Source organism: Pigmentiphaga sp. CHJ604 (assembly GCF_036972535.1).
Classification (GTDB): domain Bacteria; phylum Pseudomonadota; class Gammaproteobacteria; order Burkholderiales; family Burkholderiaceae_B; genus Pigmentiphaga; species Pigmentiphaga daeguensis.
Genome location: NZ_CP136998.1, coordinates 4,447,200 through 4,559,462 on the forward strand (window position 1 = coordinate 4,447,200; position 112,263 = coordinate 4,559,462).

Consider the following 112,263-nt stretch of genomic DNA (forward strand, 5'->3'; position numbering starts at 1 on the left):
TATGAACATCGGTGCCCTGCTTCAACGGTGCGCGCAGCACTGGCCCGGCCGGCCCGCGATCGTGGACGCGCGCGACGGCGGCGTCCTGGACTTCCGCGCATTCGCCGCGCGCGTGTTCGGACTGGGCCACGCGCTGCGCGCGGACGGGCTCGGCGACGGCGATCGCGTCGCCATCCTGGGGGACAACACGCCCGCCTACCTCTTGTGGGACTACGGCGCGATGTCGGCGGGACTGGTCCGCGTGCCGCTCGATCCGGCGCTCAGCGCCGATGAACAAGCCGCGCAACTGATCGACGCCCAGGCCCTCATGCTGGCCCACGGGGCCGAATATGCCGATCGCGCGCGCGAACTGGCCGCCCGCGTGCCGGGCCTGCGGCTGCGCCCGTTGGAGGCCGACGCCGGCAGCCGCGAGACCCCGGCGGCCACCCCCGCCGCCCAGGCCATGGCCTCGCTCAACTACACGGGCGGCAGTACCGGGACGCCGAAAGCGGTGGTCATCACCCATGGCAGCCTTACCTCCGCTTTGCAGAACATCGTCATGGCCCGAGGCCAGCACCCGGGCGACGTCATGCTCAACATGCGGCCACTGTGGCCGATCGCCGCCATCATCGTGCTGGCCCAGCTGGCCGCGGGGGGCACCGTCGTGCTGGCCGGCCGCTTCGAGCCGGCGCGCTTCCTGGAGCTGCTGGCGCACTACCGCGCCACGTCCACGTCCCTGGTCCCCACGCACCTGGTGCGGCTGCTGAAGGAAACCCGGCCCGCCGACCACGACCTGGGCGCGCTGCGCAGCATGGACGTAGGCGCCGCCGCCATTGCGCCCGATACCTTCCTGGCCGCCATCCAGGCGTTCGGACCTCGCTTCGGCATTCTGTACGGGCTGACCGAAGCCTCGTGGAGCTGCTACCAGCCGCCACAGGCGCTGGCCGATCCGGCCACCCGGGCCCAGGCCATACGCAGCGTGGGCCGTCCGCTGTTCGGCTGCGAAATCCGCATCGAAAGCGAGGGGGAAACCGCGCCGGCAGGCACCGAAGGCGAAGTGCTGATACGCGGCGCCCACGTCGCGGCGGGCTACTGGCGGCAACCGGAACTGACCGCCGGGGTCTTCCGCGACGGCTGGTTCCGCACCGGGGATCTCGGCATCCTGGATGCCTCGGGCGTGCTGCGCATCACCGGCCGCCTGAAGGAAGTGATACGCAGCGGCGGCAAGTCCATTCTGCCGGACGAGGTGGAGCGCGCGCTGTGCAGCCACCCGGCCGTGGCCGAAGCGGCCGCCGCCGGCCTGCCCGATCCCGAGTGGGGCGAGATCGTCGGCGCCGCCGTCGTGCTGCGCGCGGGCGCGGCGGCCACGGCCGAGGAACTGATGGAACACTGCCGCCGGTCGCTCTCGGGCTTCAAGAAGCCGCGCGTGATCCGCTTCGCTCCGGCCATCCCCAAGTCCCACTACGGCAAGGTGCAGCGGGCCAAGGTACGGGCCTTGCTCGCGGAGCCAGCCTGAGAGCCGGACTTCCCGTCACTGCTCGGCGATGTTGGCCAGCTTCACGACCTCGCGCGACTTGGCCGTTTCCTGGTCGATGAAGGCCCGGAAGCGGGCGCCCGACACGCCCGAAGGCTCGAGCCCCTGGCGCTCGAACCAGGCACGCGTGTCGGGCTCCGCCACGAAGCGCTTGACGGCGGCCTCCAGCTTGTCCACCACCGAGGCCGGCAATCCCGCCGGGCCCCACAAGCCATACCAGGTCGAGAAGTTGACCTCGGGATAGCCCGCTTCGGCGAACGTCGGCACGTCGGGAGCCAGCGCGCTGCGCTTGTTCCCCGTGATGGCCAGCGCCTTGAGCTTGCCGGCCTTGACCGGCGGCAGCGACGACAGCAGCGGATCGATCATGCCGCTGACCTGGCCGCCCATCAGGTCGACCAGCGCCGGCCCGGTGCCCTTGTAGAGCACGGTGGGCACGGCCAGGCCGGCCCGGTACTTGAAGGACTCCACCGCCAGGTGGCCCGCCGCGCCGAAACCGCCTACCGCGAAGCTGAACCGGTCGGGCGTTGCCTTGACCTTGGCCACGAAATCCTGGACCGATTCGGCCGGCGCGGACGCGGGCGTGACGAACAGCAGCGGTCCGGACGCGACCAGCGCCAGATGCGTCAGGTCCCTGGCCGGATCGAAAGGCGGCTTGTCCTTCATGATCAGCGGATTGACGACCAGGGTCGAAGCCGTGAACAGCAGCGTGTAGCCGTCGGCCGGTGCCCTGACCACCGCCTCGGCGCCGATGTTGCCCGAGGCGCCGGCGCGGTTCTCGACCACCACCTTCTGCGAGAACTGTTCGGACAGCCGGAGCGCCAGCGTACGCGCGACCGCGTCCACCGCGCCGCCGGCCGCGAAGGGCACGACCAGCCTGACCGGCCGGGAGGGATATCCATCCGCCGCGGCGGCGGAGGCCGTAGCCAGCAGGAGAAACGACGCAAACCAGGAAACACGCAGGGACGACATGGCGACAACCTCTCATGACCGTTGGTTATGTGCATATTACGCACATAAAGCTTGTAATACGCACTTGGAGATTAGCGATACCATGTCGCGACGTCAACGATTCCCGCGACCTTGTCCATGCCCCGCCCGTCCATCCCTTCCGCAGCTCCGCCCGGCAATCGGGTGCAGGTCATCGACCGGGCCATGCTCCTGCTCGACGTGCTGATGCGGATGCCGCGAGGCGCGACGGCGCTCGAACTGGCACAGGCGACGGAACTGGACCGCACCACGGTCCATCGCGTGCTCCGCACCCTGGCCTTCTGGGGCATGGTGCAGGCACGGGAAGGGGTCTATGCGCTGGGACCCAAGTGCCTGGTGCTGGGAACGGCCCAGCACGACCGGCTCGGCATACGGCGCGCCGCCCTGCCGCATGCGATCGAGCTCCAGGAAAAAGGCGTGGGCAAGCGCCGCGCGATCGTCTCCATCTCCGTGCCGGCGCTGGACGAGGTGGTCATCATCGAACGCATCTGGGCTCCGTCGGTGCCGCTGAACATCATCACCGACATCGGTACCCATTTCCCGCTGGACGCCAGCGTGAGCGGGCGCGCCATCCTGGCCGCATGGCCGCGCGAACAGGGCATCGCGCACGTGGGCGAGGAACGCTACGCGGCCGTCTCGGAACGGCTGGAAGCGATACGCGCGGCCCGGGGCCTGTCGTTCGGCCTGAGCGAGATGCGGCCGGGGGTGGGCACGCTCGCCTGCCCGGTGTTCGGCCGTGGCGGCGAAGCCGTGGCCGCGCTGATCGTGGCCGGGCTGGCGCTGGAAGAAGAACTGGATCCGGAAGCCCCGCTGGCCCAGCACGCGCTGCGCAGCGCGGCCAGCATCTCGGCCGTGCTGCGCGCGAGCTGACCGCGCACCGTCTTGCCGGGAAAGCCCCTCCTTTTCGGGTTAGTATTTCGGGCTCATGACCGTACTGACCTTTCTGCTATTCCTCGCCTGCGTGGGCCTGTCGGCCTACTGCCAGAACCTCACCGGCTTTGCCTTCGCCCTGCTGCTGCTCGGCATGGTCGGCGCCTTCGGCCTCATGCCCATTCCCGAGGCGGCCAACGTCGCCAGCGTCCTGAGCCTGGCCAACGCCTGGGCCTACTGGCGCTACAACCGGGTCACCTTCGACTGGACGCTGCTGCGGCCCATATTGACCAGCAGTCTCCTGGGCGTGCTGGGCGGCGTCGCGCTGCTGGCCTGGCTCAGCACGAATGCGGTGACGACGCTGCGGCTGCTGCTGGGGGTGGCCATCATCGGCTGTTCCGTCCTGCTGCTGGTGCAGAGCGCCCCCCGAGCCCAGCCGTCGGGCAAGCCGGCGCTGTGGTTCTTCGGCGTGCTGTCGGGCCTGCTCGGCGGGCTCTTCTCCACGTCGGGACCGCCCATGGTCTATCACCTGTACCGGCAGCCCCTGGATCGCAACCTGGTGCGCGAATGCCTGTTCATGATGTTCGCCGCCAGCGCCGCCCTGCGCCTGGTACTGGTGGCCGCCAGCGGCCATTTCGAATGGAGCTCGCTGCTGCTGGGCGTCTGCGCCGTTCCCGTCGTCGCGGGCGTGTCGTGGTGGCAGGCCCGCCATCCGCCTCCTATTTCCCGGCGCGCCATCGAATGGCTGGTCTGCGGGCTGCTCATGCTGGCGGGCGCCAGCCTGATATGGGCCAGCCTGGGCGGTTGAAACCGCCCATTGTGCAACGCACAACAAAAATCGGGCCTTAACCCCCTTTTTCCCCTCAGTTGTAAGCAACTTCCCGTCCAGACGTGCGAATCTGGTGTCACCGCTGCGATATCCGCAACGGCCATACCGTCCCACTCTTACAAGGAAGTCCAAATGTCTTACGACAACACTCTGTCCACCCGGTCCGGCCTGCTGCTGCCGCTTTCCGAGCAAACCCCGGAGAACCTGCCCTTCACCGTCCGCATCGCGCGGGACGGCGAGGCGATGGAAAAAGCCATCACCATGCGCCAGTCGGCCTATGGCCGCCACGTGCCGGAAATCGCCCGCAACCTGGGCGAGCCGGAACTGCACGACACCGATCCCGGCTCGGTCGTGCTGCTGGCCGAATCCAAGTTCGACGGCGCGCCGCTGGGCACCATGCGCGTCCAGACCAACATGTGCGGCCCGCTGTGGCTGGAACAGTCGGTCACGCTGCCCGATTGGCTCTCGGGCTATGCGCTGGCCGAGGCCACCCGGCTGGGCGTGGCCAGCGAACGCATGGGCCGCGTGGCGAAAACCGCCCTTTTCAAGGCCTATTTCCTCTTTTGCGTGCAGGCTGGCATAGACTGGATGGTCATTGCCGGACGGTCCCCGCTCGACCGCCAGTACGAGGCGCTGATGTTCCGCGAAGTGTTCCCCGGCCAAGGTTTCATGCCGATGCGGCACGCCGGCAACATTCCCCACCGCGTGCTGGCCTTCGAGATCGCGACGGCGGAAAAGCGGTGGCGCGAGGGCAGCCATCCTTTGTATCAGTTTGTGTTCAAGACCCATCATCCGGACATTCGCATCGATGGGAATTTGATTAACATTGACGCGCTGCGCAGCGCTTCGCGGGAACGGGAAGAACTCCTCCAACCGCAGGCCTGATACGGCACGATCAGCGGCCCATCCGGGGGGGCGGGCCGCCCGCGGACCGACAAGCCCCCCCTCCTTCACAAGGCGAACATGCAGCCCCCTTCGGCGGAACCCTCTACCCGCATAGCCTGGGTTACAGCCAAGATCGACTGGTTCTTAAGCAACTTCTCGTACTACCTCGTACCGGCCGCGATCTTCGTCTTCTCGCTGGTGGCGCTCACGCTGGAACACAGCATCTACGACACCAACGACAATCGCACCCTGCCCTTCGCGGTGGTCGCCGACAAGAACGGCCAGACCCCTTCCGAAGCGCTGGCCGCCCTTGCGTCCGCGCCCGCGGTCCGGTTCCACGACACCCGCCTGGCCGAGACGCCGTTCTGGTTCCGCTTCACCGTTCCCCCTTCGAACACGCCGCAAAGCGTCGAGCTCCCCTCTCGCCATGCGCAGGAAATCTCGTGCTGGAACGCCGCCGGGCTGGCCCCCGTGGGCGCGGCCACGCGCAGCGGCACGTCGGGCATCCTGCAATCGGTGAAGTCCGGTTTCGCGCTGGACCTGGGCGTGCACGCCCAACCCCGCGACCTGCTGTGCCGCGCCCACTTCTCGGGCCCCGCCCGCATCACCGTCGAGGCCTGGCCGGAATCCGAGCTGGCCCTGTCGCATCTCGCCTATCACCACGCCACCGGCGTGCTCGAGGGCGGGCTGCTGACCCTGGCCGTCCTGACGCTGATGACGGCGCTGATCAACCGCGACGCGCGCTACCTCTTGTTCGCGATCTGGCTGGTCGGCAACCTGCGCCTGGGCGGCATCACCATGGGGTTCGACACCCAATGGCTGGAGCGCGCCATCCCCAACGAATGGATGGCGATGACCCGCAAGCTGACCATTGCCGCCTACTACATCGTCACCTACACGCTGTTCGCCCAGTTCATGCGCACCGAGCTCAGCCGCGTGGGCTATGCCTGGCTGCTGCGCGCCGGCGCGCGCGCCGGCCTGGTGCTGCTGGTCCTGGCCCTCTTCCTGAGCTTCGCCGCCTTCCTCCCCGCCATGTGGGTGGTGGCCTCGTTCGGCATCTTCGTCGTCATCTTCTTCCTCGCCCGCATCGTCATCGTCACGCGTTCGCGCATCGCGCTCTGGTACGCCGCGGCGCTGGGCATCGTGCTGTTCTCCACCTTCTCCGAGGTCATCGCCGCGGCGTTCGACTTCAAGGCCCTGGTCGGCGCCCTCAACAGCGTCACCGCCGCCCTGGCGTCCAGCCTGGTGGCCGCGTTCGCGTTCGCCGAGCAGATACGCGTGGAACGGGTCGAGCGCGAACATGCCGAGGCCGAACTGCAACGCGCCTACGAAGTCACGCCCGTGGGGCTGTTCACGCTGGAACCCGACGGACGCTTCGTGCGCGCCAATACCGCCATGCAGGAGAAGCTCGGCCTGGAAGGCCGGCCGCTGCACGAATTGCGCTGGCAGAATTACTTCGAACCCGGCGCGCTGGCACGGCTCAAGGACATCGCCGACCGCGGCGGCGAAGCGGAAATCCAGGCCCAGCCCATAGGCGGCATGGAACCGCGCTGGTACCTGGCCAAGGCCACGCTGGCCCACACCCGCATCGAGGGCTCGCTGCAGGACATCACCGAACGGCGCAAGGCCACGGAACGGCTGCGCTTCCTGGCCAACAACGACACCCTGACCGGCGCGCTGAACCGCCGCGGCATCGAACACATCCTCGAAACCTCGCTGAAGCACTTCGATCCGGCCCATCCCATCGCCCTGGCCTACCTGGACCTGGACCGCTTCAAGCTGATCAACGACCTGTACGGCCACCAGACCGGCGACGAAGTCCTCAAGCAGGTCTGCCAGCGGGTCAAGTGGTCGCTGGGAGACCACCACCACATCGGGCGCATCGGCGGGGACGAGTTCATCCTCGTACTGCGCGACACCGCCATGCTGCCGGCCACGGACCTGTGCCGCCGCATCATCAGCGACATCTGCGACATGCCCTTCCAGCTGCGCCGGCGTTCGTTCCAGGTCAAGGTCTCCATCGGCCTGATCGAGATCACGCCCGAGATGCGCGTCCAGGATGCCGTCTCGGCGGCCGACCGCGCCTGTCGCGAGGCCAAGAAGGGCAAGCACGGCCACCTGGTCATCTACAAGGAAAACGCGCCGGCCTTCCAGGAGCGCGCCGAGGAACTGCGGCTGATCGAAGAACTGGGCAGCACCTTCACGCCCACCGGCCTGTCGCTGGTCATGCAGCCCATCATGTCGCTGCGCGCGCCCGAGGCCTCGCTGGACTTCGAAGTGCTGATCCGCATGCAGGACTCGTCCGGCGCGATGGTGCCCGCCGGCAAGATCATCGCGGCGGCCGAGGCCAATGGCACCATCGGCGAACTGGACAAATGGGTGCTGACCTCGACGCTGGTATGGCTGACCGAGAACCTGCCGCGCCTGCCCAACACCCGCTTCGTCTGCGTCAACCTGAGCGGCGCGTCGCTGAACGACGAGGCTTTCATCGAGGACACCTTCCGCATCCTCTCGCGCTTCGGACCGGTGGTGAAGTACCTGTGCATGGAGATCACCGAAAGCGTGGCCCTGCACGACATCGCCAACTCCCGCCGCTTCATCGACCGGCTCAAGTCCTGCGGCGCCAAGATCGCGCTCGACGACTTCGGCGCGGGCTACACCTCGTTCTCGTACCTGAAGGAGTTCGCCGCCGACGCGCTCAAGATCGATGGCGGTTTCATCAAGCGCATGCACGAGCATCCGGCCAACTATGCCATCGTCGAGGCCATCGTCGAGCTGGCGCGCAACCTCGGCATGCGCAGCATCGCCGAATGGGTGGAGGACTATGCCACGGTGGAAGCGCTGGCGGAGCTGGGGGTAGACTATGTACAGGGCTGGGCCATCGCCAAGCCCATGGCGCCCGAGGACATCCTGCGCGCCAGCTCTGCCGCGAGCTTCATCACCGACGAACAGGTCCGGGCCTTCATCGCCGGCGGTTCCCAGCCGGGGCTGCCGGACGGCATGTCCGCCTGGGGCCCGCATTGACGCGGACAGGAAACCGTATGTTCCGACTCTTGCTCAACTCGACCTGGCCGCTGCTGGCGGCCTTCTGCGTGGCCTGCACGCCCGCGCCGCGATCCCCGTCCGATTCCGCCCAAGGCGGCAGCGGCATCAGCGTCTATGGCACCATAGACGCGGGCGTGGTCGTCAACCGCTAGAACCGTTCCTAGGCCCGCCGGGCCGGCGCCAGCGCGGCATCGTCGCGCCCGATGTGGTGCGCGGCCCGGTGCAGGTGGGTGATCAGGTGCCGCATCAGCGGCGAGGGCAGCGAATCGCTGCGCAGCATGGCGCCCACCGTCAGGTCGTAGCCCTTCTCTTCCACGTCGATCACCGACATGAACTGGGACGCCAGCGGCTGCATGGCGATCTGGCGCGGCATCAGGCCCACATAGTCGCCCGCCGCCAGCAAGGACAGCAGCGCCAGGGTCGAATTGGCCACCGCGGCCACCGCCGGCGGTTCCAGCCCGTGCTGCTCGAACAAGGGCCGGGCATAGCCCGATTCCCCGTCGGCACCGGTGAACACCCAGCGGGCGCCCTGCAGATCGGCCAGCGTGCGCGCCTTCAGCCACGGGCTGCCCCGGCGCGCGGTGGGTACCATGGTCGTGCGGATCAGCGGCTCGATATGGAAACTCGCCCGCCGACAGGTCTTCCGGTATCCCCCCCAGGGTCACGTCCACCTCGTGGGCCCGCAGTTTCTGCAATTGCGCGACATAGAGCTCTTCGCTCACGCGCAGCCGGATGCCGGGGAATTCCTGGCCGAAGGTCCTCAGCGCCTCGGGCACCAGCAACATGACCGCCACCGGCACCGCGCCCAGGTGCAGCTCGCCCACCATGGAGCCGGACATCTGCCGGATCTCGTCCACCGCCAGGTTCAGTTCGCGGCGTGCCTTGACCGAGCGTTCGTACAGGACGCGGCCCTGGGCCGTGGGCACGACGCCGCGCGAGGTCCGCTGCAACAGCGTCACGCCCAGTTCGAGCTCCAGTTCCCTGACCATCTTGGTCAATGCCGGCTGCGACGTGCCCACCCGCCTCGCCGCTCCGCGCAGACTGCCTTCTTCCACCGCCGCGACCAGCGCGTTCAGGGTCGTGAGCTTCACCAAATCTCCCTATGGCGATCCGCCGTGCAGGCCACGGGACATGCAGGCGGCTTGCCGGTATTTTGCACCCGGAGGCCGCCGCCCTTCCAGTGCGCGAGCGGCCGGCTCGCCGCTACGGGGTCTGCCCGGGAAACAAGCTCTTCAGGAAGCGCAGTACCGGCGCGCTCAGCGACTCGTCGCCGGTGTTCACCGAATAGACCTGGCTCAGGTGGTTGTGCCCCCGCACGACATTGAGTTCCGGCGCGAAGCCGTGCCGGGTCACCAGCCGGGCGAACAGTTCGCCGGCCTGCACCTGCATCTGCATGGGGTCCATCTCGGCGTAGCTGATCAGCACCGGAAAGGGCGCCGCGTCGACCAGGTCCACGGTCGACATGGCACCCCATTGCGCGCGGTCCGGCCCGAAGTACGCCTCGTTGCGGGGATCCGGCGTCGGGATGCCGAACTGGCGCCGCGCCATTCCCTCCAGCCGTGCATCGTAGACGCCCGAGATGAACACCGCGCCGGCGATTCTGAGTCCTTCGGCGGGATGGAACCGCCGGACCAGCGTCGCAGCCGCGGCATGGGCCGCCCCCGCCGACTCCCCCATCAGCACGATGCGTTCGGGGTCGCCGCCGAGCCCGGCCGCGTGGGTCCTGGCCCAGGCCAGTACGGACGAGATGTCCTGGGCGCCGGCCGGCCACCGGTGGGCGGGCCCGAGCCGGTAGTTGGGCACCACGACCACGTAGCCCTGGCGCGCATAGAAATAGCCCTGGTTGGCGCTGTCCGACTTGTCGCCCCGGACGAAGCCGCCGCCGTGGACGAACACCAGGACGGGCCGGCGCGAGGCGGCCTCGGCCGGCGCGTAGACGTCCAGCCTGTGCCGCTCGTCCGGGCCGTAGGGAAGACCGGCCTCGACCTTGACCCCATCGCGCGGTTGCGCGGCCAGCAGCGGCTGGTACAGCCCCTTGGTCGCCGGCACGTCGATGACCGGCCCCATCTGCCGCAACCTGGCCTGCAATTCGGGCGGCACGCCCCCCTCCGCCGCCAGGACCGGTCCCGCGCCCAGCGGCAGCATGCCGCAAGCCACCGCGCACCACCAGCGTTGCCAGAAACGATTCATTGCCGTCCCTCCGGGGATTTGTGGAACCGGCCATCCTTCATGATCGCGGACAGCCGGGACTTGTCCTGCAGGATCGCCACATCCTGGCACGGATCGCCGTCGACCAGCAACAGGTCGGCCAGGAAGCCCTTGCGCACCATCCCCAGTTCGCCGTCCAGGCCCATGATCTGCCCGCCAAGCATGGTCGCCGCCGACAACGCTTCGGCGGGGGTATAGCCCAGGTGGCGCACGAACAGCTCCAGGTCGCGCGCGTTGCGTCCATTGGGATTGAAGGGGAAACCGTAGTCGCCTCCCGGCAGCACCCGCACGCCGCGCCGCCGCAACTCCGGCACCAGCCGTCGCTGGCGCTCCAGCACGATGGCGGCATCCTCCTTCATGTGGCGCATGTCGAAATGCGGCGGCGGCACGGCATCCAGTGTCGCCTGCACGATGCCCAGCGTGGGCGCGACGAATATCTCGTCCTTGCGCGCCTCCATCATGTCCAGCGCCTCCTCGTCCGCGTAGGTGCAGTGGTACAGCACGCGAAAGCCATGGCGCAGGCCCATCTTCACCGCCTCGGCGGCGTGCGCGTGGGCGGTCAGCCAGACGTCCGACTCGCGTGCCTGCTCGCCCGCCGCCCGCGCCTCGTCCTCGGTGTAGAGCAGCTCCATGGAGGCGCCGGGCTTGAGCGCGCTTTCCCCCGACAACAGGAACTTGAGCGATTTCGCGCCCAGCGCCGCGCAGCCCTTCACGAAGGCACGGACCGCCTCGGGCCCTCGCCCGTGTTCGTCCACCTTGCCCGGGTCCATCATCGCCGACTCGATGGGCGGCTCGCGCTCGACCGAGGAAGGAACCAGGCGCGGCCCCGGCATGCCCCCCGCGTCGATGGCCGCCTTGAGCGTGATTTCCACGGTCCTGTCCAACGCCCCCGCCGAATAGGCGCTGGTAAAGCCATGATCGAGCAGGATGCGGGCATTGCGCGCGGTATTGAGCACGAGGTCCTGTTCCGGCAGGGACATGCCGGGCACGAAGCGCTCCACCGACGTGGGCCAGGACAGATGGGCGTGGGCCTCGACCAGGCCCGGCATCAGCACGCCGCCGCGGCCGTCGACGATGCGGGCGCCTTCGCGCGGCACCGCCGCCTCGCGCGCCACCTGGACGATGCGCTCGCCCTCGACCCGGACCTCGGCCGGGAATGGCGGCGTACCCGAGCCATCGAAGACACGGACGCCGGTGAATACGGTTGCACTCATGGAGATCTCTCTTTTCTCAGAATCGTTGCAGGTCGCTGGCGATGCGCACCGGCCCCATGAAGGCCGGCTGAATGCCGCGGACATAGCCGGACAGGTCGCGCTCCCCATCCTCGCCCGGGGCCAGGTGCGTGAGCACGACTTCCTTGACCCCCGCCGCCGTGGCCAGCTTGCCGATCTCGACGGGCGTCAGGTGGTTCTGCTCCATGTGCCTGATCATGGAAGGCAGCATCGCCGGTTTCAGGTCCGGGGCGCGCTTGAGAATTCCGACCATGCTGTCCAGGTTGATCACTTCGCTCACCAGTACGTCTGCCCCCCGCGCCAGGCGCTCCACGTTCTTGGACGGGCCGGTATCGCCCGTGAAGACATAGACCCGTCCGGGCGTCTCGATGCGGAAGGCATACGACCGCGAGAACGCCGCCTGCGGACTGCCTGGCGGGAAGTGATAGTGCGTGTTCGTCACGGCCAGCACGCGGAGGTTGGCGTCGCGATAGATCTCGGCCGGCTCGTCCATCTCGGCGTCCAGGTCCGCCGCCTTGACCGTCGAAGCCAGCGGCGGCTTGCCGCCGGGGCCGCCGCCTATGGGCGCCAGTTCCACCGTACGGGCGGCGGCGACCAGGTCGGCCACCATGCGCGCGGTGCCCGGCGGCCCGATCACCGGCAACGGCTGGTAGCTGTTGAACATCCAGCGGCTGGCGAGGATCTGGCCCAGGTCGGCGTTGTGATCGATATGGTGGTGGGAAACGAAAACGGCCTTGACCTTGTGCATGGACAGCCCCGCCGCCACCATCTGGCGCTCGGTGCCCGCCCCCACGTCGAACAGATAGACGCTGTCGCCCACCACCACCGCATTCGCCGGTTCCGCGCGTTCACGCCGGATGACCGGACCTCCGCCCGTCCCCAGCGTCACGAATGCAGCCGCCGGCGCGACATCCGCGGCCAGGACGGCGGGAGGCACGGCCGCGGTCACCATCGCGGCGGCCATCATCCAGAGAATCTTCATCCCTTTCTCCATGTTCAGAAACGATCCAGATCGCGCGCCACGAAGACGTCGCCGCCGAAGGTCGTCCGGGCACCGGCCGCCAGCGCCGGCGCGGACTGCTGGAACGCCGCGGCGATGCCCAGGTGCGTGAAGACCAGGCGCCGCGCGCCCGCCTCGGCCGCGATGGCGCCGGCCTGCGCCGGTGTCAGGTGATGCTTCTTCAGGTGGTCGATCAAGGCGGGCCGCACCTGCGGCGGCATGGGCGAAGCCGGGCCGTTGAGGTTGGCGACGATGCCGTCCAGGTCGATGACCTCGCTCACCATCAGCTCTACCCCCTTGAACAGCCGAGCGACCGCGGCGCTCTCGCCGGTATCCCCCGTGTAGCCGATGCCCTGCCCATCCAGGTCGAAGCGCAGCGACAGCGACTCGGTGCCTATCCTGGCCACCGGGCCGTCGAAATGGGAATTGCGCGCCGCGCGCACGCCCTCCACGTCCACGTCACTGCCGTCCTTCAGAATCACCACCCTGACGGTATCGGCCGGCGTACGCGCGCCCCGGCCGCCGCCCACATCCTCGGCGCTGACGAGGTGGGACGGCTGCAAGGAGCGCAGGATGCCGTCGACCACTTCATCCGTGCCCGGCGGACCGTAGATGGTCAGCGTTCCCGGCGCCACCTGCATCCAGCGCAGGCCGATCACGCCTTGCAGGCCGCCGACGTGGTCCTGATGCAGATGGCTGATGAATACCGCCCCCACCCGGGAGGGCTGGTAGCCCGCGGCGGCCAGGCGCTCCAGCGCGCCATCTCCGCAATCGACCAGCCAGACCCGCTGGCCGGCGGTCAGCAGATTGGCGGGCTGCGAACGGTCGGCGTGGATGATGGGGCCGCCCGCCGTGCCCAGGGTCGTCCAGGCCATGGGCCGCTCCGCCCGCGCATCGGCGGCAGCCGCCCATTGCGGCGCGCCGCTGGCCAATGCGGCGGCCAGCAAGAACACAAAGGGAAATTTCATGGGTGTCTCCGTAGGAAATGTTCAGGTGCGCGCCAGCGTGCGCGCGGAAGGCAGGCGGCGGCAGGCCAGGTGGAAGGCGAGCACCGCCGCGCCGGCGATGCCCACCGCCGCCCAGCCCAGCGCGCCATAGCCGGCGGACTTGACCAGCGTGCCGCCCAGGAAAGGCCCGATGGCCGAACCGGTCATCAGCATGGCGGGGGTGGCGGCCACCAGCCGGCCGCTCGGTTCCAGCCGGGCCAGCACGCCGAAGGCAAAGGTATGGGTGAAGATCATCGCCGCCGAGAAGAACAGGGCTCCGGCCGCGTAGGGCGGGAACGCCGTGCCCTGCGCGATCAGCAACGCCAGCGACGCCTGGACCAGCGGCCCCCAGCACAGCACAGCCCGGGCCGGCCAACGCTGCTCCAGCACCGCGGCCAGCGGAGCGGGAAACAGGTTCACGATGCCCAGCGCGATCAACACGGCGGTCACCGCGCCGGCGCCGAATCCCCGGTCCATGCCCATGCGCTCCAGGAAGCTGAAGACCATGGCTTGCACCAGGGCCATGGCGGCCACGCCCGCCGACAGGCCGGCGCGGCGATAGGTCAGCAGGGCCGCCCGGGTATGCCTGGCGGTACCGGGACCGACGACTTGCGGCGCGCCGGGATTGGGGGCCACCGGGGCGTTCTCGCCCGATGCGAACGCCAGGGCCAGCGCGAAGCCGCCCACCGTCGGCGACCAGTAGCTGGCCACGTTGTCCAGCGATGTCTGGCTGAGATCCGATAGTTGCATCGCCAGCGCCGGCGAATACGGCGAGAAATGATCGGGGTCGTAGGGCGCCAGCGCCCCCTGCATCAGGGACAGCTGGCGCCCCAGCCGCACTTCCCCCCATTGCCGCGAGCCCAGGCCCACATAGGCGGAGCGTCCGAACATGCGGCCACCCTGCAGCAGGCTGCCGCTGTCCAGGCCCAGGCCGCTTTCCAGTTCGAAACGCGCCTGCATGCCGTTGCCGAGGTCTTCCCTGCCGCGCAACCCCACCCGCGACGGCACGTGGCCGGTCTGCTTCATCAGCGACGCGTGCTGTCCCGTGCTGGAACGCAGGTGCTCCACGGCGGTATCCAGCACGCCATAGATCTCCACCGCCGACCGTGCCGGCGCCGCTCCGACCGCGCCACCCAGCCCGATCATGGCGGCAGCCAATGTCGTCATCTTCATGTTCTTCGTTCGTCTCCTCGTATGGACGCCGGCTTCTCCCGCGCATCGCGTCGCCCCCATGCACGGTTGAACGCATCCCGCGCCGCGCCTGGCACAGGCACACGCATGAAACACATGGGGAAGGAATACCCGCCGCTCAGGCGGGAAGCGCGGGGCGGGCCCTCAGGGGCTCGCTGGGTGCGAAGGGCAGGCTGGCATCCGGGTCTCCTGCGAGCCGGCTTTCTTTTGCGAGACGCAGTTTATGATCGGGTTCTCCATTTCTCCAGATTATTCAGCCAATACACTGCATCCAAAAAATGGATTGGAAAGCCATAGACCTGAATCTGCTGGTCGTATTCCAGGCCATCCTGGACCAGCGCGGCGTGACGCGTGCCGGCGAGAAGCTGGGATTGAGCCAGCCCGCCATGAGCGCGGCGCTGGCGAGGCTGAGGGACCTGTTCGGCGACCCGCTGTTCGTGCGATCCGGCCTGGAGATGAGGCCGACGCCGCGCGCGCTGGAGCTGGCCGGGCCGGTCGGAAGCGTGCTGGCCTCGATCGCGACGGACGTCCTCCAGCGCGCCGGCTTCGATCCGGCCACGACCCGGAAGACGTTCACCATCGTCACGCCCGACGTGGGCGAAGTGCATTTTCTTCCGCCGCTCCTGGCCAGGATGTCGCGCGACGCTCCCCACGCCAGCCTGCGCACGATCGCCCGGCCCGCCGTAGAGACCGCGTCGGCGCTGATATCCGGCGAAGCCGACCTGGCGCTGGGCTATTTCCCCGACCTGCACAAGGCCGGTTTCTTCCAGCAGAAGCTGCTGGAGATCCCCGTCGTCTGCCTGGTCCGCAAGAACCATCCCACCATCGGCCAGCGCATGACGCTGAAGGAATACCTGTCCGCGCCGCATGCGCTGGTCCGGCCGGACGGACGCGGCGAGGAACTCGATCGCATGTTCGCGCCGCGGCATACGCCGCGCCGGGTGGTGGTGGAGGTCTACCACGTCATGAGCCTGCTGCCCATACTCGAGTCCTCGGACCTGATCGCGGTCGTGCCCCGCGATGTGGCGCACACCTGTGCGCGCTATGCGAACCTGCGCATCGTGGAGTTGCCTTTCGCCGGCCCTTCCATCACGGTGCACCAGTTCTGGCACGAGCGCTTCCACAAGGATCCCGCCAATTGCTGGCTGCGCAGCGCGATCCACGAGATGTGCGCGGCGCTACGCGACTGACCGGCCCTATTCCCGCGCGGCCTTGATCTTGCGCCACAGCGTGGTACGGCTGATGCCCAGCCGCCGCGCGGCTTCCTGGTGGTTGCCCTCGCACTCGGCCAGCACGGCGCGGGCATGGGCGGCCTCCTGGCTGGCGCGCACCGCCGACAGGCTGCGCGCCGCGGGCGCCTGGCGCCGGGCCGGCGCGTCGGCCAGCATGGCCCGCACCTCGCGGCGCGACAGCGGCCGGCCCTCGGTCAGGCAGGCCATGGTCAGGCGCTCCGAGACGTTTTCCAGTTCCCGGACGTTGCCACGCCATGCGCCTTCCTTGAGCACCGGCAACGCCGCCTCCAGCATGGGGGCCACGGCCTCCTGCAAGCCCGCGCGCCCCAGCGCCGCCGGCAGCAGCCGCCGCGCCAGCGCCTCGATGTCCTCGGGCCGGTCGCGCAGCGGCGGCACCACCACCTGCAGGATGTTCAGGCGGTAGTACAAGTCCTCGCGGAAGGCGCCCGCCCTGACCATCGCCAGCAGGTCGCGATGGGTGGCGGCCACGATGCGCACGTCCACCGGAATGGTATCGACGCTGCCCACGCGCGTGATTTCCTTCTCCTGCAAGGCGCGCAGCAGCCGGGTCTGCAGCGGCAGCGGCATCTCGCCGATCTCGTCCAGGAACAGCGTGCCTTCGTTCGCCGACTCGAACAGGCCCGGCTTGCCCTGCCTGCGCGCGCCGGTGAAGGCGCCCTCGTCATAGCCGAACAGCTCGCTCTCCAGCAGCGTCTCGGTAAAGGCGCCGCAGTTGATGGCGATGAAGGGATGCCGGCGCCGCCGGCTCGCGTTGTGCAGGCCCTGGGCCAGCAGTTCCTTGCCGGTGCCGCTTTCGCCGTGGATCAGCACGGCCGCGTCGCTGTGCTCGGCGAATACCCGGCACTGCGCGATCACCTGGCGCATGGCGGCGGACTCGGCCACCACGTCGTCCAGCCGGTACCGGGCCACGCGCGAGCGCCGGTGCGTATGCGCCCGCAGCTTGCTGACGGCGCGCTCCAGCTCGCTGGATGCATGCAGCGTGAAGATGGCGCCGGTCTGCATGCCTTCGTCCAGCAGCGGGACGCGATCGACCACGACCGACTTGCCGCCCATCTCCTGTACCGTCCCGATCTCGCCCGCTCCGCGCGTCATGACCTGCCCCGGCTCGAGGTCGGGCAGCACCTGGCGCAGCGGCTGGCCCAGGGCCTCGCGCACGCGGCGTCCGGTCAGCTTGTCCACCGACGGATTGGCGGCGACGATGCGGCCGGCCATGTCCACCGCGATGACGCCGTCGTTCAGGTGATACAGCACCGAATCGAGCTGGGTGCGGCGCGATTTCTCGGCCTTCTGCGCGGCTGCGATCTCGATCGCGTCGTCGAAGGCGGCGCGCACCGAATCCAGCGAATAGACCAGGATGCCCGTCAATCCGGCCTCGTCGGCCAGGTTGGCGATCAGGCCCGGACCGACCACCACCTCGATGCCGGCCGCGGCCAGTTCCTGGATGCAGTGCCGGGCGTCCTCGGCGGTCTGGTAGGCACGGATCTGCATGGGCAGCGAGAACAGCGTCGCGAAGCGGTTCAGCGCGGGCGGCACGCGCCGGTGCATGACCATGGCGATACGGTCCGAGAACTGCCGCGCCTTGCAGATCGCCGCCATCAGGTCGAAGCCCCCCACCTTGACGAAGGCCACGGGAATGCCGACGTTCTGGCGCAGATAGGCGCCATGGGCGCCCGCCGCGACGATGACGTCGCAGGCCCGCTTTTCGCTGCGCCGGGCGATCTCGGCGATGGCGTCGTCGAAGCCTTTGTCGATGATCTCGATGGCGGCGCGGTCGGCCAGCTCGGGGCTGACGGTGCGGAAGACCTCGGTCAGCCGGTGGGCGCTGATGGCCCAGATCAGGGGCCGGCGGTCATCGGATGCGGCGATGCTCATGTTCACTCCTTTTCAATATTGAAACATGAACACGCACCAGGTGAAACACACGCCTCCCATCGCCTTGCGGCGCCGCGGCCCCCATCGATCGCGCCCGCTGGCATGCGCCTTGCAAGAAGCGGCCATTCCACTCGGAGACTTCGATGCCTCAAGCAGCCTATCCTGCCGTCTACATGCGCGGCGGCACCAGCCGCGCCCTGGTCTTCCACGACCGCGACCTGCCCGCCGGCCGCGACGCCCGCGACCGCATCTTCCTCGCCACGCTGGGCAGCCCCGATCCCGGCAAGCGGCAACTGGACGGGCTGGGCGGCGGCATCTCGTCGCTGTCGAAGATCGCCGTGGTGGGCGCGCCTTCGCGCGCCGATGCCGACGTGGACTACACCTTCGGCCAGGTCGCGATCGACGCGCCGCTGGTCCAGTACCGGGGCAATTGCGGCAACATCTCGGCGGCCATCGGCCCCTACGCGGTGGACGAAGGGCTGGTGCGGGCATCGGGCGACCACGCATCGGTCCGCATCCACAACACCAATACCGGCAAGATCATCGTAGCCGACTTCGCCCTCAGCGACGGCCGCGCCGCGGTCGCCGGCGATTTCGCGCTGCCCGGCGTGGCCGGCACCGGCTCGCCCATCCGGCTGTCCTTCCTGGACCCGGGCGGCGCCACGACGGGCAAGCTGTTCCCCACCGGCGCCGCCCGCGACACCGTGACGATCCCGGACGTCGGCACGATCGAGATCTCGTGCGTCGACGTCTCCAACCCGACCGTCTTCGCGCGCGCCGCGGACTTCGGCCTGTCCGGCACGGAGTCGGCGGCGCAGATCGACGCCCGGCCGGACGTGGTCCGGCAATGCGAGGAGCTGCGCGTCGCGGCCGCCGTCCTGATGGGGCTCGCCACCGAGGACGAAGCGCGCACCCGCCTGCGCAACCTGCCGCTGGTCTGCTTGCTGTCGCCGCCCGCGGACGTGGCGTTTGCGTCGGGCGCCTCGTTGCGGGCCCAGGACGTGGACATCACCGCCCGCATGTTCTCGGCGGGCCAGCCGCACCGGGCAACGCCGCTGACGGGCGCGATGTGCCTGGCCGCCTGCGTGCGCCTGCCCGGCACCCTGGGCGCCGAACTGGGCCGCGTCCCCACGGACGGCCGCGACATCGTCATCGGCCATGCCTCGGGCTCGCTGCCCGTGGGCGCCGCCGTCGGCGGCGGGCAGCAGCCGCGCGTGGAAAGCGCCACCGTCACGCGCACCGCGCGCCGGCTGATGCGCGGCGAGGTCTATGCCCCCACCGGACGGTGACGCCGTTTCGTAGAAACGCGTTACATTATTGAAACACCACCAGTGTTCCGACGCGCGGCCGCCCGACGGTCGCGCCTGGAAATCCTCATACGAATCAATGGCTTGGATCGGGATCCGCGATAGCACCCGCCGCATGGCACGCACCTTGCTCGACAGTCCTCCATTCAGACACAAGAACCGTCCCCGGAGACCCCCATGACGTACCCCCTTACGCCTCGCGCCGGCTCGGCGTTCAAGGCCTTCCGCCGCACCCTCCTGTCCGCGATCGTGGGCACGCTGGCCGCCGCTTCCTGGCAGGCCGCGCAGGCGTCCGACTATCCGACCAAGCCCATCAAGCTGATCGTGCCCTTCGCCCCCGGCGGCGGCAACGACGCCATCGCCCGCACCCTGGGCCGGCGCCTGGGCGACGCGCTGGGCCAGCCGGTGGTGATCGAGAACCGCGCCGGAGCCGGCGGCAAGCTGGGCGTGGAAGCCGGCGTGAAGGCCGACCCCGACGGCTACACGCTCACCCTCATTTCCAACAGCTATTCGGTCAACCCCAGCCTCTATCCCATCAAGTTCGACCCGATCAAGGACATCACGCCCATCGGCATGATCGCGCGCGGCCCGCTCCTGATCTCCGTGCCGACCACGCTGCCGGTCAACAACCTGGCCGACCTGATCCAGCTCGCCAAGACCAGGAAAGGCGGGCTGACCTACGCGTCGTCCGGCCAGGGCGGCATCTCCCACCTGGCCACGGAACTGTTCCAGCGCACCGCCGGCATCGAGATGACCCACGTGCCCTATCGCGGCACGGCTCCAGCCCTGACCGACACCGTCGCGGGCCAGACCGACGTCTTCTTCAGCACGGCCGGCGCCGCCTTTCCCTACATGAAGAGCGGCCGGCTGAAGGTCGTGGCCGAGACGCTGCCCAAGCGCATCCAGGCCGAGCCGTCCATCCCCACCGTGGCCGAGGCCGGCGTGCCCGGCTATGAAGTGATCGTCTGGTACGGGCTGATTGCCCCCAAGGGCCTGCCCGCCGACATCCAGCAACGGCTGAACAAGGAAATGAACATCGCGCTGGCCCTGCCTGAAACCGTGGAGCAGTTGAAGGCCAACGGCGAGGAGCCCGCCGTCGGCAAGCCCGAACAGTTGATGGCGCAGATCCAGAAGGAGTTGACCCTCTGGAAACGCGTCGTGACCGATGCCAAGATCCAGGTGGAATGACCATGCAGACGAAAATACCGTGCGTCATGATGCGAGGCGGGACCTCGCGCGGACCGTTCTTTCTTGCCTCCGACCTTCCGGCCGATCCGGCGCGGCGCGACGAGGTGCTGCTGGCCGCCATGGGGTCGCCGCATTCCTACCAGGTGGACGGCATCGGCGGCGCCACGCCGTTCACCAGCAAGGTCGCCATCATCAGCCCCTCGCGGCGTCCGGGCATAGACGTCGACTATCTGTTCGCCCAGGTCCTGGTGAACGAACGCATGGTCGACACGCGCCCGAACTGCGGCAACATCCTGGGCGCGGTCGGCCCGTTCGCCATCGACGCCGGACTGGTGCCGGCGCAGGGCGACGAGACGACGGTGCGCATCTTCAACGTCAACACCCAGGCCGAAGTCCACGCCATCGTACAGACGCCGGGCGGCTCGGTGACCTACTCCGGCGACGCGGCGATCGACGGCGTGCCCGGCACCGCCGCCCCGGTCAAGCTGAATTTCCGCAGCGCCATCGGTTCCATCACGGGCAAGCTGCTGCCCACCGGCCGGCCGCTGGACGTGATCGACGGCATCGAGGTCAGCTGCGTGGACGTCGCCATGCCCATGGTGCTGTTCTCGGCGACGCAACTGGGCAAGACCGGCCATGAAAGCGCCGAGGAGCTCGATGCCGACACCGCCCTGATCGCCAGGATGGAAGCCATCCGGCGCAAGGCGGGCGAATTGATGGGCCTGGGCGACGTCAGCGGATCGGTCGTGCCCAAGATCGGGCTGCTGGCCGAACCGCAGCACGGCGGCACGATATCGTCGCGTTACTTCGTGCCCTATTCCTGCCACCGCGCGCACGCCGTCACCGGCGCCTTGTGCGTGGCCTCGGCCTGCGCCGTGCCGGGCACCATCGCGTCCCGGCTCTCGGGCCTGGACAGCGCACCGCCGCAAGGCGTGGTGCGCATCGAGCATCCGTCCGGCACGATCTCCATCGACCTCGACGTGGACCTGGTCAGCGCCACGCCGGTCATCCGCCGCGCCGCGGTGATACGCACCGCCCGCCGGCTGTTCGAGGGCAGCGTGCTGATTCCGTCCGAGGTCTGGCAGGACGGTTGACCGCGCGCGTCCGCGCGCACGGCCCCGCCTGAAGGTCCCCACGGGGCCCTGCCGGCGGGGCCGTTTTCATTTCGTGGTGGTACAGTCCACATATCTGCAACATCGTGTTACCGCCCGTGCCCCGGCGCGCAGTCCGGGGCACGCCGCGCCGCTTCACCATGACCGATCTTCCCCTTTCCGCACCGGTCCTCGTCGTCGAAGACGAGCCCTCGATGCGACAGCGGATCCTGCGTCTCCTGACCGGGCTCGGCTACCCCTCCGGCACGCTGGTCTCGTGCGCTTCGCTGGCAGAGACCCGCTTCCACCTCGACAGCGACGTCCGCTTCGCGCTCGCGCTGATCGACCTCGGCCTGCCCGACGGCAACGGCCTGGACCTGATCGAGGCGCTGCACGCGCGCGGCCATGGGACCGCGATCCTGGTGATCTCGGCCTGCTCCACCGAAGACATGATCCTGGCCGCACTGAAGCTGGGCGCCACCGGCTACGTCCTCAAGGAACGCGACGACCAGGAAATCGCGATGTCCCTGCGCAGCGCGCTGCGGGGCGGCGCGCCCATCGACCCGTTCATCGCCCGGCGCCTGCTGGCGCTGCTGCCTGCCCCCGCGTCGCCGCCCCGGGCCCAGGCCGAGGCGACGCTCAGCAAGCGCGAGCTGGAAATCCTCGAACTGGTCGCCCAGGGCCACACCAATCGAGAGATCGCCGAGCAGTTGTTCGTCTCCCCCCACACCGCCGCATGCCACATCAAGAACATCTACCGGAAACTGGCGGTCACGTCCCGCACGCGCGCGATCCACGAAGCACGTTCGCTTGGCTTGCTGTAGTCCTGGCGCTCTGGCTGTGGCTGCCGGAGACGGCCCGCGCGGACGCATGCCGCCCGGCGATTTCCTCCATCAGCGCCGCCCGCGCGAACGAGTCCCCGGACACGCCGCCCGCCACGGGCTGGGAGGCCGTCGCCCTGCCCGACATCTGGTCGACGCGCTGGCCCGGCCACGACGGCACGGTCTGGTACCGCGTCGAATGGACGCATTGCCCCGGCCAGCCCGTGGCGCTGTTCCTCGAATATCTTTCGATGGCGGGCGCGGGACGGCTCAACGACGACCCGCTCTGGGCAGACGCCAGCCTGGTCGAACCCCTGACGCGCAGCTGGAACCTGCCGCGCTATTCCCTGCTGCCGCCCTCGGCGCTGCGCGCCGGCATCAACACCTTGTGGATCAGGGTGGCGGGCTACGACCTCTACAGTTCCGGGCTGGGCGGGGTGCACATCGGCCCGCCCGACGAGGTCCGTCCGCGCTACGAACGAGAATGGCTGCTGCGGCGCGTCCTGCCGCAGGCCAACCTGATCATTTCGATCACGCTGGGCTGCTTCTTCCTGATGGTCTGGCTCCTGCGGCGCAACGAGCAGGCCTACGGATGGTATGCGCTGACGTCGCTGGCCTGGCTGCTGTTCGGCCTGAACTCGGCCGTCACCTCCCCCTGGCCGTTCGCCACCACGCACGGCTGGTCCACGTGGATCACCCTGGTCTTCACCATCTATTGCAGCGCCTTCTCGATGTTCGCCTGGCGGTTCGGCGGCCAGCGCTTCCCCCGCCTGGAAAAGGCGCTGTGGACCGTCACGGGAGCGGTGTGCGCGGCGCTGCTGGCACTGGGGCCGGCCCAGCCCAAGGCCGTGTTCTACCTGGTGGCGGTGGGCTATGCCGCCGTGTTCGTCGGAACCTGCGTGCAATTCCAGTTCCGCGCCGCGCGCACGCGCCAGCCCGAGCACCTGTTCCTGGCGGCCTGCATGCTGGGTTTCCTGGTGGCTGCCATCCACGACATCCTGGCCTTCCTGCGCATCATCGACGACGTGCACGGCTACACGGCCGCCACCGCGCCGCTGATCATGATAGGCATGGCCCTGGTCCTGGCCTGGAGCTTCACCTCCACCCTCGGGCGCGTGGAGCGGTTCAATCGTGAACTGGCCGACCATGTCGAGGAAGCCCGGCGGGAACTCGCCCATACGCTGGGCCGGCAACACGAGCTGGAAGTGGCCAACGCCCGGCTGAGCGAACGGCTGCGGATTTCCCACGACCTCCACGACGGCCTGGGCAGTTCGCTGGTACGGTCCATCGTCATGGCGGAAAAGGGCGACGCCACGCTGCCGCCGCAGCACTACGTGTCGGTCCTGAAAAGCCTGCGGGACGACCTGCGACAGGTCCTGGACCACAGCTTCGCGGCGGTCGCGGCGACGGCGGCCTCGCCCGCCGACTGGATCGCGCCGTTGCGCCGCCGCTTCGGCGACCTCTTCGACGATCAGGGCGTCCGGTGCGTCTGGCGAGTCGCCCCGGAATGGCCCGCGGAACCGGATACGGCCCGCCTGCTCGCGCTGGCCCGCTTCCTGGAGGAAGCCTTGACCAACGTGATCAAGCACAGCCGCGCGAATACGGTCGCCGTGACCCTGGCCGATGCCGGCAACGGAGCCCTGGAACTGAGCGTCGAAGACGACGGCGCGGGATTCGACGTCGAGCTGGCGGACCGGTCGATGGTCGGCATCGGGCTGCGCAGCATGCGGGCGCGCATCGCGCGCATCGGTGGGCGTCTGGCGGTCGAATCGGGCATGGGCGGCACCCGCCTGCGAGCCCACCTGCCTGCGGCGGCTCCATAGCTTTTTCCACTGCGCCCCATTCACATATACGATTTTCCAAACCGCGGCGGCGCTCTTAACATCACGTCTGCAACAGTCCAAGGAGACCCGCGCATGTTGTGGAAGCGCCTATCCATCCATCTCGGGGTCGCGGCGGCCCTGCTGGCCTGGCTCTCGTCGCCGGCGAACGGCGCCAGCCTGGATGCCCGGCTGCGCGCCGCCGCCGAACGCGGAACCGCCGCCGAGATCCGGGCCCTGATCAGCCAGGGAGCGGACATCGAAGCGCGCGATGCCGCGGGCGCCACACCCCTGCTCGCCGCCACCCACCGCAACAACGTGGACGCTGCCCGCGCTCTGATCGAAGCGGGCGCCGACGTCAACGCCAAGGACAAGATCAACGACAGCCCCTATCTGTATGCGGGCGCGCGGGGACACGACGAGATCCTGCGAATGACGCTGGCGCACGGTGCCGACCTGAAAAGCACCAACCGCTACGGCGGCACGGCGCTGATCCCCGCCGCCGAGCGCGGCCACGTCGAGACGGTCCGCACGCTGATCGAGGCGGGCGTGGACGTGAACCACGTCAACAACCTGCACTGGACCGCGCTGCTCGAAGCCATCATCCTGGGCACGGGCGGCGCCCGCCACACGGACATCGTGCGCCTGCTGGTGGATGCGCATGCCGACGTGAACCTGGCCGACGGCAACGGCGTCACCCCGCTGCAGCATGCCCGCCAGCGCGGGTTCACCGCCATCGAACGCATCCTGCTGCAGGCCGGCGCGCGCTAGCCGCGCCGGTCAGAACTCGGTCTGCCGGCCCGGATCCGGCACGTCCCGGCGCATGCCGGCGCTGGCCTGGCGCACCGCCGCCAGGAAGCGCCCATGCGTGTCGTTCTCGCCGCTGTCCTCGCGCACGATGGCCGCGATGGGCGGCAGGCTCCAGGCGATGGAATACGGAACGATGGCCACGCCCGCCACGTGCACCAGTTCCTCAGCGATGTCGGCGGGCAGCAGCGAGACCGCGCGCTCGGAAGCGGCGATGATCTCGCCGATGAGCTTGGCGGAATAGCCCTCGGTGACAGGCACGGGTGGCGTCACGCCCGCCTGGATGAACAGGCCGGCGACCTGCTCGCGCAGCGCGGTGCGGGGCTCTCCCAGGACCCAGTCGAGTTCGGCCAGCCGCGGCCATGATAGCGGCGCCCGGCCCAGTTGCGCCGCCAGGCGCCGGTTGCTGATCAGTCGGGCCTGCTGGCGGTACAACGGCTCGAACACCAGGCCTTGCAGGTCCAGCGTGGGGCTCGCCCGCGCGATGACCACGTCCAGCGCATGATCGCGCAGTTCCCGCAGCAGGCTTTCGCTCGTGCCGTCGTGGATACGCACGGCCAGCCGCCTCGGCCCCGCCTGGACGGCGGATACGGCTTCGGCCACCAGCCGCCCGGAGACGAAGGGCGTCACCCCCACGTGCAGGCGGGCGGCCAGGCCCGCGCCGGACGCTTCCATGTCGCGCACCAGATGCCCCAGGTCCTGCAAGATGGCCCGCGCCCGCCCCGCCACGACCCGCCCGATGTCGGTGGGCGCCATGCCCCGCGCCGTGCGGACGAACAGCGGCACGCCGAACATGGACTCCAGTTCCGACAAGGCGTTGGTCACCGCCGGCTGGCTGGTCGCCATCAGTTCGGCCACCCGCGTCAGGGAGCCGAGCCGGTGGACCTGCACGATCAGTTGCAGGTGGCGCATCTTCAGCCGCGAAACCAGCCGGCGGACGACGTCATCGGAGGGAAATGCGGAATCCGGCATATCTGCGGCAGCCAAGATATCAGCTAAACATTATGGATACATCGTCAATCAGAATATTTCAATGATAACCGCCGCCTAGAATGCCTGGATCTTGACGCAACCCTGTGCCCGCTGGCACGGAAGGACAGGAAGATGAGCACCACGATTCGCCAGGCCGCCCTCGACTATCACGAGTTCCCCGTTCCCGGAAAAGTGTCGGTCTACCCGACCAAGCCGCTGGTCACGCAGCGCGATCTCGCCCTGGCCTATACCCCGGGCGTCGCCGCCGCCTGCGAGGAAATCGTCGCCGACCCGGCCAACGCCTTCCGCTACACCGCGCGCGGCAACCTGGTGGGCGTGATCTCCAACGGCACCGCCGTGCTGGGCCTGGGCAACATCGGCCCGCTGGCCTCCAAGCCGGTCATGGAAGGCAAGGCCGTGCTGTTCAAGAAATTCGCCGGCATCGACGTGTTCGACATCGAGATCGACGAGACCGACCCGGACAAGCTCGTGGACATCATCGCCTCGCTGGGTCCGACCTTCGGCGGCATCAACCTCGAGGACATCAAGGCGCCCGAGTGCTTCGCCGTCGAGCGCAAGCTGCGCGAGCGCATGACGATCCCGGTCTTCCACGACGACCAGCACGGCACCGCCATCACGGTCAGCGCCGCGTTCATCAACGGCCTGAAGGTGGTCGGCAAGGACATCGCCCAGGTCAAGGTCGTGACCTCCGGAGCGGGCGCCGCGGCGCTGGCCTGCCTGGAACTGATGCTGGACCTGGGCCTGCCGCGCAAGAACATCTGGGTCACCGACATCGAAGGCGTGGTGTACGAAGGGCGCACGGTGCTGATGGACGAACAGAAGGCGGCCTTCGCGCAGCGGACGGACGCCCGCACGCTGGCCGAGGTCATCGCCGGCGCGGACGTGTTCCTCGGACTGTCGGCTGGCGGCGTGCTCAAGCCCGGCATGGTGGCGTCCATGGCCCCCCGGCCGTTGATCCTGGCGCTGGCCAACCCCACGCCCGAAATCCTGCCCGATGCGGCCCACGCCGTGCGCGACGACGTGGTCATGGCCACGGGACGCTCGGACTTCCCCAACCAGGTCAACAACGTCCTGTGCTTCCCCTACATCTTCCGGGGCGCGCTGGACGTGGGCGCGTCCACGATCACGCGCGAGATGGAGAAGGCCGCGGTCCACGCCATCGCCGCCCTGGCCGAGGAAGAACAGAACGAGGTGGTGGCTGCCGCGTACGGCACCTACGACCTGCGCTTCGGCCCCGACTACCTGATCCCCAAGCCCTTCGACCCGCGCCTGATCGTTCGCATCGCGCCCGCCGTGGCGCGCGCCGCCATGGACTCCGGCGTGGCCACGCGGCCGATCGCCGACATGGACGCGTACGCCGAGCAGCTGCAGCAGTTCGTCTACCGCTCCGGCGCCTTCATGAAGCCGCTGTTCGCCAACGCCAAGCGCTTCGTGCGCGACGGCGGCAAGGCACGCATCGTGTTCACCGAGGGCGAGGACGAACGCGTGCTGCGGGCCGTGCAAGTAATCGTGGACGAGGGCCTGGCCAGGCCCATCCTCGTCGGCCGGCCCGCGGTGCTGCTCGCGCGGATCGAGAAATTCGGGCTGCGCCTGCGGCTGGGGCAGGACGTCGAGGTGACCAACCCCGAGTTCGACGAACGCTTCCACCAGTACTGGACGACGTATTGGGAAAAGATGTGCCGCCGCGGCATCACCAAGGAAATGGCCCGCGTGGAGATGCGTCGCCGCATGACGCTCATAGGCGCCATGATGGTCCACCTGGGCGATGCCGACGGCATGATATGCGGTACCGTCGGCGCCTACCACGACCACCTGCGCTTCGTGGACGAGGTCATCGGCCGGCGGCCCGGACACGGTGTCTACGCCGCGATGAACATCCTGCTGCTGAACGAACGGACCATCGCGCTGGTGGACACGCACGTCAACGACGACCCCAGCGCCGAACAGATCGCCGAATACACGCAGGCGGCGGCCGAGGCGATGCGCCGGCTGGACCTGGTCCCCAAGACCGCGCTGCTGTCGCGCTCGAACTTCGGCTCGGGCAGCTCGGCCTCGGGCGGCAAGATGCGCCGCGCGCTGGAACTGCTGCGCGAACAGGCCCCCGACCTGGAGGTCGATGGCGAAATGCACGGCGACTGCGCGCTGGACGAGGCCCTGCGGCTACGCATCCTGCCGTCCTCCACGCTGAAAGGCGAGGCCAACCTGCTGGTCTGCCCCAACGTGGACGCGGGCAACATCGCCTACAACCTGCTCAAGACCGCGGCCGGCGGCAACGTGGCCGTGGGGCCCTTCCTGCTGGGCGTGAACGCGCCGGTGCACATCCTGACGTCCAGCGCGACGGTCCGCCGCATCATCAACATGACCGCCCTCGCGGTGCTGGGCGCCAACGCCGGCCTGGGCTAGCGTACCGGCCGCGGGCCTGGAGCCTTATCGGGCCAGGGGCGCGGCGGCCAGTACCGGCCGCCGCCAGAACCCCCTGAACACCACCAGCGCCGCCCCCAGCAGCAGCATCGCGCTGGCCGCAAAGACGCCGTGCGCGCCTCCCGCGTCGAACACCACGCCGCCTGCGGCCGCGCCTACGGTGATGGCCAGTTGCACGGCCGCCACGATCAGCCCGCCGCCGCTCTCGGCCTCGTCGGGCACGACCCGCGTCAACCAGGTGGACCAGGCCACCGGTACCGCGCCGAAGGCCATGCCCCACAGCGCGACCAGCACGGCCGCGATCCAGGGCAGCGTCCCCGTGGCGGCCAGAACCAGGCCGATGCCGCCCATCGCCAGCGGCATCAGCAGCAGCGTCATGCGCAGGCTGCGCTGCAGCAGCAGGCCCGACAGCGACGTGCCGACGAAATTGGCCACGCCGAATCCCAGCAGCATGGCCGACAGGCCGTTGGGCGGACAGGCCCGCGACACGCTGGCCAAGGCCTTGTCGGGTCCCGGGGAGGCGCCCGCCGCCAGCAGCGCGGCCGAAGGCATGGCCCGGGCCAACGCGCGCCGCATCACCCGCTACGAAAGCAACAACTGGACGATCTCGGGCGCGCGCACCGCGTCGGGCAAGCCCATCCTGTCCAACGATCCGCACCGGGCCCTGTCCATGCCCTCGCTGCGCTACATGGTGCACCTGAACTCGCCGGGCTGGAACGTCATCGGCGCGGGCGAGCCGGCGCTGCCCGGCGTGTCCATCGGCCATAACGAACGCATCGCCTTCGGCCTGACCATCTTTTCCTTCGGCGACGAGGAAGACCTGTACGTCTACGAGACCAACCCCGCCAACCGCGACGAATACCGCTATCAAGGCAAGTGGGAAAAAATGCGCCTGGTCGAGGAGACGATCAAGGTGCGGGGCCAGGCCGACGTGAAGGCGACGATCAAGTTCACTCGCCACGGCCCCGTGCTGCACGAGGACGCCGCCCGCGGCAAGGCCTACGCCATGCGCGCGGCCTACCTGGAGTTTCCCGGCACCGCCGCCTACCTGGCCAGCCTGCGCCTGAACCAGGCGCGCAACTGGGACGAGTTCACCGCCGGCATGGCCCGCCACTACACCCCCGGCGAGAACATGGTGTATGCCGACGTGGACGGCAACATCGGCTGGTTCGGCGGCGCGCTCGCCCCCATCCGGCCCAAGGCCGGATGGTCGGGACTCCTGCCCGTCCCGGGCGACGGCAGCTACGAATGGGACGGCATCCTGCCGGGCGCCTCGCTGCCGCGCGTGCTGAACCCGGCCAAGGGGTTCTACGCCACGGCCAACGAGTACAACGTGCCGGACGACTATGCGCGCAAGGACATGTCGGCACGCGAATGGTCCGATCCCAACCGGGTCCAGCGTATCGGCGAAGTCCTGGGCGGCGCGCGCGGCCTGACCGTGCAGGACACCGTCAAGCTGCAATACGACGACCTGTCCATCCCCGCGCGCGACCTGATGGGCCTGGCCGCATCGTTGTCCTCGCCCGAGGCCGAGGTGGCCGACGCGCTGCAGCGGCTCAAGGCCTGGAACCATCGCATGTCGGCCGATTCGGTGGCCGCCACCATCTATGAGTTCTGGCAGTACGTCATCGTCGCCAAGGTCTCGGACCTGTACGTGCCGGCCGCCAGCCGGGCCACGTTCGGCGACCTGGACAAGCGGCTGGTGATGAACAAGCTACGGGCACCGGACGCGGCCTTCGGCGCCGAACCGGTAAAGGGCCGCGACACGCTGCTGCTCGATGCGCTCAAGGAAGGACTGGCCAATCTGAAGGAGATCCTGGGCAACGATCCCGCCGGGTGGAAGTGGGGCGACCTGTTCCACATCAAGTTCGACCACCAGCTGGCGGCGCTGCTGCCGGCCGACCAGCGCGCCGCGCTGGCGACCGAGCGGTATCCGATGAGCGGCAACATCGAGACCGTCTACCTGGGCGCCTATGGCGCCGACTTCCGCAAGATCCACGGCGCGTCCTACCGGCAAGCCATAGACGTGGGCAACTGGGACAACTCGCTGGCCATGAACGTGCCGGGCCAGTCGTCGGATCCCTCCAGCCCCTACTACAAGAACCTGCTGCCGCTGTGGGTCAAGGGGGAGCTCTTCCCCATGGCATTCAGCCGGCAAAAGGTCGAGAGCCTGAAGGCGGAGAGCGTCACGCTGCAGCCGGCGCGTTGAGCGGCACGGGGCGCGGCCGCCACGGCCGCGCCCGCGGGGCTTTCCTCGTCGCCAGGAACCGGACTCCTCGGCACATCCCATCAGGAGGCCGTGCGGCTGTGAACCGCCAGCAGGTGGCGCACCGAGGGCCGCTCCGGTCCCCGGTGAAAGCGCAGGGCTTCCTCCTGGACATCGGCATCGGCCTTCGAAACCCGCTTGTGCTGGCGCAGATGCTCGGCCCATGACTCCACCTGGAACCATTCCAGCATGAGCCCCGGCCGGGCCGCATCCTCGGTCACGCCCCAGGCATAGGCGCCATCGCGCCGCCGTTCGGCCGACAGCCGCTCCAGCGCGCGCAGGAAAGCCGCCCGGTCCGCGGGATCGATCCGGTATTCGACCAGGATCAGCACCGGCCCCCTGTCGTTCTCCACCGGTGCGGCCGTCAAGGGCTCGGGCCAATGGTTCGAGGGCACGAGGTCGGCCTCGCCCTTGGGCAGCTTGAGCAGATGCGACACCACGCCCACGATCACCAGTCCCGCGGCGCCCGCCAGCAGGGCGGCGGGCACGCCCACCCATTCCGCCACGGCGCCCCAGGCCAGGCTGCCCGCGGTCATCGCGCCGTTGAACACGGTCAGGTAGACGGCCAGCGAACGGCCGCGCACCCAGTTCGGCAGGATGGCCTGCGCCGTGCCGTTCAACGTGGTCAGCGCGGTGATCCACGCCGCCCCCAGCACCAGCAGTCCGACCACCGCCAGCCACTGCGGCGGCGCGAAGGACAGGCCCGCCATGACGGCCGCCGTCACCAGCGCCGCGGCCAGCAGCAGGCCATCGGCGTCCAGCCTGTCGCGCAGCATGGGCATGACCACGGCGCCGCCTATCGCGCCCAGGCCCACGGCCCCCAGCAGGATGCCGTAGAACCCCGCCCCGCCGCCCAGCAGCCCGCGCGCCACCAGCGGCAGCAAGGCCCATACCGAACTGGCCAATGCGAAGAAGCAGAACGCGCGCACCAGCACGACGTGCAGTTCGCGGCTGGCCCGCGCATAGCGCAATCCCGCCCGGAACGCGCCCAGGAACTGCTCCGACAGTTCGTCGCGCGGCGTGGGTGGCCGGCGCCACCACAGCAGCGCGGCGATCACGAAGGCATAGCTGATGACGTCCACGCCATAGGTCACCGCGCCGCCCAGGCTCGCCAGGATCAGGCCGCCCAGCGCGGGACCGATGGCGCGCGCGATGTTGATGCCGAGCGAGTTCAGCGCCACGCCGTTCTTGATGTCCTTCTTGTCCACCAGCTCGGGCACGATGGCCTGCCACGTGGGCCCCATCAGCGCCGCGCCGATGCCGCCGAGGAAGGTCAGCGCGACCAGCGAGCCGATCGTCTGCATGCCCCAGGCCGTCAGCAGCATCAGGCCGACACTGACGCAGGCCAGCAGAACCTGGATCGCGATCAGGAATTTGCGCCGGTCCAGGATGTCGGACAGCACGCCGGCCGGGATCGCCAGAAGGAAGATGGGCAGCGTGGCGGCGGCCTGCACCATGGCGACCGCCGTGGGCGAGGTCGACAGGTCCGTCATCAGCCAGGCACTGGCCACGTCACGAATGAAGCTGCCGGTGTTGCCGATGATCGTCGCGCCCCACAACACGGCGAACAGCTTCTGCTTCAGGGGCCCGAAGCCGCCCCGGGAAGTGCTCTTGACCGCTTCGCTCACGTCGCGTCCTCCTCAGACCGCCCAGCAGGAACAGCCCAGCGCTCCGAAGAAGCCCCGGGCATCGGACACGGGCAGCTTCGATGCCCAGGCCCTGGCATGCTCGTGCCCATGCAGGCCGCAGGCTTGCGCGCAGCCGCACGCGGCCACCCGGCGGTAGCCCAGCGAATGGCGGCCGGCGCCCTCGGGCTCGGCCCAGGCGGCATAGCCGCCGAACAGGCGAGTGGGAGACCAGTCCGGCATCGGCGGCGGCAGGGGATTGTCGTCCAGGCCGGCGAATCCGCCCGCGCCGTACACGACACGGCCGCCCACCATGGTCAGCTCCGAGGTCAGGAAGGAAATCTCGTCCTCGGCGCAGGCGAAGAAATCCTTGTCGAGCACGATCAGGTCTGCCAACTGCCCTGGGGCGATGCGGCCCCGCCGCCCTTCCTCGTTCGAGAACCAGGCCACCTTCTCGGTCCACATGCGCAGCGCCGTCTCGCGATCCAGGCAATTGCGCCGGGGATACAGCGACAGCCCACCCACCGTCTTGCCGGTGATCATCCAGGCCAGCGACACCCAGGGGTTGTAGGACGCCACGCGCGTGGCGTCGGTGCCCGCCGACACCTTCACCCCCTTTTCCAGCATGCGGGCGATGGGCGGCGTGGCCTCGGCCGCCGCGGCGCCGTAGCGTTCGACGAAATACTCGCCCTGGTAGGCCATGCGATGCTGCACGGCGATCCCGCCGCCCAGCGCGGCGATGCGGTCGATGGACCGGTCCGAGATGGTCTCGGCGTGATCGAAGAACCAGTTCAATCCCTTCAGCGGGATCTCGCGGTCGACCTTCTCGAACACGTCCAGCGCGCGCGAGATGGTCTCGTCGTAGGTCGCATGCAGGCGCCAGGGCCAGCGATTCTGCGCCAGGATGCGCACCACCTCCTCCAGGTCGCCTTCCATCTGCGGCGGCATCTCGGGACGATGCTGGCGGAAATCCTCGAAGTCGGCGGCCGAGAACACCAGCATCTCGCCCGCGCCGTTGTGGCGGAAATAGTCGTCGCCCTGCTTGTACTGCACGCTGGAGGTCCAGTTCAGGAAATCCTCCTTTTCGTGCTTCGGCTTCTGCGTGAACAGGTTGTAGGCCAGGCGCACCGTCAACTCGCCGTCGTCGGCCAGCTTCCGGACCACCGCGTAGTCGTCGGGGTAGTTCTGGAAACCACCGCCGGCGTCGATCACGCCCGTCACCCCCAGGCGGTTCAGCTCGCGCATGAAATGCCGCGTGGAATTCACCTGGTAGTCGAACGGCAGCGTCGGGCCCTTGGCCAGCGTGGCATACAGGATCTGCGCGTTCGGCTTGGCCAGCAGCAGCCCCGTCGGATTGCCCTGGGCGTCGCGGGTGATTTCTCCCCCCGGGGGCTCGGGCGTATCCTTGGTATAGCCCACCGCGCGCAGCGCCGCGGCGTTCAGCAGCGCGCGGTCATACAGGTGCAGCAGGAACACCGGTGTGTCGGGCGCCGCCGCGTTGATCTCGGCGATGGTCGGCAGGCGCTTCTCGGCGAACTGGTGCTCGGTGAAGCCGCCCACCACGCGCACCCACTGCGGGGGCGGCGTGATCGCGACCTGCCGACGCAGCATGTCCATCGCGTCGGCCAGCGAACGCACGCCGTCCCAGCGCAGTTCCATGTTGAAGTTCAGTCCGCCGCGTATCACGTGGGTATGGTTGTCGATCAACCCGGGCAGCACGCTCCGGCCGCCCAGGTCGATGATGCGGGTCGCCGGCCCGGCCAGGGCCATGACTTCCCGATCGTCGCCCACGGCCAGGAAGCGCCCGTCCTTGACCGCGACGGCGGTAGCCGACGGATTGGCCCGGTCCAGCGTGGTGATGCGGCCATGCCGCAGGATGACATCGGCGGTGGTGGCGCTCATGATTGCTCCTCGGTGGTGGACCTGGGTGACCGCCGTGCGCGGCCGGGAGCCGGCACACGCGCGGAGGTTTACCTGGCCGGGTTGGGACCGATCCGCTCGCCGTGCTGGACGCGCTCCGCGCCATTGTGCACGTGGGTGATGGCATAGTCGATGCCCATGCCGTAGGCGCCCGAATGTTCCTTCACGATGCCGGTCACGGCGTCATAGGTCTCCTTGCGGGCCCAGTCGCGCTGCCATTCCAGCATGACCTGCTGCCAGGTCACCGGCACCGCACCCGCCTGCACCATGCGGTCCATCGCGTACTTGTGCGCATCCAGCGACGTACCGCCCGAGGCATCGGCCACCATGTAGATCTCATAGCCGCCCTCCTTCATCGCGCACAGCGCGAAGGTGGTGTTGCAGACCTCCGTCCAGAGCCCCGACACGACGATCTTCTTGCGCCCGCTGGCGGCCAGCGCGTCGCGCACGTTCTGATCGTCCCAGGAGTTCATCGAGGTGCGTTCGAGAATCTTGTTCTGCGGAAACACCGCCAGCAGCTCGGGATAGGTGTTGCCCGAGAAGCTGTCGGTTTCCACCGTGGTGATGGTGGTGGGGATATCGAAAACCCTGGCCGCCTTGGCCAGCGCCACGACGTTGTTCTTCAGGACCTGGCGGTCGATCGACTGCACGCCGAAGGCCATCTGCGGCTGCTGGTCGATGAAGATGATCTGGCTGTTCTGCGGGGTCAGGACGTCTAGATAATGAGACATGGCGGTTCTCCGTTGGGGAAACGATCAGGAAATGTGTCAGCCGGCCACGTCCACGAGGACGAGTTCGGTATCTTCGATGGCGGTCAGGCGTATCACGTCCTCGTCCCGGATCGCGGCGCCGTCCCGCGCCCGCAACTCCACGCCGTTGACGTCCACGCGGCCCGTGGCCGGCACCAGGTAGCCGTAGCGGCCGGCTCCCAAGCGGTACTCCGCGGTCTCGCCCGCCTTCAGCGTGGCGCCGGAAACCCGCGCATCGGCACGAATGGGCAGGGCATCCTCGTCCCCCTGCATACCGCTGGCCAGGGCGACGAACTGACCCGAACGGTCGCCCTTGGGAAACGGCTTGGCACCCCAAGACGGCTGGCCGCCACGGCTGTCCGGAAAGATCCAGATCTGGAAGATGCGGGTCACGCCGGGCTCCAGGTTGTATTCCGAGTGCCGGATGCCCGAGCCCGCGCTCATGACCTGGACGTCGCCCGCCTCGGTACGGCCGCGGCTGCCCAGGCTGTCCTGGTGGGTGATGGCGCCTTCCCGGACATAGGTGATGATTTCCATGTCGGCATGCGGATGCGGCGGGAAGCCGGTGCCCGGGGCGATGGTGTCATCGTTCCAGACGCGCAGCGCGCCCCAGTTCATGCGGGCCGGGTCGGCATAGCCGGCGAACGAGAAGTGGTGCTTGGCATCGAGCCATCCGTGGTTGGCACCACCCAGGCTCTCGTAGGGACGACGTTCGATCATGATGTTCTCCGCTTTCGTTGCTTCGATGAAGAGAACTATAGAAACTTGCCGACATGATTGAAATAGAATTAATTGAAAACCATACTTTCCATTTTTTAGGTCAACATATCCACACGCCGGAAACGCATCCATGAGCCGACTCCCCGACCTGGAAGCCTGGGCCATCTTCGCCAAGGTGGCCGAAACCGGTTCGTTCGCCCGGGCCGCGGCCGAACTGTCGCTGTCGCAGGCCACCGTCTCCAAGGCCGTCTCGCGCCTGGAAGGGCGGATGAAGACCGTGCTGTTCCATCGCACCTCGCGTCGCATCTCGCTGACGGAAAGCGGACTGGCCGCCCTGGAACGCGCCTCGCGCATTCTGGAAGAAGGCGAGGCCGTCGAATCCGAAGTGACCGAGCAGTCCAGCAGCCCGCGCGGACCGATACGGATGACGGCCCCCATGTCCTTCGGCATCTCGCACGTGGCGCCGGTGCTGCCGGCGTTCATGGCGCGCTATCCCGAGGTCACCCTGGACGTGCACTTCAGCGACGAACAGGTCGACCTGATCGAGAAGCGCTTCGACCTGGCGCTGCGCATCTCCACGCTGGCCGACTCCAGCCTGCTGGTGCGCCGGCTGTGCACCGTGCGCATCCTGCTGGTCGGCTCCCCCGCCTACTTCGAGCAGCACGGCCGGCCCCGGCACCCGCGCGAACTCGCCGGGCACCGCGCCCTGCAGTACGCCTACGCGCGCGGCGGATCGAGCTGGCGCTTCCGCCATGCCCGTCATGGCGAATTCACCCAGGCCATGCCCACGCCGCTGCGGGTGAACAATGCCGAGGCGCTGGCGCCCGCCTTGCGCGCGGGCGCCGGCCTGGCCCTGCAGCCGGAATTCCTGGCCTGGCAGGACCTGCAGTCGGGCGCGCTGGAAACGGCCATGGACGACTGGCAGGTGGACCCCATCGCGCTGCACCTGGTCACGCCGCCCGGACGCGGCAGGCCGGCACGCGTGCAGGCGCTGATGGAGTACCTGACGGCGCACTTCGTCGGCGAACCGTGGGCACGGGCCATCGACTGACCCGGCCCGCCGCGTCATCGGCCCAGGCGGCCGACACATGCCTGACACACGCGCCGACGATCATTCCCGCGGGCGCGAGGTCCATACAAAGGAGAAAACCATGGCATGGCTGAAGATCGCGGCGCTGGGCGCGGCGTGGGCGGTGGTCGGAGCGGCGCAGGCCGACGTCCCGACATCGCGGGAATACAAGGTGTTGCTCAAGCCCGCATTGTTCGCGGACCACCCCAAGAACGCATCCAACGCGTACCTGGCCGACCTGAAGGCCGCGCTGGCCTCCGCCGGCTTCGACCGCAGCATCGACGGCAGCTTCGCCAAGGACAAGGAGCGCACCGTGCGCTTCTACGACTCGCCGGGCAGCTGCCAGCTGCGTGCGCAGTCCTATTCCTTCCGCGAACGCGTCAGCGACAAGCGCGAATCCACGCTGAAGTTCCGCTCGACCTCCCAGTCCGCGGCCGCGGGCGTCACCATCACCGGCAGCGAATCCGGCGCCGACTCCAAGTTCGAGATGGACAAGACCGCCTCGGCCACGGCCTATTCCCGCTCGACCAAGCAGAACTTCTCGAGCGGCAAGAACCTGAACAAGATGAAGGACGTCACCGACCTCTACCCCGTCGCGACCGGCCTGGACATCGTGCGGGACGACCCGCTCGTCGTCGTGGGTGGCCTGTCGATCTGGGAAAAGACCTACGACGGCCCGGACAGCGACCTCGGCCAGCAAGGGGCCGATTTCACCGTCTCGCTCTGGTACCTCAACGAGAGCGACACCACGCCCGTCGTGGCCGAAGCCTCGTTCACGGTCGAGGCCAGCGGCGGCGACTTCACCAACAAGGTCACCCAGCGCTCCGAGCTCATCTTCAACACCATGACCCAGATGAGTTCCTGGACGGCGCCCACCGCCATTCCGAAGACGAACTGGGTCTATCAGTACAACCCGTCGTTCTGCTCGAGCGGCCAGGGCGCGGAAATCGAAGCGTCGGCCACGGCGCAGCCGTTCTGATTGCCGGCGCCCCGGCACGAACCGGGGCGTCCGAGCTCGCGCGCAACGATGTACCGGCCGCGGCGGCTCCGGCTGCGGCAAGCTCGGCCGGCCAGCCCGAGGGGAGACGCTGACCGGCCACGGATCGGCGCTCAGCGCCCGCGCGGACAGGTCATCGACGCCCGGTTGTCGCCGTTGAACACCAGGTCCAGTTGCGGCACGCCGGTCTGCTTCACCGCATAGCGTCCGCTCGCGTTGGACAGCGGCCCGGTGAAGCTGACGCGTCCGTCCTTCAACTGATAACTGCCGCCCTTGGCACCCACCGCGTACTGGCCGCTCTTCTGCACCACGACGTCGGTATACGCGTAGTTCAGCTGACCGGCATCGAAGGTGTAGCAGGTGTACTTGCCGGGGGCGATGTCGGCGGCCTGCGCGGGAGGAGGCGCGCTCTGCGCCGGGGCCTGGACCGGGGCGGGCCGCCAGCCACGGCGCATGTCGTCCAGCGACTTGACGATGACCGGCGCCTGCTTGTCCAGCGTATCGAGCGTCGCCGCCGGGCAGGCCCCCTGGGAAAAACCTTTCTGGTTCGCGATGCCGGCGATGCGGGCCGATTCGTCGCGCATCGCCTGTTCGTAAGCGCGCCGCAGTTTGTCACGCTGCGACGAGGACAGGCCGGCCGCCCCTATCAATCCGTCCAGTGCCCGGACGACCGGGCCCGCATCCCGCTTGCAGAAGTCCAACGCCGCCTGGACCTGCGCGGTCTGCGTATTGGCGCTTTCGAGCATGCCCAATGGGTCGGGATCCGCCGCCAGGCTGGCTCCGGCCATGGCCAGGCCACAGACTAGCGGGATGATGCGAGGAAAAACGTTCACGGGAAGTCTCCGCAGTTCTTGTTGGCATATGGCCGGCAAGTCCGTGCATCGATCTTCCATGCTCCCCCGCACGGTCGGACTCCGGCCGCGGGCAAGCGTACCATCACCGTGCCGGGAACCGAAGCGCGCAACCGCCAGGGACTGGTAGACTCCCTCATCCTCCGGTCTTCCCAGGAGCCGTTCCATGCGCCAGGCCATCTTCGGCGGGGTGCTCGTCCTCATCGTGCTTGCCGCCTGGGCCAGGCAGCAAGGCTGGATCGCGCTGCCCGACAGTCTCATGCAGGCCCTCCTGCTATGCCTGCCGCTGGCGTTTCTTCCTCTGTACCTGCAAGGGCTGCGCGAGGGGGAACTCGTCATTCCGCCGCGCACCATCCGGCGCCGGGAAACGCCCCTGCTGTTCTGGTTCGTGGCTGTGTTCCAGGCCGTCCTCGTGCTGACACTGCTGGCGTACCTGGCCGTCCAGTTGCTGGACAGCCTGGCGGCTGGATGAGCCGGCGGGATGCCGGCTCGGACCTTCCTTCTGTCCTACTCTCGCGGCACCGTGGCGGCCGGTATCCGGACCTCCACAGGCTGGGCCTGCCCCGACCCATTCGGGACCTGCAGCGTCACCGTACCGCCGGCCGGCCGCATCCGCCGCGCCCGCTCCACCAGATCGGGACTCGATGACTTCTGGGCCAGCCCAGCCAACCGGGGCATCGGCGAGGCCACCGCTTCGACGAAGGTCACTTCGCCGTCGTAGCTCTTGAGGCCCGGTGGAATGGCCGTCGCATCCGGCATCAGGATCTCGGTCGCCTTGGCCGTGAGCGTGGTCGTGGCCCGCGCCGGGCCCAGCACCTTGAAGCGGATGTTGCCCAGCGGCACGGTTCCGATGGGCTGCGTGAGCGACGTGCCGTTGACCATCACGATGTGCAGGACGTTGCCGTCCTTGCGCCATTGAACCGCCGGCGTGACGCGGCCGGCCGCGACGGGATCGATGGCCAGGATCTCCAGCGCCGCCGGATCGTAGGTAACCGTGGCATGGGCCGCCCCTACCGCGTGGGTGCCGGAGAACACGGCCACTTGTATGGCGCCTTCGGCGCCGGTCACGGCCGTCACCGAAGGATCGACGAAGAAGGCATCGCCGACGAACTGGGCATGCGCGGTGCCACTCATGGCTGCCGCCAGCGGCAGACCGGCCAACAGGGACCGGAGGATGAACGAACGAATACGCATGTCATTGCACCTCGATGATGAATCGCTTGGTCACGCCCGGGGTCAGGTCGCTGCCGGACAGGGAATCCCCGCCCACCACCCTCGCATTACTGCTGAAGGTGATGAAATAGGTGCCGACTCCGTCCGGCGCGGCCAGGCCGCGCATCAGCACTTCGGTCTGCCCCCCCGGGATCGGCACCGAAGCGGAAACGCTGCGCACCGGCGCACTGCTGGTCAGTACCGTCTGGCCGGCGACGATGACCTCGAAGATGTCGTCCAGCGCTGAACCGTTGTCTCCCATGGTGATCAGGACGTCCGACGTGCTGCACCCGACGATCTCGGTCGCCTTGCCCAATCCGTCGCACATCGGCCACGACGCCTCCAGCGTGGCCGTGCTGACCGAAGTGGGCGACGCGCTCGGGCAGTTGTAGTTCGCCGTCCCGTCCGAGTTGAAGCTGTAGCTGCCCTTGTCCGCGCTCAACGGCATCAGGACGCGATTCGCCGGCATCGTGGCCCGGCCCGCCGGCACCACCGCGCAGCGGTTGGTCACGAAACTCTCGATTGCGCCCATTACGCCGGCGGCGTCCAGCGCATTGCCGGCGGCATCGGCCAGGCCATCCAGCAGCTTCACGTAGAGATCCTCCGCATATTTCGCGAAGAAATCCGCCAGCGTGCGAGCCGCCGTATTGCTGCGCAGGATGCCCGCGACCACGCGCTTGCCGATGATCTGCTTGACCAGGTACCCCGCCCCCTGGCTGGCACCCATGCCGCACAGATGCTGCAGTCCGATGAAAGCCACTTCCGGCTTGACCAGCGCCGACTCGCCCGGCTTCAGGCTGAGCGGACTCACGGTCAGGTACAGCTTGGGATCGATGGGCTTGACGATCTCGCCCAAGGTGGACGCCACCGACAGCGTCGCGCTGATCGGCACGCAGAACTTCACGAACGCCGCCACGGCGCCGATCTCGATGGCGGGACCGTCGGCGGGGATCACCGCGCCCGCGATGAAGATGGTGGCGGTGACCGCGCTGCAAGCCGCGCTGGCGATCGACGAGGCCTCGCCCAGCATGTCGGCGGTCTTCTTCAGCCGGCAAAGCTCGGGCAGCACGAAGTCGCAGATCTGGTCCGGCGAGATGGCGGCCGCCATGGGGCCGGCCGCGGCGTTCGCGGACACCTTGCCCAGCACCTCCTGGCTCTGGGCCTGGAACTCGCGCATGCCGTTGGCCAGCAGCGCTTTCTGGAACACCTTGGCCAGCGTGTCGCCATTGGGCCCGGCCAGCACGCGCTCGAGCTCCAGCCTGGCGTTGCCGAAGGCGCTGCGGCCGGCGGCCGCGACCTTGCGCAGTTGCTCGGCGTCCTGCGCGCTCAGGCCGCTCGGCTCGGCCACGATGGCATCGTGCTGCGCCTGCATCAGGCGATCGATCCGATCGAAGAAAGCGCGAACGTCCTGGGCCGCAGGCACCGCCGGCTGGAGCGGCGCCAGCAAGTCCAGCGCCAGGGTCTCGCTGGCCGCGCCGTTGACCGACACGACGACCTGCGCCTGCGCGTTGCGTGCCAGGCCGGCCGGAACGAGGAACGACGCGTAGCCCGGCAGCATGCGGAATACCTGGGGCGAGGCGACGCCGTCCACCTTGATGGCCACCTGGGCTTCCGGATCCAACAGCGCCGGCGACACCATCGCCACCACGGCTCCCGGATAGGCCTGGGGATTCAGCAGGGCCGACGGCAGTTCCTGGCCGGCGGCGGCCGCCTGCATGGCCAGCGCGACATCGGCGTCGTCGACCTTGCCGTCCAGATTGATGTCGGCACGCGCGACCTGGATCTCGTCCAGCGTGTTCAGGCCCCCGACGTACTGGCCCAGGCGCATGGCGTCGACCAGGCCGGGCTTCGCATTGCCGGCGATGTTGCCGATCTTCGAGGGAATGCCGAATTCGGCATACGGCGAGTTACCGGCATCCATCACCACGACTGCGGCGCTGGCCTCGGCCACGGACTGACCGCCCGAGATGGCCTGCACGGTGGCCGTTACCGGGCCCGCCTTGCCGAAGGACGCCGAGACGCGCTGCCCCGTGGCTCGCTGTCCATCGCTGAACGTCCAGCGGTATTGGTCGATCTTCGTGCCGTCCGTCACGGCGGCGACACTGAAGCCTACCGGCTTGCCCACCGACACATTGCTGCGATCGGCTTGAACTTCGATCACGGCCTTGCTGCTTGATGCCGGAGGCGGCTCCTCGCCGCCCGGCTTGGCGCCGTCGCCGCCGCAGGCGGCCAGCGTCAGCACGATACTACCCGCCAGCGTCCACCATAGACGGCGAACGCCGGTGCTCATCGATCCCTTCATAGGATCCCCCCGGTATGTGTTGCGGTTTGTTTTCGGTGTTCTGGCAATACCCCTGCCATCGCACGTAAAAGTACCCGCTTTCTCGTAACTCTTTGAATTTAGATGCTACAAGAGGTAGCAAGCGCTAACACGCATGAATGAAGTAGGATCGAGGAGACTTTCTCTCACGCGCCCCCGGCCAGCCCTCGCTTGGCAGCCGCCTGCGCCGTGGGATTCGGCGTGGGCTCGCCGATCTTGCGCAGCGTGTTCCGGTCGGTATGGTGGAACGGCTCCGCCTGGCCGGGGATGACCAGTATCGTGTCCTGCTCGTAGGACCAGGTGCCGTCGTCGTTGATCGTGACCGTGATGGTGTAGCTCTCGGTCTTGAATGCGTATTCCAGGAACGGATTCGACACGATCCCGTTCGTCAGCGAACCCCGCACGGCATGGAGCGTGAAGCGCCGCGCGTCGGGTGAGGCCTGGCCCACCGCCATCGCCGTCTGCCCTCGCGGGATCGACAGCGTCTGCATCACCGCCCCCGTCGCGGGCTCCCACAGCCAATAGCCCACCTGGTCGTGGAAAGTTTCGACGTCATCCGGCTTGACGATGCGGGTGTGATAGCGCAACCCGTAGAACAATTGCGGACCGTTGGTCTGCGCATCGATGGGCTGGAGCTCCATGTGCTCGATGAACGCCTGCTTCTCGGGGCCGTCCGCCTTGGGGTTGATGTCCAGCCCGCGCGCGCCCGTCCAGATGCCGGCCATGCCGGTCAGCGGCCCGAGGTTGGCCAGCGTGTGAACATCCGGTTCCGGCTCGGTATAGATGTCCTTGGGATAGTTTTCCATGGTGGGTCCAGGGGGTGGGGATGAAAGATATCAGCTCAGCACGATGGTGTCCGACCGGTCGGCTTCGGGCGGCAGCTTCTCGCCCAGCATCTCGCGCAGGGTCGATTCGATCATGCCGGACATCGCGTCCAGGGCGAGGTCGTTCGGCTCCAGGCCGAAAGGCTCTTCGATCTCGGCCGCCAGGGCTTCCAACGCGAAGAACGTATAGGCGATGAAGGCCACGATCACCGGCGTCATGGCGCCGATGGCATCGATCAGGCCGAACGGCAGCAGCAGGCAATACAGATAGATGGTGCGATGGATCAGCACCGCGTAGGTGAAAGGGATGGGCGTCGACGCGATCCGCTCGCAGCCGCCCAGCGCCTCGCTCAGCTTGCGCAGCGACGCTTCCATCGGTGGCACGAGCACGGGGTCCAGGGAGCCGTCGCGGCGCCGTTCACCCACCCAGCGTCCGGCCTGTAGCAACAGCATGGCGGGCTTGTAGCGAGCCTGGCCGATGAAGGCCGCGCCCTCGTCGCCCAGCAGGCGCCGCAAATCGCCGCCGGCATCGCTGTTCCGCAATTGATGACGCAAGGCGTGCACAAAGGCCGCCAGGCACATGGCGAACTCGCGCGCCTTGTCCGGCGCGTCGGCCAGGGTCAGGGCCTGCCGGACCAGCGAGCGCGTCTCGTTCAGCAGCGTGCCCCACAGGCTGCGGGCCTCCCAATAACGCGCGTAGCTGGTGCTGTTGCGAAAGCCGAGAAAAATGGCCAGCGTCAACCCGATCAGCGAGAACGGCACGAAATTGAGCTGCACCTTCCATTCGAAGACCTGGCCGTGCAGCACGGTGACCAGGACGGCGAACAGCGTCGCCGCTGCCAGTTGCGGCAGGATGCCGGGCAGCACCGAGCCGCGCACGATGAACAGCATGCGCAGCCAGTGCGGGCGGGGCCGGATGATCATGCGTGCTCGCCGTCGAAGATCAACAGAACAGAATGGGCGGATTATACGTAGGTCGGAAGACCCGCCCGTACATGGGCCGTCCCCAGGCGCCCGTTGCCGTGTCGATCTGCCGCTCTTGCTACCCCCGCGGCTGGCGACCGGTTCCCCTCCCCGTCACTGCTGCTCGATGCCCGCCGCCTTGACGAGCTTCGTCCATCGGGCGATTTCGACTTTCTGGAACTCCGCCAGCTCCTGGCGGGTTCCCGCAATCGGCTTCCATGCGTTGTCGCCGAAGTACCGGGCGGCCTCCTGCGATCGCATGATGGGAACGATGAGCGCGTTGAGCTTGTCGGCGACGTCGTCCGGGGTACCCTTGGGCGCGAACACCGCCAGCCAGCCGCTGGCCTCGTAGCCGGGAACGCCCTGCTCGGCTATCGTCGGAATGTCCTCATAGCCGGGCATGCGCGTGGGCGTGGACACGCCCAGGGCCTTGAGCTTGCCCGCGCGCACGTGCGGCATCACCGCCGGCGCGTCGCCGAACACGATGTCGATCTGCCCCCCCATCACGTCCGTGACGGCCAACGGCAGCGTCTTGTACGGCACATGCAGGATGTCGATGCCGGCAAGCTCCTTGAGCACTTCGCCGCCGGCCCTGGACGAGGAATTGCCGGAGCCGAACGTCAGCTTGCCGGGATTCTTCCGGGCCGCGGCGATCAGCTCCTGCACGTTCTGGTAAGGCGCGCCGGGCGCGACCGTCAGTACCACGCCACCCACGATCATCGCGGTGATGGGCACGAAATCCGCCACGGGGTCGTACGGAAGCTTCTTGAAGAGCGCGAGGTTCGCGGCATGCGTCGTATTCGTCCCGACGACGATGGTGTATCCGTCCGCGGGCTGGCGCAGGACGTGTTGCAAGGCGATGAATCCGCTGGCGCCGGGCTTGTTGTCGACGATCACCGGCTGCTTGGTGATCTCGGTGATGTGCTTGCCGAGGAAGCGGGCAGCCAGGTCCGTCGTCGTGCCGGCGCCGAACGGCACGACGATGGTGATGGGCTTGCTGGGGAAGTTCCCGGCCTGGGCCTGCGCCTGCGGCGAGGCGGCCAGGGCCAGCGGCCCCGCCAGCACGAGCGCCTGCAATTTCTGGATCGTTCTCATGTCGTGTCTCCTTTGGTGTCCGTCCGTGCACGTCCGGCGGGTGACCGCCCGGACCGCATCCCGGCAGTCACATGCGCATCGCCTTGGCGATGATGCTGCGCTGGATCTGGGAAGTTCCCCCGCCTATGGTCGATTGCATGCCCTCGCGGAAATAGCGCTCCATGTCGGACTCGGGCAGCATGCTGTGTCCGCCCAGGATCTGCATGCCCTGGCGCGTCACCGTCTGCAGGGTCTCGGACGCCATCAGCTTGGCCATGCTGACTTCCCGCGAGCAAGGCAAGCCCCGCGAGGCCATGTCGGCGGCGCGATACACCATCAGGCGCGACGCGTCGACCGCGGTCTGCATGTCGGCCAGCATGTGGCGGATCACCTGGAAGTCGTATATCGGCTGGTCGAACTGGATGCGCTCGTGCGCATAACGCAGGGCATCGCTGACGGCCTGCTGCGCGTTGCCGACGTAGGCGGCCGACACGGCTATCCGCTCGAGCTCCAGATGATCGGTGATGATGCGCCAGCCGTCCCCCGGCTCGCCCAACATGTTGGCATCGGGCACCCATGCGTCGTCCACGAATATCTCGGTGGTACCGGTGGCGCGGCGCGCCATCGTCGGCAGGCGCCGGATATCCAGCCCCTTCGTGTCGTTGGGCACCAGCAGCACCGACAGGCCCTTGTGCTTCTTCGCTTCCTTGTCTGTGCGCACCAGCATCGCGATCACCACGTTCCTTGCCGCCGCGCCGGAACACCACAGCTTCTGGCCCCGGATCACCCAGCCCTGGTCGCGCGGCTCGGCCCGCGTGCGCGTCGACGCCGCGTCGGAGCCGGCCTGGGGCTCGGAGATCGAGATCGAGAAACGCAGGTCTCCCCGCATGAACGCGGGAAGATAGCGCTCTTTCTGCTCCGGGGTGCCGAACTTGACGATGTTCATGCCGGTGAACGTCGCGACCATGAAAGCCGTCGCGAAGTCGAAGCCATAGCGCGCCAGTCCCTCGCACATCAATGCGTAGTCGAAGATCGTGCCGCCGTCGCCGCCCTGCTCCTCGGGTATCAGCAGGCGCAGCCAGCCCAGCTTGGCCACCTTTTCATAGGCTTCGTAGGGATAGGCGCGGTCGATGTCGCACTTGCGCACATACTCGCGGCCGATCTCCTGCTCCATCACGCGCGCGACGGTGTCGCGCCACAAGACCTGCTCTTCGTTCAGGAAATCCATGTCGTTCTCTCGATGGAAAGATGGCAATGATCATTGGGCCGGCAGGCGCTGGCGCCGCACGAGCAGGCTGAACTCGCAACTCAGCACGGTTTCGTCGCGCTGGTTGACCGCGACGAGCTTCGTCGTCGCGATGCCGTGCCTCTCGCCTTTGTCGCGCAGGTTGATGATTTCGCTCTCGGCATGCAGGGTGTCGCCGATGAACGTAGGCTTGAGGAAACGCAGCTTGTCCACGCCGTAGAAGGCTTCGACGACGCTCGAATCGAAACCGAGCAACGCATTCACGACCACGAACACCAGGCCGCCCTGTACGACGCGCTGGCCGTAAAGAGATCGCTTGGAAAACTCCGCGTCCGCATGGATGGCCAGCCAGTTGCCGGTCAGGCCGCAGAAATTGACGACGTCCGTCTCGGTCATGGTGCGGCCACCGGAGCGGCGGCGCTGGCCCAGGGACAGTTCGTCGAAAGGCTGGGTAATCATCGAATCCGGGCCTCCATTCGAGCGGATGGCCGAATTCTAGATTCTTATTTCGTTTTTAAAAGTCTAATTTCATTTTAATTATTTGATCGGCAGGTGAAAAAGCGTCCGGAGCAAGCCAATTCCGGCCAGACATGAGGCGTGTCATCGATACCAAACCATTGATATTTCTGGGAAATTCTCCGGAGCATCTCGCTTCCGCCGCGTCGAATCCCGCTTCGCGAGCGACACGCTAGGACTTTCCCTAGGTCATGGGCATGACGATGTCCCTGTCCGTGAACCCGCGCCGTTGGACGCCCCCTTGTATCGCCGCCCCGGACGCGCCCGGGCACTTCTTCATGAGTTTTTCGCGCTTGACCCTGGTCTAAGCAGACAATTAATATTTTAGAACGGTCGGTCCAATATTTGGAATTTACGCGATGCCGGGCCGGCGGGCGCACTCGGTACACATGACAAGGACCACCCCACCATGACTCAACCCCTGCTTGGCAAGCTCCGCCACATCTCCCTTTCGGTGAAGGACATCGAAGAAACCGCACGCTTCTACGAACAGGCATTCGGCATGTTCCGCGTGCGCCAGTCCAACGTCGCCGTCATGATGTCCGACGGCGTGGTCAGCCTGGCCATCATCAGCTCGACCAAGAATCCCAACGCGGAAGAACGCGAGGGCCTTCATCACATGGGCTTCCTGATCGACGAGATGGAAAACGCCGCGGACCGGGTACTGGGCGCCGGCGCCCAGTACCACGGCCAGATCAACGGCGTGGGCAAGGGCCCGGCCACCGAGCGCAAGTACCGCGACCCGAACGGCATCGTGTTCGACATTGTCACGCGCGAGCACGCCGAGCGCGTCTGGTGCCTGCCGCAGATCGTGTAAGGAGAACCCATGCCGAATCATCCCTACACGCTCGAACAGTTCTGCGAGAACACCCGCGCGACCCTGCGCCAGGATCCCGGCCGCGCCGGCCAGGAGCGCGTCTGCGCCGATTTCGAACGGCTGCTGCAATCGCCGGCCTTCGTCGACAAGTACTGCGCGCCGGAGCTCGAACGCAAGCTGTACCGCGTCCATACCGACCCCGAACTCGGTTTCGAGGTCCTGGTCCACCTGAACAAGGCGGCGCGTAAGTCCCCGCCCCACGACCATGGCGAATCCTGGGCGATCTATGGCCAGGTCACCCGGTGGGTGGATATCACCAACTACCGGCGCGTCGACGACGGCCGGCAGCCCGGCCGCGCCGACCTGACGCCGACCGAGTCCTTCCGGCTGGAACCCGGGCAGGCCCGGCTGTTCCCGCAAGGCGCCATCCACGCGATCGACTACCCCGACCAGGCCGTGTTCGCGCGCGTCACCGGACGCGACCTGGACGCCTTCCATCGCGACATGTTCGATCTCGAGACGGGAACGGTCACCCGCATGACTCCGCAGCGGGCGAGCTGACGTGGCGCCCCGCACCATGGAACAACCGACATGAACATGCCAGGACAGGAACGGATCGTGACCCCCGCCGAATTGCGGGCGCGCCTGCGGCGCGACGGGGAACTCGCCCTGGTCGACGTTCGCGAAGAACTTCCCTTCTCCCGCGGACACCTGCTGCAAGCGCGCTGCATCGCGCTGTCCCGGCTGGAGGTGCTGATGCCGCAGCGCATACCCCGCCGATCGACGCCCATCGTGCTGTGCGCCGACGCGGCGCTGAACCAACGGGCGCGCGGGCGGCTGGCCAGCCTCGGCTATACGGACGTCTCCGCCCTGGAAGGCGGGATCGAGGGCTGGGCCCGGGCCAGCCTGCCGGTCTTCAGCGGCGTCAACGTACCCAGCAAGGCCTTCGGCGAATTCGTCGAGCATGCCTATCGCACGCCCTCGATAGACGCGAAGGAACTGCAGCGCCTGCTCGACGCCCGTGCCAACGTGAAGGTATTCGACTCGCGTCCCTATGACGACTACACCGCCGAGACCATCCCCACATCCACCAGCGCGCCGGGCGCGGAACTGGCATTCCGCGTTCCCGCAGCCATCGTGAACGACGACACGCTGGTGGTAGTCAACTGCGCCGGCCGCACCCGCAGCATCCTGGGGGCGCAATCCATCATCAACGCCGGCCTGCCGCAACGCGTCGTTGCCTTGCGCAACGGCACCATGGGATGGCGCCTGGCGGGGCTGGCGGTGGAAACCGGCGCGGAACGCCGCCTGGCCGCGCCCTCGCCTCAAGCCGCGCAGGCCTCGCGCATGGCCGCGCAGCGCTTTGCCGACGCCGCCGGCGTACGCGAGGCCGACCTGCCCATGCTCCACCAATGGCTGGACGAGCGCGAGGCGCGCACGCTCTATGCGCTGGACGTACGCACGCCCGATGAAGCCGCGCGGGATCCGCTGCCCGGCACGCTGTCCGCCCCCGGCGGTCAACTGGTACAGGCAACCGATCTCTATGTCGGCACCCTGCAATCGCGCATTGTCCTGCTCGATCCGGAGCACACGCGGGCGCTGATGACGGGAGCCTGGCTGCGGTGCATGGGATGGCGCGACGTCTACGTGGCACCGCCGCACCGGGTCCGCGACATGGCCGCCCTGCTCGCGACGCGGCCGGCTCCGCTGCCGACGCCGGCCAGCCCGGGATTGGACGCCGCCGAGGCCCAGGCCTACATGCAGGCCATGGACGTGACGGTGCTGGACCTGTCCTGGAGCCGCCACTACAAGCGGCGCCACGTGCCGGGCGCCGTGTTCGCCTCGCGCAGCTACCTGGATGCGGCCCTGGATGCCCATGCCGGCAGCGCGGGCTACCTGCTGACCTGCGAAGACGGCCGCGTCTCGGGTTTCGCCCTGGCCGAGGCACAGGCCCTGACCGGAAAGCCTGTCCACTACCTGGCGGGCGGGATCGCGGCCTGGTCCGCGGCGGGCCTGCCGTTGAGCGGCGACGGACAACGCTGGTCGGTGGAACCCGAAGACGTCTGGCTGCGCCCCTTCGAAAGGTCGACCCAGACCCGCCAAGCCATGGACGAATACCTGTCGTGGGAAGTCGACCTGCTGGAACAGGCCCGCCTGGACGGCAGCCTGAACTTCCAGGCCTATGCGCCGCAGCGGCCCACCTGAGGCCGCGCGCCGTTCGCAAACGATAAGAAAACCGGAGACATCTCATGACACAGCAAAGACTCGGCAAGCCCGTCCTTGGCCTTGCGGCGCTCGCGCTGTCCTGCGCCGGCGGCCTGCCCACCACCCTGGCCGCGGACGCCACGTGGAAACCGGCCAGGCCCATCAAACTCATCGTCGCCTACCCCGCGGGCGGTCCGGTCGACCAGACGGCGCGCGCCTTCTCGAACGAAATGGCGAACGAACTCGGCCAGCCCGTCATCGTCGACAACCGCGGCGGAGCCAGCGGCGCGCTGGGCGCCAACTTCGTCCGCCGCGCAGAGCCCGATGGCTACACCATCAGCCTGATCATGGATGCCCACACCATCGTGCCCAGCCTGATGAAGGACGCCGGCTATCGCCCGCTGGAAGATTTCACGCCGATCGGCCTGGTCACGCGTGCGCCCATGGCCATCGGCGTCAATGCGCAGCGGCCCTACAAGACCTTCCGCGACGTCGCCGAAGCCGCCCGGGCCAAGCCCCGAAGCGCCAGCTATGGCGTCTCGCAGGGTACGCTGGGCAGCCTGGTCATGCTCCAGCTCCAGCGCCTGGGCAATTTCGAACTGCTCAACGTGCCCTACAAAGGCGCCGCGCCCGCGCTGCAGGATGCGCTGGGCGGACAGATAGACATGGTGGTCGGCTTTCCCAGCAAGGTCATGCCCTACATCCAGAGCAAACAGATGCGCGTACTGGCCGTCACCTCGAAAGAACGCTCGAAAGACCTTCCCGACATTCCCACACTGGGCGAGCAAGGCTTCGGCGAGATCGACTGGTCGGGCTGGATGGGACTGGCGGGGCCCGCCGGCATGCCGCCGGCCATCGTCCAGCGCTACAGCAGCGTCTTGAAGAAGGTACTGTCGGAACCCGCCGTGATCGAACGCTTCAATGCCGCGGGCATGCCGGTGGACTTCAGCGATCCGCCCACCTTCGCGAAATTCATGGCGTCCGAAACCGCCTACTGGAACAAGGTCATCGTGGATGGCAAGCTCGCCGCGTCCAACTGACCCGGAAAGAAAAGGCTTTCCCGTTCAGCCGGAAAAGCCCAGCGTCGCCGATATCGCCCGCGCGTGCTCCTGCAGCAACGCGATGATCCGCTTGGGCGGCGCCTTGGCCAACCGCACGGCCAGGCCCGTCACCCCTATCGCCGCCACGCACTCGCCCCCGGCATCGCGAATCGGCACGGAAATACCCATCACCCCCTCGGCCCACTCTTCGTTGTTGACCGCGTAGCCGTCGCGCCGGACCTTCGCCATGATCTTCTCCAGCTCGGCCCGCGTGGTCGGCGTGTTGGGACCGAAGCGGGGATACGGCTCGGCCAGCGAATCCAGCACGGATCCGGACGAAAACGCCAGCAACACCTTGCCCGAAGCCGTCGCATGCATGGGCGCCTGCCCACCCGTCTTCGCATTCACCCGGATGCGATGCGTACCCTCGACCACGTCCAGATACACGATGCTGTCCCGGTCCAGGGCGGCCAGATACGAGGTCTCGCCCAACTCGTTGCGCAGGGCCACCAGGGCCGGCCGGGCCAGCGATGCCACGTTGTAGCGTTCCCGCACGCTGTTACCCAGAGTCCAGGTCTTGAGCGTGGGCATGTAGCTCGCATCCGGTGCCTGGCAGACATAGCCCAGGTGCATCAGCGTGTTGAGCAGGCGGTGGACGTTGCTTTTCTGAAGCCCGGTCTCGCGGGTCAGCTCGGACAGGCTCACCGGCCCGTCGTGCTGGCACAGGCGCTCGAACACCTGGAAGGCTTTGATGACTGTCTTATCCATTCGCGGTCTAGATTTTCGTGGGTACCGGCCTTGCGCGGCTGATCATAGCAAAGACACTCCGCTCGACCGCCGGCAGTGCGACAGGAAATTGGCCACGGCGGCCGATGCCCCGCCGCTCGGATGGACGACGTCGATGCGCGTCTCCAGCAGGCGGCTGTTCCCCGCGATCGGCACCTGGACCACGCCGCGATGCCCACTCGCCGCCGCGGACCCCGGTATCAGCGCAACCCCCAGGCGGCCGGCGACCAGCGCCATGATCGTGTAGATGTGCGCCGCTTCCTGGACGATGTTGGGCTGGAAGCCCGCTTCGATGCAGGCCCCGACGATCCGCTGATGAAAAGCGGGAACCCGGTCGGCGGAATAGGAGACGAACCGCTCGCGCGCCAGCGCCGATAACGGAATCGAACGCCGCGACGCGAGGGGATGGTCATCGGGCAGCACGGCGCACAGCCGGTCGACCAGGACGGTTTCGCCGTCCACCCCCGCGGCCAGCTCCACCGGCGGACTCAGCAGGCCGACGTCGGCGCGGCCGCTCGATACCAGGCCGGCCACGTCCACCGACACCCCCTCGACCAGGCGCAACCGGACGTCCGGATACTCCTCGGAAAAGCGGCCCAGCACCTCGGGCAGGAAACTCACCATCGCCGAGGTGATGAAGGCGACCCGTACCTCGCCCAGTTCGCCGCGGGCCGTCGCCTGGGTCAACTCGACGGACCGCCGCGCCTGGGCCAGCAGCAACGTTGCCTCCTTGAGCAGGACCGCTCCCGCCTCCGTCAAGCTGATCCCGACGGGAGAACGCTCGAACAACCGCACGTCCAGCTGGGCCTCCAGCTTGTGCATCGCCACGCTCAGAGGCGGCTGCGACATGTGGAGCATGTCGGCGGCACGCCGGAAGCTTCCGGACTCCGCCACCGCCACGAACTGGCGTAGCACCCGCAGATCGGGCAAGGCCGAGGGTATATCCATCGTGTATCACCATGCAGCTCAAAGATATTGGACGCATTACCCCCGGCATCTTACAGTCAACCCCACGTCACCGCCGTGCAACGAACCCGCCTGGAGAATTCATGGGCTCCCGATCTCTGCCCCCGGCATGGGGCCTGCTCTTGCTGAGCGCCCTTCCCTGCGCCGCCTCCGCGCAGACCTATCCCGACCGGCCCATCCGCCTGGTCGTCGCCACGCCTCCCGGCTCGACGCCGGACATCGGCGCGCGCCTGCTGGGACATTTCCTGGCGGAAGACCTCAAGCAGCCCGTGGTGGTCGAGAACAAACCCGGCGTGAACGGCATCCTGGCCGCGCGGGAAGTACTCAAGGCGCAGGCCGACGGCTACACCTTCCTGATCGCCCCGCAAAGCACCATGTCGGTCAGCCCGCACGTCTATCCCAGGCAGGCCGGCGCGTTTCCGACGTCGTTCGTCGCGGTGGGCCAGATCTATAGAACCGACTTCAGCCTGATCGTCAGCAACGCCTCGGGCCTGCGTTCGGTCAGCGACGTCATCGCCGCGGCCAGAAAGGCGCCCGGCAAGCTGACGGCGGCCTACGCCGCTCCCGGCAGCGCCTCCCATGTGTCGGCCGAACGCTTCAAGCAAGCCGCCGGCGTCGACATCTATACGGTCTCCTTCAACGGCAGCCCCGCCGCCGCACTGGCGGTAGCCTCCGGCGACGCGGACATGCTGTTCGAAACCATTCCATCCACCGAGTCGGTGGTTGCCACGGGCAGGGCGCGCCGAATCGCCATGACGGGACCCGCCAGGTTCGAACTCGCGCCGAACGTCCCCACGGTGGCCGAGTCCGGCCTTCCTGGATTCGTGGTGACGACCTGGGCCGGCCTCTTCGCCGCCAGGGACCTGCCCGCGGACAGGCTGGACCGGATCGCCGCGGCGGTGGCCAAGGCGCTGAAGAACCCCGAACTGGTGCGGAAGATCGCCGCCGCCGGCTTTTTGCCCGGCGAGGCATTGCCCGTGGAGTTCCAGAAATTGTGGATGGCCGAATCGGCCATGTGGAAAAAGACGGTGGATCACGCACCGGCATTGCAATTGGAGCGTTGAGCATGGATCTTGGAATCGCGGACAAAGTCGCTTTGGTCCTGGGTGGCGGAGGCGGCCTGGGAGGCGCCATCGCGCAGGCCTTGAGCCGCGAAGGCTGCCGCGTGGCGGTGGCCGATCTCAATCTGGAGGCGGCGCAGGCGGTGGCATCCGGCATCGCCGAACGAGGTGGAGAAGCCGTCGCGCTGCAATGGGATCTCGGCCGGCTCGACCAGCACGACGAGAAGCTCGCAAGGCTGGAATCGGCCCTCGGTCCCGTCGACATCCTGGTCAACAACTCCGGAGGGCCGAAGCCCTCCTCGACCCTGGAGGTTCCCGACGACGACTGGCGCCGCCATTTCGACGCCATGGTGCTGGCGCTGATGTCGCTGTCCCGGCGCATCGTGCCGGGCATGCGCGAACGCGGATGGGGCCGGGTCATTACCTCCACGTCGTCGGGCGTGGTCGCTCCCATCGCCAATCTGGCCGTCTCGAACGCGCTGCGCCTGAGCCTGGTCGGCTGGTCCAAGTCGCTGGCCAACGAAGTCGCTCGCGACGGCGTGACGGTCAACGTAACCGTCCCCGGACGCATCGCCACTTCTCGCGTGGCCGCTCTCGACCAGGCCCGGGCCGCCGCCTCGGGCCTCTCGACGGACCAGGTGTCGGCGGCCAGCCTCGCCAGCATCCCCGCCGGCCGCTATGGCGACCCTGGCGAATACGCGGACGCGGTCGCCTTCCTGGCCAGCGCGCGGGCCAGCTACATCACCGGCAGCGTCCTGCGCGTGGACGGCGGCCTGATTCCCAGCATCTAGACCAAGGAGCAGATTCATGACCATGACGAAAGAGCAACGCCGCACCCTGCGCGAGCGCTATGCCAAGGTCGACACGGCCAACGTGGCGGACGTGCTCGACGAACTGGGCCTGTTCGATCAGGGCCTGGCGCCGGAATTCCGCCAACTGAGCGGCACCGGCAAGCTGGCCGGCTGGGCCTTCACCATCCGCGGCCAGATGGTGCCCGGCCCCCAGGGGGGCGACGCGCAGAAAATGCGGGCGTGCCAGGAAATCTCGGACGACGAGGTCAGCGTCTGGAGCGGAGACGGCCGCGGCATCTGCTATTTCGGCGAACTCATCGCCATAGGCATGAAGGAACGCGGCTGCGTCGGCGCCCTGATCGACGGCGGCATCCGGGACCTGCACTGGCTCAACGCCATGCAATTCCCCATCTTCGCCACCTACCGCACGCCGGTCCAGTCCATCGGCCGCTGGCGCGTCACAGGCTGGCAGGAGAAGGTCTACCTGGCCGGGGCCACGGGCAACCTGGTCGCCGTGTCCCCCGGCGACTTCATCCTGGCCGATGCCGACGGCGCCATCGTCATCCCCGCGGCCCACGCCGAGAAGGTGCTGGTCGAGGCCGAGCGCCTGACCGAACAGGAGGCCCGCATCCGGCAGGAACTCGCCAACGGCCTGTCGCTGTCCGCCGCCCTGGAGAAGTATGGACACGTCTAGCGCGGACGAGGGCCGCATCCTGCCGGCGGACCGGCAAGCGCCCTTCGCGTTCCGGGTAAAGAAGATCTCCGCCTACGCCTGCCTCGCCCCCACGCCCGCCGTCGTCTCGTCTTTCGGCGCTCGCCGGGAGCGAGGCGCCCTGCTGGTCGCGCTCGAAGACGAGACCGGCCACGTCGGGTGGGGAGAAATCTGGTGCGGGATGCCGGCGGCCGGCGCCCTGCACCGCCTCGCGCTGCTGCGCGAATTCGTCGCCCCCTTTCTGGCGGGGCAGCTCGTGCGCGACATTCCGGCCTGCGTGCGGACACTGGCGACGCGGCTGGCACCCGTGGAGATCCTGGCGGGCGAACGCGGTCCCGTCTCGCAGGTCCTGGCCGGACTGGACAGCGCGCTCTGGGACTTGCGCGCAAGGGTGGCGGGCCTTCCGCTCCATGCGCTGCTGGGGACCGGCAGCCCCACCCTGCGCTGCTACGCCAGCGGCATCGCGCCCGACGCCTCCGAGGCGGTCCTGGACCGCCTGAGGTCCCAGGGGCACCGCGCCTTCAAATTCAAGGCGGGTTTCGACGATGCCCGTACCCTGCCCCTGCTGGCGGACCAGCGTTGCCGGCTCATGCCGTCCGAGCGCATGATGATCGACGCGAACTGCGGCTGGACCCCGCGGTCCGCCCTTGCCGCCGTGCGCGAACTCCGGGAGGTCGAACTGGAATGGATAGAAGAGCCAATCCGGCCAGACTGCGCCGACGACGACTGGATGCGGCTGCGCGAGGTTGCCGCGACAGCGCTGGCGGGCGGCGAGAACCTGTTCAGCGCAGCGGAGTTCTCGCGCGCGTCCGCCTGGCTCGGCGTGGTCCAGCCCGACGTGGCGAAGTGGGGCGGCGTCTCGCAGGCATTACGCCTCGGGCGGGAGGTGGAACGCCGCGGCGGCCTGTTCTGCCCCCATTCGTTCGGGACCCACATCGCCGCGATGACATCCGCCCACGTATTGGCCGCCGTGGGCGGACGGGGCTACCTGGAACTCGATGTGAACGACAACCCCTTGCGAGCCAGCGCCAGCTACGCGGGCTGGATCGCCCGGGGATCGATCACGCTGCCGGACGCGCCCGGCATAGGCGTCGGCCTGGACGTCGCCGGCATTTCCGCCCATGTCCGGGACAGCTTCAGCATCGCGGCAGCGGGTGTAGCGTTCACCTGAAGCGGTATCGGCCGATCAGGCCGCCTGCACCCGTTGCAGGAACCCCCGTATCAGCGCGACCACTTCGTCCAGATGCGTTTCCAGCAACCAATGGCCGCCGTCCAGCAGGTGGAGTTCGGCATCCGGCAAGTCGCGCAGATAGGCACGGGCGGAGGCTTCAGGCATGTAGTGGTCCTGCGGCCCCAAGACAATCAATGTGGGCGGCTGGTGGTCCGCCAGGTATTGCCGGGCGCCGAACCGATCCCAAATTGGCTGCATTGACGGAGTTGGACTATCTATTGGCGGTCGATGACTTCAGTCGCATCGGCGCGCTGCGCCTGCACGGCCCGGACGGGGCCTGGCATCGAACAGTGCCCGAAGGCCGACGCACTACCCCACCGTTGATCGAGCTCGAACACATCTATCAAGCCAGCCGCGCTGTCGAGCGCGGGCAGGAGACGGCCGAAGACTTGCGATCGTGACGGCGCCGATGGCCGTATTCCATACCAGTCAGCCGCATCGTTGTTGCAGGCTTCGCGTGAGGAAGATCGCAGCTACACGGAAATCGCGGATGCCATCCGTTCCCACGGTCATGAACCTGCCCGGGATTTGCGCCAGCTATGGCGTCGCCTTGTATTCAACTTGTTGATTACGAACGTAGACGACCACTTGCAGAACCATGGTTTCCTTCATGTAGCGCATGGACTGTGGCGTCTTGCGCCCGCCTTCGACGTCAACCCTTTTCCGGACAAGGAACGGGAATCCAAGACCTGGCTGTCTGAAACAGATGGATGCTACGGCTGCGCTGCTGGGGCATTGAAAAGGGAGATTCCTATGTCCTCGGTGCCGCATTGCAATTGCAGGACGATCCGATCCGCATCGACGTGCCCCGTGATCGGAAGGGCAGTGACGGCCTGAAAGACTGGAGCGGGTGAAGGGAACATCACGCCGCACTCAAATCATTGATTGATAACGGGTTTATTCCGTTGGCGCTACGGAACTAGGCCAGATTATGTACCGGACGTACCGCGTCGGCAACCAGATCCTATCCGCATTTGTCTGCTGACATTCACGGTCAGTCATCAACGCGCGCTCCAGGCAGACGTGTTTCATTCTATCGTTTGATGTATAAGATCAACGAAATCAAGGAACATCTTTGGGGCAATGGAAAGATCCTCACATGCCCAGCGCGCTCTTGCCCTGCTCCACAAGCAGGGCTTTCTGCGCACCAGCGACTTGGACACCATCGGCGCGCCGCGGGTGGTGCTGACACGTCTGTCCACTTCCGGGCAGTTGGAGCGTGTCGGGCGCGGCCTCTACCGTTTGCCAGGCAACCCCATGTCCGAGCAGGAGGACCTCGCCACGATTGCAGTCAAGGTTCCCAAAGCCGTGTTCTGCTTGCTGACGGCACTCCAGTTCCACGAACTGACCACGCAACTGCCTCGCCAAGTTTGGATTGCCATGCCTCGTGGCAGCCACACCCCACGTATCGAGCACCCGCCGATCAAGATGGTGCAGATGGCGGGTGATGCCTATGCCTTGGGCATTGATGAGCACGAACGCGATGGCGCCAGACTGCGGATCTACAGTGCCGCCAAAACCGTGGCGGACTGCTTCAAGCACCGCAACCAGATCGGCCTGGACGTGGCCATTGAGGCGCTGAAGGCTGCCTGGAAGACACGCAAGGCTTCAGCCGATGACCTATGGCGCCATGCCAAGGTCTGCCGGGTCGCAAATGTCATGCGTCCTTACCTGGAGGCGGTTTCGCATGAGTGACCACGCCGCCTTGATTCGCGCTTTCCGGGCAAGCCGATCCGTGCATTCGGATCGAGACGTCGTTGTCAACGAACGGCTCGGATAAGGCAGCCCATCATGGCACTCGACCACCTCACACTCACCACATACCGCGATCGGCATCCTGCATGGCGATTGCTGGCCTCGCCACATGCGCCATTGGTAGCAAGCTTCCTATACCGGGTGTTCGTTGCACCGAACGTGCGGCTGACGAGCGAAGCGGATCTGGCCGAAATGCTGGAAGATGAGCTGTTTGCCCTGCGCGAACAGCTCGGTGCAGAGGTGTATCCGAAAGCCGCAACTGAATACCTGAATGACTGGTGCGCGCCGGACAAGGGCTGGCTGCGCAAGTTCTACAAGCCCGGCACCGACGAAGCCCAGTTCGATCTCACCCCCGCCACCGAAAAAGCCATCGCCTGGCTGGTATCGCTGACCGAACGGCCTTTCGTCGGCACTGAATCTCGCCTGCTGACCTTGTTCGCGCTGCTGGAGCAGATCAGCACCGGAAGCGAGGCCGATCCAGCCAGGCGCCTGGAGGAACTGCGCCGCAAGCGCGACGAGATCGACGCCGAGATCGGCCGCGTCCTGTCCGGCGACGTGCCGCTCATGGATGACACGGCCATCAAGGATCGCTTCCTGCAATTCCAGCAGTTGGCGCGCGAACTGCTGAGCGACTTCCGCCAGGTGGAACACAACTTCCGCCAACTCGACCGCAGCGTCCGCGAGAAGATCGCGTTGTGGGACGGCAGCAAGGGGGCACTGCTCGACGAGGTCATGGGCGAGCGCGACGCCATCGGGGATTCCGACCAGGGCCGCAGCTTCCGTGCATTCTGGGATTTCCTGATGTCCAGCCGTCGCCAGGAAGAACTGTCCGCACGGCTCGACCAGATCCTCGGCTTGCCCGCCGTGGCTGCGCTCAAGCCGGAGCCGCGCACCCGCCGGGTGCACCACGATTGGCTGGAAGCGGGCGAACATACCCAGCGCACGGTAGCGCAGTTGTCGCAACAACTGCGCCGCTTCCTGGATGACCGGGCCTTCCAGGAAAACCGCCGCATCCTCGAACTCTTGCACGGCATCGAGACCCAGGCGCTGGCCTTGCGCGACATGCCGCCGGCCGGCGACGTGATGCGCCTCGACGAGATGGGCGCGGACATCGCCTTGCCGCAGGAACGCCCCCTGTTTGCGCTCCATGCCAAACCACGCCTGGCGGAACTGGTCCTTGAGGACGGTGACGACGACATCGACACCGCACGCCTGTTCGACCAGCACGTCGTGGACAAGACCCGCCTGCGTGAGGCCCTGCGGCAGGCATTGCGGCAGCAGTCGCAGATCAGCTTGCGCGCGTTGCTGGAGACCCAGCCGCTGCAACAGGGATTGGCCGAACTGGTCACCTGGCTGGAACTGGCCCACGCGGGCAGCCGCTGGCTGGATGGCCTCAGGGCCACGGTGGATGACGATGTGCAGGAGATCATCGAATGGGCCATGCAGGACAGCGATGGCTCCACGGTACGACGGCGGGCGCGAATGCCACGCGTGATTTTTGCGCGTTGATGCAAACTGCGACGGATAAAGCGAAGACCCATGAACGATATGCATCAGGATGATCCAGAAGGCAGTACCGAGTCGCTCCCGCCCGTTGTAGCGGAACTCTCGCAACTGATGGTGCATTTGCTCAAAGGCGTGTTGTACCGCCAGGACGACGAGCGCCTATGGGCCAGTCTGCTGAGCCTGCAGGCGCGTGTACGGGAGCAGGCGGCGGTGTTGTTGCTGGATCTGGTGCTGGACGAAGCCGAGGGCTACGCCTTCCTCAAAAGCCAGCCGGAGCCGGAGGATGTGGACGCCACACCCCGTCCGCCGCGCCTGATCGCGCGACGGCCGCTGTCCTACCCGGTCAGCCTGATGTTGGCCTTGCTGCGCAAGCGCCTGGCCGAATCCGACGCCAGCGGCGGCGATACCCGGCTGGTGCTGTCGCGCGAGGATATCGCCGAATTGATGCGCGTGTTCCTGCCGGACGGCACCAACGAGGCGCGCCTCGTCGACCAAGTGGATTCGACCATCACCAAGGTGGTGGAACTGGGGTATCTGCGCAAGCTCAAGCCCGTTGCCGGCGCAGCTCAGCAGGCACCTCGCTACGAGGTGCGGCGCATCCTCAAGGCGTTCGTCGATGCACAGTGGCTGGCCGACTTCGATGCGCGCCTGGAGGGCTATCGCACCGCATTATCAGGTGCCGATCGCGACAAGGAAGCTGGCCGATGAACGATTTTTCGCCACAGGAGCTCGATTTCGTGGCCGACGACAGCCGCGTCGGCTTTCGCCTGCAGCGGCTGGAAGTTCTGAACTGGGGCACATTCGACCGGCGCGTCTGGCGCTATGAACTCGATGGGCGTAACGGCCTGCTCACTGGCGACATCGGTTCGGGCAAATCCACCCTGGTCGATGCCGTCACCACGCTGCTGGTGCCAGCGCAACGCATCGCCTACAACAAGGCCGCAGGCGCCGAGACGCGTGAGCGATCACTGCGGTCCTACGTGCTGGGCCATTACAAGAGCGAGCGCAACGAAACCACCGGCAGCGCCCGCCCGGTGGCGCTGCGCGATGCAAGCAGCTACAGCGTGATCCTGGGTGTGTTCCGCAACGAAGCCTATGGCCAGTCGGTCACGCTGGCGCAGGTATTCTGGTTTCGCGAACCACAGGGCCAGCCCGCACGCTTGTTCGTGACGGTAGAGCGGGAGCTGTCCATCACCGAGCACTTTTCCGGATTCGGCAGCGACATCAACGGCCTGCGCAAGAAGTTGCGCGCGATGGGCTGCGAACTGAATGACAGCTTCCCGCCCTACGGCGCCTGGTTCCGCCGCCGCTTCGGCATCGAGCACGAGCAGGCGCTGGAGCTGTTCCATCAGACGGTTTCCATGAAATCGGTTGGCAATCTGACCGATTTCGTGCGCAGCCATATGCTCGAACCGTTCGACGTGGGGGGGCGCATCGAGGCACTGCTCGGCCATTTCGATGACCTCGACCGCGCCCACCAGTCGGTACTCAAGGCCAAGCGGCAGATCGAGTTGTTGACTCCGCTGGTGGAGGATGGCCTTCGCCACGGGCAAATCGCCGCCGAGATCCAGGCGCTGCGCGAAGGACGCGATGCATTACGCCCGTACTTCGCCGGCTTGAAGGCAGCACTGCTGGAGAGGCGCCTGGAATTGTTGACTCAGGATGCGACGCGCTGGGACGCCCGCATCAAGCAACTGGGAGAGCAACGGGACAACGCCCGAATCGAGCAGGGGAAGCTCGAAGGCGCACTGCGCGAGAACGGCGGCGACCGGCTGCAACAACTCGCTGCCGCCATTCAGCAGCAGGAGGCAGAGAAACAGCAACGGCAGGAGAAAGCGGACACCTACACCACGCTATTGACGCGCATTGGAGAAGCAGCGCCGGGAGACGAAGCTGCTTTCATGACACAAAGATCCACCATCGGAGAACACGCCGAAGCGCTGCGCACAAGCATTGCGGACCACGATACGCAGATCAATGAAGACGGATATGCGCTGCGGCGGGGTCAGGAAGAACACAAAGCGCTCAGCGACGAGATCGACAGCCTTGCGCGTCGCAAAAGCAATATCGATGCGGCGCAGGTGCGCATCCGCGAAGCCCTGTGCGCCGCTTTGTCCATCGCCGAGGAAGACCTGCCCTTTGCCGGTGAACTGATCCAGGTGCGCGAGGACGAACGCGACTGGGAGGGCGCGGCCGAACGCCTGCTGCATGGCTTCGGCCTGTCCCTGCTGGTGCCGGATGCGCACTACAAGGACGTGGCCGATTGGGTGGAACGCCAGCACCTGGGCACGCGGCTGGTGTACTTCCACGTGCGTGCGCGCAAGCCTACTCAGGCCATTAGCCTGCACCCCCAATCGCTGGTGCGCAAGCTGCTCATCAAGCCCGACACGCCGTACTACGACTGGCTTGAACGCGAACTGCACCACCGCTTCGACCTGGCCTGCTGCGACAACACCGAGCAGTTCCGCCGCGAGACCCGAGCCATCACCCGCGCCGGACAGATCAAGGACCCGAGCGGACGCCACGAAAAGGACGACCGCCGCCGCATCGACGACCGCAGTCGCTACGTGCTGGGCTGGAGCAACGCCGACAAGCTGCGGACCTTGCGTGACGAACGTGAAGGCCTGGAACAGCGACTGGGCGACATCGGTCTGCGCATTGCCAACACACAGCGATTGCGCGGGCAATGCCAGGCGCAACTGGAGGCCTTGGCCAAGCTCGAAGTCTTCACCCGCTACAGCGAGATCGACTGGCAGGCACCGGCACGCGAGATTGCCCGGCTGACCGAGGAACGCGACCGCCTCAAGGCGGCCTCCGATACCCTGCGGGAACTGGAAAGCCAACTGGCGCAGGTCGTTGATCGCCTGAAGGAGATCGAAGGCGATCTTGGCGAGGCACAAGGCAAACGCGGAGAAATTCGCAGCAAACACGAAACTGCCCAGGCACAGCATGCGCAGGCTCTCGAAATCCAGACGCAAGCCGCACTCGACGACATGTTGCTGCAATCTCTTGAGGGCTGGCGCGCCGAAGTCCTGGGCGACCACCAGCTCACGGTGGAATCCTGCGACAACCGCGAACAGGACGTGCGCAATGGCTTGCAGGCGCGCATCGATGCCGAAGACAAGCGTCTCTCACGCCTGACCGAACGCATCATCAACGCCATGCGCGGTTTTAAGGAGGCCTTCAAGGCAGAGACCGCCGAGATCGACATCAGCCTGGCCGCGCTGCCCGAGTTCGAGCGCTTGATGAAGGATTTGCAGCACGACGACCTGCCGCGCTTCGAAGCGCGTTTCAAGGAACTGCTCAACGTCAATACCATCAACGAGATCGCCAATTTCAACGCCCAGCTCGCGCGCGAGCGTGAAACGATCAAGGAGCGGGTCGATGTCATCAACCAATCCTTGCAGGTGATCGACTACAACCCCGGACGCTACATCCGGTTGCTGGCGCAACCCAGCCCCGATGCGGAGATCCGCGACTTCCTGCAGGATCTGCGTGCCTGCACCGAAGGAGCGCTGAGCGGCTCGGAAGACGAACAGTATTCCGAGACCAAATTTCTGCAGGTCAAAGCCATCATCGACCGCTTCCGGGGGCGCGAGGGACTGGCCGAGATCGACCGGCGCTGGATGCAGAAGGTGACCGACGTGCGCAACGGCTTCCTGTTTTCCGCCAGCGAGCGCTGGCGCGAGGACGATGCCGAGCACGAACACTACTCCGACTCCGGCGGCAAATCCGGCGGGCAGAAGGAGAAGCTGGCCTATACCGTGCTGGCCGCCAGCCTGGCCTACCAGTTCGGCCTGGAATGGGGGGCGGTGCGCTCGCGCTCGTTCCGTTTTGTCGTGATCGACGAAGCCTTCGGGCGCGGCTCGGATGAATCGGCCCAGTATGGGCTGGAACTGTTCCGCCAGCTCAACCTGCAACTGCTGATCATTACGCCGCTGCAAAAGATCCACATCATCGAGCCCTACGTGTCCAGCGTCGGCTTCGTGCACAACGAAGGCGGCCGCGAGTCGCGGCTGCGCAACCTGAGCATTGAAGAGTATCGTGCGCAGAAGGCTGCTGCCACGGGAGCCGCCCCATGACCTGGAGCCAGCCCACCGATCTGCGCACGCAGGTCGAACGGCTGTGGCAGCGCGGCGAACTGCTGCGTACCGTGGTCGGCGGTGACACACTGAATTGGCCATTGCGGCTGTCGCTGAAGTCGCCGTCCGCCGCCGATCTCAGCAACCGTTTCGATGCCGTGCGCGGCTGGGTGCGGGAGATCAGCGCCATGCCGCGCGTGCGCATCGAATGGCGCGAGTGGATGCACCGGGTGCAGGGCCGGCAGCGCCTGCCGGACACGCTGTGGATCGATACGTTGGACGATGCACTGGCGATGATCGGCAAGACCGGCGATGCCCGCCGGTTCCAGGCGCTCTGGCAGCAAACTGCCGAAGCGCAACCCACACTGCTGGCATGGCTGCAAAGATCGCCGTTGCAGACTTTGGCGCTGGCCGAACACTGGCCACGCCTGCTGGCCGTGGTGGCCTGGGTGCAAGCCCATCCGCGCCCAGGCGTCTATCTTCGGCAGGTTGACGCGCCGGGCGTGGACAGCAAATTCATCGAAGCCCATCGCGGTACGCTGGCTCAGTGGCTGGATCTGGCTTTGCCGACGGAAGCCATCGACCACGCTGCTACCGGGATGGCCGGGTTTGCCCGTCGCTACGGTTTTCTGGAGAAGCCCGTTCGCATCCGCCTGCGCTTGCTCGATCCGCAACTGCCCCAGCTTCCCGGCTGCACCGGACTGACCGACATCACCCTGGATGAGGATAGCTTCGCCACGCTCACCTTGCCTGCGCAGCGTGTGTTCATCACCGAAAACGAGGTGAACTTCCTAGCGTTCCCACCGGTCTCCAGTGCCATCGTCGTGTTCGGTGCCGGCTATGGCTGGGGAGCGCTCGCCCGAGCCAACTGGCTGCATCGCGCCTCTCTGCACTACTGGGGAGACATCGATACCCATGGCTTTGCCATTCTGGACAGCCTGCGCAAGTATTTCCCGCTAGCCGCTTCGTTCCTCATGGACCGCTCCACCCTGATGGCCCACGCACTTCAATGGGGTGACGAGCCCCTCGACAAACGCCATACGTTGCCCTTGTCCCGACTGGTCGATGAGGAGGCCGCTCTCTACGACGACTTGCGTCATGACCGAATCCGGCCACAGCTGCGGCTGGAACAGGAACGCATCAGCTATCGCTGGCTATGCGCGGCGTTGGCGACAACAGTCCAGGACGATTCTCGGCCGTAGCGGTATGTCCTGCCGATGTCGTCAGGGCGTGGTCGATTCGACGAACGCCGGCTCGAAATCCAGCAGGTCGGTACCGCGCATGCCCAATCCCCGGGCCACTGCACGCCAGCCCGCCACGGCCTGGGCCACTTCGTTCCAGATCGCCTGCGCTTGCGCAGCATCCAGCCTGAAATACGACGCGGCGGCCATCAGCATGTCACGGCTGTCGATGACGCCGGTGTCCTCGGTCAGCCAGGTCTTGCTCTCGCGACGGTCGCCCGGCATCGGGTTCAGGTCGAAGGCCGGCGACAGGCGCCAGCCGCGCCGGCGCGCGTCGTAGAGGAAGCCGGTGTTGCGCAGGTGGTCGTCGGTATTGCAGATCAGGAAATTGAGGACCAGCCGCCGCCACAGCTCATGGATGTCGGCGATCGGATCGGCGCCCGACTGAAGCAGCACATCCACCAGTTCGGTGTAGGCATGCGTCGCATCGCGGCCATCGGACTGGAGCATCGTCGCGGCCGACACGTAGGGGATGCGAGCGCCGTCGTCGGTGCGGTCGAAACGCCGGATGACGGCGACCGCCGTGCTGCCGATCACTTCCACGCGCGCCGGCGCCACCCGGATGCCGGCCTTGGCCGCCAGTTGCATGGCCAACACTTCGCCCCGGATCACGTCGCGCCGATCCGCCTGGCTGGGAAACTTGCCGACCGCCAGGCGTCCATCGATGTCCCGCACCGTGGACTTCGGCCTGGCACCACCCAGCGACGTGCCTTGCCCCAGCAGGTAGCGCAGATCCTGCGCGCTTTCCGTTCCGTCCTCCAGGGCGCGGGCCGCGTGCAGCACCTTGTCCAGTTCCACCAGTGGCGGTACGTGCCGGTTCGCTCCGCCGGCGCGCAGGTAGGCGCGAGATTGCGGATCGAACAGGCGCAGCGCGCCGACGCGCGCCTCGTCGTCCACCCACATCACGAAGTCCACCGGGTCCAGTGCAGGCGTGTCGCGGTCTTCCTGCCGCAGCTTCGCATGGGCGCGCCGGATCACACGCTCGCCCCAGGCGTCGGGCGCGGTGTCCTCCAGCGCGAGGAAGAACACCTGACGGGGATGCTGCACGCCGGCCACCGGCTGGAGATCGGGCGACAGCGTGAAGAACCGGACATCCTGCAGCCAGCCTTCGTCGTAGCTGAACGCGCTGCGCCGGCCGCTGCCCAAGTGCAGGCGCCCCACGACCAAGCCACTTGCCCCCAAGTGGACTTCGAGGTCCGGACGTCGCGCAGGCCGATGCGTTGCCATCAGAAGCCCTCCAGGTCATCGGCAGGCGCGGGCGCATCGCCTTTGTCAACGGGTGCTGCCTGCCGCTTCCTGCCGGCAGAGGTGCGTACCCGCTGCGGCAACTGCTCCCGCACCAGTTCCATGCCGAGCGCATCGTTCTCCAGGGTCATCGCCTGGGCCAGGTCATCGAGCCGGCCCAGCACGTGCAGCGCGCGCAGGAAGGTGTGCAGCGCGGTGCCGGGATAGCCATCTTCCATGCGCCGGACGGTGCTCAGGGACGTGCCGATGCGCTGAGCAAGGTCTTCCTGGCTGAGGCGGCGCATGCGCCGCGCCGCCGAGATGTCCTGCCCCAGGCGGCGCAGCGCGCGCGCGACAGGCTGCGGCATCGCCACCTGCGCACCGGAGCGCTTTTGCTCGGAAGAAGACATCTTTTAGGGCCTCAAATATGAAGTTATTTTCGAAATAAGCATTCATATTTGAATGCAAAAATGGGGGTCAGTCAACCCAGTCCATGTCTGCCCTTGCAGTTCTGGTGACCGCGCTGCGCCATTGCCAGCCGTCCTGTTCGTGAGAGGTATCACCGGGCTGCCAACTCCCGATGAAATCCGGCAGGTGATCTCACCTCGTCACCGCTCGATTGTTCGCAGGAGCCACCAAACGGCTCCTACGCACGTGAGAGAAACGGGGCGTCATGCTTTGTCGATCTGGGGGAAGACCCCTCGCGTCTTGCCCCAAATCTCGCCGCACCCCGTCGAGGCGGCATCGCCACACCTGTTTCCGCCTGCACTGCGTCTGCTGATAGACCGTCGCTGTCTTGCACGCCGGTATCGCCCTGGCTCGAACGCGAGAAGACCGAATCCGTCTTTCGCCGCGATGGCGTCTGTAGCAAAACCTCGTTATCGAGCCATCCTGCCATGTGCAGTCAACCGCTTGAAGCATACCGCCACGCAGAGGCTCGGTGCTGGTGGACAAGCGCCATATCGACAGGCGGCTGCTCTGGTGAACATCCGTCATCCTGGCCTTTCCCACAAGCCAAGCCGCCACCGTCTCGCGCCGTGAAGGCGCGTCCCGGCAGCGATTCCAATCAACGAGAGGAAACAGATGTCCTGAATCCTGTTACCAGGGAGCAGCCATGCGAAAGCCTTCATCCGGCCCCCAAGCCAAGGTCTTCTACCGTCCGATCGAGGCAGCCATCCAGTGGGCGGGGCTGTCGCGTTTCGAACGCCGCATCCTCGATGTCGCCAAGGGGATGAACCGCTTGCCCGAGCACCCCGAACTGGCGCGCTGGCCACAGCTTCGCCTGAACGCGGAACGGATCTACGACGCACTGGTGCATCTCGACCTTCCCTACGGCAAGGATGGCCTCACGAGCAACGATCCCGCCTTGCTCGATGACCCTGGCCTCACGATCCGCCACGTCGATCTGAAGGCATGGATGATCCGTTTCTATCCCGACCAGCGACCGGCCTTCCTGTTCGATGCCTTCGAGCGTCACCTGCACCCGGCCGTCAGTGTCGATGCGGTGCAGGCACTGGTCATGGATCGCGAGGCGTTGAAGCTCCAGCTTGCCGACAGGGTGCAAGCCTGGGATGCGCTCTATGCCCAGTTCCAGGCGCTCAGCCAGGAGCACCAGGCGCGCACGGAGCGCGAGAAGCGTTCCGGGGTGCCGGGCGCCCGCAGTGAGTCCACCTACCTGAACATCGTTGGCGGTCTTCTGACCCTGCTGCTGGGCAAGTCGCCCAATGGCGTTCCCTATTCGTCCTTCGAGACGCTGGAATCGGTCATCAGTGCGCTGGTTGCCCATTACGGCGACAAGTCCGGGATCAGCGAGCGAACGCTGTGGGCGAAGTTTTCGGCAGCCAGGCGTCATCTCGCCACCCAGGACCGCTGACTGCAAGTGCAGACGCCGAGCCTGCACTTGCGGTGACTGCGCGGGAACCGCGCTATCGAATACGGGGCACGTCCATCACCGCCGCTACACAGCGCCAAGGAGTGCCCCTCGTGACTGCCCAGACCATCGCCACCGCGACGCCGAACGAACACCGCATCCTGCGCCGCGCGGAAGTCGAGGCCAAGACCGGCTTCAAGCGCGCCCACATTTACAACCTGATCAAGGAGGGCAAGTTTCCCAAGCCCCTGCGCCTCGGGGTACGCGCCATCGGCTGGGATTCGGTGGAGATCGATCAGTGGATCACCGATCGACTCAGGGAACGGGCGTGAGCCCGCGCTCCGTCGGAATCCCTTCCACGAGGAGTCGCGCCATGCAGGTGGTATCCATCATTTCGACCAAGGGTGGCGTCGGCAAGACGACCACCGCGGCGAACCTGGGCGGCTTCATCGCCGATGCAGGGCTGCGCGTGCTGCTGCTGGACCTGGACGTACAGCCCACCTTGTCGAGCTACTTCACGCTCGGCACGCATGCGCCTGCCGGTATCTACGAGATGCTGGCCTTCAACGAGCAGCGTATCGAGCAATTGGCTTCGCAGACCGCTGTGGCAGGTCTCGACCTGGTGGTGTCGAACGACCACCGCGGCGAACTGAACACACTGCTGCTGCATGCACCCGACGGGCGCCTGCGCCTGCGTCACCTGCTTCCCTCGCTGGCGTCGCACTACGACCTGCTGCTGATCGATACCCAGGGAGCGCGCAGTGTGCTGCTGGAGATGGCGGTACTGGCCTCCAGCCTGGCGCTGTCGCCGGTGACACCGGAAATCCTGGCGGCGCGTGAGCTGAGGCGCGGCACGCTGCAACTGATCGAGGACATCGCTCCGTATCGGCACCTCGGCATCGAGCCACCGCCGCTGCGCTTGCTCATCAACCGCGTGCATCCGGTTTCGTCGAACGCCCGACTGATCCAGCAGGCCCTGCGACAAGTGTTCCAGGCGCACGCTGGCATACAGGTCCTGAACACCGACATCCCGGCCATCGAAGCCTACCCACGTGCCGCAACACGAGGACTGCCGGTGCATCGCGTCGAGTACCGGCAACCAGTGGGCCGTACTGCGCCTGCGGCGTTGGAGACGATGCGTGCGCTGGCTGGCGAGTTGTTCCCGGCATGGCGGGAGCGCTTCGCGTGCGTTACCGGCAGAGGCCGCGCAGGGGGAACCAGTCATGCCGAACGCGCATGAACTGGCCCGCGGCCATGCGCGGCTGCGCGCGCTGATCGAGTTCGCGCTGGGCGAAGGCTGGCACGTGAAACGCACGCGCGGCGGGCACCTGATGTTCACCAAGCCCGGCTGCGCCGCGATCTACACCAGTTCGACTGCGAGCGATCACCGTGCCAGCCGCAACGCACGCGCGCAGCTTCGCCGCGCCGATCGACAGGCACCGGCGGCATCTCGGGAGAGCAGCGATGGCTGAGCCGACGCCGCAGGACATGGCCGTCAAGCTGCTGGCCAAGGGCTTCGAACGCAGCGGTCCTTCGGCCGCAGTCTTGACCGACCCCATTGCCGACACACCGATGGTGGTGACGCTGGACGAGTTGCGCCCCTATGAACATGACCCACGCGTGACGCGCAACCCGGCCTACGAGGAAATCAAGACCTCGATCCGCGAGCGCGGGCTGGATGCACCGCCCGCAATCACGCGCCGGCCGGGCGAGGCGCACTACATCATCAGGAACGGTGGCAATACGCGGCTGGCGATCCTGCGCGAACTGTGGAGCGAAACCAGGGAAGACCGCTTCTTCCGGATCGCGTGCCTGTTCCGCCCGTGGCCGGCGCGCGGCGAAATCGTGGCGCTGACCGGGCATCTGGCCGAGAACGAGCTGCGTGGCGGGCTGACCTTCATCGAGCGGGCGTTGGCCATCGAGAAGGCGCGCGAGTTCTACGAGCAGGAAAGCGGCCAGGCGCTGTCACAGAGCGAACTCGCGCGGCGGCTGACGGCCGACGGCTATCCGGTGCCGCAGTCACACATCAGCCGCATGAACGATGCGGTGCGCTACCTGCTGCCGGCGATACCGAACCTGCTCTACGGCGGCCTGGGACGACATCAGGTGGAACGGATCGCGGTACTGCGCAAGGCGTGCGAGCGCACCTGGGAGCGGCGTGCGCTGGGCCGCACGGTGGCCGTGGACTTCGCCACGCTGTTTCAGGATGTGCTGACGGGGTTCGACACGCAGCCGGATGACTTCTCGCCGCAGCGGGTGCAGGACGAACTGGCGGGCCAGATGGCCGAACTGCTGGAGGCGGACTACGACACGCTAGCGCTGGAGATCGACGACAGCGAAAGCCGCCAGCGTGCGCTGACCAGCGATCCGGCGGCGCTGACGCCTCCGGCAGCGCCTGTCGTGCCTGCTGCTACTTCCGCACCGGTCTCCGAGCCTCAGCAGCCACCCGGGTCGTCCGTACCGCGCGACACCACGCCAGTCGCGCCTTCAGCGCCAGCAGCGACACCGCCTGCATCGTCCGAAGCGCTGGAGGACCAGCACGGACCACGCGACGATCGCCTGCAAGGGCACATCGTGACACCGGCGCCGACCACCGAGCGCCTGCAATCCATCCAACGGATGGTCGCGGATCAGCTCGGAGACAATTTGCCCGACTTCGAGACCGACGCGCTGCGTGCGATCCCCGTGCAGGCCGGGGGGCTCTTTCCCATCTCGGACGTCTGGTACATCGAGCCGGGGCTGGACGTGCCGGATCGCCTGCGCGTGCACATTGCGCAGTTCGCGCGCGAGATCGCCGAGGAAGCGGCCGTCGCCGACCACATCGAGGCCAGCATCGGTGGCATCGGCTTCGTCTGCGCGGCGCCGGCCGTGGGCCACGCGAAGGCGCTGCCAGCATTCGCAAGGGCGGTGCTGACCCTGCTGGATGCGCTGAGTTCGGCGCCACCCACCGCGAACGGCTTGGACCGTGCACTGCTGGCCGACGAGTTGGCGGCGCTGCTGCATGGCCACGGCGGCTCGGCCACACGCCTGAGCGATGCTGCGCTGGTGAAGCTGTTCCGCCTGCTGCGCCTGGCGCGCCGGCTGCTGGATCTGGAAGCCGGCGTAGCGAGCCAGGATTCCTGAGCGCAGGAGGCTCCCGCATGTCGGCACCGCACCCACTCAACCAGGCCGTGATCGCCCAGGCCCTGCATGACCTGCGCAACGGCCAGTTGCGCCGCTGCAAGGCCATGGGCTTCGGCGAGGAGGAACTGGACGCGCTGAAGCACCCCGAACTCGTGAGCATGCTGGTGAATGCCACGGTGTCGTGGTGTTCGGTGTCGGTGAACCGGGAAGTGTTGAAGCGGCTGCTGAGCCAGGTGCACGACGTGGAGCGGGAGATCGCTACGGTGGACCGCATGCTGCGCCTGGGGGCGAGCACGGAGATGGTCAGCAAGTTCTACGGCCTCACGCATCAGGAAGTGGCGCTGCGCCGCGACATCCTCGGGCTGCCCAAGCGCAAGGGCCGGCATCCGGTGCTCGACGAGGCGCAGGACGTAGCTTTGTGGGAACGCTGGAAGGCCGGCATCACGGAGCGACACATCGCACTGAACGACGACATGGCGATGCTGGCGCTGACCATGGACTTGGCCGAGGCCATGAGCCTGCCGATGTCGGTGATCTGGTCGGCGATACGGAACTGGGTCGACCAGGGGCTGGTGTAGCCATGACCACGGGCGGCGCACCACGGCGCGAAGGCCCCGTTGCGCTGTCGGCGGTGTTCGACGAGGCGCTGCGGCACCTTGGGCCGCAGGAACCGGCACAGGGCACCGCGCCGGCCGCCGACGGATTCCTCTATAGCGGCAACCGCCATGAGAGCGTGCCGCGCAGGCTGCTTTTCGACCGGCGCCTGACACCGCTGGAGCGCAACGCCTGGCAGGTGTTCCGCCTGCAGATCAACGACGACGGCGTGACCGCCTTTCCCACCTACGACCAATTGCGCCCTTACTTGGCCTCGATGCCCTGCGTGGCACAAGCCTCGCACGAGACTGTGGCGCGCGCCCTGACGCTGCTGCGGCTGACGCGCTGGCTGAGCCTGGTGCGACGACGGCGCGACCCGAAGACCGGCCGCATCCAAGGCAACCTCTACGTGCTGCACGACGAACCGCTGTCGCCCTTCGAGGCGATGCAACTCGATGCCGACTACCTCGGACTGGTCAGCCAGGCGCTGACCCATGCCGCCAAGGCGGTACAGATCGTGGGCATGAACACACTCAAGGAGATTGCCGAAGACCCACTGCTCAGCGGCCGCACGCTGCCGACCCGATTGCAGGTGCTGGCGCAGCGCATGGCGCAGCATGGCTGGACGACGCCAGGTTATCCACAGGAGGGTGCGGACCACGAATCCGAAGAAGGCCAGGAAGCCCTTCTTCGGAATGCTGCGCGCCCGTCTTCGGAATCCGAAGCAGGGCCGAAACCCGCGCCGGATAGCTCTCTTCGGATTCCGAAGGAGGACCGTACAGTACGTAATGATCGTATAAATGAAGTACGTACAGTACCGCGCGCGAGGGCCTTGCAGAACCTGCGGCTGCCAGACCGCTTCCAGCGTTTGAAGCACGAGCAGCAGTCCGGCGCGCTGGTGGCCTTGCGGCAGGTGGACGAAGCCCAGCGGCAGGCGGTGCTGGACGAATGGGAGGCGCGCTGCTGCAACAGCTCGGTGCGCAACCCGGCTGGCTACCTGTTCGGCATCATCCAGAAGGCGATCCGTGGGGAGTTCAAGGCCTGGGCGGGCGACAGCGCCACGGTGCCGCCTGCTTCCCGTCCACCCGCGCCGGCACCGGCGCCATCGGCACCGCCGGTATCCCCCGAAGTGGCGCGCGCCCACCTGGCGCGGCTGCGGGCGGCCCTGCGCGACCCGTGACCGGCCGAGCTATCCCCAGGGGATAGCTGGGACAGGGAGCCTTCTGGCGGGTCAATCCGGCTACACCCTTGCCAAGGTCTCAATTGAGATACAAAATAGGGGCTAATGCATAACAGGAGAAGTAACGATGGCCGCACAGACTTCGATGCTGCACATCCGTGTGGACGATAAGCTCAAGGCCGATGCCGCCGAGAAGCTCGCCGGGGTCGGCCTCACCGTTTCGGACGCCGTGCGCATCCTGCTGACCCGTGTGGTCAAGGAAGGCGCGCTGCCGGCTGGCCTCACGGCCGACCCGGAGGCCTACGATGCCTGGTTCCGGGCGAAGGTTCAGGAGGCGCTGGCCGACACACGGCCGCCGGTGCCGCACCAGCAGGTCATGGACGAGGCGCAGGCCCTGATCGACAGGAAGCGGCGTGCGCGTACTTGAGTGGCGGCAAGCTGCCCGCGCCGACCTGCTGGCGATTGTTGACTACATCTCGGACGACAACCCCGATGCCGCGCAGCGGTTGAAGGACGACATCGAGGCCAAGGCCGCGAAGCTGCCGGAGCGCCCGAAGCTCTACCGGCCTGGCCGCGTGGCCGGCACGCGGGAGATGGTCGTGCGTGCGAACTACGTCGTGGTCTACATGGAGGACACCCGCGCGGTGTCCATCCTGCGCGTGTTGCACGCCGCGCAGCAGTGGCCGCCGGCACGGGAGTGAAGGCGGTTTTCCTCACTGGAGATTCACCATGAATGCCAAGGAGCCTGAAGCAGCCAAACTCAAGGCGCTGCAGGAAGCAGCTTGCATGGGCTGGGCCGACATCGCCGCCGGCCGCCATGCCGGTGTCGCCGACGGCCAACTCGAAGGTTTCATTGCACAGTTGGGACAGCAGACGGCGCTTGCCGTCGCTACCCGCCGCGAGGCTATCCCCAGGGGATAGCTGGGACAGCCAGCCTTCCCGGCACGGACAAACCAGGCGCACGCCGATTGCGGTTTGTTGACTGACGGCCTTCCGGTCGGTGCCGATGCTGGCGACTCGTTCCGTTAATGCGAGTCGTCACCCATGGCCAATGAACCCCTGCAATTGAATCTCGGGTCGCTGCGTAGCGCGATGTCGCTGACGCTGCACACTCATCACGCTTCGCGCATCTGGCACGGCCGTGCGCCGACCGAGGGACGCGCCGGCATCATCGGTCTCAACGGCTTCATCAGCGCCATGAACAAGATGAAGCGCGGCGCCGAGCAGGACGATCCGTACTCCGATTTCTGGATGCTGCGTATCGAAGACAAGCTGGAGCAGACCAAGAGCACGCTGCAGGCGCTGCGCGAGCAGGTGGACCAGGCGCTGGCTGATGTACCCCCGGCGCTGTCGTTGGGCGATAACATGAACGTGCAGCCGGTGAAGCTGCCGCTGTTCGTGAATGCCCAACTCGGCTTCATGGCGGTGTACCTGCTGGCCGACTACGACGACCTGGCGCGCAAACTCATCCTGGCGCACCACACGGCGCTGATCGACCGCAGCACCTTGGAGCGCTGGCTCAATGATGGTGCGCACGCGCTGCGCAGCCTGTTCTCGCTGGCCCAGCAGTACCGCTACTCGGGTACGACGCGCGACGACTTCGCGGCGAAGAACGCGGCGGCGCGAGCTGCGTTGGAGAAGTTCGGCGAGCTGCCGCAGGACGTGCTGGAAGGCACGCGGCGCTCGCGCTTTGCGCCACCCATCGCACGGCGGGCGAACCGGCCCGGTGCGCCGGCTGCGGCGCCTGCCGCCGATGCGGTGAAGCTGGCACCGAAAGATGGCGCAGCCGATGGGGCACCAGACGAGGATGCCGCGGCATGACGGCATTGCCCCCTTCCGCGCGCTTCGTTCCGCTGGAACAGACGGACTTCCGGCGGCTGGAACATGCGGCCTACCTAAAAGGCCTTTTACAGCCTTTTAAGGGTAAGGGGCGTCTGGAGACCTGGGCCAGCCAGTGCGCAGCGCTGCGCGACGACCTGATTGGCCTGGCGCAGCGGCGTGTGCTGCCCCAGGCACGCGCCTACCCCTTCAGCCTGCTCGACGTGCAACTGGCCCAGCAGGCCACTGGCGCAGGGACGACCTTCCTGCGTTGGCGCAACCTCGACCGTTCCTCCATGGGCGTGGCGTTGTGGGAGGCCCTGCTGGCCAACCCCGCAACGCCGGGCTCGCTGATCGACGAGCTGTACGCGATCGAACTGCAGCGCATCGTACTGAACATGCAGATCAGCCTGACCCACAGCATCGCTCGCCAAGCCCTGGAATGCGCCAACAAGGCCGCGCAGGCCGAAGCGGTTTACCTGCGGCGCGTCCACGGGCGTATCGCGTCCGTTCCACCCACCACCAAGGAGTCACCATGAGCACGCACTTCGTCGGCGAGGGCAACATCGGTTCTGCGCCGGACTACCGCGAATTCCCGAACGGCAACGACGAGCCGCGCCGGCTGCTTCGCCTGAACGTCTATTTCGACAACCCGATCCCGAAGAAGGACGGCGAGTACGAAGATCGCGGCGGCTTCTGGGCGCCGGTGGAGCTGTGGCACCGCGACGCCGATCATTGGAAGACGCTGTATCAGAAGGGTATGCGGGTGCTGGTCGAGGGCCGCACCGTGCGCGACGAATGGGAGGACGCCGACGAGAACGAACGGGTGACCTTCAAGGTTGAGGCCCGGCGCGTGGGCATCCTGCCGTACCGCATCGAGTCGGTGGCGCTCAGCGCCAAGCCGGCCGGCGGACAGTAGTTCGCCCATCGCCGTTCCCCCGAGGGCGGTTGTAGCAACCGTCATACGCCCGCGATGCACCAGCAGCTATCCCCAGGGGATAGCTCCAAGGTCGTCCACGGAGTTCCAGCCGCCCTCCCGAAACGACGCTCTTGCTGTGCCAGCACCTGCGGCTGCGCCAACGGACCGCCTGCCGATCACAAAGCGGTGTCTGCATCAATCGGCTTCCTTGCTGCCGGCATCTCCCGGTCCCGCCAAGCTGACGCCCATCCGATGACCCGCACATTTCCAAGGAGGCTTCATGCGCGTGTTCCTGTGCGAGAAGCCGTCCCAGGGCAAGGACATCGCCCGTGTGCTGGGTGCCGGTCAACGCGGCAACGGCTGCTACAGCGGCGCCGGTGTCGTCGTGACCTGGTGCATCGGTCATCTGGTGGAGGCGGTTCCGCCCGAAGGTTACGGCGAGCACTACAAGCGCTGGGCCATCGAGCAACTGCCCATTCTTCCTGAGCGTTGGCGTGTCGAGCCCAAGGCGGCGACCGCAGCGCAATTCAAGGTCGTGCAGCAGTTCGTCGCCAAGGCGAGCGAGTTGGTGATTGCGACCGACGCCGACCGCGAGGGCGAGATGATCGCCCGCGAGATCATCGACCTATGCGGCTACCGCGGGCCGATTCAGCGCCTGTGGCTGTCGGCGCTCAACGATGCGTCGATCCGCAAGGCGCTGGGCGCGCTCAAGCCGTCCGCCGAGACGCTGCCGCTGTATTTCTCCGCACTCGCCCGATCGCGCGCCGACTGGCTGATCGGGATGAACCTGAGCCGCCTGTTCACGCTGCTGGGCCGCCAGGCCGGCTACAACGGCGTGCTATCGGTCGGGCGCGTGCAGACGCCGACGCTCAAGCTGGTCGTGGACCGTGATCGCGAGATCGCGCGCTTCGTCTCGGTGCCGTTCTGGGCCATCGAGGTCGCACTGTCGCATGCTGGCCAGACCTTTGTCGCAAGCTGGACACCGCCGCAGGGTAGCACCGACGAAGCCGGCCGTTGCCTGCAGCAGCCGGTGGCGCAGCAGTCCGCCGAACGCCTGCGCGCGGCCGGCACCGCCCAGGTGCTGTCGGTGGAGACCGAGCGCGTGCGCGAAGGCCCGCCGCTGCCGTTCGACCTGGGCACCTTGCAGGAAGTGTGTTCCAAGCAGTTGGGCCTCGACGTGCAGGAGACGCTGGACATTGCACAGGCGCTGTACGAGACGCACAAGGCGACGACGTATCCGCGCTCGGATTCGGGCTACCTGCCCGAGAGCATGCTGGCCGGGGTGCCGGCCGTGCTCGACAGCCTGGTCAAGACCGATCCCAGCCTGCGGCCGTTGATCGACCGCCTGGACCGCCAGCAGCGTTCGCGAGCGTGGAACGACGGCAAGGTCACGGCGCATCACGGCATCATCCCCACGCTGGAGCCGGCCAATCTCTCGGCGATGAGCGACAAGGAGTTGGCCGTCTACCGGCTGATCCGCGCCCACTACCTCGCGCAGTTCCTGCCGCATCACGAGTTTGACCGGACGGTGGCGCAGCTCACGTGCGGCGGGCAGTCGCTGGTGGCGGTGGGCAAGCAGATCGCGACGGCCGGATGGCGCCAGGTGCTGGCGGCGCCGGCCCTTGACGACACGGACGGAGAGGATGCACGGTGCGGCCAAGTATTGCCAGCGTTGAAGGCTGGCGATGCCTGTCAAGTCGGTCAGGTCGAGCTGAAGGCATTGAAGACGCTGCCGCCCAAGCCCTACACGCAGGGCGAGCTGGTCAAGGCCATGAAGGGCGTCGCCAAGCTCGTGACCGACCCGCGCCTGAAGCAGAAGCTGAAGGACACCACGGGCATCGGCACCGAGGCGACGCGCGCCAACATCATCAGCGGGCTGCTGGCCCGCGGCTATCTCTTGAAGAAAGGCCGTGCCATCCGCGCGTCGGATGCGGCCTTCACGTTGATCGACGCCGTGCCGGCGGCCATCGCCGACCCGGGGACCACAGCGGCGTGGGAGCAGGCACTGGACATGATCGAGGCCGGCCAGATGACGCTGGACACCTTCATCGCCAAGCAATCGAGCTGGGTCGCCCAACTCGTGCAGCAGTACCGCGGCGCCACGCTAGACCTCAAGCTGCCGCCCGCGCCGGACTGCCCGCAGTGCGGCGCCCCGATGCGCCAGCGTAGCGGCAAGAGCGGCGCGTTCTGGTCGTGCAGCCGCTACCCGGACTGCAAGGGTACGCAGCCGGTCGAAGATGCCGCGGCAGGCAAGCACGGCGCACCCAGCCCGCGGCGTCGGCGCCCCAAGGCGAACTGACGCCCACGTCTCCCTCTGCCACGCCGGCTCTTGCGGACGGCGGGGCAAACCTCCCGCGCCCCGCGGGACTCCCCAGCGCGCGTTCCCTTCTGCAACGGTGTGCGCGTCCTGCACAGACCAATCACGGCTTGCAGGGCGAGAAGGTCATTGCTTCGTCGAATCGCGCTCGCCGCGATTCCGCTGATTGACGTGCTTCCGTCCATCCGCGAGCGGTCTCCTGACGCCTTGGCCCGCAAGGCTGCGAGGTGCCAGGAGACCGCTTGCGGTCGACGGTATTCGGTGCCGGTGCCCGCCGGCGGAACAACGGGTTCCCTTTGTGTGTGGATGCACGCCAGAGGATGCCGGCCCCAGCCACGAAACGGGCCGGGTGAGATTGCTGACGCAGCGAATGGCTTTGACGACGGCCTGGCCTGCTTGCAGCCCACAGGTGGATTGATTCTTCTCCAGCCGAAGCCCTACGGGGCTTCGGCGCCTTTGTCGTGGGCGGACAGATCGTGCACTGCTGCTGCCGGCAGTGCTCGGGCCAAACCGGACGGCGGGCGGTTCCGTTTGATCGGCGACGGTGCGCCGCCGCGCTTCCATCCTTCCCGCATGTGTCGCTGACGGTCGTCAGCACCATGCCCTGGCAGCTCCGGTCTTCAAGGCTGCAACGCGCCTCGCCGCGTTGACCGATCCAGTCCGCCTCGCACCGACCACCGCGGACGCGCGTCGCCACGACGCGGGTGTTTTCGATGTTCAACCTTTCGGGAGGTCTCCGCTCCCGACAGGGCGTGGTGCTCCCGGTCTTCAACCACCAGGAGAAACCATATGTCCCTCGCGTTCGCATCGGCACCTTTGAGTGCTGAACAGGCCCGCGCCGAATCCATCGGCTACCAGGCCCTGGCCTACGTTGGCAAGCGCCTGCCCCTGCAGGTGCTCTGCAGCGCAGCCGGCCACTACATCGGCACCGCCGATGCGGATGGTCCCGTCTCGCGCGAGTCGGTCAGCTTCTTCCGCTCGCACCACGCTGCCGAGCACGCCCTGCAAACGGGCCGCTGGCAGCAGCGCCTCCACCCGTGAATCCCATCATCAGGAGCCCCCGTCATGAACCGTGCTCTGCCTCAAGAGGTACTTGATCAGATCAAGCTGGAAAACCAGCACTTCGCCGCCGCGCCCCAAGCCTTCTTCGAGGCGTGGAAACGCGGCGTCAACATCGCCGGTGCCGAATGGTTCGGCGACGGCACACGCGAAGGTCTGCAGCGTGCCACCACCAAGTGGGACCTGCGGCCCAACATGCTGATGCTCAACGACGCCCTGGGCGTGCTGAGCAGCGGTCAACGCATGTTCCTCTCCGCGATGGTGAGCTTCTACAACGCCCGCGAGGGCGGCGCGATGCTCAAGCGTTGCGGCTTCGAGGGGCTGTCCGACTTCGGCGGCCTCGATCTGGAACGGCGCCAGGTCATCGCTGACCTCACGCTGCACTACAACGGCTGGTGAGCCGCGCCTGGCAACCCACCGTCTTTTCATCCCACCCCACGAGGGACATGCGTCCCCGTTCGGGGCCATGTCCCTCCTTCTTTTCGCAGGAGCGGCCATGTCCCGAGTCAGCATCTTCCACTGACCTGCACCGCCCGCCACCAAGGCGGCCCGACGCCGCGGCCGGCTGACCGGTTGCCACTTCATCCACTCGCTGGGGTTCAATCCCCGGCAGGGGATTGCCGCGGCCATCCTCTGCTGGAGGAATCCCATGTCCCATTCCAACAATCCCTTCGTCCGCGGCTACGATGGCCTGTCCGTGCAACGGCTGCTGGCGATTTCCTACGACGACGACTGCCCGCTGAGCTATCTGCCGCTGCACGTCTCGCAGTCGCACCTGCCGGACAGCCAGGTTGAGCGCCATGCCTGCGTCTTCTGCGACGACTTCGCGCTGATCACCGAGGGCCAGAACGTGCCGCCCGAGCTGGACGCGCAGTGCCCCAGCCACGGCATCGCCCGAAACCTCGTCTACGCCGTCATGGCCGAAGAAGCCGGCCAGCCGCTGCACGTCGGCGATACCTACTCCGAGGAAGCCGCGCGCGGGGTGTTACGCCGCCTGCGCTTCGAGACCGGGTTCTACAGCCGTGCCTGGGAAATCAGTTCGGCGCACATCACCGAGGAGGCCAGCCGCTATCTGGCCAACCTGGCCGACATCGCCACGCCGAGCGGCTTTCTGTTCGTCGCCTTCCGCATCCCGTACAGACCCGCGATCGGCGTGAAGTTGATTGCCACCCCCTGGACGGATGCGAACCTGCAGCATGTCGAGGGCATCACAGCCGAAGAACTGCGGCAGGAGCACCGGGCCAAGGGCATGCCGGAGTCCCTCGTGGAAGTGTTGCACCTGGCTGCGCTCGCCGACGTTCGCATGTTGGTGTTCGATGCCGACGCGCCCGTGCTGGACGGACTGACGCTCTACGACGACGAGTAACCCGCAACCCATTCGACCCCCATGTCGGGGCTCTTTCTTCTTCATCGAACTCGGTGGCGGCTGCCGTTTTCAGAAGACGATTTCCGGAGACATCCGACGCTCATGGCGCTTCCCTGATGCCCAGGCCAAACCATGACCTCTAGAGGGTGCTTCGACCCTTGAATGACGCCCCTTCTCATCGCAACAGTCTATTGCTGGATCAAACGCCGGGCTGCAGCTCCACACGCACCTCGCGCGACTTGCCATCCCGCTCCACCAATAAAACCACCACATCGCCAACCTGCTTGTCATCGAGCCGGGCCAACAACTCGGCCACATCGTCTATGGGCGCGCCATCGATGTTGACGATACGATCACCCGGGACAATGCCTTGCGGTGAGACCTCGATCCCGACAAGCCCCGCCTTCTGTGCGGCCGAGCCTGGGGTGACCCGCAACACGAACACGCCTCGGCTACCCGTCATGCCCTGCAGGCGCGCGTTGAGCTGTTCGTCCACCTCGATGCCCAGCGCCGGGCGGATGTACTTGCCGTTTTTGATGAGCTGCGGCACCACCCGCATGACGGTATCGACCGGCACGGAAAAACCGATGCCGGCCGATGCGCCGGATGGGCTGTAGATGGCGGTGTTGATGCCGATGAGTCGTCCGGCGGAATCGAGCAGCGGACCACCGGAGTTGCCCGGGTTGATGGCGGCGTCAGTCTGGATCAGGTGCTCGATGGCTGGGCCTCCCGCTTCGCCCGGCAGGCTTCGGTCGAGCGCGGACACGATGCCGGTGGTCAGCGTCCAGTCGAGCCCGAACGGATTGCCGATGGCGAACACCTTCTGCCCCACCTTGAGGTCAGCACTGGTACCCACTGGCACCGCCGGCGGGCGTTTGAAGCCGACACCGATCTTGAGCACCGCAATGTCGTGCGCCGGGCTGGCGCCGACGAGTGCGGCCTGGTAGTCGCGTCCGTCGGCCAGTTTGACCGTAGCAGAGGATGCCCCTTGGATGACATGGAAATTGGTCACGACATGACCCGCTTCGTCCCAGATGAAGCCTGACCCCGTTCCGCGTGGAACCGAAAAAACATTGCGCGACCAGACATCACGCACCAACTGCGCCGTGGAGATGAAGACGACCGATGCACGCGACTTCTCGAACAGCTCGATCGTGGCTTTTTCGTCCTGCGCCAGGTCACCGCGCGGCGTGACAGTGCGTTCGGCCGCCTGCTCAGGCGTGAACCACGCTTCGATGGCGGGGAGAAACTGCCACAACAGCATGAGCGCCGCGATGCAGGCAGTGATGACCAGCCAGCGTCGGACAAAATGGTCTGGTGCTGCGCGGTTATAGGGGTCGATGTAGGCCATAAATATCTCCGGTTGAAAATCAGCGCCACAGACCACCCGGCCGCCAACGCGGAGAGCGCGGCGAAACAGTGGAGTTTGGCAAGAAGTGAGGCGAATGAAGTGGCGTCGGATGAACCGGCGCCGACAGCTCCCGCAAACGTTCGATTCGCGCAGCGGTTGCAGGGTGTGTTCGCAGCCAAGAAGGCTCAGGATTGCCCCAGCCCGGCAGCAGCCAGGCACGCCAGGATCGGCTGACCCGCTCGATTCTCGCCAACGCAAGGGCGAGCCCCTGCGGATCGCCCGTCAGCTCGGCCGCCAGCCGATCGGCGTCGAACTCGCGCACCCACGATAAGCCGAGCTGGGCCAGCAGCGCCAGTTGCGGCGCGATCGCCAGCAACAGTAACGCGGGCCAATTGACATCCACCGCACCCAACAGCAACGCCGGCAAACTGAACAGGATGGCAACTTGTCCGAGCACAGCCATGAAATATGTCAGCCGGCTGATGGAGTCCGCCAGCCCCATCACGCGCAGGTCCTCGTTGGCGATGTGGGCCACCTCATGGGCAACGACGCCGGTGAGCTCGCGCGGCGTGAGGCTACGCAGTAGTCCATCGGTGAGCACGATGGCGGAGCGATGGGCCGAACCGGTGGCGAACGCATTGACCATGGCACTGGGGGCGTAGTGCGGCACCGGCACGGCAGGCAAACCGGCCCGTGCCGCCAGCTCGCGCACCAAGGCCCACAGATCGGGCGCTTCGCTCGGGTGCAAGGCACGCGCACGATAGAGTCGCAGGGTCAGACTCGACCCAGCGGTAGGCTCGACGAGCAGCGCAAGGCCCCCTGCTGCCAGTGCCAGCCATAGCCCCATATCGCCGAAAAGCAGGCTGCCGGCCATGGCGGCGATGCCGAGAAGGGTCACCACGAGTAGCGCTGTTTGCAAGCGGTTGAGCCAGTGATGCCGCGACCAGGCCTCTCCGGTGTCGCCAAATTCATGACGGTTCACGCGGGGCTTCCTCGGTCACTCTGTCATCGCGCTCGCGCAGCAGCCAGTAAGTAGCCCCCAGGGCCAGGGTCGCCCCCGCCAAGGCGGCCACTTTGCCCGGGCTGACATCAGGGTCGAGAATCACGAATTTGCGCGCCAGCGCGATCAGCGCGATCAGGATCACCGTCTTGACCTGGATGATGCTGTCATGGCGCAATGCCACGCGCACGATCGAGTGCTTGAACTCCATCGCGATCAACAGCGTCATGATCATGCCGAACACGCTCTGGAACACCTTGTGATCGAGCGGATTGAAGGCATTGATGATGAGCAGGGTGAAGACGATGGAGATCAGCTGAATCAGCGACACGACGACGATCACGGCAATCACCGCCGACAGGAGCAGCGCCACGACCTGCTCGAAGCGTTCATAGAAGCTCATGACGGCCCACTGGTCGCGAAAAAGCCGAAATGGGTTGAGACGTTCTGATTTCATAAGAAACTTGCACCCGTGTAGTTCATAAAGTAGTGGCATTGCGCATTGAGGACAGTGCGCCATTGGCAGCGGTGACTGGAATACCGCCGAGCTGCATCACTTGTTCTGCCAGCCCCAGCGCCGGGGCAATGGCTGCCTTGTACACGTGAACGTTCGGCAGTTCCTTCAAAACAAGGGCTTCGCTCTCACGCCAGCACACAACCACGACGGGCAAAGCCGGGTGGTGCTGACGCACCGCCCGCACAATGCGGGACGCCGATTGCGGATGGGGGAGCAGTGGCACGCTGGCCAGATCCTGAAACACCAGCACAGCAATGGCGCTGCGGCCATGTCGTGTCGTCAACTCGCCTTGATCGGCCAGTTTCCTGCTGACGAGTGCCGTGGACGACATCGCCGCAGCCGCGCCCAGCAGCGTAGCTGCGTTGGGCTCAAGCGGGAGGTGATCGAGCTGAAGACTGGCCACGATCCCATGGTCAGCATGCCGGACGAGCTGGCGCGGGCGCTGATGGCATAAAGGCCATCGAGCGGCAAGCGAGCGGGCACGAAGGCCGCAATCACGCATACCCGTTACACTCGTCCTTTGCCAATCTCACCAGCTCGTCACCATGATCGTCTCACGCTCCGTCTACGACGCAGTACTCCACATCCAGCAGGAGCCGGCCGACTTCGACCCGGCCAACCCCTTGCACCAGACTGCGCTCGACGCCGGCGTCGCCGAAGTGCATGGCGACCGCATCGAACTGACGCACAAAGGCGAGCTGGTGCTGGGCCTGTAGCAGGACACGACCGGACCGCACGAACACCCGGCCCCGCGCTACGCGTTCGAACGCGCTAAGCTTTCGCCCTCCCATTTCTCCCCCGGTGCGCCGAGAGCGCGGCCTTGCTGGAGGCGGCACGTTTGCCAGGATCGTGAAATATCACCAAAGATGATGATTTAGATGATAAAAAATTATTTGTTCTGATATTTGTCTCTTCATATACTCGACCTGTCATTCCGACGGCGGCCCCTTTTCAGCGCTGCCAGGCTTCCTGCGCTCGTGAAAGCCTCAGGCCTTGTGACGGGTGCCCCAACCACGTTACCAGAACAAGGAGACATGATGAAAACCGGCCTGCCAAAGACCACCCAGACTACCCGCCGTGCGCTGAGCAAGGGCATCGCAAGCATTGCCGTCGCAGCAAGCGTCGGCCTCCTGGGCGCTGCCGCGCCCCTCACCGCTTCCGCACAGGCGGTGAATTGGACCATCGGCTCATTCTCGGAAGGGTCGAGCTGGTATGTGTACTCGGTGAACCTGGGCGAAGTGCTGCGCGAGGCATTGCCGCCGGGCTCGACCGTCGACACCCCGCCCATCGCCGGCGGCATGGCCAACCCGCTGCTGGTAGCTGCCAACAAGGCCCAGATGGGTTTCGGTATGGCCGTGGTCAACAAGTGAGCCTACGAAGGCACCGCAGGCTTCAAGAAGCCGCAGAAGGAATTGCGCGCACTGGTCGGCGGCTGGGATGACTACTTCCTGGTTCCGCTGGCACGGGGCACCGGTTTCGCCAACGATCTGTCCGGCTTCTTCACGCAGGTACGTCCGAAGTCGCGCGTGACCCTGCTGCAGCGCGGCAGCGCCGGCGCCTTCGGCGGCCAGCAACTGCTGGATATCGCAGGCGCAGGCGAAAGCACGCTGGCCAAGCAGGGCGGCGCCTATGAATACGGCTCCTTCGACATGGTCAAGACGCGCTTTTCCGGCGGTACCGGCGACGTGTTCGTCCAGGTCGCCACGGCCGGCCATCCGGGCATCAGCGAAATCGCCCAGACCAACAAGGTCACCTTCCTGCAGCCCTCGAAGGCGGTCCTGGACGGCATGACCCAGCGCTATGGCTGGGGCACCAACGTCCTGCCGAAGGGCACCTTCCCCGGACAGGACCAGGACATCACGCTGCCGTCCACGACCACCGCGCTGTTTGCCAGCACCGCCATGTCGGACGATCACGCCTACCTGGTGGTAAAGACGATCTGCGAAAAGACCGACCGCCTGCGCTCCGCGCACAAGGCGCTGTCCCAGTTCGACTGCGCCAACGGCGTCTGGAAGGATGAGGTGAACGGATTGCCGCTGCATCCGGGCGCCGTGCGGTACTACAAAGAACGTGGCTGGATGAAGTGATCATGCAGGCGACCGCACAAACCCAAACCAACGACAGCGAAGCAACCGAATCGAGCGATCTGACGCTGCAACGCTGGTCCCAGTTGCTCGAACCGGCGCTGCTGATCGCGCTGGCATGGACGCTGGCCCAGATCGCCTTCGTGATCTGGCCCTCCATCGATACGCTCCAGCAGCGCTCGCTGCATGTGGGCTTCGCGGTCGCGCTCGCGTTCGCGATGTTCGGCCGCAAGGAACAAGGACTCGGCAAGCGGGTGGCCTATTACCTCGCCGCCGCGATCTCGTTCCTGCCGCCGCTCTACATCGCATTGAACGCAGATTTCCTGACGGCCGAGCGGATCCAGGGCCTGGACCCGGTCACGACCGTCGATTACGTGCTCGGCATCCTGCTGATCGTCGCGCTGCTGATCACCGGGCTCCGTCTGCTCGGCTGGGGTCTGACCCTGTTCGTGCTGATGTTCCTTGCGTACTTCTTCGTCGGCCCTTACCTGCCCGGCGAGCTGGCGCACCGCTACAGCGGCCTCGAACGTTTCATCGATACCGAGTTCCTGTCCATGCACGGCCTGTTCGGCGTGCCGGTCGCCGTCTCGGTCACCACCGTCTTCTACTTCGTCTTCTTCGCCGCCATCTACGACATCTATGGCGGCGGGCGCATGATCATCGATCTCGCGTTCGCGATGGCCGGCCGTTCCGTCGGCGGTCCGGCCAAGGCGGCGGTGGTCTCGTCCGGCATGCTGGGAAGCGTGTCGGGCAGCGCGGTGGCTAACGTGATGAGTACCGGCATTTTCACGATTCCGTTGATGCGCCGGGTCGGCTACTCGCCGGCCTTCGCCGGCGGCATCGAGGCGGCCGCCTCCACCGGCGGTCAGCTCGTGCCTCCGGTGATGGGCGCGGCCGCCTTCATCATGGCCGACTACCTGCAGGTGCCCTACCAGACGATCGCGCTGGCCGCCATCGTCCCGGCGATCCTGTACTACGTAGCCCTGATCTGGATGGTCGACCTGAAGGCACGTGCGTCCGGCTTCACGCGTCAGGAAGGCAGAGGTGGCGGCGGAAATTCAGACAGTCCGATAAGTGGAGAGCTCTGGGCCTGATCCGGCGATAATGCCGGTAAAGGAACCAGAGAGATGACCAAGAGAACGAGACGAACACACTCCGCGGCGTTCAAGGCCAAGGTGGCCTTGGCGGCGGTCAAGGGGGATCGCACCCTGGCCGAACTGGCTCAGCAATTTGATGTGCATCCGAACCAGATCACGGAATGGAAGCGGCAGTTGCAGGAGAAGGCGGCGGACGTATTCGGGTCGGCAGGACAGAGCAACAACGAGCCGCCGGCCGATCTGAAGGTGCTACATGCCAAGATCGGCCAGCTCACGCTGGAGAATGATTTTTTAGAAAGCGCGCTCACCAAGGCGGGATTGCTGAGCGCAAAGCGATGATAGACCGTACGCATGCACTGCCGGTGTCACGCCAGGCCAAATTGGTGGGGATTGCTCGATCGAGCGTGTATTATCAGGCCCGGCCTGTCAACGATAGAGATCTGATGTTGATGCGCCGGATCGACGAGCTGCATCTGGAGTTTCCGTTTGCCGGGGCCCGCATGCTGGCGCGGCTACTGCGCCGTGACGGCCATGAGGTCGGCCGACGACACGTGGGCACCCTGATGAAACGCATGGGCGTTAAGGCGCTGTATTGCAAGCCCAACACGAGCCGGCGCAACGTCCAGCACAAAGTTTGGCCGTACCTGCTGCGCGATATGCGGATTAACCGGGCCAATCAGGTGTGGGCGCTGGATACGACCTATATCCCGATGGCTCGGGGCTTTGTGTATCTGACCGCAGTCGTAGACTGGGCCAGTCGCAAGGTTCTGGCTCATCGGGTGGCCATCACGCTGGAAGCGGTGCATGCCGTTGACGCCTTGGAAGAAGCCTTTACCCGCTACGGGTTGCCTGATATCGTCAATACCGATCAGGGCAGCCAATTCACAGCCAGCGCCTTCACTGAAGCGGTACAAAGCCGAGGCATCCGGTTATCCATGGATGGCAAGGGAAGCTGGCGCGACAACGTGTTTGTCGAACGGGTATGGCGCAGCATCAAGTACGAGGAGGTGTATCTGAAGGCCTACGAATCGGTCAGCCAGGCCAGGCAGTCCATCGGGGCGTATATCCAGTTGTACAACCAGAGGCGCCCTCACTCCAGTTTGGCCGATCAGACCCCCGATGAGGCATACTTCGCGATGCTGCCTGCGATTAAAACGGCAGCATGATGTGCCCGGAGCGTTCCACTTAAAATCTCAAAATACTGTCCAAACAACCGGAGCCACCTCTGGCATGATCGGCAAATCGCTCGGCGAAGTCATGCGCACGCGCGGCCACATGATGCTCCCGCTGGGCTGGCTGGTGTATCGCATTGTCACCGGCTACCCGGTGCAGAACGCGGCACTGGAAGCTATCGTCGCCACCGTCGTGGTCGGCAGCCTGTTCCCGGGCACGCGCCGCACGCTGAAAACGGTGGTGGAATCGATGATCGTCTCGGCCGAACGCACGGTCACCGTGGCGCTGCCCTGTGCTCTCGCGGGTCTGGTGGTGGGCATCATTTCCTTCACCGGTCTCGGCACCAAGTTCTCGTCGCTGATGATCATGATCGCGGGCGGCTATGTTCCGCTGCTGCTGCTGACGATGTTCGCCAGCCTGGTGCTCGGCGCCGGCATGCCGACCACCTCGGCCTACATCATGGCTGCGGTGCTGCTCGGCCCGGCGCTGATCAGTGCAGGCGTGGAACCGCTGGTCGTGCACTTCTTCATCTTCTACTTCGCGATCCTGTCGATGGTCACCCCGCCGGTGGCGCTGGCAGCCTACGCGGCGGCATCGATCAGCGGCGGCTCGCCGAACCAGACGAGCATCTCGGCATTCATGCTGTCCGTGCCCGGCTTCCTGATCCCGTTCGCCGCCGTGCTGCATCCGGGACTGCTGCTGATCGGCGACTTCGGCGGCACCGCCTGGGGCATCGCGAACGTGCTGCTCGGCTTCCTCTCGCTCGGCGTGGCACTGGTCGGCTGGCTGTTCCGCCCACTGCCGGCGGGATGGCGGCTGTTCTTCGCCATCAGCGGGATGATGACCTTGCTGCCCGATCCGATGCTGACGGCAGTAAACGTGACGGTGCTGGCTGCGGCCATCGCCTGGCTCTGGCGCGGCGCACGGCTGCAGTGCGAGCGCGCCGCGGCACGCACGCCTGGATAGCGCACAATAGCGGCGACGCGGGTCCCGGAAGTCATGCCTGTGCGCAGGCATGACTTCCCGCAGTCTGCCCCCCGGTGTGAACAGGCGCTAAGATGACGTCTGCGATCCTCGCCGACACATCACGCCACCGGGTAGCCATGGAATTCCGCCAGATCCAGTACTTCATCTGCCTGTTCGAAGAAGGCACGGTCACGCGCGCTGCGCGCCGGCTGAATATCGTGCAGCCGGCGCTGAGCATGCAGATCGCCAAGCTGGAAGACGATCTGGGCCAGCAATTGTTCGAACGCACGAAACAGGGCATGGTGCCGACGGCTGCCGCGCGCAACATGTACCGGCTGTTCCTGCCGATCATGCGTGAGTTCCTGAATGCGCGCACGCAGTTACTCAGCAGTGACGGCGAGATCAGCGGCCACGTCAACATCGGCATGATCGCCTCGGTGACCGAAGGCGTACTGGCAGAGACGCTCAGCGTTTTTTCGGCGCGCTATCCCAAGGTCCAGGTGCGCGTCGCCGACGGCTATACCGCGACTCTGAGCGACTGGGTGGCCGGCGGCCAGATCGACGCGGCCATCATCAACAAGCCGCGGCGCCAGCTGGCACTCAACGTCGAGCACATCGCCGACGAGGAACTGCTGCTGGTGACGGGCACCATGGGACCGGTGCCGCTGCCGGCGCGCCTGACTTTGCACCAGATCGTCAACTCCAGCCTGAACCTGGTCCTGCCTACGCGCGAACATGGCCTGCGCGGCATTCTCGACAGCTTTGCGCAGCATGAAGACGTCGATCTGGCGCCGACCTTCGAGATCGATTCGCTGGCGACTTCGGTCAAACTGGTCGAACAGACGCCGAACCTGGGCACCATCTTGCCGCACATCGCCGTCTACGGCGGCCTGCTCGCTGGGCGACTACGCGCTCACGCGATCGTGTCGCCGCGCCTGATCCGGCAGGTGGTCGCGGTGTCGCACCCGCGCCGCCCCCTGAATTCGGCGACCAATGCGTTCATCGCGCTGCTCAAGGAGCAGATGCGCATACGGACGCACCAGCACGACGGCACCGGACCGGACGACGTGCTGGCCAACGTGTGAGGCGGTAACGGGGCGCCAGGCTGCGGCTGCTTCCAGCCGGAAGCAGCCTGGATCAGGCAGGAGAAGACAGGGGATGGGAACAAGTCTGGCAACTGCAGCTGGCGGCCCTCCTCACACGCAGGCCCGGGGACCACGGCGATCTGCTGCGGCACCTTCTCGAACACGATGACCCAGCCGAACACGCCGGCTGCGGCCACCAGGATCAGCACCACGCCGGTATTGATCGCCACGCGCATGAGCATGCCGCCGAAACGGTCTTGATTTCACCGTGCGCGAACCTTCCGACCACGATGGACATCAATGCGCCCACGGCGGCCGCCTCGGTCGGCGTCGTCAAACCGCCCAGAATGCCGCCGATCATCACGGCCGGCACCAGCAGCGAGGGAATCGCGGCAAGAATGTTGCGGATCTTCTGCTTGCCGCTCAAGCGCTCGCCCGGCGGGTAGTTGTAGCGCATGCCGAGCAGCGCGATCACCACGATGAAGGCGAAACCCATCAGAAGCCCGGGAATGATCCCGGCAATGAACATGTCGCCGATCGATACCTGCGCCAGCACGCCGAAGATCACGAACAGCATCGAGGGCGGGATGATCGGCGCCATCAGCGCCCCGGCGCAGGTGGTGGCCGTGGCGAATCCGCGCGAGAAGCCCTTCTTCTCCATCTCGGGCACCATCACCTGCGCCATCACCGCGGTCTGCGCATTGGCCGAACCGATGATGGATGCCAGGAACATGTTGGCCATGATGTTGATGTAGGCCAACCCTCCGCGCACATGGCCGACGAACACCGAGGCCAGCGCGATCAGGCGGCGCGTGATGCCGCCTTCGTTCATCAGCTCGCCCACCAGCATGAACAGCGGAATGGCGATCAGGCCGTAGTTTTCGAGACTGCCGTACAACTGCTGCGGAAACGACAGATACAGCACCGTATTGCCGCTCAGGTAGATATAGGCCAGGGCGGTCACTGCCAGCACCAGCGCGATCGGCAGGCCGACGGCGAGCAGGACGGCGAAAATGGCTGCGATGGACATCAGTCAAGCCCCCTCGCGCCCGAGGACGCGCTCAATTCTTTTAGTGTGCCGGCCGGTGTGGCGACGGTTTTCATCAGGTTCGATATGCCATGCACGCAAGTGGTGAGCGCAACGGTCGGCACGATCAGCCAGAACCAGAATTTCTTCATGCCCAGCGTGGCCGTGATGTCCTCGTACATGAAATTGAAGGTCTGGCCGGAAAACTCGTGCAGATCGAATCCGACCTGCACCAGCGTGACCGGATCGAACCAGCGGATGCACAGATAGAGCAGCGTGCCGGCGAAGCCGAGAATCATCAGATCGACGAGCACTTTCATGCCCTTCATCAGACCCGGCGGAACCGCGTCGACCAGCATCGTGACGGACACCGCGGCACGGGTTTTCAAGGTCAGCGACATGCCGATCATGGCAAGCCACACCATGCAATGAATGGCAAGTTCGTCCATCCAGTAGATGGGAGAACGGAATGCCCTGCCGACGGTGTTGGCGATGATCATCACGGGCAATGCGAACGCAAGCGCACGGAGGGCGGCGCGCTCGACACGCTCGATGCCATCGCTCAAGCAATGAATGACTTGAACCACGAAATCTCCAGGAGCGAGGAAATCGAATGTGAGCGTTCCGCTCGGGAACGCTCAACACACAAGGGAGTGGGCAGCCTTACTTCTTGATGGCGGCGGCTTCTTTGCGCAGATCGGCCAGGATCGGGGTGCGCTTGATCCAGATTTCTTCCCACTTCTGGGGCACATCGCCGAAGAATTCCGGTCCGGCCTTGACGACCTTGACCTTCTTCGTGTCTTCGATGTTCTTGAGCATCTCGCCTTCGACCGTGGCGTAGGTGGTGAACAGGCTGTTCAGGTGCTTGCGCGCGGTGGTGGCGATCAGCTCGCGGTCGGCCGGCGGCAGTTGCTGCCACACGCGACCCGACATCAGGCCCACGACCGGGAACATCATGTGGTTCGAGTGCACCAGCGTATTGCCGCGCTCGTAGAACTTCATCCGCCACACCAGCTCGAGGTCCGCATCCACGCCGTCGACCTGGCCGTTGGCCAGCGAGTCGTAGACGTCGGTCGGCATCGGGGTCGAAGCCGCGCCCAGCAACTGATAGAAGTCGCGCACCGGCGGGAACGGCGTGATGCGCATCTTGCGGCCCTTCAGGTCGGCGCCGCTGTTGGTCGGGAAGGCATTGAGCATCAGGCGCATCGCCGCCACGCCATAGCCGAGGCCGACGGCGCCGATTTCACGGGGCAGGCGTTGCAGCATCTTTTGCGCGGTCGGACCGTTGAGCAGGACTTCGGCCTGTTGCGGGCTGTTGACCAGGAACGGAGCGAACAGCGCGCTCATGTCCGGCACGCGGTTGGTCACTTCGGCGGCGGTCATGAAAGCCATGTCGAGTGCGCCGGTCTGCAGTTGCTGCATCATCTGCGCTTCGTTGCCCAACTGGCCGGCCGGGAAGGTGCTGACCGAATACTTGCCGTTGGATTTCTGCTTGAGCTCCTCGCCCATCGCGTTGGCGGCCTTGGTCCACTCGTGGGTGGCCGGCACGATCAGGCCCAGGCGCAGTTCCTTCGCCCCGGCAGCGGCGCTCAGGGTCGCGCCGGCGGCCACGGCAAGAATGGTTAACAGTTTTTTGAATTGCATCGTCTTCTCCTAGGAATTGACGAGCGCTCGGGCGCTCTTTTTGTTTCGCTTCTTGTGTCGGCCGGATGCTGCGAAGCGCACCTCGTCCATTTATGTGCAATGCACTTTACAGGTGCATCCGTTTGAGGGCATTGCCCCAGGCTCTGCATTTTTGCCATAGAGTCTGGATCGATGTGCGACTGCAGCATCGGCATTGCCTCGGCTGCAACGCCGAAAAGCCGCGCACTCGACTGAGCTCAAGCTCATCAAGCCGCAGGAGCTCAGTCGAGTCATCGTGGACAGCACGGTGCAGGAGAAGGCCATCGCCCACCCGACGGACAGCCGGCTGCTGGAGATCGCACGGATCAAGCTGGTGGGAGCAGCCAAGGATGCCGGCATTGCGCTCAAGCAGACCTTTGCCAAGGAAGGCGAGCAACTGAGCCGCCAGGCCGGGCGCTTCGCCCATGCACGGCAGTTCAAGCGGATGCGCCGGGCAATCAAACGTCAGCGAACCATCGTCGGGCGGCTGGCCCGCGAGATCGACCGCAAAGCCAGTGTGATCGGTCAGGCGGTGCGCGAGGCACTGGACGAGGTGTTGGGCAAGGCCCAACGTATTGGGGCTCAGAGCGCCCAGCGCAAGGCCGTCAACAGCCAGCCCAAGCTGTACGCCTGGCACGCTCCGGAGGTGGACTGCATCAGCAAGGGCAAGGCGCGCCGGCCTTACGAGTTTGGCGTGAAGGTGGGCATTGCCAGCACCTTCAACGGCAACCTGATTGTGGGGGCTCGGGCGTTTCATCGCAATCCGTATGATGGCCACACGCTGAGTTCCCAACTGGAGCAGGCGACCATTCTCATGCAGGACTGTGCCGCAGCGCCTGAAACGGTCTTTGTTGATCTGGGCTACCGGGGCGTCGATGCCGACAATCCTGGCGTACGTGTGGTGCACCGGGGCAAGCCCAAGCGCTTGACGGCACAGGAAAGACGGCAGCTCAAGCGACGCCAGGCCATCGAACCGATCATCGGACACCTGAAGGCAGATCACAGGATGGACCGCTGTCACTTGAAGGGCGAATACGGCGACCGGCTGCACGCGGTGCTTTGCGCGGCGGGCTACAACATCAAGTGGCTGCTGCGCATGATCGCCAAGAAGGGCGTGCCCTTCCTGAGGGCGCTTTTTTTGCGCCTCGTGAAAGGCACGATGCCACGCTGGTTCTGGCTAGCCTTCGCCGCGAGTCGGCCTGTCGAGCGCTTGAATGACAGTCTCGGCGTTCGAAAGAAGTGGCTATTGGCGGCGTGAAAAGGGGCGCTGAGCGCTCAAATGAATATTTCAGGGACGACTATTTATCGTAGCTCTGGGCAACCATCGCGAGCCGTGTTGCGCGGGTTAGTCCAGCGAAATGTTGAGACGTTTTAGCGTTGCCCCGATGCGATCGGTGTCGGTCTTGAGCAGTTGATGGAACTGCGCTGAGTTCAGAGCATAAGGCTCGTAGAACATTGTGGCGTAGCGCTCGCGGACCTCGGGGTCTTGCATGATGTCAGCAACGTCTTTCTGGATTTTCTCGACGACTGCCTTTGGCGTTCCTTTCGGTGCCACCAGGCTGACCCAGGACGACAATTCGAAACCGGCGGGGCCGCCCGATTCGGCAACCGTGGGCACGTCTGGGAAAGCTGCGTCGCGCACTGGTGCAGAAACGGCAAGGTATCGAACGCGACCGGCACGGTACATAGGGCCGGCACTGCCCGCGCTGCCAAAAGCCCAGTCGACTTCGTTGTTACCGACCGCGACGTAGAGTCCTCCAATATCCTTGTACGGTATGTGTGTCATTTTGGCGCCGGTAGCGTCTTCAAGCATGGCGGTGCCGTAGTGTGCGGGACTGCCCACCATCCACGAGCCATAATTGATGGAGTCGGGCTTGGCTTTCGCTGCATTGACCAGGTCGCCGACATTTTTGTACGGGCTGGCAGTGGGCACGACGATGAAGAAGTAGTTGCGAAAAATGGGGGTTACCGGTTCGAAGTCGGTGAGCAAGTCGTACGGCAGGTTTTTGAACAGGAACGGTTGGGTCACCATTTGCGCGGCGTCCATCTGGACGAGCTCGTAGCCATCCGGACGCGCTCGCTTGCCGGCCTCAACGGCGATGAAGCCGTTAGCGCCGGGTTTGTTCTCGACGATGACGGGCTGGTTCCACTTCTTTGAAAGCTTGTCGGCCACGAGACGAAGTGCGACATCGGGACCAGCGCCGACGGAAAAGGATGAGGTGATCTTTACGGGTCGGGTCGGGAATTCCTGTGCTTGTGCGCCAATGGTCATGGTGGCGGCCAGGCACGCGCCTGCGAGTGTGTAAATGTTAAAGCGGGACGTCACGATCTGCTCTCCTGATTATTAGAAGTTCGTTGCGGTTCTACAAGAAATTGATCCGCGGTTGATAAAGCTGTTGACCTGCTGCGGGGTTACAGCGGTATGGTTGAAGAAGGCATCTTCTACAAAAGGATGTCGAACCGGCCTCGGTAAGTAACCTGGTCGGCTACGCTTGCATCACGTTCCAGGGCGACGGTCAAGTCATCACTGACCGCTCCTTCGACATAGTCGGTTTTCAGCGACTTTGACGTCGACATGAAAATTTGTGTGGTCAAACGCAACGTGTCTCCGGTTCGTACCTTCAAGTGGATGTGTGCGGCGCGGATATTGGTTCGCCCCATGGCTCTGAACAGTTCGCCGATAGGGTCGTGGTCATGTTCGGAATAGTCGTGGGGCAATATTGTCTGAATACAATAGTCGCCATTTTCGTCAGCCCGTACCACGCCGCGCAGATGAGTGCCTTCCAGGTCGTATATCCCGTTGTGATCAGCGTGCCAGGCATCGATCTCGGCGTTCGATATCGCTTTTCCGGTTACCGCGTCTTTAACGGTTCCGGTAAGAATAAGCAAAGGTGCGTCAGGCGGAATATCCGTTTCGGCCAGCTTGCCGTCCGGCTTCATCGGGTGCTCGCGGTGATAAGGCCCAGTAAGATTGGCGCGTGTTCCGGTCTCTCGCTTCGCATGGACATCAATGCTGGTCATGGCAAGGCCGACGTCCAGGAGGCTTCGACACATGCCGGAGGCGCCGAGACGGTTCAGAAAATCGCCTGCCAAATGAAGCTCGTCCTCGGTAACTTCATACTCTCGAACGACTTCTTTAAGTTTTTCGACGGTGGCGGACCAAATTGCGGATAAACGTTCTCTTTGTTCCATGGTTGCTCTCATTGGTTGGTCGGTTAGTGCAGGCTTTCAGGTGATCAGGGCATCGCGCCGATTCGCTTTCTTCGGGGCCTTATCGTCGGCACGAAGGTATCGCTCGATAACTCGTTCAGCGGTAACGACATTTGCTGTATCAGCATTCGTCTGCGCGCAATCCAGTCATTGATGCGGTTGGCGTCGAAGTGCGTAAAGCTGTAAAGCTCGAGCAGCTCGGTTTGCGGCGGTGCAGCGTCTTCGTTGACGATGCGAAACTGGTTGGGCACCGCTTGGTAAATCTGCGCGGCGCGAGCATCGGGTTGTTCGAGCGAGTCGCGCAGCAAGTCGTCGTACCCGGATTCATAATCTTGCAGGCTGTCAACGCTCGAGCGAATCATCAGGATGGCGGCTTCGCTTTCGATCGGATGCTTTTCAACTTCGCAGAGGCATCGATAATTGGTTCTGCGGCGCATTTGGTAAAGCGTTCTGAGGTAGCGAGACCACGGCGTGGGTGCGTCGACAATGGCTTGGAATTCGGCGCTAAGCTGCACGTTTTCGTCGGCCATTTCGTAAAAAACGAGATAACGCAATTGGTCGGGCGTATACGGTTTAGTCGATTTGAAGCGGCGCGACCCGACGACGCCGGGTACACCCAGCACAATGTCGGTATGTTCGTAGTCGTACCATGCATCGAGGGCTTCTTCGTAAACAGGGTCAAGATGAAGCCATAGCGTCAACAACGCTTTACTGCTTGCGGTCATGAGTGTTCCTTCTTAGCTTATATCAGGCTGCGCGCGTGTTCGTTATTTCCCCGCGCCAGACGCTGCAGCGCGACCTGTACCTGCCTGTCGATGACAATGCCGGTTCGTTGGTTTCGTTCGCGTTCCTGTTGAGAACGTTCGGATGGAAGACGAATGGATTCGACACCGGGTTGTAGCGGGGTGGCCTTGATTCGAGCCAACGTTTCACTGAGTGTTCTGCGGTACTCGTTCAAGGGCACCATCAGGTCGGGTCTTATTGCAATAATGAGATAGCCCGCACGTTCTTCGTTATCGTCTCCTGACCCGGCCAGGATTCCCAAAGCCTGCATGGCCAGCCCCAAAGCAAAGCCTTTGTGACCACCGAACGGTAGAACGGCGCCCATGCTTGCGAGAATCGGGTCTTGGGTGGGTTCACCGTTGGCGTCTATAGCAACACCTTCCGGTAGCGTTTCTCCGCGGCGAGCACGTAGCGCCAAATCGGTGAACATCAGCGCGGAAGTGCCGAGGTCGATGACGAACGGCGCGCCTTCGGTAGGAAACCCGAACGAGATCGGGTTGGTGCCAATAGCGGCTCGAGCTCCGCCCGGCGGCGCTACCTGTGGCCTGGAACTGACTGTGTGAATGCCGATCAGTCCCGCATTTGCCAACATTTCGACGTAATAGCTGCCGCGGCCACTCATCCATGTGTGATTGACCCCGACAACGGCAAAGCCGCCGGCAACAGCTTTCTCGATGGCGATTTCGCTTGCCCGATGCAGGGTAAGCATCCCGTTTTGACCTCCACCATGCAGGCGAGCCGATACTGGTGTTTCATGAATTACGCGCATCGGTGTGGGTGCGGGCCGGCGTTCGAGTTGCTCGGCGACGTTCAGAATCTTGGGTAAGCCCGAGTACTCGTATCCGCAAAAGGCAGCGTCGAGCATGTGTTCGGCCAACACTTGGCTTTCGACCGGCGTGTATCCGAGTCCGGCCAGGCTTTGGCGTGACAGCTCGCGCGCTTCATCTGCAGTTAGCCTGACTCGTGCCGACGACATGTTTTCCATTTGAGATTTCGTCATTTTTCAGTAAAACCGAAGTGGCGTTTGGGCGTTTCCCAGAGCACTTTGCGCCTATCGTTATCGTCAGGGATCCAGCGCTTGAGAAGACCTGAAGTCGGGCCGTAGTCCATGCGCTTCGGTATTCTCACGAAAGGCCAGTCGGAGCCCCAAACGCAGCGGTCGAGCGTGAATGCGTCGATCAGCGCCTCGATATAGGGTTCTGCATCGTGGTAAGGCCAAGCCTGTTGCGAGTATCGGAAGGCGCCCGAGAGCTTTATAAGGGCTTCGCCGCTGCGTCCCAATTCGAGCAAGGCCTGGAATTCCGATTGATCGAGACCGAGTGCTGGGTTGGGGCAGCCACAATGGTCTACCACGATCTTCACGCCCGTTCTGCGCAGGATCGGCAGCAGTTGCTGCAACCCGTCGTGGTGGTAGTAAATTTGGGCGAACCAGCCGTGTTCGCGGATTTGTCGCAGCAAACGCTCACCCGCCTCGCCCTGAAGCGACGTCGAGCCAGTGAATAAGGTGTTGAACCTTGCTCCGATTACGCCGCCGTCGGTGAGTTGCCGCAACGTGGCGTCATCGGTATCGTGACCGACCAAGGCAACGCCTTTAAAGCGGCCGCGTGAGTTCGCGATGGCATCGAGCATGCACCGGTTGTCGGTCGCGTAGCCGGCGAACGGGTTGACGAGGAGTGCGTGCGTCAGCTCGTGTGCATCGAGCGTCGTACGCAGATCGTAAGCTGTGCCGCACTCGTTGGGTTGCGGCACGTAACCTTCAGGGTTCGACAACGGAAAGCGTGCGGGGTCCAGCACATGTACGTGGCTGTCGACCGCGTAGGAAGTGGAGTTTGCCATTATTGCGTGATGACCTGAGTGAACGGCCGTTATCGCGCGGCTGCTGCGCGGTTCGCAAGAAATGCGTCGTATTTGGCTTCGTATGCCGTGTACTTAAGTGCGTTATAGAGCGTGTCGCGGGTTTGCATGATATCCAGCACGCTCTTTTGGCTTTCGTCACGCAAAATGGCTTCGTATACCCGGGTGGCAGCGTGCGCCATTGCGCGCGCCGCCGACAGCGGGTAAAGGGCTGCCGATACCCCGGCTTTGGCCAGCTCGCTCTGAGAGAAGTTCGGTGTCAGCGAAAACTCTGTGACGTTCGCCAATAGGGAGTGCGGCCGGTTAAGAGCCTTTGCAAAGGCTTGGTATTGCGATAATTCCGTGCATGCCTCGGCAAAGACCATGTCGGCACCCGCTTCAACATATGCGCACGCTCGGTCGATGCTGGCTTGTAAGCCCTCGGTCGCCAGCGCATCGGTGCGCGCCACGATGAAGAAAGACGGGTCGCTACGGGCGTCGACGCACGATTTCAGGCGATCGAGCATTTCCTGGGTGCTTACCAAAGCCTTGTTGGGGCGGTGTCCGCAGCGCTTGAATGTGTCCTGGTCTTCGATGTGCAGGGCGGCTGCGCCATCTTTGATCAGTCCTTTTACCAGTCGGGCAATATTGAATATGGCGCCAAAGCCGGTATCTACGTCGACCATGAGCGGCAGGTCGCAGGCATCGGTGATACGACGCACCTCGGTGAGCACCTCCGTCATGGTGGTCAGGGCCAGGTCGGGAAGCCCGTACGAATGGGTCGCCAGACCGCCGCCCGCCAGGTAAATCGCTTGATGGCCGGCGTGCTGCGCCAGGATTGCGCTGTAGGCGTTGATAGTGCCTACAATCGGCAAGATCCGATTCGCAGCGAGTGCAGCGCGCAGCCGGGCTCCCGGCGCTGGTGGGGCAGACGTATTGCTGAGTGAATCAATGAGCATCGTGTTCTCGTGAATGAAACGTAATGAAGAAGGATCAACCGGTCTTTTCCTCCCGGCCGGTTCGTCAATGAATGCATTGTGAACGGACGCGTGGCGCCGTACAATCGCGTTGCGCACTGCGGAACACCACTATGAAAAACTCTCCGAGTTCCCCCAGACATTCTTCTTCCGGCATTCAGGAGCGTTCACGCGATACCGTCCACGCTGTGACCCGCGCTTTGGCCGTTCTTGATACGTTTCAAGTTGATGAGCAGCCCGTCTCGCTGTCCGAGCTGAGCCGCCGATTGGCGATGGGCAAGACAACTGTCTTGCGCACCGCCCGCACTCTTGCACTGGCCGGCTACCTTACCCAAACCGAAGACGGCCGTTGGCGGCTCGGCCCAGCGGCGGGTTGGTTGGGAGTGCGGTATCAAACCTCTTTTGACGTGGACAACGTTATCGACGTCCTTTTGCGACGTCTGCACGGCGTCACGTCGGAAACTGCAGCGTTCTTTGTTCGAGAAGGTAACTGGCGCACATGCGTCGCAAGAGTCGATCGGCACACCATGACGCGCGTTCACTTGCGGGTCGGAGAGAAGCTGCCCTTGGATAAAGGGGCTTCGGGACGTGTTTTGTTGGCATTTTCGGGTCAGCGTGGTGAACTTTACGACCGGATTCGTCGCTCAGGGTTTTATATATCAACAGGTGAACGTGACCCGACGATGTCGAGCATTGCGATTCCGGTGTTTCGAGCAAGCCGCGAGCTCTTCGGCGCGTTATGCGTGTCAGGCCAGACCGATCGCCTGAACCATGAAACACTCACCCGGCATTTGAAGCCGCTGATCAACGCAGGGGCGGAATTATCGCGATCGCTTTCGGCTCACGGCAAGGCGCCTGCCTCGTAGGGGTGTGCGGCTACAACCCGGGGTTCCGTGATACAAACACCGAATCCCGACTCGTATTCCGACGTAATCATGAGCACGATCCCAGCCACGCACGAAGTCATACATATTTCCGCCCCCGGCGATGCCGACGTTTTGAAGCTTGCTACCCGCGATGTCCCACGTTGCGGCGACGACGACTTGTTGGTGGCCGTCGCTGCTGCCGGTATCAACCGTCACGACGTCAATCAGCGGCGTCGCGGTCCAGAGCCGGGTGTGCCCGATGTTCCGGGCCTGGAGCTTGCCGGCACCGTTGTACGCGTGGGCAGAGGTGTAAAGGGGTGGAACGTAGGGGATCAGGTTTGCGGCCTGGTGGATGGCGGGGCGTATGCCCGTTACGCCACGATGCCGGCGTCGCACGCTTTGCCGATTCCCGACGGCATGAGCCTGCTGGAAGCCGGAGCGCTTCCGGAAGCCTTGTTCACGATATGGCATAACTTCTTTAACGTGGCCGGCATGAGAGCCGGGGAGGTGGTGCTGATTCACGGCGGCACCAGCGGCGTCGGTACCATTGCCATTCAATTGCTCACGGCTTTGGGTCACCAGGTTTTCGTCACTTGCGGCACCGATGAAAAATGCACCGTTGCGCGCGAGCTTGGGGCTATCGAAGCCTTCAATTACACGCGCGATGATTGGGTTGCGGGTATACGGGCCGCGAGCACCGATGGCGCCGACGTCATTCTCGACATGGCTGCCGGGCGTTATGCCGAACAAAACCTGCAAGCGTTGGCCAGGCGAGGTCGCGTAGTGCATTTGTCCCCCGGGCAGGGTGCGTCAATTAGGGTCCACCCTGTTATGTAAGCGTCACGTGAAGGCCGCCTAGTCGGAGCAACCGGAAAGAGCCAAAGTGGTGTCCACCAAAAAGTAGTGGGGATCACTATGTCCACGAGTGAAGTGCGGCCCTCTAACCGCAAGGGACGGCTCAATTATCCGAAGGCCTACAAACGTGAGGTAGCTATGGCGGCATGCGAGCTGGATGTCTCGGTCGCTAAGGTGGCCTTGGCCCATGGATTGAACGCCAATATGGTGTTCAAGTGGCGCCGTGAGCTGCGGGCCGGGTTGTTCGGGCCCGAAGAAGGCTGCACGCTGGTGCCGGTGACGGTATCGGATGTCCGGACAAAGGCGACTCACACTGATCGGGCCGGGCCGTCGCCGGTTGAGACGACACTGGGTACGGACAGCCGCATTGAGATCGAATTGAACGGTAAGCGGTCATTCAACACCGCTCGATCAGTCTTTTCAGCGTATCAGCACGGCGCGGTAGCCGACGCAATCTTCCAGGGCAGCAGCGCCTCGTAATCATCAACGGTTCGCGCATGCGGCAGCGCCTTGAACAGGACGAGGAGATACTCGTACGGATCGATCCCATTGGCTTTTGCCGTTTCCACGAGCGAGTATAGATTCGCCGATGCCTTGGCCCCTGCCACCGTGTCGCAGAATAGCCAACTGCGGCGTCCGACGACGAACGGACGGATGGCGTTTTCGCACGGATTGTTCGAGATCGGCCAGGAGCCGTTATCGACGTAGCGAATGAGTTTGGGCCATTGCCCGTGCAGATAATGCAACGCCTTGCCGAACAGGCTTTGGGGCAATACGCTGTGCAGATGTTGCAGCAGCAGCGATTCGAGTTCAGCGAGGATAGGCCGGCTCTTTTCGTGGCGCAGTTTCTGCCGCTGTCCAGGCGTCATCGCTTTGCCCGCCGCTTCGACGGCGAACAACTTGCCAATGCGTTCGACGAATCCTGCAACCGGATGCGTCGCGCGTTGTGCTGCGGGCACCGCCTCTTGGGCCTCGATCAGATACCGCCGGGCGTGGGCCCAACACCCAAGGTGCACCAGCCCATAGCGATCAGCAATCGTGTCATATGGCGCGTAGCCATCGGTCATCAGCACCGCGTGCGGCCGGATACCGGCGTACAAGGCTGCCGCCTGTTCGGTGTTGCGCGTCGGGCTATAGGTGAACAATCGCACGGGTGGGTCCGAGCCGTTCATCTGCGCCCACAAGAAGCTCTTGCTCTGTGCCGCCCGACCAGGCTCTTTGAGCACCTGGACGGTCGTTTCATCACCATACAGCACGTCGGCCTCTAACAGGTGATCACGCATCAAGTTGATCACCGGTTGCACGGCATGGCCGGCACGCACCGTGCTGGCAGCCAGCGTGGCACGCGACAAGTCTCCACCGAAGCGCTTGAGCAAGCCCGCGACCCGGTAAATCGGCAAGCCATCCTGGTATTTTGCGGTAATGCACCACGCCAGTGCCGACTCGGTCAACAATCCCTTCGGGATGATGCGAGCCGCAGCCGGTGTAGTCTTGATGCTCTGATCGCAGCACGGGCAGGCGTACTTGACGCGCTGATGTTGCACAACGCGAACCTGCTGCGGCACGATATCCAACTGCTCGCTGATCTCGACGCCAATCTCGACCAGCGGCTGGCCATCGTGCGCACACACCCGCTCGGACTCGGGCAGTTCGTGGCGGATCTCAATACGTGGCAGTGCGGGGTCCAGCGGCTTGCGTCCGCGCTTGGCTCGGGAGTGACAGGCAACGGCAACGCTCGAGCCGATGTCATCCTCCTGCGCTGCAGCGATGGCTGCGGTCGGCGCCAGACATTCCGCCTCGTTAAAGAACAGGTCCTTTTGTTCCGACCCGCGAGCTTCGCTCTTGGCGGCAAACAGCTTGCGCTGGAAGGCCTTTAGCTGTTCCTTTAACAGATCCCGCTCGACCGTCACCACACGTAGCGCGGCCTGGCTGGCGCGCAGCGCTTCGTACTCCTCGGCAGTGATGGTGACAGTCTTCGGCATAGGGGATTAGACCGCCGCCAGAGCACGGCGTTCACGAGGCTCGATGATACGCGCGTTCGGGATGACGGCGCACCGCCTCCAGATCAATGCCATCGAGCAGCCAATGCAACTGCTCAACGCTGAGTGTGGCAACCGCTTCGCGGCGTGGCCAGGCAAAGCGGTCTTTCTCCAGGCGTTTGTACAGCAGCCAGAATCCGTTGCGTTCCCACAGCAACAGTTTGATGCGGTCTGCCCGCCGGTTGCGAAACACATAAATCGCGGCCGAGAACGGATCCAACCCCAACGCCTGCTCGACCAAGGCCGCCAAGCCGTTGATGGATTGCCGAAAATCGACTGCCTCGCGATGCAAATAGACCTTCAGCCCCGAATCGAAGCGAAGCATCAGCGCTGATTCCACAGCGTTTCGATCAGGGCCTTGAACAGGCCAGTATCGGCCGCCACGGCGCACGATAATTCCAGTACCGCGCCATTGGGCAGCCTGGCACTGAGTGCCGCCACTGACGGCTGGTTCGGCATAGACGTTTGGACCGGCACAAAAGGCGTCAATGCCGAATCTGCGCCCGCTGACGATGGTTGGTACCGGTCAATCCACTTGCGTAGCTGATTGGCATTGACGCCAGCCTTCAACGCCATGCCCGAGACCGATATCGCGGACTCCAGACACATCTGCACCAGCCGGCGCTTGTCCTCGGGGTCAAAGTCTCGCCTGCCGTTACTGCGTACTCGCACAGGCCGTAGCGGTAACAGGTCTAAGGATTCTATCGTCATGCTTGCGTCCGCAAAGTTCGTGGCGGACGCAAGCATCAAGCATTTTGCGCTAACTCGATAGGGCGTGGGTTATTGAGCGCTTACATTGAACGGCACATTTGTGCGGGTGCATGGCAAGGTCGATCCCATCCAGTTGCGTGTGGTTTTGCGCTGCCTGATGCCGGGCAAATCACTCTCCAGGACTGCAGCGTTACTTTATACTGGCGAGCATGCCCGCCAACACTCTGCCTAACGATATCGATACGCTCCAGCGCATGTTAGTCTCGCGCGATGAGACCATTGCGAAATTGTTTGAACCGCCCCGGGTTTGAACTGACCCCCAAGAGTTGGACACAACCTTGGAGGGCATATGAGGAAATTCGACCTCAGGTTCAAACTGAAAGTGGTTCGTGACTACCTCGCGGGCAAAGGGGGATACAAAATCCTCGCAGCCAAATACGGCATCGCTAACAGCCTCGTCAGAAGTTGGGTGGCGGCATACCAACACCATGGCAGTGCCGGTCTCGTGCGTCAGCGCGGCCGATACACACAAGAGTTCAAACTGGAAGTGCTGCACCGTAGGGCAGCTGAAAATCTGTCTTACCGTGAGCTTGGCGCTATTTACAATATCGGTAACCCTCATAGCATCATGTTATGGCAGCAACAACATGAACGCGGCGAGCTTCGTGCGCCGCAGAGCCTTCCATCATTGGACCATTCGATGTCGACAAAGAAAAAGAGGTCGCCTCGGTCGCCAGGATCTGAGCTGTCAGCGGAAGACGGACTACTGCGCGAGAATCAACGGTTACGCGCGGAGGTCGCGTACTTAAAAAAAGTCAGTGCCTTGGTTCTAGCGAAGAAATTGGGGCAGCGGAAAGGGCGCAAATAGTGCTGGAACTGAGGCATGAATTTCCCTTGACAGACTTGCTGCATGTTGCGCAACTGCCCCGTAGCACGTTTTATTATCAGGCCAAGGTTTTGCGGTCGCCTGGTCGACATGACGAGCTCAAAGCGAAAATTCAGGCCGTCTATGCGGAACATCGCGGCCTGTATGGTTATCGTCGCATCACGGCGACTATCCGTCGTGATGGCCATCTGGTCAATCATAAGGCCGTACAGCGACTTATGAGTGAAATGGGCATGAAATCGCGCGTGCGCGCAAAGAAGTTCAGGTCTTATAGGGGCGAACTCGGTGAGGCTGCCCCCAACTCTCTGAACCGCGAATTTGCTGCATCGCAAGCAAACCAGAAATGGGTGACGGACGTGACCGAGTTTGCCGTGGCAGGCAAGAAGCTGTATCTGTCGCCGGTTATGGACCTATACAATGGTGAAATCGTGGCTTACCAGACCAGCAATCGACCCGATTTCTCACTGGTCATTAATATGCTCAAGAAAGCCGCAAGGAAATGCACAGGGACGGACGGTCCCCTACTTCATTCCGACCAAGGCTGGCACTACCGGATGCAGCCGTATAAAGCGGCCCTAGCCCGATACGGCATGAAGCAAAGTATGTCGAGAAAGGGGAATTGCTTTGATAATGCAGCTATGGAGAGCTTTTTCGCTACCTTGAAAGCCGAGTATTTCCATCTCTCCGATTTCGACGATATCGAGCAACTGAATGCGGGCCTGAGGCGCTACATCGACTACTACAACCGGCACCGTATCAAACTCAAGCTTGGCGGAATGAGTCCAATGGAATATCGGCTACGGGCAGTATCCCATTAAAACTTAACCGTCCAACTCTTGGGGGTCAGTTCAGTTTCGCGGAGACTGTTTGGTTAAAGTAAAACAGCCTCGTCGGCGATTCTGCCGAGTTGGTTGTAGTAGTTTGCCTCAGCTTCGGCCGGCGGAATATAGCCGATCGATGAATGCAGGCGTTTATGGTTGAACCAGGCGACCCACTCCAGGGTGGCCAGCTCGACGGATTCCCGGCTTTTCCAGGGCGCACGACGATGGATCAACTCGGCCTTGTACAGACCGTTGATCGTCTCGGCCAAGGCGTTGTCGTAGCTGTCGCCACGGCTGCCGACTGAGGGTTCGATGCCGGCCTCGGCCAGCCGTTCGCTATATCGGATGCTCACGTATTGCGATCCCCTATCGGAGTGATGGGTCAGAGAACCGTCATTGCCGGGCTGGCGGGCGTATAACGCCTGCTCCAACGCATCGAGCACGAAGTCCGTCGTCATCGATTTGCTCACGCGCCAACCGACGATGCGCCGGGCGTAGACGTCGATGACGAAGGCCACGTATAGCCAGCCCTGCCAGGTCGAGACGTAGGTGAAGTCCGAGACCCATAGCTGGTTCGGCCGCTCGGCCCGGAACTGCCGGTTGACCCGATCCAGCGGGCGACTGGCCGCGTCATCAGCGATGGTCGTTCGCAACCGCTTGCCGCGCCGCACGCCTTGCAGGCCCTGGGCGCGCATCAGGCGTTCGACCGTGCAACGCGCCACCGCCACGCCTTCGCGGTTCAGTTGCCGCCAGACCTTGTCAGCGCCGTAGACGCGATGGTTCTCCTGCCAGACCCGCTGGACTTGCGGCATGAGCTGTTCGTCGCGGCGGGCGCGGTCGCTGCGTCGTGACGCATCACGCAGCCGCGCGGCCCAGCCGGGGGCGGTGCGCACCCGCTTGCGCATCAGGTCGATGGTCACCAGCGCGGGATCGGTGCAATCGATCGTTGCCTGCATCTCTTCGGGAGTCTCTGCCAGTCGGGACCTGATCGAGAAGAAGTTCAAGGTGACGCTGGGCCTGACGACAGTAGGGGAACTGCTGGCGAAGCTGGGATTGACACCGCAAAAGCCATTGCAGCGCGCCTACCAGCGCGACCCGGAGGCGATCGAGCAATGGCAGCGTGAACGCTACCCAGCGATTGCGCAAGCGGCCAAGCGGGAGAAGGCGGACGTGTTCTTCTGGGATGAATCCGGATTTCGCGCCGATGCGGTTCATGGCAAGACCTGGGGCGTGCGTGGTCAGACACCCGTGGTTGAGCGTCCCGGCCAGCGGCAATCGATCAGCGCCACCTCTGCGGTCAACGCCAAAGGCGCATTCTGGTTTTGCACGTACGCCGGCGCTTTGAACGCGGAATTGTTTGTCGTACTGCTTCGGAAGATGATGCGCCATCGCAAACGGCCGGTGCATCTCGTGCTCGACAGTCTGCCGGCACACAAGAAGGCTTGTGTGCGCGAATATGTAGCATCGACCAAGGGAAAGTTGACACTGCATTTTTTACCCGGCTATGCGCCCGACCTCAATCCGGACGAACTGGTGTGGAGCCACGTCAAGCGAACGGGCGTCGCACGCCGCCCGCTGCAAAAGGGAGAAAAGCTTGAAGAGAAAATCACCAAACAGCTTTCTGAAATTCAGAATCAGCCGGACCTTGTACGCTCATTCTTCAATACCCCATCTGTCGCCTATATTCGCGACTGCTGAGTAACGCCGTCGACAGAGGGTTGTATGCGCGCCGGACTTCAGCCGCGTTTCAAGCTGACGAAGCCGGAGGCGTCTGCGGGAACTCCCATTGAAGCGCCACCGCCGCAACCTGCCGCAATGGCACTGGAGGTTGAAGACAGGTCTTCGATGATCGTACAGTCTCTGGTCGTCCCGCCGCAGCAGGCGCTGTCGCAACTTTCCACAAAGTCTTCAAGGCTTGCTTCCAGTTGCCGGAACTCGGCGATCTTCGCCCTGACCGCGTTCAGATGTTCCTGCGCTACGTCGCGCACTTCGACGCATGAGCGGTCTCCATTTTCAAACAGGCTAACCAGGTTGCGCACCTGCTCGATGGGAAACCCGAAATCCCGACAGCGCTTGATGAACAACAGGCGCTTGTAGTCGGCGTCGCCATAGTACCGGCGACCGTTGGCAGCACGCGTAGCGTGGGGCAGCAATCCGATCTCTTCGTAGTAGCGAATCGTCGGCACCGTGCACTGCACCTGCTTGGCCAAGGCACCAATCGACAAGTTGTCATTTTTCATCGGCTTTTTGCTCAAAAAGTAATTGATCCTCAAGTTACATGAGGATCTACAGTTAGCGCAAGTACCTATCAATGCGGGTGCGAAAAGGAGAAAACGATGAAGAATGTTCTGAAGAAATACGGGCTGATAGGCGGCACTGCGGCGGCCTGCGCCGCCTGCTGCCCCGCGCCGCTTTTCATGGGCCCGCTGCTGGCCTGGACCGGGGCGACGACCCTTGGTCTGGTCTTTTCGCCGTGGTTCCTGCTTCTGTTGGCCGTCCCCGGGCTGCTGATGCTCGCTAGGAAGATCGGCAAGCATACTCCCCAGCCGAGCCCGGCCGCGCCGGGCGGTTGCGGATCCAGCGCGACTTCCGCTCCTGACGAAGGGAAAAAGCATGGATGCCAGTAAGCCTGCGCCTATTGCCTGCACACTCACGCCGAACGAGTTCAAAAGCCGTGCAGCGTGGATTTCCCAGCTGACCGAGACCTCGCTCGTGGCCCACCGGCTTGAAGGCGACACCGCACACTTCCTCTATCGCCTTGATGCAAAGAAGGAGGTCGAACAGTTGGTCCGGCAAGAGCAAGCGTGCTGCGCTTTCCTCAGTTTTGCGATGGCCGATACCGCACTTGGTATTTCGGTGACCATTACCGCCCCGGCCGAAGCTCGCAGCGGCGCCCATGCCTTGTTCGCGCACCTGCTCCCGTCTCATAGCGTGGCTACAGAGCCTCGAGCGTGTGGCTGCGGAAGCTGACATTGGACTGTTGGATGCACCGGACGGAGTTACCACCTCCCGTCACGAATGGCGACCGTATTTCGTCAACCCTCACTTTTCGAGGAAGCGATGGCGAGACGAATCGGGTTGGACTTCGATGCTGATTTCCTCTCGCCCTTAACGCTGAAGAATGACAGGCTGATGCCGTGTTCCGCTGACCGCCGTCAGCAACATGCCCAGGTAGCCATGATCCTCAAGGCTACGACGCGGTTCCGACCGCGTTGATCACACCAGTTCGCACCGGCATCCATGCGCGAACGGCCATCGGTTCTCGATGGCGATGCCACCAAGCTGTTCCATCAACCCACGCGGGGGTTCCACACCTTCCCCGCCTTGGGTCGGGTGTGTCTCCGCCTCATTGTTCCCAGGAGATTCACCATGACCACTTCCACCGAAAAGTCCTACTTCGATCTGCACATCACCGGCCTCGGGTACCTCAATCGCATCCGCGAAGTGAAGCCCAAGAAAGGCGATGCGTTCCTAGCCTGCGACATCGCAGCCCTGAACGGTCCCAGCGATGACGTCTCGTATGTGCGTTTCGACACGCGCGTATCGGGATCGGAAGCGCAGCACCTGGTGCGCCGCTGCATTCAGGCGGTCGACGCCGAGAAGAAGGTGATGATCGGCTTCCGCCTGGGCGACCTGTGGACCGACACCTTCACCTACTCCAAGGGCAAGCGTGCCGGCGAGCAGGGGGTGAGCCTCAAGGCCCGCCTGCTGTTCGTCAGTTGGATCAAGGTCGACGGCAAGCTCGTCTACAAGGCCGAACCCAAGCCGACCGAGACCGACGAGCGCGACCCGGAAGTCCCTGTGACGTCCGACGCGCCCGCTGCGCAGCAAGCCTCGGCACCGGAGCCTTCCGAGTCCGTCGCCGATGCTGCCGACGACGCAGCCGATGCCCCCGCATCGGCCGCTGCCGAGTCGTTCTGATCCGCAAGGCCCCATCCCCGGGGCCTTGTCTTCTCTTCGTCAGCAGGAGACCTCATGATCACCATCCCCGGCCAACTGGCCATCAAGACCATCCACGGCAGGAACGGCGACTTCAACGTCGGCCGCCTGGCGACCTCGATCGGCGAGTTCGTCGTGAAGAACGCCGAACTCGATCAGTACTGCGAGGGCAAGTACGACGGTGATTTCGTCATCGTCGAGATTCGCCCCGCCACGTACAACGCCAACGGCCGCATGGTCATCGAGATCCGCGCCCATCTGGGCGGGATGACGCTGTCCAACATCGACGCCCTAACCTGATCTGCGGCGACATGAGCATCACCACGACGCTGCAGAACCAGCTCAACGGCATCACCAACGGCTTCCAGACGATCATGAGCAACGTGATCCAGAACGCCACCAGCGCCGTGGCCTCGCTGCCGGCGCTGATCATCCAGCGCGCCGACCCGGGCCTGTACAACCTGCTCACCAACGGCATCCTGCAGGCGCGCCTGGATTTCGACCGCTCGAAGATGACCTGCCGGGCCATCGCCAATCGCATGGCGGACATGGCCGGCGGCCAGGCCGGCTGGGACCAGCTCGCCGAGGGGATGGCGCTGCGGGATGCGGTCAGCAGCACCGATGCCGTCTCCGCCATCGAGCAGGCCGAGTCCAACAAGGGGAACAACGGCGTGCCCTGGGTCGGCGGCGGCAACGCGGGCGGCTCCGGCCAGAGTTCGATCAAGGTGGTCGGCGACGTGACGCGCGCGGGCTACAACCTGCTCAACGGGCGCAGCGCCACCGATACCTCGTCGATCGCGCGCAGCGCCTGCGGCAACCGCCTGACCTGCCAGACCTGGTCGTCGCCTGGCGCGGCCGCGGCCTTTGCGAACCGCGTGCTGGGCGAACGCGAGCAACGCACCTGCGAAAACTGCACGAAGACCCAGACCACGCCTGGCGTCGGGCTGACGCCAATGATCCAGGAAGAGTACGAGACCAAGCTGCAGGCGCTGCAGGAACTGGTGACGGGCGCCCGGCCGACGACGCTGGCCAATCTCGACGCAGCCGGCAGCAGCTCGCTGCCAATCACCCGCGGCGTGATCGAGGCCCTGCGTGACGAACCCGACCAGGACGTGCTGGGCCGGCGCCTCGCGTCCGAGGCTGCGCTGTCCAGCGTGCTGGAGAAGGCCCTGCTGCTGCAACGCACGTTGCTGACCGGCAAGAAGGAGCCGAACGTCGCCGCCAACGAGCTGGCCGTGCGAGCGGTCGAGCAGGAGAACAGCGCGCTGGAGCAGGAGATCAACAACCTCAAGACCGAGCTGGAACTGCGCCGCACGCTGGCCGGTAACTCGGCGATGGCGATCATCCAGCGCCACAGCACCCGCGCGGCCGGTTCGCGTGGCGTCTTCGAGGGCGACACTACACGCGACCGTCTGCGGGAGGTTCAGAAGCCGCGGAGCGGTACGCCATGAGCCGGCTCGCCTGGCTGCGGCTGCCATGGCTGTTCAACCGCCGCGTCGGCGTGGCGCTGCTGTGGACCTTGCTGGTGGCCGCCGCCGCGGTGGCGGTGAACATCGCCGGCATCCACGTGGTCGGCGGCGTCGAGGGCTGGCACCACTGGCTGCAGGCGCACGCCGGCCACTTCTTCGTGTGGCGGCTGTGCCTCTACGGAGCGACGGCTTACGGCTGGTGGTGGATGCGTCGGCGCCTGTTGCGGCGGGAGCCGTCCCGCGAGACGCATCAGCGCCTGCTGCGCACGGAGATCGCGGCCGTGATCGCCGTGGTCGCGCTGGAAGTCAGCCAACTGTTGCGGCACGGCTGAGACCCGGAGGCAGGCATGACGCTCTACACCACGGACTACCTGGAGTATTACCTGACCCTGGTGGCTTGGGTGGTCAACAACGGCATCTGGAGCATTCTCGTGGCCAGCGGCGTGTTCGCGCTGCCGTTCGTGGCCATCGTGATCCAGGAGTGGCTCAATGCCCGCAGCGAAGGTGCGGACGAAGGCAACAAGGGCGTGCTGTCGTCGATGCGCATCGAGAACCGGGTGTGGGTGGCGATCGTGGTCATCATGTTCGCCGGCATCCCGTTCATCCCGGTGGATCTCGCCACGATCAAGTTCGACACCACGCGCTCCGCGCAATGCCAGGTCAGTGTCCCGCTGCCCAACGACACGGGCTGGTCCAACGTCTACACGGCGCTCAACGACCAGAGCGCGCTGGTGCCGGTGTGGTGGTTCTTCATGCACGCGCTGTCGAAAGCCGTGACGGCCTCCGCGGTGGCGGCGATTCCCTGCGGCACGGACCTGCGTCAGATTCGCATGGATGTGGATGCCACGCGCATCGACGATCCGGTGCTGGCACAGGAGGTCGCCGACTTCACGCACGACTGCTACGGGCCGTCGCGCGCCAAGCTGTTCATGAACCGGCCGACGCTCTCCGACGAGCAGATGAACGACGTCACCTGGATCGGGTCGAGTTACTTCCTCGACATGCCCGGCTTCTATGACACCTATCGCGCCAAGGCCCCACGCACGGCCTGGCCCTACGACGCGACCCGCGATGCGGGGCTGGCACAGGTGGACAGCGGCGGCGGCTATCCGTCCTGCCGGCAGTGGTGGGCCGATGGCGGCCAGGGACTGCGCAGCCGGCTGCTGGCACAGGTCGACCCGGACCTGCTGACCCGCATCGGGCGCTGGGTGGGCTTCCTGTCGCAGAGCGAGGTCAATGACTCGGTGATCCGCGCCGTGGTCTCGCCGAGGCAGCAGAAGATGAACCAGGGCACCGTCTACACCGACTACGGCGGCCAGATCGACAAGACGCTGCCGAACATCGTCACGCGCGGCGCGAGCGACCTGGGGCTGACCGTCGGCTCGCTGGGCTTTTTTCCGGCGATGGACGTGGTGCGCCAGGCGCTGCCGATGGTGCTGACCATGCTCAAGATGGCGCTGGTCATCTGCATCCCGCTGGTGCTGCTGATCGGCACCTACGACCTGAAGACGGTGGTGACGGTGAGCTGCGTCCAGTTCGCGCTGTTCTTCGTGGACTTCTGGTTCCAGCTCGCGCGCT

The 112,263-nt window shown here is 65.5% G+C and carries 107 protein-coding genes and 10 pseudogenes (2 of these 117 running past the window's edge); 71 read left to right on the top strand and 46 right to left on the bottom strand.

Going from position 1 to position 112,263, the window contains the following annotated elements; translation table 11 throughout:
* Nucleotides 1-5: the final stretch of an alcohol dehydrogenase catalytic domain-containing protein gene (locus R4823_RS21380; RefSeq protein ID WP_338616064.1), read on the top strand. It extends 1,024 nt beyond the left edge of the window; the window shows 5 of its 1,029 coding nt (coding positions 1,025-1,029); its start codon lies beyond the left edge, outside the window; its stop codon occupies nt 3-5.
* Nucleotides 2-1,495, top strand: a complete 1,494-nt coding sequence (locus tag R4823_RS21385) for an AMP-binding protein (protein WP_338616066.1) — start codon at nt 2-4, stop codon at nt 1,493-1,495. The genes R4823_RS21380 and R4823_RS21385 overlap by 4 nt, the downstream gene beginning before the upstream one ends.
* 15 nt (nt 1,496-1,510) lie before the next feature.
* Here R4823_RS21385 and R4823_RS21390 read toward each other — a convergent pair whose 3' ends face one another.
* The gene (locus R4823_RS21390; RefSeq protein ID WP_279817526.1) at nt 1,511-2,482 is read right to left on the bottom strand and encodes a tripartite tricarboxylate transporter substrate binding protein; all 972 of its coding nucleotides are present in this window, start codon (nt 2,480-2,482) and stop codon (nt 1,511-1,513) included.
* A 117-nt stretch (nt 2,483-2,599) separates the two neighbouring features.
* On the opposite strand from R4823_RS21390, the gene R4823_RS21395 reads away from it, so the two are divergent.
* From R4823_RS21395 to R4823_RS21415, 5 genes are all read left to right on the top strand, one after another.
* Nucleotides 2,600-3,370 carry an IclR family transcriptional regulator gene (locus R4823_RS21395; RefSeq protein WP_087837796.1) on the top strand — a complete coding sequence of 257 codons (771 nt, stop codon included), beginning with the start codon at nt 2,600-2,602 and terminating at the stop codon, nt 3,368-3,370.
* A gap of 55 nt (nt 3,371-3,425) precedes the next feature.
* A complete protein-coding gene (locus tag R4823_RS21400; RefSeq protein ID WP_132979891.1) occupies nt 3,426-4,178 on the top strand; it encodes a sulfite exporter TauE/SafE family protein in 753 nt (250 codons plus the stop codon).
* Between the two features lie 153 nt (nt 4,179-4,331).
* Complete coding sequence (locus R4823_RS21405; protein ID WP_087837798.1) at nt 4,332-5,084, top strand: hypothetical protein; 753 nt, start codon at nt 4,332-4,334, stop codon at nt 5,082-5,084.
* Nucleotides 5,085-5,162: 78 nt separating this feature from the next.
* Nucleotides 5,163-8,108, top strand: a complete 2,946-nt coding sequence (locus R4823_RS21410; RefSeq protein ID WP_338616069.1) for an EAL domain-containing protein — start codon at nt 5,163-5,165, stop codon at nt 8,106-8,108.
* A gap of 17 nt (nt 8,109-8,125) precedes the next feature.
* Nucleotides 8,126-8,281, top strand: coding sequence for a hypothetical protein (locus R4823_RS21415; protein ID WP_165963175.1), 156 nt, complete (start codon nt 8,126-8,128; stop codon nt 8,279-8,281).
* Nucleotides 8,282-8,289: 8 nt separating this feature from the next.
* Here the strand turns inward: R4823_RS21415 and R4823_RS21420 are convergent, their stop codons facing one another.
* The 7 genes and pseudogenes from R4823_RS21420 to R4823_RS21450 all read right to left on the bottom strand — a co-directional run bounded on the left by R4823_RS21420 (nt 8,290) and on the right by R4823_RS21450 (nt 14,728).
* Nucleotides 8,290-8,721: a LysR substrate-binding domain-containing protein gene (locus R4823_RS21420; RefSeq protein ID WP_254914565.1), complete on the bottom strand. Its 432-nt coding sequence runs from the start codon at nt 8,719-8,721 to the stop codon at nt 8,290-8,292.
* A gap of 97 nt (nt 8,722-8,818) precedes the next feature.
* A pseudogene (locus tag R4823_RS21425) lies at nt 8,819-9,220 on the bottom strand (LysR family transcriptional regulator); the annotation flags it as partial.
* Between the two features lie 112 nt (nt 9,221-9,332).
* On the bottom strand, nt 9,333-10,319 hold the full coding sequence (locus tag R4823_RS21430) for an alpha/beta hydrolase (protein ID WP_243724532.1): 987 nt from the start codon (nt 10,317-10,319) through the stop codon (nt 9,333-9,335).
* Complete coding sequence (locus R4823_RS21435; RefSeq protein ID WP_087837801.1) at nt 10,316-11,551, bottom strand: amidohydrolase family protein; 1,236 nt, start codon at nt 11,549-11,551, stop codon at nt 10,316-10,318. The genes R4823_RS21430 and R4823_RS21435 overlap by 4 nt, the downstream gene beginning before the upstream one ends.
* Before the next feature lie 16 nt (nt 11,552-11,567).
* Nucleotides 11,568-12,551 carry an MBL fold metallo-hydrolase gene (locus tag R4823_RS21440; RefSeq protein ID WP_165963174.1) on the bottom strand — a complete coding sequence of 328 codons (984 nt, stop codon included), beginning with the start codon at nt 12,549-12,551 and terminating at the stop codon, nt 11,568-11,570.
* Between the two features lie 14 nt (nt 12,552-12,565).
* A complete protein-coding gene (locus R4823_RS21445) occupies nt 12,566-13,537 on the bottom strand; it encodes an MBL fold metallo-hydrolase (protein WP_087837803.1) in 972 nt (323 codons plus the stop codon).
* Between the two features lie 21 nt (nt 13,538-13,558).
* Nucleotides 13,559-14,728, bottom strand: a complete 1,170-nt coding sequence (locus R4823_RS21450) for a porin (protein WP_176400672.1) — start codon at nt 14,726-14,728, stop codon at nt 13,559-13,561.
* Between the two features lie 296 nt (nt 14,729-15,024).
* Between R4823_RS21450 and R4823_RS21455 the strand changes: the two genes are divergently transcribed.
* Nucleotides 15,025-15,936, top strand: coding sequence for a LysR family transcriptional regulator (locus tag R4823_RS21455; RefSeq protein WP_087837804.1), 912 nt, complete (start codon nt 15,025-15,027; stop codon nt 15,934-15,936).
* 6 nt (nt 15,937-15,942) lie between these two features.
* Here R4823_RS21455 and prpR read toward each other — a convergent pair whose 3' ends face one another.
* The gene (prpR, locus tag R4823_RS21460) at nt 15,943-17,871 is read right to left on the bottom strand and encodes a propionate catabolism operon regulatory protein PrpR (protein ID WP_087837805.1); all 1,929 of its coding nucleotides are present in this window, start codon (nt 17,869-17,871) and stop codon (nt 15,943-15,945) included.
* A 143-nt stretch (nt 17,872-18,014) separates the two neighbouring features.
* On the opposite strand from prpR, the gene R4823_RS21465 reads away from it, so the two are divergent.
* The 6 genes from R4823_RS21465 (at nt 18,015) to R4823_RS21490 (ending at nt 24,869) form a co-directional block, all read left to right on the top strand.
* Nucleotides 18,015-19,160: a PrpF domain-containing protein gene (locus R4823_RS21465; protein ID WP_087837806.1), complete on the top strand. Its 1,146-nt coding sequence runs from the start codon at nt 18,015-18,017 to the stop codon at nt 19,158-19,160.
* 195 nt (nt 19,161-19,355) lie between these two features.
* A complete protein-coding gene (locus R4823_RS21470) occupies nt 19,356-20,366 on the top strand; it encodes a tripartite tricarboxylate transporter substrate binding protein (RefSeq protein ID WP_087837807.1) in 1,011 nt (336 codons plus the stop codon).
* Nucleotides 20,367-20,368: 2 nt separating this feature from the next.
* Nucleotides 20,369-21,460, top strand: a complete 1,092-nt coding sequence (locus tag R4823_RS21475; RefSeq protein ID WP_087837976.1) for a 4-oxalomesaconate tautomerase — start codon at nt 20,369-20,371, stop codon at nt 21,458-21,460.
* Between the two features lie 158 nt (nt 21,461-21,618).
* Complete coding sequence (locus R4823_RS21480; protein ID WP_087837808.1) at nt 21,619-22,281, top strand: response regulator transcription factor; 663 nt, start codon at nt 21,619-21,621, stop codon at nt 22,279-22,281.
* Nucleotides 22,194-24,101, top strand: a complete 1,908-nt coding sequence (locus tag R4823_RS21485) for an ATP-binding protein (protein ID WP_338616072.1) — start codon at nt 22,194-22,196, stop codon at nt 24,099-24,101. Before R4823_RS21480 ends, R4823_RS21485 begins: the two co-directional genes overlap by 88 nt.
* Before the next feature lie 93 nt (nt 24,102-24,194).
* Nucleotides 24,195-24,869, top strand: coding sequence for an ankyrin repeat domain-containing protein (locus R4823_RS21490; protein ID WP_087837810.1), 675 nt, complete (start codon nt 24,195-24,197; stop codon nt 24,867-24,869).
* Between the two features lie 9 nt (nt 24,870-24,878).
* On the opposite strand, the gene R4823_RS21495 is transcribed toward R4823_RS21490, so the two are convergent.
* The gene (locus R4823_RS21495; RefSeq protein ID WP_279817546.1) at nt 24,879-25,877 is read right to left on the bottom strand and encodes a LysR substrate-binding domain-containing protein; all 999 of its coding nucleotides are present in this window, start codon (nt 25,875-25,877) and stop codon (nt 24,879-24,881) included.
* Between the two features lie 132 nt (nt 25,878-26,009).
* On the opposite strand from R4823_RS21495, the gene R4823_RS21500 reads away from it, so the two are divergent.
* Nucleotides 26,010-28,301 (top strand): NADP-dependent malic enzyme, encoded by a 2,292-nt coding sequence (locus R4823_RS21500; RefSeq protein WP_087837812.1) that lies wholly within the window; start codon nt 26,010-26,012, stop codon nt 28,299-28,301.
* A 24-nt stretch (nt 28,302-28,325) separates the two neighbouring features.
* On the opposite strand, the pseudogene R4823_RS21505 reads toward R4823_RS21500, so the two are convergent.
* Nucleotides 28,326-28,787 (bottom strand): annotated as a pseudogene (locus R4823_RS21505) (MFS transporter); the annotation flags it as partial.
* Here R4823_RS21505 and R4823_RS21510 point away from each other — a divergent pair.
* Nucleotides 28,783-30,528, top strand: a pseudogene (locus R4823_RS21510) (penicillin acylase family protein); the annotation flags it as partial. The pseudogenes R4823_RS21505 and R4823_RS21510 sit on opposite strands and share 5 nt — an antisense overlap.
* An 80-nt stretch (nt 30,529-30,608) precedes the next feature.
* Here the strand turns inward: R4823_RS21510 and R4823_RS21515 are convergent.
* From R4823_RS21515 to R4823_RS21530, 4 genes are all read right to left on the bottom strand, one after another.
* Nucleotides 30,609-32,213: an MFS transporter gene (locus tag R4823_RS21515; protein WP_087837814.1), complete on the bottom strand. Its 1,605-nt coding sequence runs from the start codon at nt 32,211-32,213 to the stop codon at nt 30,609-30,611.
* Nucleotides 32,214-32,225: 12 nt separating this feature from the next.
* Nucleotides 32,226-34,112 carry an amidohydrolase gene (locus R4823_RS21520; protein ID WP_087837815.1) on the bottom strand — a complete coding sequence of 629 codons (1,887 nt, stop codon included), beginning with the start codon at nt 34,110-34,112 and terminating at the stop codon, nt 32,226-32,228.
* 68 nt (nt 34,113-34,180) lie between these two features.
* Entirely contained in the window at nt 34,181-34,861 is a 681-nt protein-coding gene (locus tag R4823_RS21525; RefSeq protein ID WP_087837816.1) for a hydrolase, read from the bottom strand.
* A gap of 36 nt (nt 34,862-34,897) precedes the next feature.
* Nucleotides 34,898-35,599, bottom strand: coding sequence for a pirin family protein (locus R4823_RS21530; RefSeq protein ID WP_087837817.1), 702 nt, complete (start codon nt 35,597-35,599; stop codon nt 34,898-34,900).
* Nucleotides 35,600-35,729: 130 nt separating this feature from the next.
* Between R4823_RS21530 and R4823_RS21535 the strand changes: the two genes are divergently transcribed.
* Both R4823_RS21535 and R4823_RS21540 read left to right on the top strand, forming a co-directional pair.
* Nucleotides 35,730-36,650, top strand: a complete 921-nt coding sequence (locus R4823_RS21535; protein ID WP_087837818.1) for a LysR family transcriptional regulator — start codon at nt 35,730-35,732, stop codon at nt 36,648-36,650.
* Nucleotides 36,651-36,750: 100 nt separating this feature from the next.
* A complete protein-coding gene (locus R4823_RS21540) occupies nt 36,751-37,647 on the top strand; it encodes a hypothetical protein (protein ID WP_087837819.1) in 897 nt (298 codons plus the stop codon).
* 131 nt (nt 37,648-37,778) lie between these two features.
* On the opposite strand, the gene R4823_RS21545 is transcribed toward R4823_RS21540, so the two are convergent.
* On the bottom strand, nt 37,779-38,498 hold the full coding sequence (locus R4823_RS21545; protein WP_087837820.1) for a hypothetical protein: 720 nt from the start codon (nt 38,496-38,498) through the stop codon (nt 37,779-37,781).
* 184 nt (nt 38,499-38,682) lie between these two features.
* On the opposite strand from R4823_RS21545, the gene R4823_RS21550 reads away from it, so the two are divergent.
* Nucleotides 38,683-38,988: a hypothetical protein gene (locus R4823_RS21550; protein ID WP_087837821.1), complete on the top strand. Its 306-nt coding sequence runs from the start codon at nt 38,683-38,685 to the stop codon at nt 38,986-38,988.
* A 35-nt stretch (nt 38,989-39,023) separates the two neighbouring features.
* Here the strand turns inward: R4823_RS21550 and R4823_RS21555 are convergent, their stop codons facing one another.
* The 7 genes from R4823_RS21555 to R4823_RS21585 all read right to left on the bottom strand — a co-directional run bounded on the left by R4823_RS21555 (nt 39,024) and on the right by R4823_RS21585 (nt 46,614).
* The gene (locus R4823_RS21555) at nt 39,024-39,710 is read right to left on the bottom strand and encodes a cohesin domain-containing protein (protein ID WP_087837822.1); all 687 of its coding nucleotides are present in this window, start codon (nt 39,708-39,710) and stop codon (nt 39,024-39,026) included.
* A gap of 1 nt (nt 39,711) precedes the next feature.
* Complete coding sequence (locus R4823_RS21560) at nt 39,712-42,018, bottom strand: PKD domain-containing protein (protein WP_087837823.1); 2,307 nt, start codon at nt 42,016-42,018, stop codon at nt 39,712-39,714.
* A 176-nt stretch (nt 42,019-42,194) separates the two neighbouring features.
* Entirely contained in the window at nt 42,195-42,854 is a 660-nt protein-coding gene (locus tag R4823_RS21565) for a heme-binding beta-barrel domain-containing protein (protein ID WP_087837824.1), read from the bottom strand.
* A 30-nt stretch (nt 42,855-42,884) separates the two neighbouring features.
* Nucleotides 42,885-43,796 (bottom strand): bestrophin family ion channel, encoded by a 912-nt coding sequence (locus R4823_RS21570; protein WP_087837825.1) that lies wholly within the window; start codon nt 43,794-43,796, stop codon nt 42,885-42,887.
* A gap of 153 nt (nt 43,797-43,949) precedes the next feature.
* Nucleotides 43,950-44,930, bottom strand: a complete 981-nt coding sequence (locus R4823_RS21575; protein ID WP_087837826.1) for a tripartite tricarboxylate transporter substrate binding protein — start codon at nt 44,928-44,930, stop codon at nt 43,950-43,952.
* 67 nt (nt 44,931-44,997) lie between these two features.
* Nucleotides 44,998-46,137 carry an acyl-CoA dehydrogenase family protein gene (locus tag R4823_RS21580; RefSeq protein WP_087837827.1) on the bottom strand — a complete coding sequence of 380 codons (1,140 nt, stop codon included), beginning with the start codon at nt 46,135-46,137 and terminating at the stop codon, nt 44,998-45,000.
* Between the two features lie 30 nt (nt 46,138-46,167).
* Complete coding sequence (locus tag R4823_RS21585) at nt 46,168-46,614, bottom strand: MaoC/PaaZ C-terminal domain-containing protein (RefSeq protein WP_087837828.1); 447 nt, start codon at nt 46,612-46,614, stop codon at nt 46,168-46,170.
* 466 nt (nt 46,615-47,080) lie between these two features.
* On the opposite strand from R4823_RS21585, the gene R4823_RS21590 reads away from it, so the two are divergent.
* Genes R4823_RS21590 through R4823_RS21605 form a run of 4 tightly spaced genes read left to right on the top strand, consistent with a single transcriptional unit; the run spans nt 47,081 to nt 50,733 of the window.
* Nucleotides 47,081-47,488 carry a VOC family protein gene (locus R4823_RS21590; protein ID WP_087837829.1) on the top strand — a complete coding sequence of 136 codons (408 nt, stop codon included), beginning with the start codon at nt 47,081-47,083 and terminating at the stop codon, nt 47,486-47,488.
* Nucleotides 47,489-47,497: 9 nt separating this feature from the next.
* Nucleotides 47,498-48,049: a hypothetical protein gene (locus R4823_RS21595; RefSeq protein WP_087837830.1), complete on the top strand. Its 552-nt coding sequence runs from the start codon at nt 47,498-47,500 to the stop codon at nt 48,047-48,049.
* Between the two features lie 30 nt (nt 48,050-48,079).
* Nucleotides 48,080-49,693 (top strand): rhodanese-like domain-containing protein, encoded by a 1,614-nt coding sequence (locus R4823_RS21600; RefSeq protein ID WP_338616077.1) that lies wholly within the window; start codon nt 48,080-48,082, stop codon nt 49,691-49,693.
* A 44-nt stretch (nt 49,694-49,737) separates the two neighbouring features.
* Nucleotides 49,738-50,733 (top strand): tripartite tricarboxylate transporter substrate binding protein, encoded by a 996-nt coding sequence (locus tag R4823_RS21605; protein WP_338616079.1) that lies wholly within the window; start codon nt 49,738-49,740, stop codon nt 50,731-50,733.
* Between the two features lie 24 nt (nt 50,734-50,757).
* Here R4823_RS21605 and R4823_RS21610 read toward each other — a convergent pair whose 3' ends face one another.
* Nucleotides 50,758-51,501, bottom strand: a complete 744-nt coding sequence (locus tag R4823_RS21610) for an IclR family transcriptional regulator (RefSeq protein WP_338616081.1) — start codon at nt 51,499-51,501, stop codon at nt 50,758-50,760.
* Between the two features lie 42 nt (nt 51,502-51,543).
* On the bottom strand, nt 51,544-52,467 hold the full coding sequence (locus tag R4823_RS21615) for a LysR family transcriptional regulator (RefSeq protein WP_338616083.1): 924 nt from the start codon (nt 52,465-52,467) through the stop codon (nt 51,544-51,546).
* Nucleotides 52,468-52,568: 101 nt separating this feature from the next.
* Here R4823_RS21615 and R4823_RS21620 point away from each other — a divergent pair, with 101 nt between their 5' ends.
* From R4823_RS21620 to R4823_RS21635, 4 genes are read left to right on the top strand one after another with little or no spacing between them, the layout of a single operon-like run.
* Nucleotides 52,569-53,549 (top strand): tripartite tricarboxylate transporter substrate binding protein, encoded by a 981-nt coding sequence (locus tag R4823_RS21620; protein ID WP_176400673.1) that lies wholly within the window; start codon nt 52,569-52,571, stop codon nt 53,547-53,549.
* Between the two features lie 2 nt (nt 53,550-53,551).
* Entirely contained in the window at nt 53,552-54,337 is a 786-nt protein-coding gene (locus R4823_RS21625) for an SDR family oxidoreductase (protein ID WP_087837836.1), read from the top strand.
* Nucleotides 54,338-54,353: 16 nt separating this feature from the next.
* The gene (locus R4823_RS21630) at nt 54,354-55,031 is read left to right on the top strand and encodes an RraA family protein (protein ID WP_176400674.1); all 678 of its coding nucleotides are present in this window, start codon (nt 54,354-54,356) and stop codon (nt 55,029-55,031) included.
* On the top strand, nt 55,018-56,220 hold the full coding sequence (locus tag R4823_RS21635) for a mandelate racemase/muconate lactonizing enzyme family protein (protein ID WP_087837837.1): 1,203 nt from the start codon (nt 55,018-55,020) through the stop codon (nt 56,218-56,220). The genes R4823_RS21630 and R4823_RS21635 overlap by 14 nt, the downstream gene beginning before the upstream one ends.
* A 15-nt stretch (nt 56,221-56,235) precedes the next feature.
* Here the strand turns inward: R4823_RS21635 and R4823_RS21640 are convergent.
* Nucleotides 56,236-56,445, bottom strand: a pseudogene (locus R4823_RS21640) (alpha/beta hydrolase); the annotation flags it as partial.
* 5 nt (nt 56,446-56,450) lie between these two features.
* On the opposite strand from R4823_RS21640, the pseudogene R4823_RS21645 reads away from it, so the two are divergent.
* The 7 genes and pseudogenes from R4823_RS21645 to R4823_RS21675 form a co-directional block, all read left to right on the top strand.
* A pseudogene (locus tag R4823_RS21645) lies at nt 56,451-56,991 on the top strand (HipA domain-containing protein); the annotation flags it as partial.
* Complete coding sequence (locus tag R4823_RS21650) at nt 56,991-57,134, top strand: hypothetical protein (RefSeq protein WP_243724544.1); 144 nt, start codon at nt 56,991-56,993, stop codon at nt 57,132-57,134. The pseudogene R4823_RS21645 and the gene R4823_RS21650, both read left to right, overlap by 1 nt.
* Before the next feature lie 229 nt (nt 57,135-57,363).
* Nucleotides 57,364-57,975, top strand: a complete 612-nt coding sequence (locus R4823_RS21655) for a type IV toxin-antitoxin system AbiEi family antitoxin domain-containing protein (RefSeq protein ID WP_027350488.1) — start codon at nt 57,364-57,366, stop codon at nt 57,973-57,975.
* 96 nt (nt 57,976-58,071) lie between these two features.
* Nucleotides 58,072-59,544, top strand: coding sequence for a DUF3375 domain-containing protein (locus R4823_RS21660; protein WP_043223284.1), 1,473 nt, complete (start codon nt 58,072-58,074; stop codon nt 59,542-59,544).
* Nucleotides 59,545-59,574: 30 nt separating this feature from the next.
* Nucleotides 59,575-60,249: a DUF4194 domain-containing protein gene (locus tag R4823_RS21665; protein WP_043223286.1), complete on the top strand. Its 675-nt coding sequence runs from the start codon at nt 59,575-59,577 to the stop codon at nt 60,247-60,249.
* Complete coding sequence (locus tag R4823_RS21670) at nt 60,246-63,623, top strand: ATP-binding protein (protein WP_338616087.1); 3,378 nt, start codon at nt 60,246-60,248, stop codon at nt 63,621-63,623. The genes R4823_RS21665 and R4823_RS21670 overlap by 4 nt, the downstream gene beginning before the upstream one ends.
* Nucleotides 63,620-64,825 carry a DUF3322 domain-containing protein gene (locus R4823_RS21675; protein ID WP_043223293.1) on the top strand — a complete coding sequence of 402 codons (1,206 nt, stop codon included), beginning with the start codon at nt 63,620-63,622 and terminating at the stop codon, nt 64,823-64,825. The genes R4823_RS21670 and R4823_RS21675 overlap by 4 nt, the downstream gene beginning before the upstream one ends.
* Nucleotides 64,826-64,846: 21 nt before the next feature.
* Here the strand turns inward: R4823_RS21675 and R4823_RS21680 are convergent, their stop codons facing one another.
* Nucleotides 64,847-66,091: a type II toxin-antitoxin system HipA family toxin gene (locus R4823_RS21680; protein WP_338616090.1), complete on the bottom strand. Its 1,245-nt coding sequence runs from the start codon at nt 66,089-66,091 to the stop codon at nt 64,847-64,849.
* On the bottom strand, nt 66,091-66,498 hold the full coding sequence (locus R4823_RS21685) for a helix-turn-helix domain-containing protein (RefSeq protein ID WP_048939782.1): 408 nt from the start codon (nt 66,496-66,498) through the stop codon (nt 66,091-66,093). The genes R4823_RS21680 and R4823_RS21685 overlap by 1 nt, the downstream gene beginning before the upstream one ends.
* A 704-nt stretch (nt 66,499-67,202) precedes the next feature.
* Here R4823_RS21685 and R4823_RS21690 point away from each other — a divergent pair.
* From R4823_RS21690 to R4823_RS21770, 17 genes are all read left to right on the top strand, one after another.
* Nucleotides 67,203-67,961 (top strand): hypothetical protein, encoded by a 759-nt coding sequence (locus tag R4823_RS21690; RefSeq protein ID WP_087837840.1) that lies wholly within the window; start codon nt 67,203-67,205, stop codon nt 67,959-67,961.
* A 110-nt stretch (nt 67,962-68,071) separates the two neighbouring features.
* Nucleotides 68,072-68,290 (top strand): AlpA family transcriptional regulator, encoded by a 219-nt coding sequence (locus tag R4823_RS21695; RefSeq protein WP_009461157.1) that lies wholly within the window; start codon nt 68,072-68,074, stop codon nt 68,288-68,290.
* Between the two features lie 41 nt (nt 68,291-68,331).
* Nucleotides 68,332-69,198, top strand: coding sequence for a ParA family protein (locus R4823_RS21700; RefSeq protein WP_087837841.1), 867 nt, complete (start codon nt 68,332-68,334; stop codon nt 69,196-69,198).
* Nucleotides 69,182-69,430 carry a hypothetical protein gene (locus R4823_RS21705; RefSeq protein WP_087837842.1) on the top strand — a complete coding sequence of 83 codons (249 nt, stop codon included), beginning with the start codon at nt 69,182-69,184 and terminating at the stop codon, nt 69,428-69,430. The genes R4823_RS21700 and R4823_RS21705 overlap by 17 nt, the downstream gene beginning before the upstream one ends.
* A complete protein-coding gene (locus tag R4823_RS21710) occupies nt 69,423-71,081 on the top strand; it encodes a ParB family protein (RefSeq protein ID WP_087837843.1) in 1,659 nt (552 codons plus the stop codon). The genes R4823_RS21705 and R4823_RS21710 overlap by 8 nt, the downstream gene beginning before the upstream one ends.
* 17 nt (nt 71,082-71,098) lie before the next feature.
* Nucleotides 71,099-71,659 (top strand): DUF2857 domain-containing protein, encoded by a 561-nt coding sequence (locus R4823_RS21715; protein WP_087837844.1) that lies wholly within the window; start codon nt 71,099-71,101, stop codon nt 71,657-71,659.
* A 2-nt stretch (nt 71,660-71,661) separates the two neighbouring features.
* Entirely contained in the window at nt 71,662-72,855 is a 1,194-nt protein-coding gene (locus tag R4823_RS21720) for an STY4528 family pathogenicity island replication protein (RefSeq protein WP_087837845.1), read from the top strand.
* A gap of 127 nt (nt 72,856-72,982) precedes the next feature.
* Entirely contained in the window at nt 72,983-73,282 is a 300-nt protein-coding gene (locus R4823_RS21725; RefSeq protein WP_009618210.1) for a type II toxin-antitoxin system RelB/DinJ family antitoxin, read from the top strand.
* Nucleotides 73,269-73,556 (top strand): type II toxin-antitoxin system RelE/ParE family toxin, encoded by a 288-nt coding sequence (locus tag R4823_RS21730; protein ID WP_020651212.1) that lies wholly within the window; start codon nt 73,269-73,271, stop codon nt 73,554-73,556. The genes R4823_RS21725 and R4823_RS21730 overlap by 14 nt, the downstream gene beginning before the upstream one ends.
* A gap of 28 nt (nt 73,557-73,584) precedes the next feature.
* Nucleotides 73,585-73,776: a hypothetical protein gene (locus R4823_RS21735; RefSeq protein WP_087837846.1), complete on the top strand. Its 192-nt coding sequence runs from the start codon at nt 73,585-73,587 to the stop codon at nt 73,774-73,776.
* Nucleotides 73,777-73,899: 123 nt separating this feature from the next.
* Nucleotides 73,900-74,676: a TIGR03761 family integrating conjugative element protein gene (locus R4823_RS21740; RefSeq protein WP_087837847.1), complete on the top strand. Its 777-nt coding sequence runs from the start codon at nt 73,900-73,902 to the stop codon at nt 74,674-74,676.
* Nucleotides 74,673-75,212 (top strand): DUF3158 family protein, encoded by a 540-nt coding sequence (locus tag R4823_RS21745; RefSeq protein ID WP_087837848.1) that lies wholly within the window; start codon nt 74,673-74,675, stop codon nt 75,210-75,212. Before R4823_RS21740 ends, R4823_RS21745 begins: the two co-directional genes overlap by 4 nt.
* Nucleotides 75,209-75,592 carry a single-stranded DNA-binding protein gene (locus R4823_RS21750; protein ID WP_013721963.1) on the top strand — a complete coding sequence of 128 codons (384 nt, stop codon included), beginning with the start codon at nt 75,209-75,211 and terminating at the stop codon, nt 75,590-75,592. Before R4823_RS21745 ends, R4823_RS21750 begins: the two co-directional genes overlap by 4 nt.
* Before the next feature lie 280 nt (nt 75,593-75,872).
* Entirely contained in the window at nt 75,873-77,891 is a 2,019-nt protein-coding gene (locus R4823_RS21755; protein ID WP_087837849.1) for a DNA topoisomerase III, read from the top strand.
* Nucleotides 77,892-78,698: 807 nt separating this feature from the next.
* Entirely contained in the window at nt 78,699-78,950 is a 252-nt protein-coding gene (locus R4823_RS21760) for a hypothetical protein (RefSeq protein ID WP_026353305.1), read from the top strand.
* A gap of 24 nt (nt 78,951-78,974) precedes the next feature.
* Nucleotides 78,975-79,367, top strand: coding sequence for a hypothetical protein (locus R4823_RS21765; RefSeq protein ID WP_087837850.1), 393 nt, complete (start codon nt 78,975-78,977; stop codon nt 79,365-79,367).
* Nucleotides 79,368-79,617: 250 nt separating this feature from the next.
* Complete coding sequence (locus R4823_RS21770; RefSeq protein ID WP_087837851.1) at nt 79,618-80,334, top strand: ABC transporter substrate-binding protein; 717 nt, start codon at nt 79,618-79,620, stop codon at nt 80,332-80,334.
* A 199-nt stretch (nt 80,335-80,533) separates the two neighbouring features.
* On the opposite strand, the gene R4823_RS21775 is transcribed toward R4823_RS21770, so the two are convergent.
* The 4 genes and pseudogenes from R4823_RS21775 to R4823_RS21790 all read right to left on the bottom strand — a co-directional run.
* Entirely contained in the window at nt 80,534-81,685 is a 1,152-nt protein-coding gene (locus R4823_RS21775) for a trypsin-like peptidase domain-containing protein (protein WP_087837852.1), read from the bottom strand.
* Between the two features lie 19 nt (nt 81,686-81,704).
* Nucleotides 81,705-82,667 carry a zinc metalloprotease HtpX gene (locus R4823_RS21780; RefSeq protein WP_087837853.1) on the bottom strand — a complete coding sequence of 321 codons (963 nt, stop codon included), beginning with the start codon at nt 82,665-82,667 and terminating at the stop codon, nt 81,705-81,707.
* Entirely contained in the window at nt 82,654-83,142 is a 489-nt protein-coding gene (locus tag R4823_RS21785; protein ID WP_087837854.1) for a phosphate-starvation-inducible PsiE family protein, read from the bottom strand. The genes R4823_RS21780 and R4823_RS21785 overlap by 14 nt, the downstream gene beginning before the upstream one ends.
* A gap of 271 nt (nt 83,143-83,413) precedes the next feature.
* Nucleotides 83,414-83,704: pseudogene (locus R4823_RS21790) on the bottom strand (cation:proton antiporter); the annotation flags it as partial.
* 43 nt (nt 83,705-83,747) lie between these two features.
* On the opposite strand from R4823_RS21790, the gene R4823_RS21795 reads away from it, so the two are divergent.
* From R4823_RS21795 to R4823_RS21825, 7 genes are all read left to right on the top strand, one after another.
* Nucleotides 83,748-83,918, top strand: coding sequence for a hypothetical protein (locus tag R4823_RS21795; protein WP_165963171.1), 171 nt, complete (start codon nt 83,748-83,750; stop codon nt 83,916-83,918).
* A gap of 318 nt (nt 83,919-84,236) precedes the next feature.
* Nucleotides 84,237-84,572 carry a hypothetical protein gene (locus R4823_RS21800; RefSeq protein ID WP_087837856.1) on the top strand — a complete coding sequence of 112 codons (336 nt, stop codon included), beginning with the start codon at nt 84,237-84,239 and terminating at the stop codon, nt 84,570-84,572.
* A gap of 42 nt (nt 84,573-84,614) precedes the next feature.
* Entirely contained in the window at nt 84,615-85,289 is a 675-nt protein-coding gene (locus R4823_RS21805) for a TAXI family TRAP transporter solute-binding subunit (protein WP_087837857.1), read from the top strand.
* A 2-nt stretch (nt 85,290-85,291) separates the two neighbouring features.
* The gene (locus tag R4823_RS21810; RefSeq protein ID WP_338616096.1) at nt 85,292-86,380 is read left to right on the top strand and encodes a TRAP transporter large permease subunit; all 1,089 of its coding nucleotides are present in this window, start codon (nt 85,292-85,294) and stop codon (nt 86,378-86,380) included.
* A 33-nt stretch (nt 86,381-86,413) separates the two neighbouring features.
* A protein-coding gene (locus R4823_RS21815; protein ID WP_087841031.1) for an IS3 family transposase occupies nt 86,414-87,549 on the top strand; the annotation gives its coding sequence in 2 pieces (ribosomal slippage) (nt 86,414-86,669 and nt 86,669-87,549; 1,137 coding nt in all).
* A gap of 64 nt (nt 87,550-87,613) precedes the next feature.
* A complete protein-coding gene (locus R4823_RS21820; protein ID WP_338616097.1) occupies nt 87,614-88,522 on the top strand; it encodes a TRAP transporter large permease subunit in 909 nt (302 codons plus the stop codon).
* Nucleotides 88,523-88,659: 137 nt separating this feature from the next.
* Entirely contained in the window at nt 88,660-89,607 is a 948-nt protein-coding gene (locus tag R4823_RS21825; protein WP_087837859.1) for a LysR family transcriptional regulator, read from the top strand.
* 202 nt (nt 89,608-89,809) lie between these two features.
* On the opposite strand, the gene R4823_RS21830 is transcribed toward R4823_RS21825, so the two are convergent.
* The 3 genes from R4823_RS21830 to R4823_RS21840 form a co-directional block, all read right to left on the bottom strand.
* Nucleotides 89,810-90,637, bottom strand: a complete 828-nt coding sequence (locus tag R4823_RS21830; RefSeq protein ID WP_243724529.1) for a TRAP transporter large permease — start codon at nt 90,635-90,637, stop codon at nt 89,810-89,812.
* Nucleotides 90,637-91,221, bottom strand: coding sequence for a TRAP transporter small permease subunit (locus R4823_RS21835; protein WP_087837860.1), 585 nt, complete (start codon nt 91,219-91,221; stop codon nt 90,637-90,639). The genes R4823_RS21830 and R4823_RS21835 overlap by 1 nt, the downstream gene beginning before the upstream one ends.
* Nucleotides 91,222-91,297: 76 nt before the next feature.
* Nucleotides 91,298-92,278 carry a TRAP transporter substrate-binding protein gene (locus R4823_RS21840; RefSeq protein WP_087837861.1) on the bottom strand — a complete coding sequence of 327 codons (981 nt, stop codon included), beginning with the start codon at nt 92,276-92,278 and terminating at the stop codon, nt 91,298-91,300.
* Between the two features lie 193 nt (nt 92,279-92,471).
* Between R4823_RS21840 and R4823_RS21845 the strand changes: the two genes are divergently transcribed.
* A complete protein-coding gene (locus R4823_RS21845; protein WP_254914566.1) occupies nt 92,472-93,554 on the top strand; it encodes an IS5 family transposase in 1,083 nt (360 codons plus the stop codon).
* Nucleotides 93,555-93,641: 87 nt separating this feature from the next.
* Here the strand turns inward: R4823_RS21845 and R4823_RS21850 are convergent, their stop codons facing one another.
* From R4823_RS21850 to prpB, 6 genes are all read right to left on the bottom strand, one after another.
* Nucleotides 93,642-94,622, bottom strand: a complete 981-nt coding sequence (locus R4823_RS21850; protein ID WP_243724528.1) for a tripartite tricarboxylate transporter substrate binding protein — start codon at nt 94,620-94,622, stop codon at nt 93,642-93,644.
* A gap of 116 nt (nt 94,623-94,738) precedes the next feature.
* A complete protein-coding gene (locus R4823_RS21855; RefSeq protein ID WP_165963170.1) occupies nt 94,739-95,488 on the bottom strand; it encodes a dioxygenase in 750 nt (249 codons plus the stop codon).
* 44 nt (nt 95,489-95,532) lie between these two features.
* Nucleotides 95,533-96,231 carry a hypothetical protein gene (locus tag R4823_RS21860; RefSeq protein ID WP_087837863.1) on the bottom strand — a complete coding sequence of 233 codons (699 nt, stop codon included), beginning with the start codon at nt 96,229-96,231 and terminating at the stop codon, nt 95,533-95,535.
* Between the two features lie 17 nt (nt 96,232-96,248).
* Nucleotides 96,249-97,274 carry an Ldh family oxidoreductase gene (locus tag R4823_RS21865; protein ID WP_165963169.1) on the bottom strand — a complete coding sequence of 342 codons (1,026 nt, stop codon included), beginning with the start codon at nt 97,272-97,274 and terminating at the stop codon, nt 96,249-96,251.
* A gap of 11 nt (nt 97,275-97,285) precedes the next feature.
* Complete coding sequence (locus R4823_RS21870) at nt 97,286-98,125, bottom strand: amidohydrolase family protein (protein ID WP_087837865.1); 840 nt, start codon at nt 98,123-98,125, stop codon at nt 97,286-97,288.
* 29 nt (nt 98,126-98,154) lie between these two features.
* Nucleotides 98,155-99,081: a methylisocitrate lyase gene (gene prpB / locus R4823_RS21875; RefSeq protein ID WP_087837866.1), complete on the bottom strand. Its 927-nt coding sequence runs from the start codon at nt 99,079-99,081 to the stop codon at nt 98,155-98,157.
* A gap of 131 nt (nt 99,082-99,212) precedes the next feature.
* Here prpB and R4823_RS21880 point away from each other — a divergent pair, with 131 nt between their 5' ends.
* From R4823_RS21880 to R4823_RS21890, 3 genes are all read left to right on the top strand, one after another.
* On the top strand, nt 99,213-99,965 hold the full coding sequence (locus tag R4823_RS21880) for an IclR family transcriptional regulator (protein WP_087837867.1): 753 nt from the start codon (nt 99,213-99,215) through the stop codon (nt 99,963-99,965).
* 69 nt (nt 99,966-100,034) lie between these two features.
* The gene (locus R4823_RS21885; RefSeq protein WP_087837868.1) at nt 100,035-100,802 is read left to right on the top strand and encodes a zinc-binding dehydrogenase; all 768 of its coding nucleotides are present in this window, start codon (nt 100,035-100,037) and stop codon (nt 100,800-100,802) included.
* A gap of 78 nt (nt 100,803-100,880) precedes the next feature.
* Complete coding sequence (locus R4823_RS21890) at nt 100,881-101,300, top strand: transposase (protein ID WP_132979858.1); 420 nt, start codon at nt 100,881-100,883, stop codon at nt 101,298-101,300.
* Here R4823_RS21890 and R4823_RS21895 read toward each other — a convergent pair.
* The 3 genes from R4823_RS21895 to R4823_RS21905 are packed head-to-tail and all read right to left on the bottom strand — an operon-like array spanning nt 101,249 to nt 103,570.
* Nucleotides 101,249-102,802 carry an IS66 family transposase gene (locus R4823_RS21895; protein WP_087780652.1) on the bottom strand — a complete coding sequence of 518 codons (1,554 nt, stop codon included), beginning with the start codon at nt 102,800-102,802 and terminating at the stop codon, nt 101,249-101,251. The genes R4823_RS21890 and R4823_RS21895 overlap by 52 nt on opposite strands.
* A 31-nt stretch (nt 102,803-102,833) precedes the next feature.
* Nucleotides 102,834-103,184 (bottom strand): IS66 family insertion sequence element accessory protein TnpB, encoded by a 351-nt coding sequence (tnpB, locus tag R4823_RS21900; RefSeq protein WP_087780653.1) that lies wholly within the window; start codon nt 103,182-103,184, stop codon nt 102,834-102,836.
* On the bottom strand, nt 103,184-103,570 hold the full coding sequence (locus R4823_RS21905; protein WP_087780731.1) for a transposase: 387 nt from the start codon (nt 103,568-103,570) through the stop codon (nt 103,184-103,186). The genes tnpB and R4823_RS21905 overlap by 1 nt, the downstream gene beginning before the upstream one ends.
* Before the next feature lie 349 nt (nt 103,571-103,919).
* Here R4823_RS21905 and R4823_RS21910 point away from each other — a divergent pair.
* A protein-coding gene (locus R4823_RS21910; RefSeq protein ID WP_087837870.1) for an IS3 family transposase occupies nt 103,920-105,274 on the top strand; the annotation gives its coding sequence in 2 pieces (ribosomal slippage) (nt 103,920-104,385 and nt 104,385-105,274; 1,356 coding nt in all).
* A 53-nt stretch (nt 105,275-105,327) separates the two neighbouring features.
* Here the strand turns inward: R4823_RS21910 and R4823_RS21915 are convergent.
* Nucleotides 105,328-106,149 (bottom strand): annotated as a pseudogene (locus R4823_RS21915) (IS3 family transposase); the annotation flags it as partial.
* Nucleotides 106,150-106,255: 106 nt separating this feature from the next.
* On the opposite strand from R4823_RS21915, the pseudogene R4823_RS21920 reads away from it, so the two are divergent.
* Nucleotides 106,256-106,975: pseudogene (locus R4823_RS21920) on the top strand (IS630 family transposase); the annotation flags it as partial.
* 38 nt (nt 106,976-107,013) lie between these two features.
* Here the strand turns inward: R4823_RS21920 and R4823_RS21925 are convergent.
* The gene (locus R4823_RS21925; protein WP_087837871.1) at nt 107,014-107,517 is read right to left on the bottom strand and encodes a helix-turn-helix domain-containing protein; all 504 of its coding nucleotides are present in this window, start codon (nt 107,515-107,517) and stop codon (nt 107,014-107,016) included.
* A 96-nt stretch (nt 107,518-107,613) separates the two neighbouring features.
* Between R4823_RS21925 and R4823_RS21930 the strand changes: the two genes are divergently transcribed.
* From R4823_RS21930 to R4823_RS21960, 7 genes and pseudogenes are all read left to right on the top strand, one after another.
* Nucleotides 107,614-107,904 carry a hypothetical protein gene (locus tag R4823_RS21930; RefSeq protein ID WP_087837872.1) on the top strand — a complete coding sequence of 97 codons (291 nt, stop codon included), beginning with the start codon at nt 107,614-107,616 and terminating at the stop codon, nt 107,902-107,904.
* Nucleotides 107,891-108,247 (top strand): hypothetical protein, encoded by a 357-nt coding sequence (locus tag R4823_RS21935; RefSeq protein WP_132979857.1) that lies wholly within the window; start codon nt 107,891-107,893, stop codon nt 108,245-108,247. The genes R4823_RS21930 and R4823_RS21935 overlap by 14 nt, the downstream gene beginning before the upstream one ends.
* A gap of 399 nt (nt 108,248-108,646) precedes the next feature.
* On the top strand, nt 108,647-109,198 hold the full coding sequence (locus R4823_RS21940; RefSeq protein ID WP_087837873.1) for an STY4534 family ICE replication protein: 552 nt from the start codon (nt 108,647-108,649) through the stop codon (nt 109,196-109,198).
* 54 nt (nt 109,199-109,252) lie between these two features.
* Nucleotides 109,253-109,513, top strand: a pseudogene (locus tag R4823_RS21945) (DUF3275 family protein); the annotation flags it as partial.
* Nucleotides 109,510-110,667: pseudogene (locus tag R4823_RS21950) on the top strand (integrating conjugative element protein); the annotation flags it as partial. The pseudogenes R4823_RS21945 and R4823_RS21950, both read left to right, overlap by 4 nt.
* Nucleotides 110,664-111,017 (top strand): hypothetical protein, encoded by a 354-nt coding sequence (locus R4823_RS21955; RefSeq protein WP_087837874.1) that lies wholly within the window; start codon nt 110,664-110,666, stop codon nt 111,015-111,017. The pseudogene R4823_RS21950 and the gene R4823_RS21955, both read left to right, overlap by 4 nt.
* Nucleotides 111,018-111,032: 15 nt before the next feature.
* On the top strand, nt 111,033-112,263 hold the 5' portion of the coding sequence (locus tag R4823_RS21960; RefSeq protein ID WP_087837875.1) for a conjugal transfer protein TraG N-terminal domain-containing protein. The gene runs 302 nt beyond the window's last position; 1,231 of the gene's 1,533 nt are visible here — the first part of the coding sequence; it begins with the start codon at nt 111,033-111,035; its stop codon lies beyond the right edge, outside the window.

Excerpts from the sequence above, each read along its gene's own strand:
- R4823_RS21385 (WP_338616066.1), top strand. The coding sequence starts at position 2 with ATGAACATCGGTGCCCTGCTTCAACGGTGCGCGCAGCACTGGCCCGGC.
- R4823_RS21390 (WP_279817526.1), bottom strand. The coding sequence starts at position 2,482 with ATGTCGTCCCTGCGTGTTTCCTGGTTTGCGTCGTTTCTCCTGCTGGCT.
- R4823_RS21395 (WP_087837796.1), top strand. The coding sequence starts at position 2,600 with ATGCCCCGCCCGTCCATCCCTTCCGCAGCTCCGCCCGGCAATCGGGTG.
- R4823_RS21400 (WP_132979891.1), top strand. The coding sequence starts at position 3,426 with ATGACCGTACTGACCTTTCTGCTATTCCTCGCCTGCGTGGGCCTGTCG.
- R4823_RS21405 (WP_087837798.1), top strand. The coding sequence starts at position 4,332 with ATGTCTTACGACAACACTCTGTCCACCCGGTCCGGCCTGCTGCTGCCG.
- R4823_RS21410 (WP_338616069.1), top strand. The coding sequence starts at position 5,163 with ATGCAGCCCCCTTCGGCGGAACCCTCTACCCGCATAGCCTGGGTTACA.
- R4823_RS21415 (WP_165963175.1), top strand. The coding sequence starts at position 8,126 with ATGTTCCGACTCTTGCTCAACTCGACCTGGCCGCTGCTGGCGGCCTTC.
- R4823_RS21420 (WP_254914565.1), bottom strand. The coding sequence starts at position 8,721 with ATGGTACCCACCGCGCGCCGGGGCAGCCCGTGGCTGAAGGCGCGCACG.
- R4823_RS21430 (WP_243724532.1), bottom strand. The coding sequence starts at position 10,319 with ATGAATCGTTTCTGGCAACGCTGGTGGTGCGCGGTGGCTTGCGGCATG.
- R4823_RS21435 (WP_087837801.1), bottom strand. The coding sequence starts at position 11,551 with ATGAGTGCAACCGTATTCACCGGCGTCCGTGTCTTCGATGGCTCGGGT.
- R4823_RS21440 (WP_165963174.1), bottom strand. The coding sequence starts at position 12,551 with ATGAAGATTCTCTGGATGATGGCCGCCGCGATGGTGACCGCGGCCGTG.
- R4823_RS21445 (WP_087837803.1), bottom strand. The coding sequence starts at position 13,537 with ATGAAATTTCCCTTTGTGTTCTTGCTGGCCGCCGCATTGGCCAGCGGC.
- R4823_RS21450 (WP_176400672.1), bottom strand. The coding sequence starts at position 14,728 with ATGAAGATGACGACATTGGCTGCCGCCATGATCGGGCTGGGTGGCGCG.
- R4823_RS21455 (WP_087837804.1), top strand. The coding sequence starts at position 15,025 with ATGGATTGGAAAGCCATAGACCTGAATCTGCTGGTCGTATTCCAGGCC.
- prpR (WP_087837805.1), bottom strand. The coding sequence starts at position 17,871 with ATGAGCATCGCCGCATCCGATGACCGCCGGCCCCTGATCTGGGCCATC.
- R4823_RS21465 (WP_087837806.1), top strand. The coding sequence starts at position 18,015 with ATGCCTCAAGCAGCCTATCCTGCCGTCTACATGCGCGGCGGCACCAGC.
- R4823_RS21470 (WP_087837807.1), top strand. The coding sequence starts at position 19,356 with ATGACGTACCCCCTTACGCCTCGCGCCGGCTCGGCGTTCAAGGCCTTC.
- R4823_RS21475 (WP_087837976.1), top strand. The coding sequence starts at position 20,369 with ATGCAGACGAAAATACCGTGCGTCATGATGCGAGGCGGGACCTCGCGC.
- R4823_RS21480 (WP_087837808.1), top strand. The coding sequence starts at position 21,619 with ATGACCGATCTTCCCCTTTCCGCACCGGTCCTCGTCGTCGAAGACGAG.
- R4823_RS21485 (WP_338616072.1), top strand. The coding sequence starts at position 22,194 with ATGCCACATCAAGAACATCTACCGGAAACTGGCGGTCACGTCCCGCAC.
- R4823_RS21490 (WP_087837810.1), top strand. The coding sequence starts at position 24,195 with ATGTTGTGGAAGCGCCTATCCATCCATCTCGGGGTCGCGGCGGCCCTG.
- R4823_RS21495 (WP_279817546.1), bottom strand. The coding sequence starts at position 25,877 with ATGCCGGATTCCGCATTTCCCTCCGATGACGTCGTCCGCCGGCTGGTT.
- R4823_RS21500 (WP_087837812.1), top strand. The coding sequence starts at position 26,010 with ATGAGCACCACGATTCGCCAGGCCGCCCTCGACTATCACGAGTTCCCC.
- R4823_RS21520 (WP_087837815.1), bottom strand. The coding sequence starts at position 34,112 with ATGAGCGCCACCACCGCCGATGTCATCCTGCGGCATGGCCGCATCACC.
- R4823_RS21525 (WP_087837816.1), bottom strand. The coding sequence starts at position 34,861 with ATGTCTCATTATCTAGACGTCCTGACCCCGCAGAACAGCCAGATCATC.
- R4823_RS21530 (WP_087837817.1), bottom strand. The coding sequence starts at position 35,599 with ATGATCGAACGTCGTCCCTACGAGAGCCTGGGTGGTGCCAACCACGGA.
- R4823_RS21535 (WP_087837818.1), top strand. The coding sequence starts at position 35,730 with ATGAGCCGACTCCCCGACCTGGAAGCCTGGGCCATCTTCGCCAAGGTG.
- R4823_RS21540 (WP_087837819.1), top strand. The coding sequence starts at position 36,751 with ATGGCATGGCTGAAGATCGCGGCGCTGGGCGCGGCGTGGGCGGTGGTC.
- R4823_RS21550 (WP_087837821.1), top strand. The coding sequence starts at position 38,683 with ATGCGCCAGGCCATCTTCGGCGGGGTGCTCGTCCTCATCGTGCTTGCC.
- R4823_RS21555 (WP_087837822.1), bottom strand. The coding sequence starts at position 39,710 with ATGCGTATTCGTTCGTTCATCCTCCGGTCCCTGTTGGCCGGTCTGCCG.
- R4823_RS21560 (WP_087837823.1), bottom strand. The coding sequence starts at position 42,018 with ATGAGCACCGGCGTTCGCCGTCTATGGTGGACGCTGGCGGGTAGTATC.
- R4823_RS21565 (WP_087837824.1), bottom strand. The coding sequence starts at position 42,854 with ATGGAAAACTATCCCAAGGACATCTATACCGAGCCGGAACCGGATGTT.
- R4823_RS21570 (WP_087837825.1), bottom strand. The coding sequence starts at position 43,796 with ATGATCATCCGGCCCCGCCCGCACTGGCTGCGCATGCTGTTCATCGTG.
- R4823_RS21575 (WP_087837826.1), bottom strand. The coding sequence starts at position 44,930 with ATGAGAACGATCCAGAAATTGCAGGCGCTCGTGCTGGCGGGGCCGCTG.
- R4823_RS21580 (WP_087837827.1), bottom strand. The coding sequence starts at position 46,137 with ATGGATTTCCTGAACGAAGAGCAGGTCTTGTGGCGCGACACCGTCGCG.
- R4823_RS21585 (WP_087837828.1), bottom strand. The coding sequence starts at position 46,614 with ATGATTACCCAGCCTTTCGACGAACTGTCCCTGGGCCAGCGCCGCCGC.
- R4823_RS21590 (WP_087837829.1), top strand. The coding sequence starts at position 47,081 with ATGACTCAACCCCTGCTTGGCAAGCTCCGCCACATCTCCCTTTCGGTG.
- R4823_RS21595 (WP_087837830.1), top strand. The coding sequence starts at position 47,498 with ATGCCGAATCATCCCTACACGCTCGAACAGTTCTGCGAGAACACCCGC.
- R4823_RS21600 (WP_338616077.1), top strand. The coding sequence starts at position 48,080 with ATGAACATGCCAGGACAGGAACGGATCGTGACCCCCGCCGAATTGCGG.
- R4823_RS21605 (WP_338616079.1), top strand. The coding sequence starts at position 49,738 with ATGACACAGCAAAGACTCGGCAAGCCCGTCCTTGGCCTTGCGGCGCTC.
- R4823_RS21610 (WP_338616081.1), bottom strand. The coding sequence starts at position 51,501 with ATGGATAAGACAGTCATCAAAGCCTTCCAGGTGTTCGAGCGCCTGTGC.
- R4823_RS21615 (WP_338616083.1), bottom strand. The coding sequence starts at position 52,467 with ATGGATATACCCTCGGCCTTGCCCGATCTGCGGGTGCTACGCCAGTTC.
- R4823_RS21620 (WP_176400673.1), top strand. The coding sequence starts at position 52,569 with ATGGGCTCCCGATCTCTGCCCCCGGCATGGGGCCTGCTCTTGCTGAGC.
- R4823_RS21625 (WP_087837836.1), top strand. The coding sequence starts at position 53,552 with ATGGATCTTGGAATCGCGGACAAAGTCGCTTTGGTCCTGGGTGGCGGA.
- R4823_RS21630 (WP_176400674.1), top strand. The coding sequence starts at position 54,354 with ATGACCATGACGAAAGAGCAACGCCGCACCCTGCGCGAGCGCTATGCC.
- R4823_RS21635 (WP_087837837.1), top strand. The coding sequence starts at position 55,018 with ATGGACACGTCTAGCGCGGACGAGGGCCGCATCCTGCCGGCGGACCGG.
- R4823_RS21650 (WP_243724544.1), top strand. The coding sequence starts at position 56,991 with ATGCTACGGCTGCGCTGCTGGGGCATTGAAAAGGGAGATTCCTATGTC.
- R4823_RS21655 (WP_027350488.1), top strand. The coding sequence starts at position 57,364 with ATGGAAAGATCCTCACATGCCCAGCGCGCTCTTGCCCTGCTCCACAAG.
- R4823_RS21660 (WP_043223284.1), top strand. The coding sequence starts at position 58,072 with ATGGCACTCGACCACCTCACACTCACCACATACCGCGATCGGCATCCT.
- R4823_RS21665 (WP_043223286.1), top strand. The coding sequence starts at position 59,575 with ATGAACGATATGCATCAGGATGATCCAGAAGGCAGTACCGAGTCGCTC.
- R4823_RS21670 (WP_338616087.1), top strand. The coding sequence starts at position 60,246 with ATGAACGATTTTTCGCCACAGGAGCTCGATTTCGTGGCCGACGACAGC.
- R4823_RS21675 (WP_043223293.1), top strand. The coding sequence starts at position 63,620 with ATGACCTGGAGCCAGCCCACCGATCTGCGCACGCAGGTCGAACGGCTG.
- R4823_RS21680 (WP_338616090.1), bottom strand. The coding sequence starts at position 66,091 with ATGGCAACGCATCGGCCTGCGCGACGTCCGGACCTCGAAGTCCACTTG.
- R4823_RS21685 (WP_048939782.1), bottom strand. The coding sequence starts at position 66,498 with ATGTCTTCTTCCGAGCAAAAGCGCTCCGGTGCGCAGGTGGCGATGCCG.
- R4823_RS21690 (WP_087837840.1), top strand. The coding sequence starts at position 67,203 with ATGCGAAAGCCTTCATCCGGCCCCCAAGCCAAGGTCTTCTACCGTCCG.
- R4823_RS21700 (WP_087837841.1), top strand. The coding sequence starts at position 68,332 with ATGCAGGTGGTATCCATCATTTCGACCAAGGGTGGCGTCGGCAAGACG.
- R4823_RS21705 (WP_087837842.1), top strand. The coding sequence starts at position 69,182 with ATGCCGAACGCGCATGAACTGGCCCGCGGCCATGCGCGGCTGCGCGCG.
- R4823_RS21710 (WP_087837843.1), top strand. The coding sequence starts at position 69,423 with ATGGCTGAGCCGACGCCGCAGGACATGGCCGTCAAGCTGCTGGCCAAG.
- R4823_RS21715 (WP_087837844.1), top strand. The coding sequence starts at position 71,099 with ATGTCGGCACCGCACCCACTCAACCAGGCCGTGATCGCCCAGGCCCTG.
- R4823_RS21720 (WP_087837845.1), top strand. The coding sequence starts at position 71,662 with ATGACCACGGGCGGCGCACCACGGCGCGAAGGCCCCGTTGCGCTGTCG.
- R4823_RS21725 (WP_009618210.1), top strand. The coding sequence starts at position 72,983 with ATGGCCGCACAGACTTCGATGCTGCACATCCGTGTGGACGATAAGCTC.
- R4823_RS21735 (WP_087837846.1), top strand. The coding sequence starts at position 73,585 with ATGAATGCCAAGGAGCCTGAAGCAGCCAAACTCAAGGCGCTGCAGGAA.
- R4823_RS21740 (WP_087837847.1), top strand. The coding sequence starts at position 73,900 with ATGGCCAATGAACCCCTGCAATTGAATCTCGGGTCGCTGCGTAGCGCG.
- R4823_RS21745 (WP_087837848.1), top strand. The coding sequence starts at position 74,673 with ATGACGGCATTGCCCCCTTCCGCGCGCTTCGTTCCGCTGGAACAGACG.
- R4823_RS21750 (WP_013721963.1), top strand. The coding sequence starts at position 75,209 with ATGAGCACGCACTTCGTCGGCGAGGGCAACATCGGTTCTGCGCCGGAC.
- R4823_RS21755 (WP_087837849.1), top strand. The coding sequence starts at position 75,873 with ATGCGCGTGTTCCTGTGCGAGAAGCCGTCCCAGGGCAAGGACATCGCC.
- R4823_RS21760 (WP_026353305.1), top strand. The coding sequence starts at position 78,699 with ATGTCCCTCGCGTTCGCATCGGCACCTTTGAGTGCTGAACAGGCCCGC.
- R4823_RS21765 (WP_087837850.1), top strand. The coding sequence starts at position 78,975 with ATGAACCGTGCTCTGCCTCAAGAGGTACTTGATCAGATCAAGCTGGAA.
- R4823_RS21770 (WP_087837851.1), top strand. The coding sequence starts at position 79,618 with ATGTCCCATTCCAACAATCCCTTCGTCCGCGGCTACGATGGCCTGTCC.
- R4823_RS21775 (WP_087837852.1), bottom strand. The coding sequence starts at position 81,685 with ATGGCCTACATCGACCCCTATAACCGCGCAGCACCAGACCATTTTGTC.
- R4823_RS21785 (WP_087837854.1), bottom strand. The coding sequence starts at position 83,142 with ATGAAATCAGAACGTCTCAACCCATTTCGGCTTTTTCGCGACCAGTGG.
- R4823_RS21795 (WP_165963171.1), top strand. The coding sequence starts at position 83,748 with ATGATCGTCTCACGCTCCGTCTACGACGCAGTACTCCACATCCAGCAG.
- R4823_RS21800 (WP_087837856.1), top strand. The coding sequence starts at position 84,237 with ATGATGAAAACCGGCCTGCCAAAGACCACCCAGACTACCCGCCGTGCG.
- R4823_RS21810 (WP_338616096.1), top strand. The coding sequence starts at position 85,292 with ATGCAGGCGACCGCACAAACCCAAACCAACGACAGCGAAGCAACCGAA.
- R4823_RS21820 (WP_338616097.1), top strand. The coding sequence starts at position 87,614 with ATGATCGGCAAATCGCTCGGCGAAGTCATGCGCACGCGCGGCCACATG.
- R4823_RS21825 (WP_087837859.1), top strand. The coding sequence starts at position 88,660 with ATGGAATTCCGCCAGATCCAGTACTTCATCTGCCTGTTCGAAGAAGGC.
- R4823_RS21830 (WP_243724529.1), bottom strand. The coding sequence starts at position 90,637 with ATGTCCATCGCAGCCATTTTCGCCGTCCTGCTCGCCGTCGGCCTGCCG.
- R4823_RS21840 (WP_087837861.1), bottom strand. The coding sequence starts at position 92,278 with ATGCAATTCAAAAAACTGTTAACCATTCTTGCCGTGGCCGCCGGCGCG.
- R4823_RS21855 (WP_165963170.1), bottom strand. The coding sequence starts at position 95,488 with ATGGAACAAAGAGAACGTTTATCCGCAATTTGGTCCGCCACCGTCGAA.
- R4823_RS21860 (WP_087837863.1), bottom strand. The coding sequence starts at position 96,231 with ATGACCGCAAGCAGTAAAGCGTTGTTGACGCTATGGCTTCATCTTGAC.
- R4823_RS21865 (WP_165963169.1), bottom strand. The coding sequence starts at position 97,274 with ATGGAAAACATGTCGTCGGCACGAGTCAGGCTAACTGCAGATGAAGCG.
- R4823_RS21870 (WP_087837865.1), bottom strand. The coding sequence starts at position 98,125 with ATGGCAAACTCCACTTCCTACGCGGTCGACAGCCACGTACATGTGCTG.
- prpB (WP_087837866.1), bottom strand. The coding sequence starts at position 99,081 with ATGCTCATTGATTCACTCAGCAATACGTCTGCCCCACCAGCGCCGGGA.
- R4823_RS21880 (WP_087837867.1), top strand. The coding sequence starts at position 99,213 with ATGAAAAACTCTCCGAGTTCCCCCAGACATTCTTCTTCCGGCATTCAG.
- R4823_RS21885 (WP_087837868.1), top strand. The coding sequence starts at position 100,035 with ATGAGCACGATCCCAGCCACGCACGAAGTCATACATATTTCCGCCCCC.
- R4823_RS21890 (WP_132979858.1), top strand. The coding sequence starts at position 100,881 with ATGTCCACGAGTGAAGTGCGGCCCTCTAACCGCAAGGGACGGCTCAAT.
- R4823_RS21895 (WP_087780652.1), bottom strand. The coding sequence starts at position 102,802 with ATGCCGAAGACTGTCACCATCACTGCCGAGGAGTACGAAGCGCTGCGC.
- tnpB (WP_087780653.1), bottom strand. The coding sequence starts at position 103,184 with ATGCTTCGCTTCGATTCGGGGCTGAAGGTCTATTTGCATCGCGAGGCA.
- R4823_RS21905 (WP_087780731.1), bottom strand. The coding sequence starts at position 103,570 with ATGACGATAGAATCCTTAGACCTGTTACCGCTACGGCCTGTGCGAGTA.
- R4823_RS21925 (WP_087837871.1), bottom strand. The coding sequence starts at position 107,517 with ATGAAAAATGACAACTTGTCGATTGGTGCCTTGGCCAAGCAGGTGCAG.
- R4823_RS21930 (WP_087837872.1), top strand. The coding sequence starts at position 107,614 with ATGAAGAATGTTCTGAAGAAATACGGGCTGATAGGCGGCACTGCGGCG.
- R4823_RS21935 (WP_132979857.1), top strand. The coding sequence starts at position 107,891 with ATGGATGCCAGTAAGCCTGCGCCTATTGCCTGCACACTCACGCCGAAC.
- R4823_RS21940 (WP_087837873.1), top strand. The coding sequence starts at position 108,647 with ATGACCACTTCCACCGAAAAGTCCTACTTCGATCTGCACATCACCGGC.
- R4823_RS21955 (WP_087837874.1), top strand. The coding sequence starts at position 110,664 with ATGAGCCGGCTCGCCTGGCTGCGGCTGCCATGGCTGTTCAACCGCCGC.